112 protein-coding genes and 2 tRNA genes are annotated in these 112,360 nt (G+C 68.0%); 43 read left to right on the top strand and 71 right to left on the bottom strand.

Features of this window, described 5'->3' with window-relative positions:
* Positions 1-74: 74 nt before the first annotated feature.
* The 3 genes from ctrA to COC42_RS01080 all read right to left on the bottom strand — a co-directional run bounded on the left by ctrA (position 75) and on the right by COC42_RS01080 (position 2,495).
* Positions 75-776, bottom strand: coding sequence for a response regulator transcription factor CtrA (ctrA, locus tag COC42_RS01090; protein ID WP_096341451.1), 702 nt, complete (start codon positions 774-776; stop codon positions 75-77).
* Between the two features lie 111 nt (positions 777-887).
* On the bottom strand, positions 888-1,826 hold the full coding sequence (locus COC42_RS01085) for a LysR family transcriptional regulator (protein ID WP_096341450.1): 939 nt from the start codon (positions 1,824-1,826) through the stop codon (positions 888-890).
* Between the two features lie 3 nt (positions 1,827-1,829).
* Complete coding sequence (locus COC42_RS01080) at positions 1,830-2,495, bottom strand: RluA family pseudouridine synthase (protein ID WP_096341449.1); 666 nt, start codon at positions 2,493-2,495, stop codon at positions 1,830-1,832.
* Between COC42_RS01080 and COC42_RS01075 the strand changes: the two genes are divergently transcribed.
* Entirely contained in the window at positions 2,494-3,288 is a 795-nt protein-coding gene (locus tag COC42_RS01075; protein WP_245843753.1) for a M15 family metallopeptidase, read from the top strand. The genes COC42_RS01080 and COC42_RS01075 overlap by 2 nt on opposite strands.
* 155 nt (positions 3,289-3,443) lie before the next feature.
* Here the strand turns inward: COC42_RS01075 and COC42_RS01070 are convergent, their stop codons facing one another.
* Positions 3,444-3,734 (bottom strand): I78 family peptidase inhibitor, encoded by a 291-nt coding sequence (locus COC42_RS01070; RefSeq protein ID WP_096341448.1) that lies wholly within the window; start codon positions 3,732-3,734, stop codon positions 3,444-3,446.
* A complete protein-coding gene (rnd, locus tag COC42_RS01065) occupies positions 3,731-4,936 on the bottom strand; it encodes a ribonuclease D (protein WP_096343004.1) in 1,206 nt (401 codons plus the stop codon). The genes COC42_RS01070 and rnd overlap by 4 nt, the downstream gene beginning before the upstream one ends.
* A gap of 180 nt (positions 4,937-5,116) precedes the next feature.
* Between rnd and aspS the strand changes: the two genes are divergently transcribed.
* Together aspS and COC42_RS01055 are read left to right on the top strand one after the other, a co-directional pair.
* On the top strand, positions 5,117-6,922 hold the full coding sequence (aspS, locus tag COC42_RS01060) for an aspartate--tRNA ligase (RefSeq protein ID WP_096343003.1): 1,806 nt from the start codon (positions 5,117-5,119) through the stop codon (positions 6,920-6,922).
* Between the two features lie 167 nt (positions 6,923-7,089).
* Complete coding sequence (locus tag COC42_RS01055) at positions 7,090-7,983, top strand: manganese catalase family protein (RefSeq protein WP_096341447.1); 894 nt, start codon at positions 7,090-7,092, stop codon at positions 7,981-7,983.
* Positions 7,984-8,046: 63 nt separating this feature from the next.
* On the opposite strand, the gene COC42_RS01050 is transcribed toward COC42_RS01055, so the two are convergent.
* A complete protein-coding gene (locus COC42_RS01050) occupies positions 8,047-8,706 on the bottom strand; it encodes a carbonic anhydrase (protein WP_096341446.1) in 660 nt (219 codons plus the stop codon).
* Positions 8,707-8,836: 130 nt separating this feature from the next.
* On the opposite strand from COC42_RS01050, the gene lipA reads away from it, so the two are divergent.
* On the top strand, positions 8,837-9,763 hold the full coding sequence (gene lipA, locus COC42_RS01045; protein WP_096341445.1) for a lipoyl synthase: 927 nt from the start codon (positions 8,837-8,839) through the stop codon (positions 9,761-9,763).
* Positions 9,763-10,248 carry a type II toxin-antitoxin system RatA family toxin gene (locus COC42_RS01040; protein ID WP_096341444.1) on the top strand — a complete coding sequence of 162 codons (486 nt, stop codon included), beginning with the start codon at positions 9,763-9,765 and terminating at the stop codon, positions 10,246-10,248. Before lipA ends, COC42_RS01040 begins: the two co-directional genes overlap by 1 nt.
* Here COC42_RS01040 and COC42_RS01035 read toward each other — a convergent pair.
* The 3 genes from COC42_RS01035 to COC42_RS01025 are packed head-to-tail and all read right to left on the bottom strand — an operon-like array spanning position 10,185 to position 12,393.
* Complete coding sequence (locus tag COC42_RS01035; protein WP_096341443.1) at positions 10,185-10,709, bottom strand: CinA family protein; 525 nt, start codon at positions 10,707-10,709, stop codon at positions 10,185-10,187. The two genes, COC42_RS01040 and COC42_RS01035, sit on opposite strands and share 64 nt — an antisense overlap.
* 5 nt (positions 10,710-10,714) lie before the next feature.
* Entirely contained in the window at positions 10,715-11,242 is a 528-nt protein-coding gene (locus COC42_RS01030; protein ID WP_141395754.1) for a hypothetical protein, read from the bottom strand.
* Positions 11,242-12,393, bottom strand: coding sequence for a bifunctional 2-C-methyl-D-erythritol 4-phosphate cytidylyltransferase/2-C-methyl-D-erythritol 2,4-cyclodiphosphate synthase (locus COC42_RS01025; protein WP_096341441.1), 1,152 nt, complete (start codon positions 12,391-12,393; stop codon positions 11,242-11,244). The genes COC42_RS01030 and COC42_RS01025 overlap by 1 nt, the downstream gene beginning before the upstream one ends.
* A gap of 92 nt (positions 12,394-12,485) precedes the next feature.
* Here COC42_RS01025 and dusB point away from each other — a divergent pair, with 92 nt between their 5' ends.
* The 7 genes from dusB (at position 12,486) to hflX (ending at position 21,593) form a co-directional block, all read left to right on the top strand.
* A complete protein-coding gene (gene dusB, locus COC42_RS01020) occupies positions 12,486-13,484 on the top strand; it encodes a tRNA dihydrouridine synthase DusB (protein WP_096341440.1) in 999 nt (332 codons plus the stop codon).
* Positions 13,460-14,536, top strand: coding sequence for a two-component system sensor histidine kinase NtrB (locus tag COC42_RS01015; protein WP_245843752.1), 1,077 nt, complete (start codon positions 13,460-13,462; stop codon positions 14,534-14,536). The genes dusB and COC42_RS01015 overlap by 25 nt, the downstream gene beginning before the upstream one ends.
* On the top strand, positions 14,533-15,981 hold the full coding sequence (gene ntrC / locus COC42_RS01010; protein ID WP_096341439.1) for a nitrogen regulation protein NR(I): 1,449 nt from the start codon (positions 14,533-14,535) through the stop codon (positions 15,979-15,981). The genes COC42_RS01015 and ntrC overlap by 4 nt, the downstream gene beginning before the upstream one ends.
* An 84-nt stretch (positions 15,982-16,065) precedes the next feature.
* The gene (locus tag COC42_RS01005; RefSeq protein WP_096343001.1) at positions 16,066-18,312 is read left to right on the top strand and encodes a sensor histidine kinase; all 2,247 of its coding nucleotides are present in this window, start codon (positions 16,066-16,068) and stop codon (positions 18,310-18,312) included.
* Positions 18,309-19,685 carry a nitrogen assimilation response regulator NtrX gene (gene ntrX, locus COC42_RS01000; RefSeq protein ID WP_096341438.1) on the top strand — a complete coding sequence of 459 codons (1,377 nt, stop codon included), beginning with the start codon at positions 18,309-18,311 and terminating at the stop codon, positions 19,683-19,685. Before COC42_RS01005 ends, ntrX begins: the two co-directional genes overlap by 4 nt.
* A 10-nt stretch (positions 19,686-19,695) precedes the next feature.
* Positions 19,696-20,304: an RNA chaperone Hfq gene (hfq, locus tag COC42_RS00995; protein ID WP_281253087.1), complete on the top strand. Its 609-nt coding sequence runs from the start codon at positions 19,696-19,698 to the stop codon at positions 20,302-20,304.
* Entirely contained in the window at positions 20,301-21,593 is a 1,293-nt protein-coding gene (gene hflX / locus COC42_RS00990) for a GTPase HflX (RefSeq protein ID WP_096341436.1), read from the top strand. The genes hfq and hflX overlap by 4 nt, the downstream gene beginning before the upstream one ends.
* Before the next feature lies 1 nt (position 21,594).
* On the opposite strand, the gene mazG is transcribed toward hflX, so the two are convergent.
* From mazG to COC42_RS00940, 10 genes are read right to left on the bottom strand one after another with little or no spacing between them, the layout of a single operon-like run.
* Entirely contained in the window at positions 21,595-22,335 is a 741-nt protein-coding gene (gene mazG / locus COC42_RS00985; protein ID WP_096341435.1) for a nucleoside triphosphate pyrophosphohydrolase, read from the bottom strand.
* Between the two features lie 42 nt (positions 22,336-22,377).
* Entirely contained in the window at positions 22,378-22,968 is a 591-nt protein-coding gene (locus tag COC42_RS00980; protein ID WP_096341434.1) for a retropepsin-like aspartic protease family protein, read from the bottom strand.
* Entirely contained in the window at positions 22,965-23,729 is a 765-nt protein-coding gene (locus COC42_RS00975; protein ID WP_096341433.1) for an MBL fold metallo-hydrolase, read from the bottom strand. The genes COC42_RS00980 and COC42_RS00975 overlap by 4 nt, the downstream gene beginning before the upstream one ends.
* Entirely contained in the window at positions 23,726-24,505 is a 780-nt protein-coding gene (locus COC42_RS00970; protein WP_096341432.1) for a TatD family hydrolase, read from the bottom strand. Before COC42_RS00970 ends, COC42_RS00975 begins: the two co-directional genes overlap by 4 nt.
* Complete coding sequence (gene metG / locus COC42_RS00965; RefSeq protein ID WP_096341431.1) at positions 24,502-26,058, bottom strand: methionine--tRNA ligase; 1,557 nt, start codon at positions 26,056-26,058, stop codon at positions 24,502-24,504. Before metG ends, COC42_RS00970 begins: the two co-directional genes overlap by 4 nt.
* Before the next feature lie 52 nt (positions 26,059-26,110).
* Positions 26,111-27,088, bottom strand: coding sequence for a DNA polymerase III subunit delta' (locus tag COC42_RS00960; protein WP_096341430.1), 978 nt, complete (start codon positions 27,086-27,088; stop codon positions 26,111-26,113).
* Positions 27,085-27,711: a dTMP kinase gene (gene tmk, locus COC42_RS00955; protein ID WP_096341429.1), complete on the bottom strand. Its 627-nt coding sequence runs from the start codon at positions 27,709-27,711 to the stop codon at positions 27,085-27,087. Before tmk ends, COC42_RS00960 begins: the two co-directional genes overlap by 4 nt.
* Entirely contained in the window at positions 27,708-28,874 is a 1,167-nt protein-coding gene (locus tag COC42_RS00950; RefSeq protein ID WP_096341428.1) for a D-alanyl-D-alanine carboxypeptidase family protein, read from the bottom strand. Before COC42_RS00950 ends, tmk begins: the two co-directional genes overlap by 4 nt.
* A 32-nt stretch (positions 28,875-28,906) precedes the next feature.
* On the bottom strand, positions 28,907-29,716 hold the full coding sequence (locus COC42_RS00945; protein ID WP_096341427.1) for an SPOR domain-containing protein: 810 nt from the start codon (positions 29,714-29,716) through the stop codon (positions 28,907-28,909).
* On the bottom strand, positions 29,700-30,731 hold the full coding sequence (locus COC42_RS00940; RefSeq protein WP_096341426.1) for a lytic murein transglycosylase: 1,032 nt from the start codon (positions 30,729-30,731) through the stop codon (positions 29,700-29,702). The genes COC42_RS00945 and COC42_RS00940 overlap by 17 nt, the downstream gene beginning before the upstream one ends.
* A gap of 116 nt (positions 30,732-30,847) precedes the next feature.
* On the opposite strand from COC42_RS00940, the gene COC42_RS00935 reads away from it, so the two are divergent.
* Positions 30,848-30,937: transfer RNA gene (locus COC42_RS00935), tRNA-Ser, on the top strand.
* 8 nt (positions 30,938-30,945) lie between these two features.
* On the opposite strand, the gene COC42_RS00930 is transcribed toward COC42_RS00935, so the two are convergent.
* From COC42_RS00930 to COC42_RS00855, 16 genes are all read right to left on the bottom strand, one after another.
* Entirely contained in the window at positions 30,946-31,314 is a 369-nt protein-coding gene (locus COC42_RS00930; protein ID WP_096341425.1) for a hypothetical protein, read from the bottom strand.
* 106 nt (positions 31,315-31,420) lie between these two features.
* Positions 31,421-31,762, bottom strand: coding sequence for a PilZ domain-containing protein (locus COC42_RS00925; protein WP_096341424.1), 342 nt, complete (start codon positions 31,760-31,762; stop codon positions 31,421-31,423).
* A 45-nt stretch (positions 31,763-31,807) separates the two neighbouring features.
* Positions 31,808-32,038 carry a 50S ribosomal protein L31 gene (gene rpmE, locus COC42_RS00920; RefSeq protein ID WP_096343000.1) on the bottom strand — a complete coding sequence of 77 codons (231 nt, stop codon included), beginning with the start codon at positions 32,036-32,038 and terminating at the stop codon, positions 31,808-31,810.
* Positions 32,039-32,182: 144 nt separating this feature from the next.
* Positions 32,183-32,674: a 3-hydroxyacyl-ACP dehydratase FabZ gene (gene fabZ / locus COC42_RS00915; protein WP_281253062.1), complete on the bottom strand. Its 492-nt coding sequence runs from the start codon at positions 32,672-32,674 to the stop codon at positions 32,183-32,185.
* Entirely contained in the window at positions 32,671-33,300 is a 630-nt protein-coding gene (locus COC42_RS00910) for an OmpH family outer membrane protein (RefSeq protein ID WP_096341423.1), read from the bottom strand. The genes fabZ and COC42_RS00910 overlap by 4 nt, the downstream gene beginning before the upstream one ends.
* A complete protein-coding gene (gene bamA, locus COC42_RS00905) occupies positions 33,300-36,032 on the bottom strand; it encodes an outer membrane protein assembly factor BamA (RefSeq protein ID WP_096342998.1) in 2,733 nt (910 codons plus the stop codon). Before bamA ends, COC42_RS00910 begins: the two co-directional genes overlap by 1 nt.
* A gap of 94 nt (positions 36,033-36,126) precedes the next feature.
* A complete protein-coding gene (locus COC42_RS00900; protein ID WP_096341422.1) occupies positions 36,127-37,260 on the bottom strand; it encodes a M50 family metallopeptidase in 1,134 nt (377 codons plus the stop codon).
* A complete protein-coding gene (locus COC42_RS00895) occupies positions 37,257-38,414 on the bottom strand; it encodes a 1-deoxy-D-xylulose-5-phosphate reductoisomerase (protein WP_096341421.1) in 1,158 nt (385 codons plus the stop codon). The genes COC42_RS00900 and COC42_RS00895 overlap by 4 nt, the downstream gene beginning before the upstream one ends.
* Positions 38,411-39,202 (bottom strand): phosphatidate cytidylyltransferase, encoded by a 792-nt coding sequence (locus COC42_RS00890; protein WP_096342997.1) that lies wholly within the window; start codon positions 39,200-39,202, stop codon positions 38,411-38,413. Before COC42_RS00890 ends, COC42_RS00895 begins: the two co-directional genes overlap by 4 nt.
* A gap of 17 nt (positions 39,203-39,219) precedes the next feature.
* Entirely contained in the window at positions 39,220-39,951 is a 732-nt protein-coding gene (locus tag COC42_RS00885) for an isoprenyl transferase (protein ID WP_096341420.1), read from the bottom strand.
* A gap of 37 nt (positions 39,952-39,988) precedes the next feature.
* The gene (frr, locus tag COC42_RS00880; protein ID WP_096341419.1) at positions 39,989-40,546 is read right to left on the bottom strand and encodes a ribosome recycling factor; all 558 of its coding nucleotides are present in this window, start codon (positions 40,544-40,546) and stop codon (positions 39,989-39,991) included.
* Between the two features lie 12 nt (positions 40,547-40,558).
* The gene (gene pyrH, locus COC42_RS00875; RefSeq protein ID WP_096341418.1) at positions 40,559-41,284 is read right to left on the bottom strand and encodes a UMP kinase; all 726 of its coding nucleotides are present in this window, start codon (positions 41,282-41,284) and stop codon (positions 40,559-40,561) included.
* A 114-nt stretch (positions 41,285-41,398) separates the two neighbouring features.
* The gene (tsf, locus tag COC42_RS00870; RefSeq protein ID WP_096341417.1) at positions 41,399-42,337 is read right to left on the bottom strand and encodes a translation elongation factor Ts; all 939 of its coding nucleotides are present in this window, start codon (positions 42,335-42,337) and stop codon (positions 41,399-41,401) included.
* Between the two features lie 104 nt (positions 42,338-42,441).
* Positions 42,442-43,212: a 30S ribosomal protein S2 gene (gene rpsB, locus COC42_RS00865; protein WP_096341416.1), complete on the bottom strand. Its 771-nt coding sequence runs from the start codon at positions 43,210-43,212 to the stop codon at positions 42,442-42,444.
* Between the two features lie 436 nt (positions 43,213-43,648).
* On the bottom strand, positions 43,649-44,434 hold the full coding sequence (locus tag COC42_RS00860; RefSeq protein WP_096341415.1) for a CDP-alcohol phosphatidyltransferase family protein: 786 nt from the start codon (positions 44,432-44,434) through the stop codon (positions 43,649-43,651).
* A complete protein-coding gene (locus tag COC42_RS00855) occupies positions 44,434-45,165 on the bottom strand; it encodes a phosphatidylserine decarboxylase (protein WP_096341414.1) in 732 nt (243 codons plus the stop codon). Before COC42_RS00855 ends, COC42_RS00860 begins: the two co-directional genes overlap by 1 nt.
* 146 nt (positions 45,166-45,311) lie before the next feature.
* Here COC42_RS00855 and COC42_RS00850 point away from each other — a divergent pair, with 146 nt between their 5' ends.
* Entirely contained in the window at positions 45,312-46,532 is a 1,221-nt protein-coding gene (locus tag COC42_RS00850; RefSeq protein ID WP_096341413.1) for an NADP-dependent isocitrate dehydrogenase, read from the top strand.
* A gap of 104 nt (positions 46,533-46,636) precedes the next feature.
* Positions 46,637-46,801 carry a hypothetical protein gene (locus COC42_RS17555; RefSeq protein ID WP_176484523.1) on the top strand — a complete coding sequence of 55 codons (165 nt, stop codon included), beginning with the start codon at positions 46,637-46,639 and terminating at the stop codon, positions 46,799-46,801.
* A 4-nt stretch (positions 46,802-46,805) separates the two neighbouring features.
* On the opposite strand, the gene mltG is transcribed toward COC42_RS17555, so the two are convergent.
* The 6 genes from mltG to fabD all read right to left on the bottom strand — a co-directional run bounded on the left by mltG (position 46,806) and on the right by fabD (position 51,632).
* Positions 46,806-47,774, bottom strand: a complete 969-nt coding sequence (gene mltG / locus COC42_RS00845) for an endolytic transglycosylase MltG (RefSeq protein WP_096341412.1) — start codon at positions 47,772-47,774, stop codon at positions 46,806-46,808.
* 10 nt (positions 47,775-47,784) lie between these two features.
* Positions 47,785-49,047 carry a beta-ketoacyl-ACP synthase II gene (fabF, locus tag COC42_RS00840; protein WP_096342996.1) on the bottom strand — a complete coding sequence of 421 codons (1,263 nt, stop codon included), beginning with the start codon at positions 49,045-49,047 and terminating at the stop codon, positions 47,785-47,787.
* 210 nt (positions 49,048-49,257) lie between these two features.
* Complete coding sequence (locus COC42_RS00835; RefSeq protein WP_096341411.1) at positions 49,258-49,494, bottom strand: acyl carrier protein; 237 nt, start codon at positions 49,492-49,494, stop codon at positions 49,258-49,260.
* A gap of 90 nt (positions 49,495-49,584) precedes the next feature.
* Positions 49,585-50,325 carry a 3-oxoacyl-[acyl-carrier-protein] reductase gene (fabG, locus tag COC42_RS00830; RefSeq protein ID WP_096342995.1) on the bottom strand — a complete coding sequence of 247 codons (741 nt, stop codon included), beginning with the start codon at positions 50,323-50,325 and terminating at the stop codon, positions 49,585-49,587.
* Positions 50,326-50,330: 5 nt separating this feature from the next.
* A complete protein-coding gene (locus COC42_RS00825; protein WP_096341410.1) occupies positions 50,331-50,660 on the bottom strand; it encodes a hypothetical protein in 330 nt (109 codons plus the stop codon).
* A 36-nt stretch (positions 50,661-50,696) separates the two neighbouring features.
* Positions 50,697-51,632 (bottom strand): ACP S-malonyltransferase, encoded by a 936-nt coding sequence (gene fabD, locus COC42_RS00820; RefSeq protein ID WP_096341409.1) that lies wholly within the window; start codon positions 51,630-51,632, stop codon positions 50,697-50,699.
* Positions 51,633-51,804: 172 nt separating this feature from the next.
* Between fabD and COC42_RS00815 the strand changes: the two genes are divergently transcribed.
* From COC42_RS00815 to rplI, 4 genes are all read left to right on the top strand, one after another.
* On the top strand, positions 51,805-52,191 hold the full coding sequence (locus tag COC42_RS00815; protein WP_096342994.1) for an RcnB family protein: 387 nt from the start codon (positions 51,805-51,807) through the stop codon (positions 52,189-52,191).
* Between the two features lie 150 nt (positions 52,192-52,341).
* Positions 52,342-52,743, top strand: coding sequence for a 30S ribosomal protein S6 (rpsF, locus tag COC42_RS00810; protein WP_096341408.1), 402 nt, complete (start codon positions 52,342-52,344; stop codon positions 52,741-52,743).
* On the top strand, positions 52,743-52,967 hold the full coding sequence (gene rpsR, locus COC42_RS00805; protein WP_007403456.1) for a 30S ribosomal protein S18: 225 nt from the start codon (positions 52,743-52,745) through the stop codon (positions 52,965-52,967). The genes rpsF and rpsR overlap by 1 nt, the downstream gene beginning before the upstream one ends.
* Positions 52,968-52,979: 12 nt before the next feature.
* The gene (gene rplI, locus COC42_RS00800; protein WP_096341407.1) at positions 52,980-53,567 is read left to right on the top strand and encodes a 50S ribosomal protein L9; all 588 of its coding nucleotides are present in this window, start codon (positions 52,980-52,982) and stop codon (positions 53,565-53,567) included.
* Positions 53,568-53,800: 233 nt separating this feature from the next.
* Here rplI and COC42_RS00795 read toward each other — a convergent pair whose 3' ends face one another.
* The 9 genes from COC42_RS00795 to COC42_RS00755 all read right to left on the bottom strand — a co-directional run bounded on the left by COC42_RS00795 (position 53,801) and on the right by COC42_RS00755 (position 62,368).
* Positions 53,801-54,136, bottom strand: a complete 336-nt coding sequence (locus tag COC42_RS00795; RefSeq protein WP_096341406.1) for an Mpo1-like protein — start codon at positions 54,134-54,136, stop codon at positions 53,801-53,803.
* 66 nt (positions 54,137-54,202) lie between these two features.
* Positions 54,203-54,526 carry a YbaB/EbfC family nucleoid-associated protein gene (locus tag COC42_RS00790; RefSeq protein WP_096341405.1) on the bottom strand — a complete coding sequence of 108 codons (324 nt, stop codon included), beginning with the start codon at positions 54,524-54,526 and terminating at the stop codon, positions 54,203-54,205.
* Positions 54,523-56,151 (bottom strand): DNA polymerase III subunit gamma/tau, encoded by a 1,629-nt coding sequence (locus COC42_RS00785; protein ID WP_096341404.1) that lies wholly within the window; start codon positions 56,149-56,151, stop codon positions 54,523-54,525. Before COC42_RS00785 ends, COC42_RS00790 begins: the two co-directional genes overlap by 4 nt.
* A 42-nt stretch (positions 56,152-56,193) precedes the next feature.
* Positions 56,194-56,679, bottom strand: coding sequence for a glutathione peroxidase (locus tag COC42_RS00780; protein WP_096341403.1), 486 nt, complete (start codon positions 56,677-56,679; stop codon positions 56,194-56,196).
* Positions 56,676-57,350 (bottom strand): ABC transporter ATP-binding protein, encoded by a 675-nt coding sequence (locus COC42_RS00775; RefSeq protein WP_096341402.1) that lies wholly within the window; start codon positions 57,348-57,350, stop codon positions 56,676-56,678. The genes COC42_RS00780 and COC42_RS00775 overlap by 4 nt, the downstream gene beginning before the upstream one ends.
* A complete protein-coding gene (locus tag COC42_RS00770; protein ID WP_096341401.1) occupies positions 57,343-58,593 on the bottom strand; it encodes a lipoprotein-releasing ABC transporter permease subunit in 1,251 nt (416 codons plus the stop codon). Before COC42_RS00770 ends, COC42_RS00775 begins: the two co-directional genes overlap by 8 nt.
* 505 nt (positions 58,594-59,098) lie before the next feature.
* A complete protein-coding gene (locus tag COC42_RS00765) occupies positions 59,099-59,899 on the bottom strand; it encodes a transglutaminase family protein (protein WP_096341400.1) in 801 nt (266 codons plus the stop codon).
* On the bottom strand, positions 59,899-60,834 hold the full coding sequence (locus COC42_RS00760) for an alpha-E domain-containing protein (RefSeq protein WP_176484609.1): 936 nt from the start codon (positions 60,832-60,834) through the stop codon (positions 59,899-59,901). The genes COC42_RS00765 and COC42_RS00760 overlap by 1 nt, the downstream gene beginning before the upstream one ends.
* 46 nt (positions 60,835-60,880) lie before the next feature.
* Positions 60,881-62,368: a circularly permuted type 2 ATP-grasp protein gene (locus tag COC42_RS00755; protein ID WP_096341398.1), complete on the bottom strand. Its 1,488-nt coding sequence runs from the start codon at positions 62,366-62,368 to the stop codon at positions 60,881-60,883.
* Positions 62,369-62,508: 140 nt separating this feature from the next.
* Here COC42_RS00755 and COC42_RS00750 point away from each other — a divergent pair, with 140 nt between their 5' ends.
* Positions 62,509-64,098 carry a class II 3-deoxy-7-phosphoheptulonate synthase gene (locus tag COC42_RS00750; RefSeq protein WP_096341397.1) on the top strand — a complete coding sequence of 530 codons (1,590 nt, stop codon included), beginning with the start codon at positions 62,509-62,511 and terminating at the stop codon, positions 64,096-64,098.
* Positions 64,099-64,115: 17 nt separating this feature from the next.
* Here COC42_RS00750 and COC42_RS00745 read toward each other — a convergent pair whose 3' ends face one another.
* Both COC42_RS00745 and COC42_RS00740 read right to left on the bottom strand, forming a co-directional pair.
* Entirely contained in the window at positions 64,116-64,478 is a 363-nt protein-coding gene (locus COC42_RS00745; RefSeq protein WP_425442780.1) for an HNH endonuclease, read from the bottom strand.
* Between the two features lie 15 nt (positions 64,479-64,493).
* The gene (locus COC42_RS00740; RefSeq protein WP_096341396.1) at positions 64,494-65,549 is read right to left on the bottom strand and encodes a mannose-1-phosphate guanylyltransferase/mannose-6-phosphate isomerase; all 1,056 of its coding nucleotides are present in this window, start codon (positions 65,547-65,549) and stop codon (positions 64,494-64,496) included.
* A 172-nt stretch (positions 65,550-65,721) separates the two neighbouring features.
* Between COC42_RS00740 and COC42_RS00735 the strand changes: the two genes are divergently transcribed.
* From COC42_RS00735 to COC42_RS00720, 4 genes are read left to right on the top strand one after another with little or no spacing between them, the layout of a single operon-like run.
* Positions 65,722-67,110, top strand: a complete 1,389-nt coding sequence (locus COC42_RS00735; protein WP_096341395.1) for a TIGR03013 family XrtA/PEP-CTERM system glycosyltransferase — start codon at positions 65,722-65,724, stop codon at positions 67,108-67,110.
* 7 nt (positions 67,111-67,117) lie between these two features.
* Positions 67,118-69,157: an XrtA/PEP-CTERM system histidine kinase PrsK gene (gene prsK, locus COC42_RS00730; RefSeq protein ID WP_096341394.1), complete on the top strand. Its 2,040-nt coding sequence runs from the start codon at positions 67,118-67,120 to the stop codon at positions 69,155-69,157.
* On the top strand, positions 69,154-70,506 hold the full coding sequence (gene prsR, locus COC42_RS00725) for a PEP-CTERM-box response regulator transcription factor (protein ID WP_096341393.1): 1,353 nt from the start codon (positions 69,154-69,156) through the stop codon (positions 70,504-70,506). The genes prsK and prsR overlap by 4 nt, the downstream gene beginning before the upstream one ends.
* A complete protein-coding gene (locus COC42_RS00720) occupies positions 70,490-72,481 on the top strand; it encodes a tetratricopeptide repeat protein (protein ID WP_096341392.1) in 1,992 nt (663 codons plus the stop codon). Before prsR ends, COC42_RS00720 begins: the two co-directional genes overlap by 17 nt.
* A gap of 117 nt (positions 72,482-72,598) precedes the next feature.
* Here the strand turns inward: COC42_RS00720 and COC42_RS17330 are convergent, their stop codons facing one another.
* Complete coding sequence (locus COC42_RS17330; protein ID WP_141395753.1) at positions 72,599-72,856, bottom strand: hypothetical protein; 258 nt, start codon at positions 72,854-72,856, stop codon at positions 72,599-72,601.
* On the opposite strand from COC42_RS17330, the gene COC42_RS00715 reads away from it, so the two are divergent.
* On the top strand, positions 72,843-73,163 hold the full coding sequence (locus tag COC42_RS00715; RefSeq protein ID WP_096342992.1) for a DMT family transporter: 321 nt from the start codon (positions 72,843-72,845) through the stop codon (positions 73,161-73,163). The genes COC42_RS17330 and COC42_RS00715 overlap by 14 nt on opposite strands.
* On the opposite strand, the gene COC42_RS00710 is transcribed toward COC42_RS00715, so the two are convergent.
* Complete coding sequence (locus COC42_RS00710) at positions 73,160-74,380, bottom strand: dipeptidase (RefSeq protein WP_096341391.1); 1,221 nt, start codon at positions 74,378-74,380, stop codon at positions 73,160-73,162. The genes COC42_RS00715 and COC42_RS00710 overlap by 4 nt on opposite strands.
* Before the next feature lie 22 nt (positions 74,381-74,402).
* Entirely contained in the window at positions 74,403-75,401 is a 999-nt protein-coding gene (locus COC42_RS00705; protein WP_096341390.1) for an adenosine kinase, read from the bottom strand.
* Positions 75,402-75,496: 95 nt separating this feature from the next.
* Here COC42_RS00705 and COC42_RS00700 point away from each other — a divergent pair, with 95 nt between their 5' ends.
* Positions 75,497-76,174 carry an EI24 domain-containing protein gene (locus COC42_RS00700; protein ID WP_096342991.1) on the top strand — a complete coding sequence of 226 codons (678 nt, stop codon included), beginning with the start codon at positions 75,497-75,499 and terminating at the stop codon, positions 76,172-76,174.
* Between the two features lie 65 nt (positions 76,175-76,239).
* Positions 76,240-76,548 (top strand): hypothetical protein, encoded by a 309-nt coding sequence (locus COC42_RS00695; RefSeq protein WP_425442838.1) that lies wholly within the window; start codon positions 76,240-76,242, stop codon positions 76,546-76,548.
* A gap of 121 nt (positions 76,549-76,669) precedes the next feature.
* On the opposite strand, the gene COC42_RS00690 is transcribed toward COC42_RS00695, so the two are convergent.
* The 8 genes from COC42_RS00690 to carA form a co-directional block, all read right to left on the bottom strand.
* The gene (locus COC42_RS00690) at positions 76,670-78,241 is read right to left on the bottom strand and encodes a peptide chain release factor 3 (protein WP_096341388.1); all 1,572 of its coding nucleotides are present in this window, start codon (positions 78,239-78,241) and stop codon (positions 76,670-76,672) included.
* Between the two features lie 44 nt (positions 78,242-78,285).
* Positions 78,286-79,482, bottom strand: a complete 1,197-nt coding sequence (locus COC42_RS00685) for an MFS transporter (RefSeq protein ID WP_096342990.1) — start codon at positions 79,480-79,482, stop codon at positions 78,286-78,288.
* 53 nt (positions 79,483-79,535) lie between these two features.
* Positions 79,536-80,402, bottom strand: coding sequence for an aldose 1-epimerase family protein (locus COC42_RS00680; RefSeq protein WP_245843750.1), 867 nt, complete (start codon positions 80,400-80,402; stop codon positions 79,536-79,538).
* Entirely contained in the window at positions 80,399-81,034 is a 636-nt protein-coding gene (locus tag COC42_RS00675; protein WP_096341386.1) for a rhomboid family intramembrane serine protease, read from the bottom strand. The genes COC42_RS00680 and COC42_RS00675 overlap by 4 nt, the downstream gene beginning before the upstream one ends.
* An 8-nt stretch (positions 81,035-81,042) precedes the next feature.
* Positions 81,043-81,519, bottom strand: a complete 477-nt coding sequence (gene greA, locus COC42_RS00670; protein ID WP_096341385.1) for a transcription elongation factor GreA — start codon at positions 81,517-81,519, stop codon at positions 81,043-81,045.
* 78 nt (positions 81,520-81,597) lie between these two features.
* Complete coding sequence (gene carB, locus COC42_RS00665; RefSeq protein ID WP_096341384.1) at positions 81,598-84,921, bottom strand: carbamoyl-phosphate synthase large subunit; 3,324 nt, start codon at positions 84,919-84,921, stop codon at positions 81,598-81,600.
* Positions 84,921-85,580: a hypothetical protein gene (locus COC42_RS00660; protein WP_141395752.1), complete on the bottom strand. Its 660-nt coding sequence runs from the start codon at positions 85,578-85,580 to the stop codon at positions 84,921-84,923. The genes carB and COC42_RS00660 overlap by 1 nt, the downstream gene beginning before the upstream one ends.
* A gap of 2 nt (positions 85,581-85,582) precedes the next feature.
* Positions 85,583-86,782 (bottom strand): glutamine-hydrolyzing carbamoyl-phosphate synthase small subunit, encoded by a 1,200-nt coding sequence (carA, locus tag COC42_RS00655; protein WP_096341382.1) that lies wholly within the window; start codon positions 86,780-86,782, stop codon positions 85,583-85,585.
* Positions 86,783-86,924: 142 nt separating this feature from the next.
* Between carA and COC42_RS00650 the strand changes: the two genes are divergently transcribed.
* The gene (locus COC42_RS00650) at positions 86,925-87,377 is read left to right on the top strand and encodes a GatB/YqeY domain-containing protein (protein ID WP_096341381.1); all 453 of its coding nucleotides are present in this window, start codon (positions 86,925-86,927) and stop codon (positions 87,375-87,377) included.
* A 28-nt stretch (positions 87,378-87,405) separates the two neighbouring features.
* Here COC42_RS00650 and bla read toward each other — a convergent pair whose 3' ends face one another.
* Both bla and COC42_RS00640 read right to left on the bottom strand, forming a co-directional pair.
* Positions 87,406-88,254 carry a subclass B3 metallo-beta-lactamase gene (gene bla, locus COC42_RS00645; protein WP_096342989.1) on the bottom strand — a complete coding sequence of 283 codons (849 nt, stop codon included), beginning with the start codon at positions 88,252-88,254 and terminating at the stop codon, positions 87,406-87,408.
* Complete coding sequence (locus COC42_RS00640) at positions 88,251-90,428, bottom strand: ComEC/Rec2 family competence protein (RefSeq protein ID WP_176484522.1); 2,178 nt, start codon at positions 90,426-90,428, stop codon at positions 88,251-88,253. Before COC42_RS00640 ends, bla begins: the two co-directional genes overlap by 4 nt.
* Positions 90,429-90,456: 28 nt before the next feature.
* Here COC42_RS00640 and gltX point away from each other — a divergent pair, with 28 nt between their 5' ends.
* Genes gltX through COC42_RS00625 form a run of 3 tightly spaced genes read left to right on the top strand, consistent with a single transcriptional unit; the run spans position 90,457 to position 93,402 of the window.
* Positions 90,457-91,905 (top strand): glutamate--tRNA ligase, encoded by a 1,449-nt coding sequence (gltX, locus tag COC42_RS00635; protein ID WP_245843749.1) that lies wholly within the window; start codon positions 90,457-90,459, stop codon positions 91,903-91,905.
* A gap of 13 nt (positions 91,906-91,918) precedes the next feature.
* A complete protein-coding gene (locus tag COC42_RS00630) occupies positions 91,919-93,202 on the top strand; it encodes a citrate synthase (protein WP_096341380.1) in 1,284 nt (427 codons plus the stop codon).
* The gene (locus COC42_RS00625) at positions 93,202-93,402 is read left to right on the top strand and encodes a hypothetical protein (protein WP_096341379.1); all 201 of its coding nucleotides are present in this window, start codon (positions 93,202-93,204) and stop codon (positions 93,400-93,402) included. Before COC42_RS00630 ends, COC42_RS00625 begins: the two co-directional genes overlap by 1 nt.
* 9 nt (positions 93,403-93,411) lie before the next feature.
* Here COC42_RS00625 and COC42_RS00620 read toward each other — a convergent pair whose 3' ends face one another.
* From COC42_RS00620 to COC42_RS00605, 4 genes are read right to left on the bottom strand one after another with little or no spacing between them, the layout of a single operon-like run.
* Positions 93,412-94,743, bottom strand: a complete 1,332-nt coding sequence (locus tag COC42_RS00620) for a sensor histidine kinase (protein WP_096341378.1) — start codon at positions 94,741-94,743, stop codon at positions 93,412-93,414.
* Positions 94,740-95,819, bottom strand: coding sequence for a hypothetical protein (locus COC42_RS00615; RefSeq protein ID WP_096341377.1), 1,080 nt, complete (start codon positions 95,817-95,819; stop codon positions 94,740-94,742). Before COC42_RS00615 ends, COC42_RS00620 begins: the two co-directional genes overlap by 4 nt.
* A 37-nt stretch (positions 95,820-95,856) precedes the next feature.
* The gene (locus tag COC42_RS00610) at positions 95,857-97,032 is read right to left on the bottom strand and encodes a hypothetical protein (protein ID WP_096341376.1); all 1,176 of its coding nucleotides are present in this window, start codon (positions 97,030-97,032) and stop codon (positions 95,857-95,859) included.
* The gene (locus tag COC42_RS00605) at positions 97,029-98,111 is read right to left on the bottom strand and encodes an anhydro-N-acetylmuramic acid kinase (protein WP_245843748.1); all 1,083 of its coding nucleotides are present in this window, start codon (positions 98,109-98,111) and stop codon (positions 97,029-97,031) included. The genes COC42_RS00610 and COC42_RS00605 overlap by 4 nt, the downstream gene beginning before the upstream one ends.
* Before the next feature lie 99 nt (positions 98,112-98,210).
* On the opposite strand from COC42_RS00605, the gene tyrS reads away from it, so the two are divergent.
* Positions 98,211-99,443 (top strand): tyrosine--tRNA ligase, encoded by a 1,233-nt coding sequence (gene tyrS / locus COC42_RS00600; protein WP_096341374.1) that lies wholly within the window; start codon positions 98,211-98,213, stop codon positions 99,441-99,443.
* Positions 99,444-99,522: 79 nt separating this feature from the next.
* Positions 99,523-99,840, top strand: a complete 318-nt coding sequence (locus COC42_RS00595; RefSeq protein WP_096341373.1) for a PilZ domain-containing protein — start codon at positions 99,523-99,525, stop codon at positions 99,838-99,840.
* Here the strand turns inward: COC42_RS00595 and COC42_RS00590 are convergent.
* Complete coding sequence (locus COC42_RS00590) at positions 99,837-100,277, bottom strand: DMT family transporter (RefSeq protein WP_096341372.1); 441 nt, start codon at positions 100,275-100,277, stop codon at positions 99,837-99,839. The genes COC42_RS00595 and COC42_RS00590 overlap by 4 nt on opposite strands.
* Positions 100,278-100,320: 43 nt before the next feature.
* Complete coding sequence (gene mutL, locus COC42_RS00585) at positions 100,321-102,102, bottom strand: DNA mismatch repair endonuclease MutL (protein WP_096341371.1); 1,782 nt, start codon at positions 102,100-102,102, stop codon at positions 100,321-100,323.
* 148 nt (positions 102,103-102,250) lie between these two features.
* On the opposite strand from mutL, the gene COC42_RS00580 reads away from it, so the two are divergent.
* From COC42_RS00580 to COC42_RS00530, 10 genes are all read left to right on the top strand, one after another.
* On the top strand, positions 102,251-103,294 hold the full coding sequence (locus COC42_RS00580; RefSeq protein ID WP_096341370.1) for a rod shape-determining protein: 1,044 nt from the start codon (positions 102,251-102,253) through the stop codon (positions 103,292-103,294).
* Positions 103,295-103,316: 22 nt separating this feature from the next.
* Positions 103,317-104,189, top strand: a complete 873-nt coding sequence (locus COC42_RS00575; RefSeq protein ID WP_096341369.1) for a rod shape-determining protein MreC — start codon at positions 103,317-103,319, stop codon at positions 104,187-104,189.
* On the top strand, positions 104,186-104,695 hold the full coding sequence (mreD, locus tag COC42_RS00570) for a rod shape-determining protein MreD (RefSeq protein ID WP_096341368.1): 510 nt from the start codon (positions 104,186-104,188) through the stop codon (positions 104,693-104,695). The genes COC42_RS00575 and mreD overlap by 4 nt, the downstream gene beginning before the upstream one ends.
* Entirely contained in the window at positions 104,692-106,647 is a 1,956-nt protein-coding gene (mrdA, locus tag COC42_RS00565; RefSeq protein WP_245843747.1) for a penicillin-binding protein 2, read from the top strand. Before mreD ends, mrdA begins: the two co-directional genes overlap by 4 nt.
* A 136-nt stretch (positions 106,648-106,783) precedes the next feature.
* A tRNA-Lys gene (locus COC42_RS00560) sits at positions 106,784-106,859 on the top strand.
* Between the two features lie 349 nt (positions 106,860-107,208).
* Complete coding sequence (locus COC42_RS00555; protein ID WP_245843746.1) at positions 107,209-107,574, top strand: DUF305 domain-containing protein; 366 nt, start codon at positions 107,209-107,211, stop codon at positions 107,572-107,574.
* A 1-nt stretch (position 107,575) separates the two neighbouring features.
* On the top strand, positions 107,576-109,006 hold the full coding sequence (locus tag COC42_RS00550; protein WP_096341366.1) for a YncE family protein: 1,431 nt from the start codon (positions 107,576-107,578) through the stop codon (positions 109,004-109,006).
* 6 nt (positions 109,007-109,012) lie between these two features.
* Entirely contained in the window at positions 109,013-109,534 is a 522-nt protein-coding gene (locus COC42_RS00545; RefSeq protein WP_096341365.1) for an RNA polymerase sigma factor, read from the top strand.
* The gene (locus COC42_RS00540; RefSeq protein WP_096341364.1) at positions 109,531-110,319 is read left to right on the top strand and encodes an anti-sigma factor family protein; all 789 of its coding nucleotides are present in this window, start codon (positions 109,531-109,533) and stop codon (positions 110,317-110,319) included. Before COC42_RS00545 ends, COC42_RS00540 begins: the two co-directional genes overlap by 4 nt.
* A 429-nt stretch (positions 110,320-110,748) precedes the next feature.
* Complete coding sequence (locus tag COC42_RS00530; RefSeq protein WP_096341362.1) at positions 110,749-112,278, top strand: autotransporter outer membrane beta-barrel domain-containing protein; 1,530 nt, start codon at positions 110,749-110,751, stop codon at positions 112,276-112,278.
* The last annotated feature ends 82 nt before the right edge of the window (positions 112,279-112,360 follow it).

Here is a 112,360-nt window from a genome sequence, read left to right as displayed (position 1 = left end):
GAAACGGCGCCGGATCCCCCGAACCGGCGCCGTTCCCAGTTTCCCCCGCTCTGGGGAAGTTCATCGGTTGGGGATCAAGCGACCTGCGCCTCGCGCACTTCCTCCGGATCACGCAGCACATAGCCGCGGCCCCAGACGGTCTCGATATAATTGTCGCCCTCGGTCGCCATCGACAGCTTCTTGCGCAGCTTGCAGATGAAGACGTCGATGATCTTGAGCTCGGGCTCGTCCATCCCGCCGTAAAGGTGGTTGAGGAACATTTCCTTGGTCAGCGTCGTGCCCTTGCGGAGCGACAACAGCTCCAGCATCGCATATTCCTTGCCGGTCAGGTGGACGCGGGCGCCATCGACCTCTACCGTCTTGGCATCGAGGTTGACCGCGAGCTTGCCCGTCTTGATGACCGACTGCGAATGGCCCTTGGAGCGGCGGACGACGGCGTGGATACGCGCGATCAGTTCCTCGCGATGGAACGGCTTGGTGACATAATCGTCAGCGCCGAAGCCAAAGCTGCGCACCTTCGAATCCATCTCGGCCACGCCGGAAAGGATCAGCACGGGCGTCTGGACGCGCGCCACGCGCAGCTTCTTGAGAACATCGTACCCGTGCATGTCGGGCAGGTTCAGGTCGAGAAGAATGATGTCGTAGTCGTAGAGCTTGCCCAGGTCCAAGCCCTCTTCGCCCAGGTCGGTCGAATAGACGTTGAATCCCTCGGTCGCGAGCATCAGCTCGATCGCCTTGGCAGTGGTAGGCTCGTCCTCGATCAGCAAAACGCGCATCGGCCGGATCCCCTGTCCTGTCGCGAGATGCGCTATGCCCCCTTTGGCCGGCCGCTCGCTGGACGCTTGCATTAACCTAAACAGCTCTGAAGCCAAAAGGTTAATTTCTCGCTAATCGGCAGCAATCCGCGAGTCGGCGTGCTTACCTTCTCGTTCGCAAACATTACGGAAGCGTTCGGAGAGCCATGCGATCAGCAATTCGACGCGCGCGGGGCGACGCGGACTGGGCGGGGTGAGCAGGTGCAGCGCGACCGGCGGCGCGCGCCAGTCGGGCAGGATCGAGACCAGCGCACCCGACGCCAGCTCGCGATCGACGATGAAATCGGGCAGACGCGCGATGCCGAGGCCGGCCACCAGCGCGGGCAGCATCGCTTCGCCATTGTTGGTCGACAGCGGTCCTGCCGCGCGGACGGCGGCGACTTCGCCGCCCGGCCCGTGGAACAGCCAGGTCGGGTTGGCGATGTTGGTATAGCCGAAGCATGGATGCTCGGCGAGCTGCGCCGGATGCGTCGGCGTGCCGGCGCGCGCCAGATAGGCGGGGCTGGCAACGACGTGCGACGACACCGCGGACAGGCGCCGCGCGCGAAGCGAGCTGTCGGGCAGGTCGGCGATGCGGAGCGCGATGTCGATCCCCTCGGCGACGATATCGACGCGCGAATCTGACAAGGCGAGCTCGATCTCGATGCCCGGATGCGCGGCCATGAAGTCGGCAATGGCGGGGGCGACATGGCGGATGCCGAAGGTCATCGGCGCGGCGACCCGGACGAGGCCGGTCGGCGCGCGGGCGCTTTCGAGCGCCTGCTCCTCGGCCGCCTGTCCCTCGGCAAGGATGCGTTGGGCATGCTCGGCGAGCGAGCGGCCGCTGTCGGTCAGCGTCAGCCGACGCGAGGTGCGGTGGAAGAGCGCGGTGCCGAGCCGCGCCTCGAGCCGGCTGATCGCCTTCGACACTGTCGCCTTGCTAAGGCCGAGTGCCTGCGCCGCCCCACTGAAACTGCGATGCTCGACGACGCACGCGAAGATCGCCCAGGCCTCGAAGTCGGGCAGCTGCATCGCCTAGCCCTCGCCGAATCCGGCCGCGGCAAAGCGGTCGGGCAGCGGCGCCTCTGCCTCGACCGCCGCCTTGCCCTCGCGCGGGAGCGAAAGTCGCTGGGCGTGGAGCAGCATCCCGCCGCGCTCGGCCCGGCCGTAGTTCGGATCGCCGACGATCGGGAGGCCGAGACCGCTCGCCGCATGGACGCGGATCTGATGAGTGCGCCCGGTCTTGGGGGTGAAAGCGACGAGGGCGCGGTCGCCTTCCGCGCGCAGCACTTCCCAATGGGTGACAGCGCGCTTGCCGCGCGGGTCGGGCACGATCCGCCAGCCGGTCTCCGCGGTCGAGACCTTGGCGAGTGGCAGATCAATCGTGCCCCTCGAGCCCTCGGGCACGCCGGCCAGCACGGCCAGATATCGTTTCGTCACCAGGCCCGCTTCGAACACCTGCTGGAACCGCTTGTGCGCCTTGGGGTTGCGCGACAGGAGAAGGCAGCCGCTGGTGTCGCGGTCGAGCCGATGGACGGGAAGGGGCGCGCGCTTGAAGCCGAAGGTCAGGTCATCGAGCATCGCGGTCACGCTGGGCGAACGGTCGCGGGGTTCATCGACGGGCAGCCCCGCGGGCTTGTCGAGGATCAGCGCCTCGCCGTCGATGAACAGGACACGGTCGGCAAGGTCGGGACGGGTCATGCGCGCTCGCCTAGCATGGGCGGGGCTGATGGGGGAGGGGGCGCTGCTTGCGCTCGCCGGCTGCGCACCGACGGCCAAGCCCGCGCCCGCCGTCGTAGTGGCGACGCCCGCGCCCGTCACGCCGCTGCCCGCGGCGCCGCCGTCGGTGCTCGTCGCAGCCGCGCGGCCGCCGATGGCGCTGTGCGGGCGGGGCGTCGTCGCGCCGGGACCGGACGGGCGGATGCTCAATCACTTTCCCTATCCCGAGATGCCAGTAAGCGCGCTGGTGCCAGCGCCGGCCGCGCTCGGCGACGATAGCTGCCGGGTACATCCTGCGACGCTACCCGACCTGCAGCGACTGATCGCGGCGGCCGATGCCGATCCGCGTGTGGCGGGCAAGCTGCGGGCGGTGTCGTGCCAGCGGAGCGTCGCGTTCCAGGCACAGACCTTCTGCGCCGGCATCCTGTCGGGCCGTAGCCAAGGGTTCAGGGACCGCGCCTGGGCCTCGGCACCGCCCGGCCACAGCGAGCATGCGACGGGCTATGTCATCGATTTCGGCACCCGCGACCGCGGCGGCTGCCCCGATGCCGATGCCTGCTTTGCGGCGACCGACATGGGCAAATGGCTGCTCGCCAATGCGTCGCGCTTTGGATTCGAGCTGAGCTTCCCGGCGGGGAACCGGCAGCAGGTGAAATGGGAGCCGTGGCACTGGCGCTGGGTAGGCACCGCCGCGAGCGCACCGGGGGCGACGACGGCGCGGCGGACGTTCGCGCTCGCCCGGGCGAAATTTCCGGCGCGGCCGGGGGTGGAATGAGCTAGCGATCGTTCAATCCGCGGCCTCGATACGCCGCTGGCGCGCCTACTCGATCGCTATTCAGCAAGAACCGAGGGATAAGCGAGAGCAGGGAGGCCCAGCAAACGCTCTGCGGGCGCAAAGCGCTCCCTCCGTTCCAGGGAGGGGAGGCAGGATCAGCCGCAGGACAGCTTCACGATCTTCCCCCCGCCATCGACCTCGACGTTCAGGCGGTCGGGGCGGAAGTCCATCGTCAGTGCCGAGCCGGTCGCATAGCGACGCACCGTCCGCGCGCCCGAACCGACCTTGGCCCTATCGACCGTCGCGGCGTCGCCCGCCTGGCCGACAAGAGCCTGCACCGGAGTCGCGTCGCACTGCGCGCCCGTCGCCGGATCGGCGGTCGCGGGCTCGGTCGTCGGCGCGCAGGCAGCGAGGGCGATCAGCGCGATGGGGGCGAGGCGGATCATGCGGCTTCCTCTTCGTCGGCCGCTGCCGCGGCGGGCTCTTCGGTGCGGGTCATCTTGAGCTTGCCGCCCTTGACCGCGAAGCCCAGCCGCCCCTCGACCAAAGCCAGCGCATCACGGCCGAACTGTTCGTAGCGCCAGCCGTCGAGCACCGCGAGCCCGTTACGCTGTCCTGCCGCCAGCGCTTCGAGATCATCGGAGCGCGCGAGCAGGCGGGCGGCGACGTTGATCTCCTTGGCGCGGATCTTGAGAAGGAGCTTCAAGAGGTCGGCGACCAGCGCGCCATCCTTGCCGACGCCCGGCCGGCGATCGTCGCGCGCGGGCAGCTCGTCGCCGCGCATCGGCTTCGCGTCCTCGAGCGCCGCCATCAGTCGCCCGCCGATATCGTTGCCGCCCCAGGTTGCCGACAGGCCGCGCACGCGGGCGAGGTCGCTCTGCTTCCTGGGCGGATTGGCGGCGAGGTCCGCAATCGTCTCGTCCTTGACGATGCGACCGCGGGGCAGGTCCTTGCCCTGCGCCTCCAGCTCGCGCCAGCGGGCGAGCGCCTTGAGGCGCCCGAGCACTTCGGGCTTGCGGCTGTTGATCCGGACGCGCTGCCACGCCTCGTCGGGATCGTTGAAATAGTTGGCGGGGTCCGCCAGCCGCTCCATCTCCTCGTCGAGCCACAGGCCGCGGCCAGTGCGCTTCAGCTTCTCGAGCATCCGCGGGAAGATCTTCGACAAATGCGTCACGTCCGCGATCGCATAGTCGATCTGCCGCGCATCGAGCGGCCGGCGCGACCAGTCGGTGAAGCGCGCGCCCTTGTCGACGACGATGCCGAGATAGCTGTCGACGAGGTTCGAGTAACCGATCTGCTCGCCCTGACCCAGCGCCATCGCCGCGATCTGCGTGTCGAACAGCGGATGGGGGGTCTTGCCGGTCAGGTTATAGACGATCTCGATATCCTGTCCGCCGGCGTGGAAGACCTTGAGCACGTCCTCGTTCTCGGTGAGCAGGTCGAGCAGGGGCTTGAGATCGATGCCCGGCTGCATCGGGTCGATTGCCGCGGCCTCGTTCTCGTCGGCGATCTGGATCAGGCAGAGCTCGGGCCAGTAGCTGTTCTCGCGCATGAACTCGGTGTCCACCGCGACGAAGGGCGAATTGGCAAGGCGTGTGCAAAGATTGGCGAGGGCGGCATTGTCCTCGATCAGGCCGTGTATGTGCATCGCCTCCCCATAGAACCAGTTGCGCGGGTTGACAAAGAGGGGAAGGGACAGGATGCGCCGGGCCGTGACCGGCGTCATCCCAGCGAAGGCTGGGATCTCCCTCCACCTGCGCCTCGCCAGCGGATGGAGACCCCAGCCTCCGCTGGGGTGACGGGCTTATTGGATAGAGAGATGACGACCATGCACGCCTATCGCACGCACCATTGCGGCGCCCTTCGCGACACCGATGTCGGACAGGAAGTCCGCCTGTCGGGCTGGGTCCACAAGAAGCGCGATCATGGCGACCTCGTCTTCATCGACCTGCGCGACCATTACGGCATCACCCAGATCGTGACCGAGGTCGATGGCCCGGCATTTGCCGTCATCGAATCGCTGCGGAGCGAGTCGGTGGTGACGATCACCGGCAAGGTCGTTGCGCGAGCGGCGGAGGCGGTGAACCCCAATCTGCCCACCGGCGCCATCGAAGTGCGCGCGGTCGAGGCGGTCGTCCAGTCGATGGCGCACGACCTGCCGATGCCGGTCGCGGGTGAGAACGAATATCCCGAGGATATCCGCCTCCGCTATCGCTTCGTCGACCTGCGCCGCGAGAAGGTACATGCCAACATCATGCTGCGCGCCAGCGTGATCGCGAGCTTGCGCCGGCGGATGATCGATCAGGGCTTTACCGAGTTCCAGACGCCGATCCTGACGGCGAGCAGCCCCGAGGGCGCGCGCGACTATCTCGTCCCCAGCCGCGTTCATCCGGGCAAATTCTATGCGCTGCCGCAGGCACCGCAGATGTTCAAGCAGCTGCTGATGGTCGCGGGCTTCGATCGCTATTTCCAGATCGCGCCCTGTTTCCGCGACGAGGATGCGCGTGCCGACCGGTCGCCGGGCGAGTTCTATCAGCTCGACTTCGAGATGAGCTTCGTCACGCAGGAGGACGTGTTCGCCGCGATCGAGCCGGTGCTGCACGGCGTGTTCGAGGAGTTCGCCGACTGGCAGGGCAAGGGCCGCAGCGTCTCGGCGCTCCCCTTCCGCCGCATCCCGTACCGCGAATCGATGCTCAAGTACGGCAACGACAAGCCCGACCTGCGCAACCCGATCGAGATCGTCGACGTGACCGAGCATTTCGTGGGCTCGGGCTTCGGCATCTTCGCGAGCCTCGTCGAGAGCGGCAGCGTCATCCGCGCGATCCCGGCGCCGGGGGCGGGCGCGGGCAGCCGCAAGTTCTTCGACGACATGAACAACTGGGCACGAGGCGAGGGCTATTCGGGCCTCGGCTACATCAACATCAAGGACGGCGTCCCCGGCGGCCCGATCGCCAAGAACCATGGCGAGGAAGCCACCGCCACGCTGATCGCGGCGCTGGGCCTTGGTGCCAACGACGGCGTGTTCTTCGCCGCGGGCAAGGAAGGGCAGGCGGCCAAGCTCGCCGGCCTCGCCCGCACGCGCGTTGCCGAGCAGTTGGGGCTGATCGACCAGAACCGGTTCGAGTTCTGCTGGATCGTCGACTTCCCGATGTTCGAGTATGACGAGGACGCCAAGAAGGTCGATTTCAGCCACAACCCCTTCTCGATGCCCCAAGGCGAGATGGCGGCGCTGGAAACCAAGGACCCGCTCGATATCCTCGCCTATCAGTACGACATCGTCTGCAACGGCGTGGAGCTGTCGTCGGGCGCGATCCGGAACCACAAGCCCGAGATCATGTACAAGGCGTTCGAGATCGCGGGCTATTCGCAGGACGAGGTCGATGCCAATTTCTCGGGGATGATCAACGCCTTCAAGTGCGGCGCGCCGCCGCATGGCGGGTCGGCACCGGGCGTCGATCGCATCGTCATGCTGCTCGCCGACGAGCCGAACATCCGCGAGGTCATCACCTTCCCCATGACGCAGAAGGCCGAGGATCTGATGATGAACGCCCCCTCGGCGGTCACGGCCAAGCAGCTTCGCGAGCTCGGCATCCGCATCGTCGAGGCGCCGGGCACCAAGCCCGCGACGGCGTGATCTTGCGCCCGCGAATTTACGCTAACCTTCTTTAGAATAGCCATTTTCTCCGGAACATGGGTTGCGGGCGCCCGTTAGGGGCCTCGCAGCACATGACCCTGGCCGACGCGTCTCGAAGCACCGCTTCGGGCAACGGCCGTTCTCGTCCCGAACCCGGAGGAACGCGAATGTATTACACCGACAAGCTCCTGCAGTACCCCGTCCGCGTCGAGCGGCCCGATCCGGTGTTCGCCCGCGCGCTTCAGCAGGCGATCGGCGGAATCGAGGGCGAGATTCGCGTCTGCCTGCAGTATTTCTTTCAGGCCTGGGGCGCGCGCGGGCCAGCCAAATATCGCGACCTCCTGCTCAACACCGCGACGGAGGAGATCGCGCATATCGAGATGCTGGCGACAGCCGTCGCGCTCAATCTCGAGAAAGCGCCGCTGTCGATCAAGGAGGATATCGCCGCCGATGCCGCAGGCGGATCGGTGCTCAACGGCATGGACATGCGCCATGTGCTCTCGACCGGCCTTGCCGCGCTGCCGACCGATGCCAATGGCGTGCCGTTCGACACCAGCCACGTCTATGCCAGCGGCAACCTCGCCGCCGACATGCTCGCCAACGTGACCGCCGAGGCGACGGGCCGGATGCTTGCGACCAAGCTGTACAACATGACCGAGGATCCGGGGATGAAGGACATGCTGTCCTACCTCATCGCCCGCGACACCTATCACCAGCAGCAGTTCCTGGCGGTGATCGAGGAACTGGGCGGGCTCGACGCCAACCTGCCGATCCCCAACAGCTTCCCGCAAGAGGCCGAGGCGACCGAGTTCAGCTATACCCAGTTGGGCTTCAACCGCGACGGCACGCCGCCGCCCGCGGGCCGCTGGTCGGAGGGTCCGTCGCTCGACGGTAAGGGCGAATATTCGCAGCGGCCGATGGAGCCGTTGGGCGGCGAGCCGATGCTCGCGCCGCCGCGCCCCGGCGGCGGCGCGCAGGCGCAGCAGATGAGAGGCGTTGCAGAAGGCGACGGCGTGCTCGGCAAGGCCGCGCACGCCGTCAAGGAAGCGCTCCGGGAATAAGGGGAAGGAGCGCGAGGGAACTTGTCCCGCCGGCGTATTGTCCACGCCGGCGGGCCGGATGCGTCACACCGTCTCGGTTTCGACCTGAACGGGCTGGGGGAAGTGAAACTTCCCGTCTTCGCCAAGCACATGCAGCTCGCCGTCGATGAGCGAGAAATAGGCACCGTGGACCTTGAGCTCGCCTGCGGCCTTGGCCTTCTGGACGAAGGGGAAGGTGTCTAGGTTGGTGATCGAGGTGCGGACCGCCTCATACTCCATCTCGCGGCCGGCACTCGGGCTGTCGCCGAACTCGGCCTTCACCTTCTCGCGCGCGTCGTCGAGGATGCTGACCCAGTCGCGCACGAAGCCGCCCTCGCCGGGCTCGGCATCCTTGAACACGTTCGACAGCGCCGCGGCGCAGCCGCCGCAGGCGCCATGACCCATGACGACGATCTCCTCGACCTTGAGCTTCGTCACCGCGAACTCAAGCGCGGCCGACACGCCATGGCGACCGCCGCCGATCTCGCAAGGCGGCACCAGTGCGGCGACGTTGCGCACGACAAAGATCTCGCCGGGCAGCGTGTCGAAGATCTGCGCAGGCTCGACCCGGCTGTCCGAACAGGCGATAACCATCACCTTAGGCTCCTGCTTCTCGCGCAGCTCGAGCCAGCGCTCGTGCTGGCGGCGCAAATCAGCGGTACGGAAGCGGTGATAACCGTCGATCAGGTCGTTGAAGTAGGTCATTAGGCCTCCCGACAGGGGTTATGATGTGAGCGTCAGCTAGGGACCGGCATCTTGCCGGGCAACGAACGCTTTGTGTCAAATCGTGTCCGACACGATTGTTTCCGGCCGCGCCCGGCTCTATTTGGGCGCCATGACCGACAGCCCCGTGCTCGCCCCCCGCGCGCCCCGCACGCGCAAGCCCGACTGGATTCGCGTCAAGGCCCCGACCTCGGCCGGGTTCGCCGCGACTCGCGAGCTGATGCGCGCCAAAAGCCTGACGACCGTCTGCGAAGAGGCGGCGTGCCCGAACATCGGCGAATGCTGGTCGAAGAAGCACGCCACCGTGATGATCCTCGGGGACACGTGCACGCGCGCTTGCGCGTTCTGCAACGTCAAGACGGGCATGCCGCGCGCGGTCGACCGGATGGAGCCGCAGAATGTCGCTGACGCCGCGGCGCAGATGGGCCTCAACCACATCGTCATCACCTCGGTCGATCGCGACGATCTACCCGATGGCGGCGCGAGCCAGTTCGTCAAGGTGATCGAGGCGATCCGGCGAACAAACCCGACGACGACGATCGAGATCCTGACGCCCGACTTCCGCAACAAGGCCGACGCCGCGGTCGAGGCGATCGTGGCGGCGCGGCCCGACGTCTATAACCACAATCTGGAAACCGTTCCGCGGCTTTATCCGACGATCCGGCCGGGCGCGCGCTACTACGCCTCGCTTCGGCTGCTCGAGAGCGTCAAGCGGCTAGATCCGTCCATCTTCACCAAGTCGGGGATCATGCTGGGCTTGGGCGAACAGCGACTCGAGGTCCATCAGGTGATGGACGACATGCGCTCCGCCGACGTCGATTTCCTCACAATGGGCCAGTATCTTCAGCCCACCCCGCGCCACGCCCGGGTCGAGGATTTCGTGACGCCGCAGGCGTTCGACGCCTATGCGGCAATCGCACGTGCCAAAGGCTTCCTGCTCGTCGCGTCCTCGCCGCTCACCCGGTCGAGCTATCACGCGGGCGACGATTTCGAGCGCCTGCGCGCCAATCGCGAGGCGAAGCTCGCACGCACCCGCTGATGCCCAAGCATAGCGAGACGCGGGCGCTGCCCTATAGCCCCGAGCAGATGTACGACATGGTGGCCGATGTCGGCCGCTATGCCGAGTTTCTGCCCTGGGTCAGCGCGATCCGCGTGCGGTCGAACAGCGAGACCGAGATGGTCGCCAACATGATCGTTGGCTTCAAGGGCCTGCGCGAAAGCTTCACCTCGCGCGTGCAGAAGGTGCGGCCGGAGAAGATCCGCGTCGAGTATATCGACGGGCCGCTCAAGTACCTGCATAACGACTGGACCTTCCGGCCCGACGGCAAGGGCGGCTGCCTGGTCGATTTCACCGTCGATTTCCAGTTCAAGAGCCGGATGTTCGAGATGCTGGCGGGGCAGGTGTTCGACCGCGCGCTCCGCAAGATGATCGGCGCGTTCGAGGAGCGGGCGGCGACGCTCTACTCGCCTTCGGGCGCGGGTGAATCGGGCAGCAGCAGTTCGAGCGCGCAAAGCGCCGCCTGAAGGCGGATGCCGGCGCGGCCATTGTCCTCGAACAGTTTCGAATCGGCGTGAACATCCTGTGGGTCGGCGCCGCGGACGGCGCGGGCAAAGACGACGGTGCCCACGGGCTTCTTCTCGCTGCCGCCGCCCGGCCCGGCGATGCCGGTGATCGCCACCGCGATATCGGCCTGTGACTTTTCAAGCGCGCCCTGCGCCATCCGCCAAGCGACCGCGATCGACACCGCGCCGAAGGTTTCGAGCACGTCGAGGCTAACGCCCAGCGTCTTCATCTTCGCTTCGTTCGAATAGGTGACGAAGCCGGCATCGAGCACCTCCGACGACCCTGGAATCTCCGTCAACGCCGCGGCGACGAGCCCGCCGGTGCAGCTTTCGGCAAGCGCGACGCGGCGGCCCTGGGCGCAGTTTTCCTCGACCACGCGGCGGGCGAGGGTGACGAGTTCGGGGGGGAGCATCGTTTCCATGCGTGTCACTTCGTGCAGATCGGCAGCGGCGAGCGACGACCGGCCCGGCGATCACGGTCGTTGGCCAGCTGCAGGAAGGCGACGGCGATGCCCGCGACATTCTGTGGCGGGAGCGGGGCGACGAGCGACAGGATGCGGTCGATCTGCGGGCAGTCGCCGGCGGTGATCTCTTGCGCGACCAGCGGCGCGACCAGCGACGAGACGGCGGCCGCCGCGAACGCGCTGTCGAGCAGCGGGGCGACGTCGGGACCGGCGATCTTGGCGATCCCGCCGCGCGCGGCGGGCCAGGCGTCGGCGCTCGCCCCGGCATAGCGGCGGCCGAGATCCGCGTTGCGGCGCAGATAGGCGCTCGCCGGCAACACCGGCGCACAGGTGCGCGTCGCCTGCGCCAGCAGGTCGGGCGCGAGGTAGAGCAGGACCGCCTCACCCTCGCGCGGGGTCAGGCAGGCGTTGGTCTGGGCGAGCGCAGGCGCGGGTACTGCCAGCGCGGCGAGCCACAGCGCGCCGCGTGCCAGCGGCGAAAGCGTGTTCATCATGGTTCCTGTCCCGGTACGCGGACCGTCGCGCTCGCCAGAGCCGCGATCCCCTCGCCGCGGCCAGTGAAGCCCAGCCGTTCGGTCGTCGTTGCCTTGACGCTAACGTGGGCGGGCGGAAGCTGCAAGATTTGGGCGATCCGATCGCGCATCCCCTCGCGGTGCGGGCCGATCTTCGGCGCCTCGCACATCAGGGTCAGATCGACGAAATCGATAATGCCACCGGCCGCGCGCACCAGCGTGGCGGCATGGGCGAGGAACTGGTCGGACCGCGCGCCCTTCCATTGCGAGTCGCTAGGCGGAAAATGCTGGCCGATATCACCCGCGCCAATCGTGCCGAGCAGCGCGTCGGTGATCGCGTGGAGCGCGACATCTGCGTCGCTATGGCCCGACAGACCCTTGTCGTGCGGGATCAGCATGCCGCCAAGCCACAATTCCTCGCCCGCCTCGAGCCGGTGGACGTCGAAGCCGGTCGCCGTACGACTGACCATGCAGGCGGCGAGCATCGCCTCCGCACGCGCGAAGTCTGCTGGGAATGTGATCTTGTCGAGCGCGGGATCGCCAGCCACGAGGGCGACGTCGTGGCCCGCGCGGCGCAGTATTTGCGCATCGTCGGTCGCCGCCTCCCCCTCCGGCCAGGCGCGATGCGCGGCGAGCAGTTCAGGCAGGTGAAACGCCTGCGGCGTCTGAATGCGGACCATGCCGCCGCGCGGCACGGTGTCACCCAGCACCTCGATGCCGCGCGCGAGCGTATCGGTCACGGGAATAGCGGCCGTCGCGCCGCTGTCGGCATCGAGTGCCGTGAGCAGCGCATCGATCACGGTGCCGGGAAGGAACGGGCGTGCGGCGTCGTGGACCAGAACGCGCTCAACACCATCGGCGTCGAGCGCCTCCAACCCGGCGCGGACCGAAGCCTGGCGCGTCGCGCCGCCGATCACGAACGGCACGTCGCCCAGCGCCTGGACCAGCGCCGCCTCCTGGCCGGCACCGATCACGACCAGCACCTGACCGATCGCGTCATGGCCGGCAAGCGCGTCGTAGCTCCACGCCAGTATCGGCCGACCGCCGAGCGCGCGGAATTGCTTCGGACCGCCCGCGCGTGTGCCCCGGCCTGCGGCGACGATCAGTGCGGCGGTTCTGGGGCGTTCCATCGGCCGGCGACTAGCCCAATCGGACACGGCTCGCCAGCCTTGCCAGCGATCGCCCCATCGGCTAGGGGCTGCCTGTTTTTCAGGCAGTTCCGATGACCCAGCTTGCGCCCATCCAGATCGGTCCGGTGCGGATCGACAGTCCCGTGATCCTCGCGCCGATGACGGGCGTCACCGATCTGCCGTTCCGAAAGCTGGTGCGCCGCTTCGGATCGGGCCTGAACGTCACCGAGATGATCGCCAGTCAGGCGATGATCCGCGAGACGCGGCAGTCGCTGCAGAAGGCGGCGTGGGATCCGGTCGAGGAGCCGGTGTCGATGCAGCTCGCCGGCTGCTCGCCCAAGGAGATGGCCGAGGCGGCGAAGCTCAACGAGGATCGTGGCGCCGCGATCATCGACATCAACATGGGCTGCCCGGTGAAGAAGGTGGTGAACGGCGATGCCGGCTCGGCGCTGATGCGCGACCTGCCGCTCGCCGCCAGTCTGATCGAGGCGGTGGTGAGGGCGGTGAAGGTGCCGGTCACCGTGAAGATGCGGATGGGCTGGGACCATTCGAGCCTGAACGCGCCCGAGCTGGCCCGCATCGCCGAGGACCTGGGCGCGCAGCTCATCACTGTCCACGGGCGCACTCGCAACCAGATGTACAAGGGCAGCGCCGACTGGGCGTTCGTCCGCAACGTCAAGGATGCGGTCAAGCTGCCGGTGATCGTCAATGGCGACATCTGTTCGATCGAGGATGCCGAGACCGCGCTGGCGCAGTCGGGCGCCGATGGCGTGATGATAGGCCGCGGTGCCTATGGCAAGCCGTGGCTGCTCGGGCAGGTGATGGCGCATTTCGCCAGCGGGCGGCAGGTCGCCGACCCAACGCTGGAGGCGCAGTACGAGCTGATCGCCGAACATTACGACATGATGCTGTCGCACTATGGGATCGAGACCGGCGTCAACATGGCGCGCAAGCATATCGGCTGGTACACGCGCGGGCTGCACGGCTCGGCCGAGTTCCGCAACAAGGTGAACCAGATCGCCGACCCGAAGGTCGTGAAGGCGATGCTCGCCGACTTCTACGCGCCGTGGCGTTCGCGCGCGGCGGCCTGACCGAGGCGGAGGGGCCGAGCGCGGCCGAGCTGTTCGCGGCGCTGCCCGTGGCGGTGCTCGTGCTCGATCCGGGCGACTGCATCGTCTTCGCCAATGGCGCGTGCGAGCTGCTCCTCAACCAGTCGGAGCGGTCGATGCGCGGGCTGGGAGTAACCCAGGTGCTCGATCTGCCCGAGGATTATGTCCGCAATCGCGATCGCGGCGGACTGGCGCTGCTCGATACCGAGCTGGTGACGCGCCGGGGGCACCGCATCCGCGTCGACATGACCGAGGCGCTGCTGCCCGAGCGCGGCTGGCGCGTGGTCAGCCTGCACGATGCGTCGGCTGGACGGCGGCACGGCGTCGGCGACCGCGGCGGCGCGCGCGCGGCGATGGGCGCGGCGGCGATGCTGGCGCACGAGATCAAGAACCCGCTGTCGGGCATCCGCGGCGCCGCGCAGCTGCTGGGCGATGCGGGCGGCGAGCGCGAGCTGACCGAGCTCATCACCACAGAGGTCGATCGCATCGCCGCGCTGATCGACCGGATGCAGGACTTCACCGACACGCGCCCCCCCGCGCTGGCGGCTGCCAACATCTATCCGCTGCTCGCCCATGCCAAGCGCGTGGCGCAGGCGGGCTTCGCGCGCGGCGTGACGATCGAGGAGCGGTTCGACCCGTCGTTGCCCGACGTCATGATCGACGGAGACCGGTTTCTGCAGGTGATCCTGAACCTCATGAAAAACGCGGCCGAGGCGCTGGCGGGGCGGCCCAATCCGCGGATACAGATCGCCACCGCCTATCGCCACGGCATGTCGGCGAGTGCCGCGCCGGGCCGCCCGCGCCAGAAGCTGCCGATCGAGATCTGCGTGCTCGACAACGGCCCCGGCGCGCCCATCGACATCACCGAACATCTGTTCGAGCCGTTCGTGTCGGGCAAACCCGAGGGGCAGGGGCTGGGCCTGCCGCTGGTCGACAAGCTGGTGCGCGACATGGGCGGGATCGTCGCCTATGCGCGCGAGGGAGAGCCTGAATGGACGGTGTTGCGTATCCTGTTGCCGCGGGCGGACGCATGAGCGAGGGGCGGATCGGCAGCATCCTCGTCTGCGACGACGATGCCGCGATCCGGACGGTCATCGCGCAGGCGCTCCGGCGCGCGGGGCACCGGGTCGATACCGTCGCCAGCCTCGCCCAGCTTCGCGGCGAAATCGCGCGCGGGCTGCCCGACGTGCTCGTCACCGACGTGATCCTGCCGGACGGCAACGGGCTTGACGTCGTGACGTCACTGACGCGCGACTTTCCCGGCCTTCCCGTCATCGTCCTGTCGGCGCAGAACACGCTGACCACCGCCGTTCGCGCGACCGAGGCGGGGGCGTTCGATTATCTGCCCAAGCCCTTCGACCTCGCGGCCCTCGCCGACGCAGTGCAGGGGGCGCTTGCCCGGAGCGCCGCTCGCCCGGCCGACCTGGGGCCGGCGGAGGAGGGCGGGGGGCTGCTCATCGGTCGTTCGCCGGCGATGCAGGAAGTCTATCGTATCATCGCGCGCGTCGTCGCGACGGACCTCACCGTGCTCGTCTCGGGGGAATCGGGAACGGGCAAGGAACTGGTCGCGCGCGCGATCCACGAGCTTGGCCCGCGCAGCGCCGCGCCTTTCGTCGCGATCAACATGGCGGCGATCCCGCGCGAACTGATCGAGGCAGAATTGTTCGGGCACGAGCGCGGCGCGTTTACCGGTGCTGCGGCCCGGATGGCAGGCCGGTTCGAGCAGGCGGCGGGAGGAACGTTGTTCCTCGACGAGATCGGCGACATGCCGATGGAGGCGCAGACCCGGCTCTTGCGCGTGCTCCAGTCGGGCGAGTTCACCACCGTCGGCGGCGCACGGACGATCCGCGCGGACGTGCGCATCGTCGCGGCGACCAACAAGGACCTGACCGCCTCGGTCGCGCAGGGCGCGTTTCGCGAGGACCTGTTCTACCGCCTCAACGTCGTGCCGATCAGCCTGCCGCCGCTTCGGGAGCGGCGGCAGGACGTCGGGCTGCTGGCGCGCCATTTCCTCGATCGCGCGGCCGAGAGCGGGCTGCCGCGCAAGGGCATCGACAAGGGCGCACTGGCGCTGCTCGAGAGCCATGACTGGCCAGGCAATGTCCGCGAGCTCGAGAATCTGATGCGCCGCGCCGCCGCGCTCGGGCGCGATGCGACGATCGACGCCGATGAGATCCGGGCCAATCTGGGCAAGGGCGGGCCGCCCATGGTCGGCGCGGAGACCGATCCCGACCTTTCGGCTGCAGTCGCCGCCCGCCTCGAACGACTGGCGCGCGAGATGCCGCAGGCGTTCGAGGACGGCAGCCTCTACGAGCGGATCATCGCCGAGGTCGAGCGGCCGCTGATCGAGGCGGTGCTCGCGCGCTGCGGCCAGAACCAGCTTCGCGCCGCCCGCATTCTCGGCATCAATCGCAACACCCTGCGCAAGCGGCTCGACACACTCGGCATCGACACCTCACGGCGAAGCGTGGGCGTGTAGCGATCAGATGAACCAAACTATGTGTTTTCTCTGCCACGGCGATGTTGTACGCTTGCAACGATGGAGGCTATTGCCGTTCCCGACATGCTGAGTTCCGAGCCGCGCCGACGGCTGAGCGTAACGCCGCTGATCGAGCTTGGCGTGCTCGCCGCGGCGGTCGCGATCGGCATCGCCACCTATTTCATCATCACCGCAGACCCGACATCGCCGCGGCCGCTGACACCACCGCTGGTCGCGCTGCTGATGGTCGCCAACCTCGTGCCCGCAGTCGCACTGCTGGTGCTGATCGGGCGGCGCATTGCGATCAAGCGCGCGATGGCGTCGGCGGCGGGGGGGCAGGGGCGACTGCACGTCCGCCTCGTCGCGCTGTTCTCCGTCCTTGCCAGCGTGCCGATGATCCTCGTAACCATCGTCGCGTCGATGCTGTTCCAGTACGGCGTCGAATTCTGGTATTCCGACCGCGCCAAGGACATGATCGAGCGTGCCGCGACGCTCGCCGACGAATCCTATCGCGAAATGACGCGGTGGATCGACGGGGAGAACATCGCGCTCGGCAAGGATATCCAGCGCGTGCTGGCCGCGGGATATCCGTTCGACACGCCCGAGTTCATCGCCACGTTCGAGCAGAGCGTCTTCCAGCGCAGCCTGGCCGAGTCGATCGTCTTTACCCTGGCGCCCGACGGCGAGGTCCTGACCTATGCGCTACTCGACCCCTATGAGCGCGGCCTCGCAAGCAGTCTAAGCGTCGCCGACGCCAGGGCGGTGCTGGCCGGCAGGCCCAGCGTCGTGATCGTCAGCGGCGAACGCATCCAGTCAATCGCGCCGGTGCCGGGCACGCGATACCTCGTTGCCTCGAGCCGCGTGGTCGGCGCGCGCGAACTGATGGAGCGAAAGCAGCGCGCGGAGGGAGTGGTCGCCGATTATCGGGCGCTGCGCGAGCGGTCACGTTCGCTGCAGTTGAGGTTCAATCTGGCGCTTCTCGGCATCTCGCTGTTCATCGTCGGCCTCGCAGTGTTCGCGGCACTGGCCATCGCCGACCGGCTCGTGCGCCCGGTCAACGACCTGGTCGATGCCGCGCGCGGCGTCGCCGGCGGCAATTTCGACGCGCGTGTCAGCCAGCCCAAGCGGATGGACGAAGTCGGCACGCTGGCCAGCGCGTTCAACACCATGACCGAGCGGTTGAAGGAGCAGACCGGCGCACTGGTCGCCGCGAACGCCGAATCGGAGGGTCGTCGCGCGCTCATCGAGGCGGTGATGTCGGGCGTATCGGCAGGCATCGTGTCGATCGGTGCCGAGCGGACGGTCCGCCTCATCAACAGCTCGGCCGCGCACCTCCTCGAGATCGGGGAGGACGATGCGATCGGCCGCCCGCTGACCGAGGTCGCGCCCGAACTCGACGCGCTGCTCGCCAGTGACCAGCGCGAGGCTGTGGTCCAGGTCGCGCGCGGCGGCGAGGCCCGGACGCTCGCGGTCAAGATCACGAGGGACGCCGCCGGTCCGATCCTGACCTTCGACGACATCACTCAGCAGCTGGCCGACCAGCGCCGCGCCGCCTGGGCCGACGTTGCCCGGCGCATCGCGCACGAGATCAAGAACCCGCTTACCCCGATCCAGCTCGCCGCCGAGCGGCTCCAGCGCCGGTACGGCAAGAGTATCGAACCGTCCGACACGACTTTCTCGCGGCTGACCGAGACCATCGTCCGGCAGGTCGGCGATCTGCGCCGCATGGTCGATGAGTTCTCATCCTTCGCGCGGATGCCCAAGCCCGTGTTCCGGCGCGAGTCACTGGTCGATATCGCCCGCCAGGCGATGTTCCTGCACGAGGTTGGGCATCCCGGCATCGCGTTCCGCCTCGATACCGATCCCGACGCGCCGGTCAGCCTCGTCTGCGACCGGCGGCAGATCGGCCAGGCCTTGACCAACGTCATCAAGAACGCCGCCGAGGCGATTGAGGCGCGCCCGGCCGCCGATAACCTGCCGCAGGGCGAGATCGTGATGACGCTTGCCAAGTCGAACGGCCGCGTCACGCTGTCGGTCGCCGACAACGGCGTCGGCCTGCCGCTCGAGCGTGATCGCATCGTCGAGCCCTATATGACGACACGCAGCCGCGGCACGGGCCTCGGCCTCGCGATCGTCAAGAAGATTGCCGAGGAGCATCTGGGCGCAGTGAGCTTCGCCGATCGGCCCGGTGGTGGCACGATCGTGACGCTCGCTTTCGACGCACGCGCGCTCGAACCGCTGGCGGTGCCCGAGGATGCCGAGGCGACGCCCGCCTCCACGGACGACGACCGCCTTCACATGCTCACCCGGACCCGGAACCCTAATTCATGACCCTCGACATTCTCGTCGTCGATGACGAACGCGACATTCGCGAGCTGGTGGCCGGCGTGCTCGAGGACGAAGGCTATGACACGCGCTCGGCGGGCGACAGCGACGCCGCGCTGGAAGCGATCGCGACGCGCCGGCCGAGCCTTGTCCTGCTCGACGTGTGGCTGCACGGCTCACGCCTAGACGGGCTCGAACTGCTCGAGGAGATCAAGCGGCGCGACCCGTCGCTGCCGGTGCTGGTAATCTCGGGCCATGGCAATCTCGACACCGCGGTGGCGGCGATCCGGCGCGGCGCGTCGGACTTCATCGAGAAGCCGTTCGAAGCCGAGCGCCTGCTTCTCCTCGTCAAGCGCGCGACCGAGACCGAGCGCCTGCGTCAGGAGGTCGAGGATCTGCGCGCAAGTGCCGGGCGCGACACCGACCTCACCGGCAGCTCGGCCGCGATCAACACCGTCCGCGCGACGCTGAAACGCGTGGCGCAGACGGGCAGCCGGGTGCTGATCTCGGGCGGTCCGGGGGTGGGCAAGGAAGTCGCCGCCCGCCTGCTGCACGCCTGGAGCCAGCGCGCGACGGCGCCCTTCGTCATCGTGAGCGCCGCGCGAATGACGCCCGAGCGCGTCGAAGAGGAGCTGTTCGGCGTCGAGGAAGCGGGCGACCTTGTGCGGCCGGGCCTGCTCGAACAGGCGCATGGCGGCACTTTGTTCCTCGACGAGATCGCCGACATGCCGGTCGCGACGCAGGCCCGGATCCTGCGCGTGCTGACCGATCAGAGCTTTACCCGTGTCGGCGGCACGCGCGTCGTCAAGGTCGATGTCCGCGTCGTCTCCGCCACCGCCCGCGACCTGATGGTCGAGATCGGGGAGGGGCGGTTCCGCGAGGATCTCTATTACCGGCTCAACGTCGTCCCCGTCGTCATCCCGCCGATCGCCGACCGCCGCGAGGACATTCCGCCGCTCGTCGAGCATTTCGTCGCGCGCTATGCCACCGACCGCCGCGTGCCCACGCCCGAGGTCGCACCCGATGCGATGGTCGCGCTGCAGAGCTATGAATGGCCGGGCAACGTCCGCCAGCTGCGCAACGTCGTCGAGCGCACGGTGATCCTGGCGCCCGGCGACCGGATCGGCCGCATCGACCTCGACCTCTTGCCCCCCGAGGTGCTCCAGACCGGCCGCGATGCGAGCGGGCTGGGCGCAAGCGCGATCATGGGCACGCCGCTGCGCGAAGCGCGCGAGACGTTCGAGCGGGAGTATCTGCGCGTCCAGATCCGCCGCTTCTCGGGCAATATCAGCCGAACGGCGAGCTTCATCGGCATGGAACGCTCGGCGCTGCACCGCAAACTGAAGTTGCTCGGCATCACCGAGACGCGCGAGGACTAGCCGCTCGCGGCTGGACGATCGCGGCAATCGTCCCTACCTTGGCGGCGCACGCCACGGTGGCGCGCGACCGACGTCGCACGAAGCGGCGCGCAGCGGGCAAACCCCGCCAAGAACAAGGGATCGACCGATGGCCGACAAGCAGACCTCGCTCCAGGACCAGTTCCTCAACGCCCTGCGCCGCGCGAAGACGCCGGTGACGATGTTCCTCGTCAAGGGCGTCAAGCTTCAGGGGATCGTCACCTGGTTCGACAATTTCTCGGTCCTGCTGCGCCGTGACGGCCAGTCGCAGCTGATCTACAAGCACGCGATCTCGACGATCATGCCGACGGGCAATGTCGACTTGTCGCCCATCATTGACAGCGTGTCGGATAACGGCAGCAAGAACCCGGTCTTGCAGGAAATTTTCCTGAGCGCCGTGCGCCGCCAGCAGGAGCATGTGACGATGTTCCTCGTCAACGGCGTGATGCTGCAGGGCCAGATCGCCGCGTTCGACCTGTTCTGCATGCTGCTCCAGCGCGACGGCATGTCGCAGCTCGTCTACAAGCACGCCGTGTCGACGATCCAGCCCGCGAACCCGCTGAATCTTGCCGAAGAACAGGCACAGGGGGACGCAGCCTGAGTACCGGATTCGATCGCGACGCCGAGGAGTTCGCCCGCGGCGCGCGCGCCATCGTCGTGTTGCCCGACCAGGGCGGCGCGAGCCGCGAGGTCGACGCGCGACTGGAGGAGACGGCGGGCCTTGCCGCGGCGATCGGTGTCGAGGTGGTCGAGCGCGTCGGCCTGCGCGTCCGGCAACCGCGACCCGCGACGCTGATCGGTGGCGGCCAGGTCGAGAGCCTGCACGAGCGGGTCGAGGCGCTGGGCGCGAGCCTGGCCGTGTTCGACGCGGCGCTTTCGCCGGTGCAGCAGCGGAACCTCGAAACCGGGCTCGGCTGCAAGGTCATCGACCGGACCGGCCTGATCCTCGAAATTTTCGGCGAGCGCGCTCGGACGGCCGAGGGGCGGTTGCAGGTCGAGCTCGCGCATCTCGATTATCAGTCCTCGCGCCTCGTGCGCAGCTGGACTCACCTCGAGCGGCAACGCGGCGGCTTCGGCTTCCTCGGCGGCCCCGGCGAGACGCAGATCGAGGCCGACCGGCGGATGATCCGCGACCGCATGGCGCGCCTGCGCCGTGAGCTCGATCAGGTCAGCCGCACGCGCACGCTCCATCGCGACCGGCGCCAGCGCGCGCCGTGGCCGGTCGTGGCGCTGGTCGGCTATACCAATGCGGGCAAATCGACGCTGTTCAACCGCCTGACCGGGGCGGGGGTGATGGCAGAAAACCTGCTGTTCGCGACGCTCGACCCGACGCTGCGTCAGATTTCGCTGCCGGGCATCGACAAGGCGATCCTGTCGGACACGGTGGGCTTCGTCTCCGACCTGCCGACGCAGCTGGTCGCCGCCTTCAAGGCAACGCTGGAGGAGGTGGTGTCGGCCGACCTCCTGATCCACGTCCGCGACATCGCGCACCCTGACAGCGAGGCGCAGCGCCATGACGTCGAAGCGGTGCTGGGCGAGATTGGCGTCGATCCCGAAACGCCGCGGATCGAGGCGTGGAACAAGCTCGACGCGCTTGAGGACGATCGCCGCGACGGGGTGATCGCCGATGCGGCGGCGCGCGCCGACGTCGTGGCGATCTCCGCGCTGACCGGGGAGGGGGTGGACGAGCTGATCGCGGCGGCAGCGGCGCGGCTGACGGCGGGACACCGCCGCTTCATGCTGACGCTCGACCCGGCCGACGGGGCGGGGGCGGCATGGCTGCACCAGCATGGCGAAGTGCTCGACCACTGGATGGCCGATGACGGCGCGCATTATGAGGTTCGATTGGCGCCGGAGGATCACGAGCGGTTCGTGAGCCGGGCGGGCTAAGTTACTCGTTCGCCTTGGCTTTCTGCCAGAGCGCTTCCTTTCCATCGAGGTCGAGCGCAGCGAATGCTGCGCCCGCCGAGCCCTCCATCGCCCTGAAGCGGCGCTCGAACTTGGCATTGGCGTGTCGGAGCGCGGCCTCCGGGTCGATGATCTGATGTCGGGCCCAGTTAACGACGGCGAAGAGCAGGTCGCCGACTTCCTCGGTGCGAGCATCGGCATCGGTGGCCGCCTCGGCCTCGGCGAGTTCCTCGTCGATCTTGGCGCGCGGGCCGTTGGCATCGGGCCAGTCGAATCCGACACGCGCGGCTCGCTTCTGAAGCTTTTCAGCGCGGGTGAGCGCCGGCAGGCCGAGTGCGACGCCGGCAAGGGCGCTCGGGTCGGACTTGACCGCGCGCTCCTCGGCCTTGATGACTTCCCAGAGGTGATGGCCGCCCTCGGCCCGGTCGCCGAAGATGTGCGGGTGTCGGCGCTCCATCTTGTCGCTGATCGCAGCAACCACGTCGGGCAGCGCGAAGGCGCCGGCTTCTTCGGCCATACGGCTGTGAAACACGACCTGGAGGAGAAGGTCACCAAGCTCGTCCTTGAGCTCGGTCATGTCGCCGCGCTCGCAGGCATCGGCTACCTCATAGGCTTCCTCGATCGTGTAAGGCGCGATCGAGCGGAAGTCTTGCGCGCGATCCCATTCGCAGCCGTGGACGGGATCACGCAGCCGCGCCATAATCGCAACCAGCCGCTCGATCATCGCGCCACCTCCGCCAATTCGATAATACACATTATGTAAAGTTCAGTTTCGTATCGGCTCGAGGATCAGCGTGCGGCCTTCAACCCGCCAGCTGCCCAGCCGCGACAGGAAATTCATGCCGACCACGCTCATGTCGCCGAAGCTGGGCGAGATGACGACCGACAAATCGCGCGTCTCTAGCTCGCCAATGGCGAACGTCGCCGCAACGCCTCGCCGGGCCTGAACCTGACCATTGGCCGTCGCCAACACCACTGGAAAGCCGCTCTCTGCGGTCACACCGGCCGCTTGGGCAGCATCCTCCGACAAGGCGGTGATCGTCGCGCCGCTGTCGACCAGCATCCGCTGGCGCACGCCGTTGATGCGCACATCGGCATAGAAATGCCCGTCGGCCGACTGGCGGATGCGCACCGTATCGCCCGACACCTGCTGCCCGGTGAGCCCGGCGCGCTCGGCAAGTAGCGCCAGCCGGTCCTGATTGGCGAACAGCACGAACAGTACGCCGGCGATCGCTGCCCAGCCGAGAAGATTGCGCACGATCACCCGTGCCGACACGCGCCGCGCGGTGAGCCCACTCAGCACCAGCACCAGCGCACCGACGCCCCAGAGGAGCTCGACGGACTGGTCCCCATTCATGGCAGCAGCACCATGCCGTCATAGCCAAGCTCGACCCCGGTCGGCAGCTCCGCATTGAGCGTTCGGTAATCCATCGAATTGTCCATGTGGATCAGCACCGCGCGGCCGGGGCGGACGCGCTCGATATGCTCCAGCGCGAGCGACAGATGGTTGTGGGACGGATGTGGATGCCGACGGAGCGCGTCGAGGATCCAGATCTCTGCACTGTCGAACGCCTGTGTCATTTCGTCAGTAAGTGCGTGAAAGTCGGTCGAATATGCGATGCGTTTACCATGATGTGCGAAGATCAGGCCGGCGCTCGTGATCTCGCCATGCGGCTGATCGACCGTGGAGATCGTCACGTCGCCGATCGTCAACTCGTCGGGTAACGGCGCGAGCGTGGCAACCGGCCGGTACCCGCCCCCGCCCTCGAATACATAAGTGAAGCGTGCCGCCAGCACCGCCGCGGTCGCAGGGCGGGCATAGCAGGGGACCGGTCGGCCAAGCGACTGGGCGAGCTGGCGCAGATCGTCGATGCCGTGCGTGTGGTCGGCATGGTCGTGGGTCCAGATCACCGCATCGACGCGACCGACATTGGCAGCGTTGAGCTGCTCGCGCATGTCGGGGCCAGTATCGATCAGGACGCGGGTGCCGCTGCTCTCGACCAGCGCGGCGCAGCGAGTGCGGCGGTTGCGCGATTCAGACGGATCGCAACGCCCCCAGTCATTGCCGATCCGCGGCACGCCCGACGACGTTCCGCATCCGAGCAACGTCAGCTTCAAGCGAGCGTCTTTTCAAACAGGGTGTGAAAGTTTGCAGCCGTTGCCGCCCCGAGTTCCTCAGGCGTTGTGCCGCGAAGCCCGGCGAGGAACGCGCATGTATCGGCGACAAAGCCCGGCTCCCCCGGCCTGCCCCGGTGAGGCACGGGGGCAAGGAAAGGCGCATCGGTCTCGATCAACAGCCGCTCGATCGGCAGCCGCGCGGCGGTTTCCTGAAGATCGCGCGCGTTCTTGAACGTCACGATCCCCGAGATCGAGATGTAGAATCCGAGTTCGAGCATCCGATCGGCGAAGGGGCCGGTCCCGGTGAAGCAGTGGATGACACCGGGAAAGGCCCCCTTCCCCAGTTCCTCCTCCAGCAACGCGGCAGTGTCGCCCTCGGCATCGCGGGTGTGGACGATGATCGGCAGGCCGGTCGCGCGCGCGGCGGCGCAGTGCGCGCGAAAGCTCGCGGCCTGCGCCGCGCGGTCACTATGGTCGTAATAGTAATCGAGACCGCATTCGCCGAGGCCGACGACGCGCGGGTGCCGCGCCGCCGCGATCAGCTTGGCGGCGTCAACGTCAGGATGCGCATCGGCCTCGTGCGGGTGAATGCCGACGCTGGCCCAGACGTCGGCTTCGCGCTCGGCTACCGCGATGACGTCACCCCATTCGCGCTCGCGCGTCGAAATGTTGAGCATCGCAGTCACGCCGCGCGCGCGGGCGCGTTCGAGGACCTTGTCCTGTTCCTCGACCAACCCCTTGTAATTCAGGTGACAGTGGCTGTCGGCCAGCGTCATGCCGCCGCTTCCTCCTCGGGCACGTCCAGTCGAGGAAAGATGGGGGTCGGGGGGCCGATGCGAAAGCCCTCCCCTGCCTTTCGCGCATACCAGCCGTCGTCCGCGAGCGCGGCATGGTCGCGCTCGTCGGCGCCGAACTGGTCGAGCATCGCGCCGGCCGATGCGGGCACGACGGGCAGGATCGTAATCGCGAGCAATCGGATCGCGCGGACCAGCGTGCCAAGCACGGCGTGCATCCGCTCGGGGTCCGTCTTGCGCAGCGACCACGGGGCCTGGACGTCGATATACTGGTTGCAGGCGAAGACGCCGCGCATCCACGCCTCCAGCGCGGGGGTGATCGACTGTTCGGCGAACAGGCGGATGAACTCGCCATTCGCCTCCGTCACCGCCGCCAGCAGCGCGGCATCGGCCGGATCGGCGCGGCCGGGCTCCGGCAGCGCGCCTTCGAGGTTCTTGGCGATGAAGCTCAGCGTGCGCTGGGCGAGGTTGCCGAAGCTGTTCGACAGGTCCGCATTGGCGCGCGTCGCAATCGCGCGCGGGCTGTAGCTGCCGTCCTGACCCCAGCTGATGTCGCGCAGCAGGAAGTATCGGAGCGCATCGACCCCGAACGCATCGGCGAGCGCCAGCGGATCGACCACATTGCCGACCGACTTCGACATCTTCTCGCCCCGGTTGAGGACGAAGCCATGGCCGAACACCTCGCGCGGCAGTGGCAGCCCCGCCGACATGAGGAAGGCGGGCCAGTAGACCGCGTGGAAGCGAACGATGTCCTTGCCGATGACGTGGAGGTCGGCGGGCCAGTAGCGCCAGAGGTCGCCTCCGTCGGGATAACCGGCGCCGGTCAGATAGTTGGTGAGCGCATCGACCCAGACATACATGACATGCCCCGGGCTGCCCGGCACCGGCACACCCCAGTCGAAGCTCGTCCGCGAGACCGACAGGTCGGTCAGCCCGCCCTCGACGAAGCGCAGCACTTCGTTGCGGCGGCTCTCCGGCCGGATGAAGCCGGGATTGGCGGCGTAGAGATCGAGTAGCGGCTGCTGGTACCTGGACAGGCGGAAGAACCAGGTTTCCTCCGCAGTCCATTCGACGGGCGTACCCTGCGGCGAGAGGCGCTGGCCGCCCTCCCCCTCGGTCAGTTCCTTCTCCTCGTAGAATGCCTCGTCGCGGACCGAGTACCAGCCCTCGTAGCGGTCGAGATACAGGTCGCCCGACGCCTGCATTGCCTCCCAGATCGCCTGGCTCGCGCGGTAATGATCGGCCTCGACCGTGCGGATGAAGCGGTCGTGGCTGATGTGAAGAGATGTCGCCATCTCGCTGAAAAAGGCTGACATCTCGTCGGCCAGTGCGCGCGCGGTCATGCCGCGGTCGCGGGCGGTCTGCGCCATCTTGAGGCCGTGCTCGTCGGTGCCCGTCTGGAAGCGGACGTCGCGGCCCGCCTGACGCTGAAAGCGGGCGATCGCGTCGGCGGCGATCATCTCATAGGCGTGGCCGATATGAGGGCGGCCATTGGGATAGTGGATTGCGGTGGTGATATAGAAGGGGTCGGCCATGGCGCCTGCTCTAGGCGGCGCGCCGCAGTGCGGCAAGCCGGGAGCGGGCGCGTCAGCGCGGGGCGAGGCGCGCGACGATGCCGCCGAGTTCGAACACCGTGCCCGCGGCGTCCTGCGTCAGCGCGACGGCGATCCCGCCCACCGATCGCGCCGCCTCGTGCGCATCGAGTGCGGTGCGGAGCGCCTCGCCGCTTGCTGCGCGCGCGCGTTCGGCGATGAAGGCGGGCACGCGCTCGACGAAGGCGGCGAAACGCTCCGCCGCGCCCTTTCCTGACAACGCCTTCGCCAGCCGCCCACGAACCGCATTGTCGCGGTCGCCGGTCGCGGCGATTTCGGCCAGATCGCGCTCGATCGTGGCCATATCAAGCCCGGCAAAGGCGAGCGCGCGGCCGGGGGAGCCGGCGCCGGCGCGCACCAGCGCCGCGACCTCGGCATCGGGCAGGTCGGGTTCCTCGGCGCGGAGCACCCTCGCCACCTGATCGTCGGTCAGCGCCGAAAAGCGAAGCGAGCGACAGCGCGAGCGGATCGTCGGGAGGAGGCGGCCGGGCGAATGGCTGACAAGAAGGAAAATCGTACCCGCGGGCGGTTCCTCGAGATTCTTGAGGAGTGCGTTGGCGCCGCTCCGCTCGAGATCGTCGATCGCGTCGATCAGCACGACCCGGCGGCCCGACAGCGCCGGCTTGGTCGCGAACATCGGCTGGAGCGTGCGGACCTGGTCGATGGTGATGCTGCGCTTTAGCCCATCCTCGGGCTTGGACGCGTCCTTGGGCAGGCGGACGAGTTCGCGGTAATCGGGATGCGCGCCGCTCGCGAGCAGGCGGGCGACGCGGTGCTCCGGCGGCAGCGGCCCGCCCGGGGGCACCGACGGGTCAAGCGCGCGAGCGAGCAGCAGCGCGGCGGCCTCGCGGGCGAACCGGCCCTTCCCCACCCCCTCCGGCCCCGCGATCAGCCAGGCATGGTGGATCGCCTCGCCGCCGATCGCCGCGGCAAAGGCGGCGCGGGGGGCCTCGTTGCCGACGAGTGACGTCATGGCAGCAGGTCGGCGAGCGCCTCGATCAGCGCGGCGGTGACGCGTTCCGGTGCCGCGGCGGCGTCGATGCGACGGACGCGGTCGGGCTCGGCGGCAGCGATGCGCGCGAATCCCTCCGCCACCGCGGCGTGGAAACCGGTGCCGCGAACCTCGAACCGGTCGTTGGCGGCCGAGCCCCGTCCCGCCGCGCGCGCCGCGCCTTCTTCGGGCGGAAGTTCGAGCAGGAAGGTGCGGTCGGGCATCAGCCCGCGCGAGCCGAAGCCGTGCAACGCGAGGATCGCGGCGTCGTCGATCCCCTGCGCTCCCTGATAGGCTCGTGTCGAATCGACATAGCGGTCGCAGATCACCCAATGCCCCGCACCGATGGCCGGGCGGATACGCTTCTCGACATGATCCGCGCGAGCGGCGGCGAACAGCAGCGTTTCGGCGTGCGGGCTCCAGCGGCCGACATCGCCCTGCATCAAGAGTTCGCGCACCGCCTCTGCCCCGTCGCTGCCGCCCGGCTCGCGGGTAACGAGAACGTGGAGCCCGCGCGCCTCCAGCGCGGCGGCGAGCGCGCGCGCCTGCGTCGACTTGCCCGCGCCCTCCCCGCCCTCGAGCGTGATGAAGCGGCCTGGGCTCAAGCGCCGAAGAGCCCCATCAGCCCCGCCCAGACGCGGCCGAAGAAGCCCGCCTCGCCGACCGCGCTCTCGGCGACGAGCGGCAGGCGCTGCTCGCCGAGGTCGGCGCTGGTGATGACAAGGTCGGCGATATGCTGACCCTGCCTGATCGGGGCCTTGACCGGTCCCTGATAGACGACCTTGGCCGTCATCGCCGCCGAGCTGCCCGCGGGCACGGTCACGTTGAGGTCGCGCGGTGCGACGAGGCCCACGGTCGCGGAATCGCCGAGCTGCACGTCGGCGCTCTCGACGCGCTTGCCCTGCTTGACCACGGGCTTGGCGCGCCAGGCGTTGAAGCCCCATTCCATGAAGCGCACCGATTCATTGGCACGCTGATTGAAGCTCGTCAGCCCGGCGACGACCATGACGAGGCGGCGCCCATTCTGCTCGGCCGAGCCGGTGAAGCCATAACCCGCTTCCTCGGTGTGCCCGGTCTTGAGCCCGTCGGCGCCGTTGACGCGGCCGAGCAGCGGGTCGCGATTGGCCTGGGTGATGGCGTTCCCGCCCATCGTCTGGCCCCAGGTGAAGTCGCGGCGGCTGTAGAACTTCTTGTAGAGGTCGGGGTAGTTCTCGATCGTCGCCTTGGCGAGATGGGCGAGGTCGCGCGCGGTCACAAAGGTGCGCCCCTCGTCGGGCCAGCCGTTCGAGGTGCCGAACTGGCTGTTCTTGAGCCCGATCGCCTTGGCGCGCTGGTTCATCAGGTTGACGAACGCTTCCTCGGTGCCCGCCACGCCCTCGGCCAGCACGACGCAGGCGTCGTTACCCGACAGCACGACGACGCCGTAGAGCAGATTCTCGACGCTCACCTGTTCGTTCGGCGACAGGAACATCGTCGATCCCGCCTGCGGCCCGTGCCATTTCTGCCAGGTCTCGGGCCGGACGGTGATCTTCTGGTCGAGCTTGATCTCCCCCTTCTTGATCATGTCGAAGATGACATAGGTCGTCATCATCTTCGCCATCGACGCGGGCGGCATCCGGCGGTCGGCGTCCTTGGCATAGAGGACCGCGCCCGAGGACAGGTCCTCGAGATAGGCCACGGGCGCCGGCGTATCGAAGGGCGGGCGCTGCGCCCCGGCAGGCGCGGCGGCGAGGAGGACGAGCGGCGAAAGGGCAAGCAAGCGATTCATCGGTGGCACAATACCCGGTGGCTTGAGGAACATCAGGGGATGCGGACGAGCGCCGCGCCGGCATGGCCGCGGCGGATAGCGCCGGCCCGCGCAGCCTCTGCCGCGGCGCGATCGGCAAATGGGCCAAGCTGGACGCGGTAGAGCTTGCCTGCAGCACGCACGCGACCGCCGAGCCGGCTGGCGAGCGCGCGGGCATTGGCCTCGTTCGAGAGGGCCGCCACCTGTACGCCCCAGCCCGATGCGGGCGCGGTCTGCGGCTTGGGCTGCACGGCGACCTGACGCTCGGGCGGGTCGATCGGGCGCTGCTGCGGGCGGGGTGCGGGTTTGGCGACCGGTTGTTTCGGCGCGGCGATCGGCTCGGGCGCAGGCTTGGCGGCCATCGGGGTGCCTCGGGGCGGTAGATCCTTGCGCAGCCCTGCGAGCAGCACGGGCGGTGCGTCGAGCCGTGCCGGCGCTGCCTGCCCGGCCCTTAGCGCCGCCTCATCGGGCGGCGACGGCCGCGCAGTGCGGACGCGGACAGGCGCGCCGGGCGCGATCGCAAGTTGGCGCAGCGCGTCGGGCGAGAGCGCGATCGGCTGCATCGCCGCGGGCGCGGCGACGGCGGCAATCATCAGCAACACGGTGCGCCCGCTGTCGAGCGCCGTCACCTCGACAAAGCTGCCGACGGGCAGCGTCGCATGTGCCGCGCCCGTGGCCTGCTCGGTCGCGCCGGCATAACCCACCGCGTCGTAGCGCTCACCCTCGTTCGAGGCGGCGCTCGGCCCCGCGGCAGGGGGCGGAGCGTCCTGGCCGGGCAGTGCGGCGGCCAGCGTCAGGGCAATGAGGTCAACCGGCGACGGCATCGGCGAGCAATCCCACGGAAAGCGCGTAAAAGTTCGAGCAATTATAGTCGAGGATGACGCGGTAATTGCCCGTCAGCAGATAGGCAGTGCGTCCCGGCCCGTCGGGCTCGATCAGCGTGGCGAGCACGTCGTCGGCGGGCCAGCGCCCCGCTTGCGGCACCATCCCGAGCTGGCGCCATTCGCGCATCGTCCGCCACCGGCTGTGCCGCTCGAACACGCGCGGGCACCGCGGCGAGATCGTGCGGGTGGTCAGTGCGCCCCGGTTGAAGCTGGCGGGCACGTTGACCGCGACGCCCCAGGGCTGGCCCGCGCGCCACCCGGCATTGACGAAATAGTTGGCGATCGAGGCGAGCGCATCGGCCTCGCTCCTCCAGATGTCCGCCTGCCCGTCGCCATCGCCATCCCGCGCAAGGCGCAGATAGATCGAGGGCAGAAACTGTGGATGGCCCATAGCGCCCGCCCAGCTGCCCTTCAGCCGTTCGCGGGGGATGCCGCGGTCCATCATCTTTAGAAGTGCGATCAACTCGCCCTCGAACAGCGCGCGCCGCCGCCCCTCATAGGCGAGCGTAGCGAGCGACCGGGCGAGATCGAAGTCGCCGGTATAGGAACCATAATTGGTTTCGTGCCCCCAGATCGCGACCATGATCGATTCGGGCACGCCCGTCTCGGCCTCGATCCGCGACAGGCGCGTTCGATTGGCGGCATAGGCGCGCTTGCCGCGGCTGATGCGAGCCGCATCGACATGCCGCGCGCGGTAGGGCGCGAAGTTGAGCACCGCGCTCGGCGGGCCAGCGGTGCCGCCCGGCTGGCCGCGGTCGAGCTCGATTACTCGCGGGTTGACGGACAGCGTCGGGAGCACGGCGTCGAGCGTCCGCGCCGTCACGCCGGCGGCGAGCGCCCGCCCGCGCACCTGTGACAGATACGCCTGAAAACCTGCCTCGCCCTGCGCCGCCGCCCCGCCCGCGGTTCCGGCCGCCAACCAGACGCCGAGCAGCGCCGCACACCATTTACGCATTTTACCGAACCCCAGCATCGCGCCGATGTGCCACAGTCGCGCCGCGGCCTGAACCCCCCTTGTCGTCGGCGCTTGCACAAATACGCCACAGGGCGCTAACGCCGCGCTCGGGCGCTGGAGAGGTGGCCGAGTGGTTTAAGGCAGCGGTCTTGAAAACCGCCGTGGGTGCAAGCTCACCGTGGGTTCGAATCCCACCCTCTCCGCCAGTCCGCGCTCAATCATCGAGGAGCGCGTCCGTAACCCGCATCAGCGCGCCGCCCAGGCCGCCGAGCGCGAAGGCGGGGCGCATGGCGTCGCGGCCGCTGTCGAGGCGCATCGACATGCGCGCGCGAACGGGCGCACCGGGCTCGCGCGGGCGTTCGGTCGTGTCCGCGCAGAGGTCGGCGGCGGGGCGGTCGCCGGGCAGCAGGTCAAGCGGCAGCGCCTCGGCGGCGATGCGCGGCAGGCGCGGGGTACGGGCTTCGGCCGGGACCAGACGAAGGCCGAGCGCGAAAGGCACGGCGCCGAGGGGCGCGGCGGAACGATCATCGGATGCGGCGCCGCTTGCCAGCATCATGCCCAACGCGACCCATGTGCCCGCCATCGATGCTCCCTGCGCCAAACCGGCCGCGCGACCGTGGTTGTGGCGGAAACATGGCCGAACTCGGGCGATGTGGCCAGCAGGAAATAGCGTTGGCGACGGATCGGGATCAGCCGGCGGTCAGCAGCTCGAGCTCGAAGTTCGAAAGCGGCTGTTCGAACTGGCAGCCAGCCTGGTAATCGCGCGACCACACCACGCGGCTGACTCGCCGGACCCCGCCGGGTAGCGTCAGCAGGATGCTGGTGTCGGCCACAAGATCGGTGAACGTCTGGATGCGCGCGCCGCTCATCGACAAGTCGGTTATGCGGCAAAGACTGCCGTGATAGCCCGCGTCAAACAGTCCGGCATCGAGCGACACGGATTTGCGGGCGGCAGCGCGTCGGCTCTCGCCGGCCGCAAGCGGAATCAGCTCGGCGGCGATACGCGTGCGTACGGGGACATGGCTCTCCATGCCCCCGACGCTACGCCGCGTTGGTAAACGCGGCGTGAAGAACTCTTACTTCGAGCGAAGCGACAGCCCGCCGAACCGCTTGTTGAAGCGCGCGACCTGACCACCGGCGTCGAGCAGGCGCTGATTGCCGCCGGTCCAGGCCGGGTGCGCCAGCGGGTCGATGTCGAGCGTCATCGTGTCGCCTTCCTTGCCCCAGGTGGAGCGCGTTTCGAACACGGTGCCGTCGGTCATCTGGACCTTGATCATGTGATAGTCGGGGTGGCCGGTCTTCTTCACGTTCAATTCTCCGGAAAAGCCGCTGGTTTCCGACCAGCGGCGAAGGGCGCGCGCATAGCAGCGGAAGGGGAACAGCGCAATGCAGCTCCTTCCTTACGTCACCGGATCAAGTCCTCGACGACGAATAGAAAAAGCCGCGGCCGATTACGCCTTGGGCGGGTCGGCGATCATCGCGGTGAAGTTGGCGGTTGCCGCCACCGCATCGCCCAACAGCGCGCGGCCGGCAAACTTGCAGACGCTCGACCGCTTCTGGACGAACTCGACCTCGAGCGTCAGGAGCACGCCGGGTTCGACAGGCTTCCGAAACTTGGCTTCCTCGATCGCCATGAAATAGACGAGCTTGCCCGAGCCGGCGAGGCCGAGGCTCTCGACCGCAAGCACGCCGGCGGCTTGCGCCAGCGCCTCGACGATCAGTACGCCGGGCATGATCGGGCGGCCTGGGAAATGCCCCTGGAAGAAGCCCTCGTTGATCGTCACTGCCTTGACCGCGCGGATCGACCGGTCGGGGACGATCTCCTCGACCCGGTCGACGAGCAGCATCGGATAGCGGTGCGGGAGCGCCGCCATCACCCGGGTAACGTCGAGCGGGCCGAGCGCGGCGCGCCCGGCCTCGCCCGTCACGACGTCTTCGCTCACCGGCCGGGCGTTGCCGGACGCGGCGCCGCGGCTGCGGGCGCCGCCGCAGCACCCTGCTGACCACCGGGCTGCCAGTTGGCGGGCGGCGTGATGCTAACATTGGGGACGAGGCGGTTGAGCTCGGCCGTCACGTCGGCAGTGATGTCGGTCGAGGGCTGGGCCGAAACCGCCGCTTCGGGACGAAGCAGCAGCGTCACCTTCTTCTTCGACATCGCGGCATTGACCGCGGCCTGAAGCTGCGCGCCGATCTGCTCGGCGGCATAGGCGCGTGCGCGCTGCACGGGCTGCGTCAGGCGCTGAAGCTCGGCATTCGCCGTCTGCTCGCGCTGCTGAATCGTCGTCGCCTGGGTACGCAGCGACGCTTCGTTGGCGTTCGGGGCGGCGCGGGCCTTCTCGAACGCCTCGACCAGCGGGCGAAGCTCGTTCTGGACGGCGGTCTGGCGCGCCTGCGCCTGGTCGAGCTGCGTCTTGTACGTCGTCTGGATCTGCGAGATCGCGGTCTTCCAGGCGTTCGACTGGAGGACGGCGCTCTCGGGATTGGCGACGGCGATGCCGTTCACCTGCGCCAGCGACGGCGCGGCGATCGCGACCGGCGCGAGCGCCGCGGCGATGAGGAACTTGTTCATTAGAAAGCGGCTCCAACGTTGAAGGTGAGAAGCTTGGGATCGTCGCCGTCGACCGAGATGATGTCCTTGGCAAGGTCGATGCGGAGCGGACCGAACGGCGAGTTCCAGTTGACGCCGACGCCGACCGTAATGCGCGGCTTGGGCGTATCGCCAACGAAGCGCTCGAGGAAAGGCGAGATCGTCGTCACCTGGGCGGCATTCGGCTCGCTGCCGACGCAGGCGCCACCAACCGTTGCGGAATAGCCGACGGCGCAGGTCGTCTGCCGCTGGCTCGTCACGCCATTCTCGGTGAAGGTGTTGAGGTAGATCTGCTGCCCCGTGTCGGTCGTCACCGGCCTGGTGAGATCGAGCAGGCGCGGCGAGCCGTCGACGTTGAACACGGGGTTGCCGTTCGAATCCGTCGCCTGGCTGAAGGTGGCGGTCGGCAGCGGCCGCTTGATGTTGAACAGCGAACCTGCCTGAACATAGACCGACGGCCGCAGCCCCAGCTCCTGTGCGCCCGAACCCAGCGGGATCTCGAGCTCGGCGCGGCCGAGATAGTAAGCCTTGCCGCCCAGCGGATCGTCGACGATGCTCTGGCGGTCAGTCTGGAGGATCGTGTTGCCATTCTCGTCGGTGGTGTACGGGATGCGCAGCACGCGCGGTCCCACACCGCGAATGTCGAAGCCGCGGAACTGCGGTTCGCCGAGGTAGAAGCGGTCGACGATCCGAACCGGATCGATGCCGGGGCCGCGATCGCTTTCGAGGCTATGGATGTAGCCGCCCTGCGCGTTGACCGAGAAGATGAAGCCGCCGCCCAGGCCCCAGAAGCGGCTGTATTCGCCGCGACCGCGGATATAGCGGACGTCGCCGCCGAGGCCGGCGAAATCGACGCCCAGCGTCAGCCGCTGGCCGCGGGTCGGGCGCAGGCGACTGTTGAGGCTGTCATAGACGAGGCTTGCACCCACTAGCGAGGTCAGCCGGTTGCCGATCTGCTCGCACAGATATCGGCCGGCACGCAGCGGGTCGCACTGGCCGTTGGTGAAGTAGATCGACTCGTCGAGGCTGACATCGTCCTGGCTCAGCTGATAGCGGCCCGACAACGACCAATATTCAGTCAGCGGCACGCCCGCGACGATCTGGAACCCGGTCGAGGTCTGGCTGAAGGTCGTGTTGCGATCGTTGCCGATGAAGTTGAACGAATTGAAGTCACGGCGAAAGATCGTGCCGCCCAAGGCAATGTTCTTGTCGAACAGATAGGGCTCGGTAAAGCCCAGCTCGACCGACTTCGAATAGGCCGAATAATTGGCCTGGAGGCGCAGGTCCTGGCCCTTGCCGCGGAAATTGCGCTGGCGGATCGAGCCCTGGAGGATGAACCGCTCGAGGCTGGAGAAGCCTGCCGACAGCGTCAGTTCGCCAGTCGAGCGCTCCTCGACATTGGCACCAAGGACGACGCGATCGGGGGCCGAGCCCTCCTTCTCCTCGATCTCGAACTTGTCCTGGAAGAAGCCGAGCGAGTTGACGCGGTCCTGCGACCGCTTGCGCAGGAAGCTGTTGTACGCATCGCCCTCGGCAAGGCGCATCTCGCGGCGGATCACCTCATCCTGCGTCTGGGTGTTGCCAGTGATCTCGATCCGCTCGACATAGGTGCGCGAGCTTTCGGCGATGTTGAACGACAGCCCCATCGTCAGCGTTTCGGGATCGCGGCGATATTCAGGGCGGACGTCGGCAAAGGCATAGCCGAACAGGCCCGCGGTCTCGGTCAGCGACGTGACCGAGTCCTCGACCAACTTCGCATTGAACCAGTTGCCCTTCTTGATCGGCAGGCCGGCGGCGAGCTTTTCGCCATCGAAGTCGCGGATGCCGCTGTCGACCTCGACATCGCCGAACTTGTAGCGCGGCCCTTCCTCGACCACGTAGGTGATGATGAAGTCTTCCTTGTCGGGCGTCAGCTCGGCCACCGCGGAAATCACGCGAAAGTCGGCATAGCCCTCAGTCAGGTAGAACTGGCGCAGCTTCTGCTGGTCGTACGCCAGCCGGTCCTGGTCGTAGGACGTATTCGAGCTGAAGAAGCGGAAAAAGCGCGCCTGCTTGGTCGCCATCTCCTTGCGCAGCTCATTATCGCTGAACTGTTCGTTGCCGATGATATTGATCTGGCGAACCTTGGACTTCGGCCCTTCGGTGATCTCGAACACGACATCGACGCGGTTCTGGTCGAGATTGACCTGCTTGGGCTCGACGATCGCGGCAAAACGGCCCTGACGCCGATACAGTTCTACGATGCGCGCCACGTCAGCGCGCACCGCGGTGCGGGTGAAGATCTGGCGCGGCTTGAGCCTGATCTCGGGCAGGATCTTGTCGTTCTTCAGCCGCCGATTGCCCTCGAGCACGATGCGGTTGATGATCGGGTTCTCGCGCACACGAACGATCAGGTCGCCATTCTCGACGCCCTCGATCTGCACGTCGTTGAGCAGATCGGATGCAAGCAGGTCCTTGATCGCCTGATCGACGCTCTCGTTTGTATAGGGCTGGCCGACGCGCAGCTTGGTGTAGCTGAGCACCGTCTCGGGCTCGATGCGCTGGCTGCCCACGACACGCAGCGACTTGATGATGCGCGCAGGGGCGGCCTGCACGACGGGCGCCGGGGCCGGTGCGGCCGCCTGGGGCTGGGCCGGCGCGGGGGCAGCGGTCTGCGCCTGCGCCACGCCCGCCAACATCGTGCCGGCAAGCAGCATCGCGCCCTGCGCACCCATCTTGCTCGCCTTGATCGCCGTCACCGTCGTCCCCACCCAAAATGTCCCGAGGAAAAGTCCTGCACCGGGGCGCAACGCCCCTGCACGAAGCATGTCAGCCGATCAAGCCGGCGAGGCTGCGCCAGAGGCCGAATGCGCCGAGATCGTTGATCGTCACGAGCAGCATCAGCGCCAGCAGCGCTGCGACACCGCCCCGAAACGCCCATTCGAGCACCTGCGGATCGACGGGGCGACGGCGCACCGCCTCGATCGCATAGAAAAGCAGGTGGCCACCATCGAGCGTCGGCACTGGCAAGAGGTTAATGAACCCCAAGTTAATCGAGATGAGCGCAATCAGGCCGATGAACTCGGGGAGGCCAAGGCTGAGCTGCTGGCCCGACACTTGCGCGATGCGCAGCGGCCCGCCGAGTTCGTCGACCGAGCGGCGTCCCGTCACAATCTGGCCGATGGTATCGACCATCATCCCGACGATCTCGCCGGTACGCTCGACGCCGATGAGCGGCGCCTCGATCAGGCCGATCGGCTCGCGCACGGGCGCGGCGGGGCCGATACCGAGGCGACCGATGCGATAGTCGTTGCCGAAGCGATCACGCTCGCGCCGCTCGCCGATCGTCACGGCCAGCGTCTGCGACGCGCCGCCCCGGTCGATAACGATCTCGATCCGTTCGCCGGGACGCAGCCGCGCAAAGCCGGCAATATCGTCAAAGGTATCGACGCCTCGACCGCCCAGCGCCGTCAACCGGTCGCCCGGCAGCAGTCCTGCGGTGGCGGCGGCGCTACCCGGCTCGACAATGCCGACCACCGGCGGCGTCCGGCTGACGCCGTAAGCATAGGCGAAGCCGCCGAGGATCAGGATTGCCAGCAGGAAGTTGATCGCCGGTCCCGCCGCGACGATGATCGCGCGCTGCCAGACCGGCTTCGACTGAAAGGTCCGGGCGCGCTGTTCAGGCGGGAGCGACAGCCATTCGGCGCTGGGCTGGCTCGCGGGGCTCATGTCACCGGCGAAGCGGACATATCCGCCGAGCGGCAGCCAGCCGAATTTCCAGCGCGTGCCGCGGCGGTCGGTGAAGCCCGCGATCTCGCGCCCGAAACCGATCGAGAAGGCCTCGGCCTTTACCCCGAACCAGCGACCGGCGAGATAATGCCCCATCTCGTGTACGAAGACGAGCGGACCGATCACCCCGACAAAGGCCAGCAGCGTGAACAGGAAACCGGGGTTCTCGATCAAGCGACGCGATCCTTTACCCGCTCGGCCGCGATACGCCGCGCCTCGCCATCGACCGCCAGTACCGCATCGACATCGTGCGCCGCGGGCGGATCATATGCATCGAGCGTATCGGCAACGATTGCGGCAATTTCGAGGAAGCCGCAACGCCGCTTGAGGAATGCCTCGACCGCGACCTCGTTCGCGGCATTGAGGATTGCGGGCCGTGCGCCCCCTGCCCCCAACGCCGTCCGCGCGAGCGCGAGCGCGGGGAAGCGAACCGGATCGGGTGCCTCGAACTCCAGCCGGCCCAGCTTGACGAGGTCGAGCGGCGTCAACGGCGTCGCCATCCGGTCGGGCCACGCGAGCGTGTGCGCAATCGGCACGCGCATATCGCTGGGGCCAATCTGCGCCAGCATCGATCCGTCGACATACTCGACCAGCGAATGGATCGCCGATTGCGGATGAACGACGATGCCGATGGCGTCGGGATCGACGGGGAACAGCCGCGCCGCCTCGATCAGCTCGAGCCCCTTGTTCATCATCGTCGCCGAATCAACGCTGATCTTGGCGCCCATCGACCAATTTGGATGCGCGACCGCCTGTTCGGGTGTCACCGCCGCCATTTCAGCGAGGCTCCAGGCGCGGAACGGGCCGCCGCTGGCAGTCAGGATCAGGCGGCGCACGCCGGCAGGGCGGTCACCCGCCAGGCACTGGAAGATCGCGTTGTGCTCGCTGTCGGCGGGGAGCAGCGTCGCGCCGCTCGCCTTCGCCGCGGCGAGGATGATCTCGCCGGCGGAAACGAGCGGCTCCTTGTTGGCGATGACGACGGTGCCGCCGCCCTCGATCGCGGCCAGCGTGGGGCCGAGCCCGGCGCAGCCGACGATCGCACTCATCGTCCAGTCGGCACCGCTTTGCGCCGCATCGCAGACCGCCTGTCGCCCGCCGGCGACGCGCGTGGACGTGCCGGCCAATGCCTCCGCCAGGGTGGGCAGGCAGCTTTCGTCGGCGACGACCGCCAGCTCGGCACGGGTCCGCCGCGCCGCCTCGGCCAACCGGGGGACGTCGCAATTGGCGGTGAGTGCGACCACGCGGAAACGATCGGGCTCGCGTTCGATCAGGTCGAGCGTCGAGGTGCCGATCGAGCCGGTCGCGCCGAGGATCGTCACCGTCCTCATGACGCGGCACTCCCCAGCGCGATCACCATCAGCGCGGCGAGCGGCGCGACGGGGACGATGCCGTCAAGCCGGTCGAGCATGCCGCCATGGCCCGGCAGCAGCGTCCCCGAGTCCTTGATCCCCGCCCGCCGCTTGAGCCAACTCTCGTAAAGGTCGCCGAGCGCCGAAACGACCGCGAGCACCGGCGTCATCGCCGCCAGCCACGGTGACAGGCCGTACTGCGCCATGATGAAACCCAGCACCGCCGCGGCGACCAGGCCACCGATCAAGCCCGACCATGTCTTGTTGGGGCTGATCGACGGCGCAAGACGTGGGCCGCCGACCGACCGACCGACAAAGAAGGCGGCGGTGTCGCACGCCCAGACGAGGCCCATCGCCCAGAGCGACAGAAACAGCCCGTCAGGGATAGACCGCAGCAGCAGCAGCGCCAGCGCCGGCAGCGCGACATAGAGGATACCGCCCGCCAGCGCCCGGCGGCCCGTTACCGCGCCGACGAAGAACGCCGCCCCAACGACAAGACCGAGCGAGAAGAAGGACGGACCGCTGGCGATCGGCGCCATGATCGCGAGTGGAACCGAGATCGCCAGCTGGCCGAGGCGTTTTTGCCGGGGGGTGGCCGCGAACATCGTCGACCACTCGCTCATCATCACGAGCGCGCCGATGACAACGACCAGCCAGAAGATGAAGCCGCCCCACCAGAGCGCGCAAAATGCGAGGGCGAGCAGGCTGAAGCCCACCGCAAGCCGCTGGTTCAGGTTCGCCTTTCGCCGCGCCCTGTCATCCGCCACCACGGGATCGCTGGGCGTCACAGGCCACCGAAACGCCGCTGGCGGCGCGAAAAGCTCTCGATCGCGGCGGCCAGCGTGTCTCCGTTAAAATCGGGCCAGAGCGTGTCGACGAACAGCAACTCGGCATAGGCTGCCTGCCAGAGGAGGAAGTTCGACAATCGCTGCTCGCCCGAGGTGCGGATGAGAAGGTCGAGCGGCGGCAGCTCGGCAGTGGTCAGCTCTGCCTCGATCCGCGCCTCGTCGATCTCTGCCGGGTCGAGCGCGCCGTCGCGCGCGGCAGCGGCGAGGCGGCGGGCGGCGGCGGCAATCTCCGCCTGCGCGCCATAGTTGAGCGCGATCACCAGGATCGGACCGGTATTTGCCGCCGTCCGCGCGATCGCATCGTCGATCATGCTAACAAGGTCGGGCGACAGCACGCGATAGTCGCCGATGACGCGCAGCCGTACATTGTCGGCGACCAGCGTCGCGATCTCGGCGCGCAGGAAATGGCGGAGCAGGCCCATCAGGTCCTGCACTTCCTCGGCCGGACGGCGCCAGTTCTCCGAGGAGAAGGCGTAGAGCGTCAGTACCTCGAGCCCCAGGTCGCGAGCGGCGCGGGCGACGCGGCGCACCGCCTCCACCCCCTGCTTGTGCCCGGCGGCGCGCGGCAGGCGACGGGCCTTGGCCCAGCGACCGTTGCCGTCCATGATGATCGCGACATGGCGCGGCCGGTCACCGGCCAGCGCCGAGGGATCGAGCTGCGTCGCCATTACCGCGCCCGTCCGCCGTGTTGCCCCACCGCCGGCATCACTTGCCGAGGATTTCCTTTTCCTTGGCCGCGGCGGCCGCGTCGATGTCCGCGATCGTGGCGTCGGTCAGCTTCTGCACCTCGGTCTCGTGGCGCTTGCGCTCGTCCTCCGAATAGACGCCCTTCTTCTCGTCGGTCTTGAGCGCGTCCATCCCGTCGCGGCGGACGTTGCGGACGGCGACGCGCGCCTTCTCGGCATATTGCCCGGCGAGCTTGGCGAGTTCTTTGCGACGCTCCTCGGTCAGGTCGGGGATCGGCAGGCGCAGCGTCTGGCCGTCGTTGATCGGATTGAGGCCGAGCCCCGCCGACCGGATCGCCTTCTCGACGGGGCCAACGTTCGACTTGTCCCAGACCTGCACCGACAGCATCCGGGGTTCGGGCGCCGAAACAGTCGCGACCTGGACCAGCGGCATGTGCGCACCGTAGACCTCGACGGTCACCGGATCGAGCAGCGAGGTCGAGGCGCGGCCGGTGCGAAGGCCCGACAGATCCCCCTTCAGCGACTCGACGGCCCCCGCCATGCGGCGTTCGAGATCGGCCTTGTCATATGCGGCCATGATCGGCTCTCCTTATGCTTGTGGCTTGCGGACAATGGTCGCGGTCCCTTCGCCGCCCACGACCGCGGCAAGGTTGCCCTCGTCGCGGATCGAGAAGACGACGATGGGAATGTCGCTGTCGCGGCAGAGCGCAACGGCACTGGCGTCCATTACCTTCAGATTATCGGCGAGCACGCGGTCATAGCTAAGCTCGTCATAGCGCCTGGCGGTCGGCACCTTCTTGGGATCGGCGTCATACACGCCATCGACGCTGGTGCCCTTGAACAGCGCATCGCAGCCCATTTCGGCTGCGCGCAGCGCCGCGGTGGTATCGGTCGTAAAGAACGGCAGGCCGGTGCCCGCCGCGAACAGCACCACGCGGCCCTTTTCCATGTGCCGCTGCGCGCGGCGGCGGATATAGGGCTCGCACACGCTCGCCATCGGGATCGCCGACTGGACGCGGGTGTCGACGCCCGCCTTTTCGAGCGCGTTCTGCATCGCCAGCGCGTTCATGACGGTCGCGAGCATGCCCATATAGTCGGCCGACGCGCGGTCGAACCCCTGGGCGGCGCCCGCGAGGCCCCGAAAGATGTTGCCGCCGCCGACGACCATGCAGAGCTCGACCCCGCTGTCGACGATCGCCTTCACCTCGCTGGCGACGCGGTCACAGGTTTCGGGATCGATGCCATACTGGCCCTGGCCCATCAGGACCTCGCCCGAGAGCTTCAGAAGGATGCGCTTGAAGGTGGGGCGGCTCATAGGTCCCGCTCGATTGGATGAAGGGGGCAGCAAAACGGCGCGGACCTTAGGAGCCCCGCGCCGTGATGCCAACCTATTACGCCCTTCCCCGCAGGGGGCAAGGGCGGAACGGCTTCAGTTCTTCGTAAGGCCCGCGGTCGCGGCGACTTCGGCGGCGAAGTCGCTCTCTTCTTTCTCGATGCCCTCGCCCAGCTGGAAGCGGACATAGTCAACGAGCTTGATCGACGTGCCTGCGTCCTTCCCCGCCTTGGCGATGACGTCGCCAACGGGGGTCTTGCCGTCCATGACGAACGCCTGGGTGAGGAGCGCGTTCTCCTTCTTGAACTTCTCGATCGGCCCGTTGAGGATCTTCTGCGCGACCTCATCCGACTTGCCGACGATCTTCTCGGCGTTCTTCTCGCGCAGGATCGCGGCCTCGCGCTCGACGACCTCGGGGTCGAGGTCCTCGGCGGTCAGCGCCAGCGGGAAGGCCGCGGCGACATGCATCGCGATCTGCTTGCCCAGGGGCTCGAGCACGTCGACGCCCGCATCCGACTCGAGCGCGACGAGCACGCCGATCTTGCCGAGGCCGGGAGCGGCGGCGTTGTGGACATAGGGGATCACCGCGCCCTGCGTGACCGACACCGCCTTTGCGCGGCGCAGCACCTGGTTCTCGCCGATCGTCGAGATGTTGTTGGTCAGCACTTCCTCGACGGTGCCGCCCGCCGGCATCTGCGCGGCCTTGAGCGCGTCGATGCTGTCGCCCTGCTCGAGCGCGATCGCGGTCACGTTGCGGACGAAATCCTGGAAGATCTCGTTCTTGGCGACGAAGTCGGTCTGCGAGTTGACCTCGACCGCCACGCCCTTGGTGCCGGCGACCGCGACGCCGACCAGCCCCTCGGCCGCGGTGCGGCTCGACTTCTTCGCAGCGGCGGCGAGGCCCTTGGTGCGCAGCCAGTCGACCGCGGCTTCCATGTCGCCACTCGTCTCGGCCAGCGCCATCTTGCAATCCATCATGCCGGCGCCCGAACGCTCGCGCAGTTCCTTGACGGCAGCTGCCGTGATCTCGGCCATGTCGATTTCCTTCTTAAAATGCGGGCGGGGTCAGTGCGAATGCCCTGCCCCGCCCGAATGACAGTTCGGTGACGCGGGCGATGTCGCCGCGTCGTGTCAGGCGATCAGGCCTCGGCGGGCGCTTCCTCCGTCAGGGCGGGCTCGGCCGGCGGCTCAGCCATCGAGCCGAAGTCCTGGCTCTGCATGGCGGCCTGGTTGTTGCCGCGGGTCGCGGCGATCGCCATCGCCTCGCAATAGAGGCGGATCGCGCGGCTCGCGTCGTCGTTCGCGGGCACCGGGAAGGCGATGCCGTCGGGCGAGACGTTCGAATCGAGGATCGCGACGACGGGAATGCCGAGCGTGTTGGCTTCCTTGATCGCCAGCTCTTCCTTGTTCGCATCGATCACGAACATGATGTCGGGAATGCCGCCCAGATCGCGGATGCCGCCGAGGCTGAGCTCGAGCTTGTCGCGCTCGCGCGTCAGGTTGAGCACTTCCTTCTTGGTGAGGCCGTGCGTGTCGCCCGACAGCTGCTCCTCGAGCGTCTTGAGGCGCTTGATCGAGCCCGAGATGGTCTTCCAGTTGGTGAGCATGCCGCCCAGCCAGCGATGGTTGACGAAGTGCTGGCCCGACTTGCGCGCCGCCTCGGCGATCGGCTCCTGCGCCTGGCGCTTGGTGCCGACGAACAGCACCTTGCCGCCGCCAGCGACGGTCGACGACACGAAATCGAGCGCGCGCGCGAACAGCGGCACGGTCTGCGACAGGTCGAGGATGTGGACGCCGTTGCGCTCACCGAAGATGTACGGCTTCATCTTGGGGTTCCAGCGGTGGGTCTGGTGGCCAAAATGCGCGCCCGACTCGATCAGCTGGCTCATGGTGACGACAGGTGCCGCCATAGGGATATCTCCTTCCGGTTAGTCCTCTGGGAAGCGAGCGACCCTCGACACACCTGAAAGGCGGCGTCGGGCACCGGGTTATGAGCTTCCCATGCGGGTTGAGCGGCGGCGCTTAGCCTAGCGCGAGATCAAGATCAACACTTGACATGCAGAACGCAATAGGAACATATGGCGTTCACAACGGGACCGTGGAACCGGTCCGTCGCAAAGATGTTGATAAGTCACACTTTGTTAACCGCGATTTGTGGTCCGGGAGTGAGTCAGGTGGTCGCTATCCTCGCCTTTGTTCTGTTCGCGTTCGCCGCCGCCGTCGCCATCGGTGTTATCGTGATGACCGTGGCGCCCTATCACGCCCGTATTGTCTGCTTGCTGACACACGGGACGCAAACCCGGCTGGCGGCGCTGCCACCGCTGCCCTCGCGCGGTGAGACGCGGGCTATTCCCCGGCTGACGGCTTTGCCGGCGCACCTGCGCGCAGCCGCCTGACCCGCGCATAGCCGGCGATGCTGAACGGGATGGTCGCGAGGTAGCCGAGGCAGATGACGCTGAGCGTCTGCCACGGCGCCGACACCACCGCCGCGGCGAAGATCACGACGACGGCCAGTGCTTCGAACCGGACGCGCCGGCGCAGGCGCATCGAGGACCAGGAAAAGGTCGCCAGACTCGACACCATCAGGAAAGCAGTGAACGCCACCCACGGCGCCACGACCCAAGGCGAGCGGAAGATCGCCTCTTCAGTCCAGAACCAGAGATACATCGGCAGCATGGCGAGGCCGGCGCCCGCAGGCGCGGGCACGCCGGTCAGGAAGCCGGCCGACTTGTGCGGCTGATCCGCGACATCGATATTGGCGTTGAACCGCGCGAGGCGAAGCGCGCAGAACACGGCATAGATCAGCGCCGCCAGCCAGCCGATGCGCGGAATGCCCATCAACGACCAGAGATAGACGATCAGTGCGGGCGACACGCCGAAGCTGATCGCATCGGACAGGCTGTCGAGCTCGGCCCCGAAGCGGCTCTCGCCGCGCACCAGCCGGGCGATGCGCCCGTCGATCCCGTCGAGCGCGCCGGCCAGCAGCACCATCAGCACCGCCCGCTCCCAGTCACCCGCGATCGCGAAGCGGATACCGGTCAATCCCGAACACAGCGCCATCGCCGTGACGGCGTTGGGCGCGATCGCGCGGAGCGGCAGGCCGCGGCGCGGGCGGCGGGGGCGAAGGCCCATTATTGTGCGACGCCCGTCGGCGCGCCGGCTCCCTGCCGCCCGATGATCGTCTCGCCGGCGATGCTGCGCTGGCCGAGCACCACCTGCGGCGCGTAACCCGCGGGGAGGAACACATCGACGCGGCTGCCGAAGCGAATGAGGCCGATCCGCTGACCCGCGACCACCATGTCACCCGGCTTTACGAAGGCGAGGATGCGACGCGCGACGAGGCCGGCGATCTGGGTGAAGCCGAAGCGGGTGCCGTCGGGTGCCTCGACAACGATATGCTGGCGCTCATTCTCGTCCGACGCCTTGTCGAGGTCGGCGTTGACGAACTTGCCGGAGATATAGACGACCTGCCGGATCGTGCCGGTGACGGGCGTGCGATTGATGTGCACGTCGAACACGCTCATGAAGATCGACACGCGCGTGAGCGGCCCCTCGCCCAGCCCCTGCGGCCCGGCGAGCTCGGGCGGGAGCGGCACCTGCTGGATCATCGTGACCAGTCCGTCGGCGGGCGCAACGATCAGGCCCGGCCCCTGCGGCGTCACGCGCACCGGATCGCGGAAAAACGCCGCGACCCAGATCGTCAGCCCAATCAACGGCCATGCCCAGAACCAGCCGCCCCACCAGAGCGCGAGCAGCGAGATCGCACCGGCGATCAGGACATACTTACGGCCCTCGGGATGGACGGCGGGGAAGCGCCACTTGACGGTCGAGGTGGCGATCGGCGGCTTTTCGAGTGATGGCATCGCCCGGGTCTACCCATCGCCGCCCGGGGTTACAATCAATTGTGGCAATATCGTGCGCGCAAAGCCGATGGCCCCGCGGTTGATCCCGCAGCCGTCGCGCCCTAGGGAGCGCCGCAACCCTCCCTCAGGACACAAGCGAGACGTTGATGGCGAAGATCAAGGTGAAGACGCCCGTCGTGGAGATCGACGGCGACGAGATGACCCGGATCATCTGGGCGTGGATCCGCGAGCGCCTGATCCTCCCCTATCTCGACATCGACCTCGAATATTACGACCTTGCCGTCGAGAAGCGCGACGAGACCGACGACAAGATCACCGTCGATTCAGCCAAGGCGATCCAGAAGTACGGCGTCGGCGTGAAGTGCGCGACGATCACCCCCGACGAGCAGCGCGTCGAGGAGTTCGGCCTCAAGAAGATGTGGAAGTCGCCGAACGGCACGATCCGCAACATCCTGGGCGGCGTCGTCTTTCGCGAGCCGATCGTCATCAAGAACGTCCCCCGCCTCGTCCCCGGCTGGACGCACCCGATCGTCGTCGGCCGCCACGCGTTCGGCGACCAGTATCGCGCGACCGACTATCGCGTGCCGGGGCCGGGCAAGCTGCGCCTCGTCTTCGAGGGCGATGACGGCACCGTGATCGACGAGGAGGTGTTCAAGTTCCCCTCGGCCGGCGTCGCGATGGCGATGTACAACCTTGACGATTCGATCCGCGACTTCGCGCGCGCCAGCCTGAACTACGGCCTCGGTCGCGGCTGGCCGGTGTATCTCTCGACCAAGAACACGATCATGAAGGCCTATGACGGGCGCTTCAAGGACATCTTCCAGGAAGTGTTCGAGACCGAATTCGCGCCGCAGTTCAAGGAAGCGGGCATCGAATATCAGCACCGCCTGATCGACGACATGGTGGCGAGCGCGCTCAAGTGGCACGGCGAGTTCGTGTGGGCGTGCAAGAATTACGACGGTGACGTCCAGTCGGACACGGTGGCGCAGGGCTTCGGCTCGCTCGGCCTCATGACGTCGGTGCTGATGACCCCCGACGGCAAGACGATCGAGGCAGAGGCGGCGCACGGCACCGTCACTCGCCACTATCGCCAGCACCAGCAGGGCAAGGCGACGTCGACCAACCCGATCGCGTCGATCTTCGCCTGGACCGGCGGCCTCAAGTATCGCGGCAAGTTCGACGGCACGCCCGACGTGACCCGCTTCGCCGAGACGCTGGAGCGCGTCTGCGTCGAGACGGTCGAAGGGGGCGCGATGACCAAGGATCTGGCGATCCTGATCGGCCCGGACCAGCCCTGGATGACGACCGAGCAGTTCTTCGAGGCGATCCGCGTGAACCTTGAGACGGCAATGGGCGAGTGGAAGTAAGCTACTGCCGTTGACGGTTTGAAGGGGGCGCTCCGGGGGACCGGGGCGCCCTTTTCCTTCATGGGTGGACCCGGCTGCCGCGGCTGTCCGGTTCGGTCACCGTCATGCTGGTCGGCAAGGCCTTGGCGATTGCGCTCGTCACTTACAGCGTGGCGTTGGTGACGGGCGTGTGGCTCCTGTTGATCCTCACCACCATCGCGATCTGGCGGTTCGCCAGGAAGAATGCCAACGAGATCGGTGAGGTTACTTTCACGGCGGCCGACAACTAGGCGCTTACATCTCCCCCCGCGCCTTACGGATCGCGTACCATTTCGCCACATTGGCGTTGTGCTCGGCCAGCGTGTTCGCGAAGACGTGCCCGCCCTTCCCGTCCGCGACGAAATAGAGCGCCGGCGACGCCGCCGGGTCGAGCACCGCGTCGATGCTCTTGCGGCCGGGATTGGCGATCGGCCCTTCGGGGAGGCCCGCCATCGCATAGGTGTTGTAGCCGTTGACTGCATTGACCTCCGACCGGAGGATTCGGCGGCCGAGGGGGCGACCTTTGGTCAGCGGATAGATGATCGTCGGGTCGGCCTGTAGCCGCATCCCCTGGCGCAGGCGGTTCGAATAGACCGCCGCGACGGTGCGACGCTCGGCCTCGACCGCGGTTTCCTTCTCGACGATCGAGGCAAGGATCAGTGCCTCGCGCGGGGTCGATACGGCGATGCCGGGTTTCCGGCGCTTCCAAGCCTCGGCGAGGTAGCGGTCCATCGCGCGCTGCATCCGGGCAAGCACTGCCGCACGGGTTTCGCCGCGCTCGTAGCTGTAGCTGTCGGGCAGCACCGATCCTTCGGCGGGCACGCCGACTTTCCCCGTCAACTCGGGCGCGCGCATCAGCGCCTCCTGAACCAGCACCGAGGGCAGTCCCTCGGGCACCGGCACGAAGCGCTGGAGGGTCTTGCCGCCCTGCATCAGCTTGAGAAGATCGGCCTGGCTGATCCCCGCAGGCAGCGGATATTCGCCCGCGCGGATCGGGTCGGAGCCACCGAACAGCTTGGCAAACAGCACGAAACGGCTGGCCGAACCGATCGCCCCGGCCTTCTCCAGTTCCTCGGCGGCGCGCGTCAGGCTGGCGCCCTGCGGCACGACGACGCTGGTATTTGCGGCAAGCGGCCCCTTGCCGCCCCAGCTCTGCATCACCCCGAACAAGGCCGCGATCGCGGCGAGGCCGAGGATCAGGCCGAGGCAGCCGAGCCGCTTCATCGTTTCGGGCTCAATCGACCGCCTTCATGACGAGCGAGGCGTTGGTGCCGCCGAACCCGAACGAGTTGTTGAGGATCGCGCGCACCTTGCGCTCCTTGGCGACGTGCGGGACCAGGTCGACGCCCACACAATTCTCGCTCGGATTGTCGAGGTTGAGCGTCGGCGGCACGATCCCGTCGCGCATCGCCAGGATGCAGAAGATCGATTCGACCGCACCCGCGCCGCCCAGAAGGTGGCCGATCGCCGACTTGGTCGAGCTCATCGACATGCCCTCCAGCGCCGGGCCGAACAGCCGGCGGACCGCGCCCAGCTCCAGCTCGTCGCCGAGCGGGGTCGAGGTGCCGTGCGCGTTGACGTAATCGATGTCGGCCAGGGCGAGCCCCGACTTGCGCATCGCCATTTCCATGCTGCGATAGGCGCCCGATCCCTCGGGATGCGGAGCGGTCACGTGATAGGCATCACCCGACAGGCCATAGCCGATCACCTCGGCATAGATCTTGGCACCGCGCGCCTTGGCCCGCTCATATTCCTCGAGCACGACCACGCCCGCGCCCTCGCCCATCACGAAGCCGTCGCGATCGCGATCATAGGGCCGGCTCGCCTTTTCGGGGGTGTCATTAAAGGCAGTCGACAGCGCCCGCGCCTGGGCAAAGCCCGCGATACCGATCGGGCAGATTGCGCCCTCCGCGCCGCCCGCCAGCATCACATCTGCATCGTCCATCGCGATCATTCGCGCGGCGTCGCCGATCGAGTGCGCGCCGGTCGAACAGGCGGTGACGACCGCGTGGTTCGGCCCCATCAGGCCATACTTGATCGACACCTGACCCGAGATCAGGTTGATGAGGCGGCCGTGGACGAAGTGCGGGCTGACACGGGCAGGCCCCTTGCGGTCGAGCACCAGCGACTCGCTCTCGATCCCCGGCAGGCCGCCGATGCCGGCCCCGATCGAGCAGCCGGCGCGATACCGCTCCTCCTCGCTCATGTCGGTGAGCCCCGCGTCCTCGAGCGCCTGGCCGGCGGCGTCGATACCGAAGACGATAAAGGGATCGACCTGACGCTGGACCTTGTGATCGACGCGCTTGTAGGCATCGAAGCCGTATTCGTGGTCTGCGGGCTTCACCTCGCAGGCGATGCGGCACTTGTAATCGGTGGCATCAAAGCGCGTGATCGGGCCGGCGCCGGACTTGCCGGCAATCAGATTCTTCCACGCGGTCTCGACCTCGGCGCCGAGCGGCGTGACGAGACCGAGGCCAGTGACGACGACGCGGCGCATGCGAAACTCTCCGTCCATCGGCCCCGCCCATGGGGGCCATCCTTCTTGATCGCGCGGATCCCTGATGACGTGACGGAACCCGCTCGCGACATGGCGATCAAGGGGTTGCCGGACGTGCTGTCAAGCGCCGCGCAAAAACAAACGGCTCCCCGCCCGGCCCCAAGGGCACGGGCGGAGAGCCGCGAACGTCCTCAACGAGACCGGCTCAACTCAGCCCTTGTGCTCGTCGATATAGGTGATCGCGTCCTTGACGGTCGTGATCTTCTCCGCGGCATCGTCGGGAATCTCGACGCCGAACTCTTCCTCGAACGCCATGACGAGCTCGACGATGTCGAGGCTGTCGGCGCCCAGATCGTCGATGAAGCTGGCGTCCTCGGTCACCTTCTCGGCCTCGACGCCCAGATTTTCGACGACGATCTTCTTCACGCGATCGGCGGTGTCGCTCATTCCCAATTCCTCTTTACGGGGTATCTGTCGATTAGCTGAACGCCCTAGAGCGCGGCGCTTCGCCTTGCAAGTGGGTGGCGGCGGGTTGCTTCACAGCATCGCCATGCCGCCGTTGACGTGAAGCGTCTGGCCGGTGACGTAGCCGGCCTCGCGGCTGGCGAGATAGACGACGGCGGCACCGATATCCTCGCCGGTGCCAAGGTCGCCCGCGGGGATACGGCCGAGGAGCGCGGCCTTCTGCGCCTCCGGCAGCACGTCGGTCATCGCCGATCGGATGAACCCGGGCGCGACGCAGTTGACGGTGATGTTGCGGCTGGCGAGCTCCTGCGCCAGCGCCTTCGACATGCCGACCAGCCCCGCCTTTGAGGCGGCGTAGTTGGCCTGGCCCGGGTTGCCCGTCGCGCCGACGACCGAGGTGATCGAGACGATCCGGCCGAAGCGCGCCTTCATCATCGGCCGCGCAGCGGCGCGGGCAAGGCGGAACGCGGCCTCCAGGTTGACGCGGATCACGCTATCCCACTCCTCGTCCTTCATCCGCATGGCGAGGTTGTCGCGCGTCACGCCGGCATTGTTGACAAGGATATCGAGCCGCCCGCCCAGCGCCTCGACCGCCTGCGGCACGAGCGCATCGACGGCATCGCCGTCGGAGAGGTTGCAGGGCAGCGCGACATGATCGCCGCCAAGATTCTGTCGAAAGCTTTCCAGCTTCTCTGCATTCGAGCCGGACACGGCGAGGCGCGCGCCCTGCCCTGCGAGCGCCCTCGCGATCGCCGAGCCAATCCCGCCCGATGCGCCGGTGACGAGGGCGGTCATGCCTGTGAGGTCGAACATGTTGGTCATCCTTTGTTTTGTTCGCGCAGAGGCGCCGAAGCAGCAGCCCCAAGGCGATGACGGGTCAGGTGCAGATATATAGGCAGTTGGCTGACATGGACGCTTGCGAGATGCTCGCCCGATCGGACCTCAACGGGCTCGCGCTTGCTGATGGGAAACCGATGCGGAAAGCGACGCCGCAGGCGATCCATCGAACTCGACCCCGATCCCAGCGACAAAAGTCGTCCGGCGATCACGGCTTCACCGAAATTCTTGGGCAGGCCCGGCCCGGGATCGCGATGACTCCGGAAAGCCGCATCGACGACATCCCGCGTGATCCGGTCGATCTCCTCCATCGCGACCCCTCTGCGCCTCCGCGCCTCGAACCAGCATCAAATCGCCTTCAGCAGCGCCTCGATGTCGTCCATCGTGATGACGCTCGTGGTGGTCGCATCGGGGGCGGTGCGCTTGACCATGGGAGCGAGAACCTTGCCGCCGAGTTCGACATAGTCGGTGACGCCCGCCGCCCACATCGCCGAGACGCTTTCGCGCCAGCGGACCATGCCCGTCACCTGCTCGACCAGCAGCGCGCGGATGACGGCCGGGTCGGCGGCGGGGGCGGCGGTGACGTTGGCGTAGACGGGGACGAGCGGCGCCTGCATAGGAGCGTCCGCCAGCGCCGCCGCCATGACGTCGGCGGCGGGCTGCATCAGCGGGCAGTGGAAGGGGGCCGAGACGGGGAGCAGCACCGCCCGCTTGGCACCGTGGTCCTTTGCTATCGCGACCGCGCGCTCGATCGCAGTGCGGGCGCCGGAGATGACGACCTGCCCGGGATCGTTGTCATTGGCGACGGTGCAAACCTCGCCCTCGGCCGCCGCGTCGGCGATCGCCTGCGCCTTGTCGCGGTCGGCGCCGAGCAGGGCGGCCATCGCCCCCTGGCCCACCGGCACCGCCGCCTGCATCGCCTGCCCCCGCTGCTTGAGCAGCCGCGCCGTGGTCGAAAGATCGAGTGCACCCGCCGCGCAAAGGGCCGAATATTCGCCGAGCGAATGGCCAGCGACATAATCGGCCTTTTCGGCCAGCCGCACCCCGCCTTCGCTCTCGAGCACGCGCAGCACTGCGATCGCGTTTGCCATAATCGCGGGCTGGGCGTTTTCGGTCAGCGTGAGGTCGCTTTCCGGTCCCTCGGTCATCAGGCGATAGAGATGCTGCCCCAGCGCCTCGTCCACCTCGCCGAAGACCTCGCGGGCGTGGGGGCTGGCCTCGGCCAGCGCGCGGCCCATGCCGACCGACTGGCTGCCCTGGCCCGGAAAGATGAACGCGCGCATCGCTGGCTCCCGCTTGGATTGGAAGCGCCCGCGCCTACGCCCGAACACCGAAAGCTTTCAAGTCCCGCCGGGGTTGCGACAATCTGTGACCCTTTCGTTCTCCTGGCGCGATAGGTCTGCGACACGGCGGATCCAGATTGGCTTCATCGAAATCGAGCCAGAGGAGATGAAGATGTTCAAGAAGCTGATGCTCGCCGGTGTCGCCGCCTCGATAATCGCGGCTCCCACCATGGCCAGCGCCGCGCCGCAGGGCTACCGCGTTGTCAAGGAGCGCCCGAACCGCACCGTCGTGGTCCAGCGTGGCCCCGGCTATCGCGAGCGGACAGTGATCCGGCACAACGACGCCCGCCGGTTCAACGCCCGCAACTGGCAGCGCGGCCAGCGCTTCGATCGCCGCTATGCCGCCAACTATCGTCAGATCGACTATCGCACCTATCGCGGCCGCGGCCTCTATGCGCCGCCCCGCGGGTACCAGTGGGTGCAGTCGGGCAACGACGCGGTGCTGGTGGCACTGGCGAGCGGCCTGATCGGCGCGGTTATCGGCGGTGTGATCCGGTAAGCCTTGCGTTTCGGCCCCATCTGTGATGTAGGCCCGTCAACCGGGGTGGAAGGGTTCGCCTTTCCGCCCCGGCTTTGCATTTCGGACGACAGCCGGAGGGGCCGCGCGATGGGCGCACGGTCAGCGATCGGCCAAGACAGGACAGAAGACATGGCTCTTTACGAGCACGTCTTCCTCGCCCGCCAGGATCTGGCGCAGGCGCAGGTGGATGCATTGGCGGAAAACGCCACCAAGATCGTCGAATCGATGGAAGGCAAGGTCGTCAAGACCGAGACCTGGGGCCTGCGCAGCCTCGCCTATCGCATCGCCAAGAACCGCAAGGCGCACTACGTGATGCTCGAGATCGACGCTCCGGGTGAGGTCGTCGCGGAGCTGGAGCGCCAGACCCAGATCAACGAAGACGTGATCCGCTACATGACCGTCCGCGTCGACGGCCATGAGGCCGGCCCGACCGTCATGATGCGCAAGGGCGACCGCGAGCGTCGCCGCGACCGTGACGACCGCGGTGACCGCGGCCCCCGCCGCGAGCGTGAGGAAGGGGAGAACAACTGATGGCCCGCCCGTTTTTCCGCCGTCGCAAGAGCTGCCCCTTCTCGGCCAAGGACGCGCCGCGCATCGACTATAAGGACGTGCGCCTGCTCCAGGGTTTCGTGTCGGAGCGCGGCAAGATCGTGCCCTCGCGCATCACCAGCGTGTCGGCCAAGAAGCAGCGCGAACTGGCCCAAGCCATCAAGCGCGCGCGCCATCTGGGCCTGCTGCCCTACGTCGTGAAGTAAGGAGCGGATCCTATGCAAGTCATCCTGCTTGAGCGTGTCGAGAAGCTCGGCCGCATCGGCGACGTGGTCACGGTGAAGGACGGGTTCGCCCGCAACTTCCTGCTGCCGCGCAAGAAGGCGCTGCGCGCCAACGACGCCAACCGCCGCGTGTTCGAGGCGAACCGCGAGCGGCTCGAGGCCGAGAACGCCGCGCGCCGCACCGATGCCGAAGGTGAGGCCAAGAGCCTTGACGGCGTGTCGGTCACGCTGATCCGCCAGGCGTCGAACGTCGGCCAGCTCTACGGCTCGGTCGCGGTCCGCGATCTGGTCGATGCGCTCGTCGCCGACGGGCACAAGGTCAACAAGAGCCAGGTCGTGCTCGACAAGCCGATCAAGTCGATCGGCCTTCACGAGGTGCGCGTCGCGCTGCACCCCGAGGTGTCGGTGACGGTCAAGGTCAACGTCGCGCGTTCGCCCGAAGAGGCGGACATGCAGGCGCAGGGCGTGGACGTCATGTCGGCGATGTTCGAGAAGGAAGAGAGCGGCTTCATCGAAGAGCGCGATCCCAATCTCGAAGCCGGCGAGATCGCTCGCGAGCCGAGCGACAGCGAAGAAGCCTGAGGCTTTTTACTCGATACGAGAAAGGGGCTGTCCGAGCGATCGGGCAGCCCCTTTCTCATGCGCGCTAGCCGGGTGCGGTCAGGGCACTGCGACGCAGGCGCTGATGACCGCCGCGAGCGGGATCAGCGACAATATGACTGGAACGACCTTGCTCATCTGAACGCCTTCAAAAAACCCCTCGCCGCAACAATGCGCGAGTTTGTCAAAAGGTTTCCGGCGGATGAATGTGGGCGTCAGCCGCGATCAGGATCGACGCCCGCCGCGCGCAGGTGGCGGTCGAGCCGACCGGCGAACCACAGGAAGAACATGCGATAGTCGCTGACCAGCGACCAAATAGGGTGGATGAAGGTGGCGGGCCGGTTCCGCTCGACCCTGAAATGCGCGGCCCAGGCGAAGCCATAGCCAGCCAGCGGTACGGCCAGCCACCACCAACCGCCTGCCGTCAGGGCGAGCGCGGCGAAGACGAACGTCAGCGCGGTCCCGGCATAATGGAGCCGCCGTGTCGTCGCCCGCGCATGTTCGCGAAGGTAGAAGGGCCAGAACTCGGCATAGGTGGCGATACGTGCCATTACGCCATGATGCCCACTTTCGGGCAAAACACCACCCGGCCCTGGTCCGGGGTCTCGCTGCTTCGTTCAGAAGGGCAGCTTGAAGCCGGGCGGGAGCGGCATGCCCGCGGTCAGCTTCGACATCTCGGTCGAGCTCGCCGCATCGGCCTTGGCCCGTGCGTCATTGAGCGCGGCGGCGATCAGATCCTCGAGCACGCCCTTTTCCTCTGGCTTGAGAAGCGAGTCGTCGATGGCAACGCCGATGATCCGCCCCTTGGCGCTGGCGCGGACCTTGACGAGACCGCCGCCCGACACACCCTCGACCTCGATCGTGTCGAGTGCCGCCTGCGCCTTGGTCAGCTCGTTCTGAACGTTCTGGGCCATCGCCATGATGTCGTCGAGATTCTTCATGTCATGCTCCGTCGGGTCTTGGGGCCGATCAGCTCGGCGCCGGGGAAGGCGGCGAGCGCGGCGGCCACTACGGGGGTTTCGCGGATCGAGGCCTCGAACGCCTCGTCGTCGGCGCGCTCGGCCTCGCGCAGCGACGGCGTGCCGGGCGCGTCGCTGGTCGTGATCTTCCAGCGGGTGCCCGTCGCGATCTTGAGCGCGTCCATCAGCTCGCGCGGAAAGTCCGAGGGAATCGGGCGCGCGGTCGACAGCTCGATCTCCGGCGGCTCGATCCGCACAGGACGCGCATGGTTGCGCCACGCCTCTGCCAGCGCCATGCGGCCAGTCTGCGCGATGGTGTCGCCGATCGCCTCGGCAGTCGCGGGCAATGCAGGGGCAGCGGGCCGCGGCGCGGCGGCGGCGGCAGGCGCGACCTGCACCCCGCCCTCGCGAATCTGGCGCGCCAATTCGCCGGGATCGGGAAGCTGCGAGGCGTGCACGACGCGCAAGAGCGCCATCTCGCACGCCTCGATCGGGAGGGCGGCGCGGACGACTTCCTCATGGCCCTTGAGCAGCAGCTGCCACAGCCGGTGGAGCAGCGGGAACGAGAGGCGCGAAGCCCATTCGGAAAGCGCCTCGCGCTCCTCGACCGGCTGGGCGGGATCCGGCGGCGTACCCACCTTGACGAGGGTCATGCCGTGCACCGCCTCCAGGAGCGTACGCAGCACGGCCTGCGGATCGACGCCGAGATCGTATTGGCGTCGGAGCGACGCCAGCGCCCCCGCCCCGTCGCCGGCAAGCAGATGGCCGAACAGCTCGCGCACCGCACCGCGATCGGACAGGCCGAGCATCTCGCGCACCGCGTCGGCGCGGACACCCCCTCCTTCGAGACCGGCATGGGCGATCGCCTGGTCGAGGATCGACAGGCCATCGCGCGCCGATCCCTCCGCGGCGCGGGCGATCAGCGCCAGCGCCTCTGGCTCGGCCTCGAATCCCTCCGCCTCCACCACATGCGCGAAATGCGCGGCGAGCTTGTCGGCCGGGATACGGCGCAGGTCGAAGCGCTGGCAGCGCGACAGGACGGTGATCGGGACCTTGTTCACCTCGGTCGTGGCGAACAGGAACTTCACGTGCGCGGGCGGTTCCTCGAGCGTCTTCAGAAGCGCGTTGAACGCGTTCTTCGACAGCATGTGGACCTCGTCCACGATGTAGATCTTGTAGCGCGCGGAGACGGCGGCATAGCGCGACGCCTCGATAATCTCGCGCACGTCGTCGACGCCGGTGTGGCTGGCGGCGTCCATTTCGATGACGTCGATATGCCGACCCTCGGCGATCGCGCGACAGGGTTCGCACTGGCCGCAGGGATCGATCGTCGGCCCGCCCTGCCCGTCCGGCCCGACGCAGTTGAGCGCCTTCGCAATCAGCCGCGCGGTCGAGGTCTTGCCCACCCCGCGCACGCCCGTCAGCAGGAAAGCGTGGGCGAGCCGGTCGCGCTTGATCGCGTTGCCCAGCGTCTGGACCATCGCGTCCTGGCCGATCAGCGCGGCAAAGGTCTGCGGCCGGTATTTGCGCGCGAGGACACGATACGCCTCGCCCTTGGCAGGCGGCGGCGCGGGCGGTTCGCCCAGATCGAAACCCATTTCGTCCATCGCGATCAATCTAGGGACTGGGGGCGGCGGGCGATAGCCCCGTCAGCGCTGGAGCGCCTTCTGGATGTCGGCCTCGATCGCCTCGGGCTTGGTTGTCGGCGCATAGCGTTCGATCACCCGGCCGTCGCGGCCGACGAAGAACTTGGTAAAGTTCCACTTGATTGCCTCGCTGCCGAGCAGGCCGGGCGCCTCCTGCTTCAGGTGGCGCCACAGCGGCGCGGCGTCGGCCCCGTTGACGTCGATCTTGCCCAGCACCGGGAAGGTCACGTCGTACGTCGTCGAACAGAAATTGGCGATTTCCGCCGCGTCGCCTGGCTCCTGCGCGCCGAATTGGTTGCAGGGGAAGCCGAGCACGGTCAGCCCGCTGCCCTGATGCGCGCGATAGAGCGCCTCAAGCCCGGCATATTGAGGCGTGAACCCGCATTTCGACGCGACGTTGACGATAAGGAGAACGCGGCCCCTATATGCGGACAGGTCGGTCGTGCTGCCGTCTGCTGCGGTGACGGGGATCGAATAAAGGTCGGTCATTCGAGCACTCCCTCGTGCAGACGCACCACGCGGTCCATTCGCGCGGCGAGCCGTTCGTTGTGCGTCGCCACCAGCGCCGCCGATCCCTCGCCGCGGACGAGGCGAAGAAACTCGGACAGCACCACATCCGCGGTCGCTTCGTCGAGATTGCCGGTGGGTTCGTCGGCGAGGACAAGCGCTGGCCGGTTGGCGATCGCGCGGGCGACCGCCACCCGCTGCTGCTCGCCGCCCGACAGCTGGCTTGGCCGATGCGTGAGCCGGTGGCCAAGGCCGAGCGCCGACAGCAGCCGTTCGGCGCGGTCGGCGGCTTCTTGCTCGCCCGCGCCGTGGATCAACTGCGGAAGGACGACATTCTCCGCCGCGGTGAAGTCGGGCAGCAGGTGGTGGAACTGATAGATGAAGCCGAGCCGGTCGCGCCGGACCTGCGTCCGCTCGCCGCTGCCGATCTGGGCGACTTCCTGGCCGGCGATGCGGATCGACCCCTCGAACCCGCCCTCGAGCAGCCCGACCGCCTGGAGGAGCGTCGATTTGCCCGAGCCCGAGGGGCCGAGCAGCGCGACGATCTCGCCGGGCCCGACGGTCAGATCGACGCCGCGCAATACCTCGATCGTGGCACCCCCCTGCGTGAAGCTGCGCGTCAGCCCGCGCGTCGCGAGGATCGGCTCACTCATAGCGGAGCACCTGTACCGGATCGGTGCTCGCCGCCTTGAACGCGGGGTAAAGCGTCGCGAGGAAGCTGAACACGAACGCCATCAGCGCGATGCCAGCGATTTCGACGGGATCGGTCTTCGACGGCAGCTCGGTGAGGTAGCGCATCGACGGATCCCAGATTTGCTGCCCGGTGATCGCGCCGAGGAAGCTCAGCACCCCCTGCCTGAAATAGAGCAGGATAAAGCCCATCACGAGCCCGGCGATGATGCCGAGCGAACCGATCGTCGTACCGACCGTCACGAAGATGCGGATCAGCCCCTGCCGCGTCGCACCCATCGTGCGCAGGATCGCAATGTCGCGCGTCTTGGCGCGCACCAGCATGATGAGCGACGACAGGATGTTGAACACCGCGACAAGGATCAGGATGGACAGCACGGTGAAGGTGACGAGGCGATCGACCTGAAGCGCCTCGAAGATCTCCGAATTGAGCCGGCGCCAGTCGTTGAGCTGGCCCCTGGCCCCCACCTTCACCGCCAGCGGCTGTAGGATCTGCTCGACCTTGTCAGGATCCACCGTGTCGATCTCGATCATGCCGACCGAATCGCCCATCAGGAGCAGCGTCTGCGCATCCTCCATCGGCATGACGACGAACGCCTTGTCGTAATCGTAGACGCCGACCTCGAAGATCGCCGCCACCCGGTAGGAGACGATGCGCGGCACCGTCCCCATCGGTGTCGACACGCCCTGGAAGCTGATGAGCGAGATTTCGCTGCCGACCGTCGCGCCGAGCTGCTGCGCCAGGCGCGAGCCGATCGCGATGTTGCCGCTGCCGGGCGTCAGCTGCGCGAGATTGCCGAAGACCACATTGTCGCGGATCGTCGGGTTGCCGCGGATATCCTCGACGCGCATCCCGCGCAGGATCACTGCCTCGGTCCGGCCGTTATAGTCGGTCATCAGCGGCTGCTCGATCAGCGGGGTCGCGCTGGTCACGCCGGGCGTCGCCTTGGCGTCGTCGAGCACCTGACGCCAGTCGCGCAGCTGCCCGGCATAACCCTGCACCACCGCATGGCCGTTCAGACCGACGATCTTGTCGAACAGTTCGGCGCGGAAGCCGTTCATGACGCTCATGACGATGACCAGCGCCGCGACGCCGAGCATGACGGCGACCAGGCTGATGCCCGCGACGAGGAAGATGAACGCCTCGCCCCGTCCGGGCAGCAGATATCGCCGCGCGATCATGCGCTCATAGCGCGACAGGATCATGGATTGGCCTTGGTAAAGGGGATCATTCGTGCCCGCCTTAGCAGCGTTATGGAGGGGTGCAATCGGGGCTGTTGCCGAATGAACACAGGGTGAAGCGATTCGGAATCAGGTTGCTGGTTTGTGAATGACACGTGGATGACGACACCGTAATCAATCCCCACGAAGCTCAGGCAAACAGGCCGTGGTTCGGGGAGGTTCCAGTCCCGCCTTGTCCTAAGGTCAAGTGCGAGTGGACGGAGCCAACATTAGGGGGCTGACGAGCGATCGTCACGCAGGCGCCCGGGCTGCAGGATGCGGCCCGGGCGTTTCCTTTTGCACCCGTTGCGAATAGCCGCATTCCAGCCTTGTTTATACTGAGCTTTCAGAACAATCGCCTGAGAGAGCGGGTCTCCTCCCCGCGATGGGAGGTTCGGACGCGCAGCGTGCCCGCGGTGCTCTCCCACGATCGCACCGCCCGCGCCCCTGTCCCTTCACTGCCTGTGGCGGCACCCGATCCCCGGGTTAGTTACTGCCCCCGCGCCTGCTCGACGATCAGCGCCACGTCGAGCATCTCCTCGCCCGGCCCCAGTCGCGAGCCGGCGACCGGCGTGACGGATGCGGTGTCGAGGCCGATGGCGACGCGGACATATCGCTCGTCGATCCGACCGCCCGCCGAGGGATCGACCGCAATCCAGCCCTCGGCGCCGGCAAACGCCTCGACCCAACCATGCGGGGCACAAGCGCGACCCTCGCGCTGGCGATAACCGCTCACGTAACGCGCAGGGATCTCGGCAGCGCGAAGGCCGGCGACGAGCATCTGCGCCAGTTCGCGCCCCGTTGCCGCTTCGGCGGCGAAGGTGGCGGCGGCGTCTCGCAATTCCTCGACATGGGATGCCAGCTTGAAGCGCCCATGGATCGCGCGCGTCACCGCATCGATCGCGGCGGCGTCTGCACCGCCCGCCAATGCCTCGACCATGAAGCCCGACAGCGCCGCGCCCGCTACCGTCCGCTCAGTTTCGCGCAGGTAGAAGACGGGTGGCAGCGGCTCGTGCGTGCCGCGCACCACACCGCCATGATCGCCGGTGAGCACCTCGCCGCGTACGCTGATTTCGATCCCGTCGATCGGCCCGTCGGCATAGAGCATCGCCTGCCGGTTGCCGAGCCCGTCGCGGCTCTCGCGCAGCCGCGCGTCGCAATCGACGTCGATCGACCAGCCGATCACGGTCTGGTCGTCGGTATCGTCGGGCGTCATGCGCAGGCACTGGATCAATCGCGTCTGCGGCTCGCTGAAGCGGTAGCGGGTGCGGTGCTCTACGATCAGACGCATCAGATGAACCTGAACTGCTGGGCGATCGCGCGGTCGAGCGCGAGGTTCTCGGCGATGAACGCGGAAAGCCATTCGTGAAGGCCACCGACAATCACCTCGGGCGTGCGCGTCTTGTGCATTCGCGCGAGGCGCGCGCGCGCCATCCGGTCGGCACCGCCCTGAAGCCCGGTGCGCTTGCCGAGCAGGCCGAGCATCTCGACCGTCTCCTCAACGCACGCCGCCAGCGACCGCGGCAATTCGGGTCGTGTGAGAAGGAGGTCGATGACCAACCGCGGCTCAAGTCCCTCCGAATAGAGCCAGCGATAGGCGGTGACGGCGGACACGGTCTGGAGGATCGTCGTCCACTGGTCGCGATCGACGATGCCGCCGACGGGCGCCCCTTCAGGCAGGAGGAGATGATATTTGACATCGATCAGCCGCGCGGTGTTGTCGGCGCGCTCGACCGCAGAGCCGAGGCGGATGAACCACACCGCTTCGTTGCGCATCATGCGCAGGATCGCACCCTCGAACCCGCGCGTCTCGGCCTTTACGGCTTCGACGAGATTGAGCGTCGCCATCGCGTTGCCGGGGCGCATCCGCGAGTTGAAAAGCAGCCAGGCGCGGTTGATCGCGGTCCACGCCTCGCGCGTCAGCGCCGTGCGGACCGCGCGCGCATTGTTGCGCGCCATGTCTAGGCACTGCACGATCGAGCCCGGATGCCCGGTGTCGATGGTGAGGAAGCGGGCGACATTGGTCTGGTCGGCACGCGCCCCTGACGCGGCAAAGGCTTCGTCGGTGTAGGTGACGCGCAGCGCGCTCTCCCAAGCCGCTTCGCCTGCGGGAGTCGCCGACAGGGCGTCGAGACGGACGGTCGCCTCGACCAACCGGGCGATGAAGTCCGCGCGCTCGACATAACGGCCAAGCCAATAGAGCGACGCCGCGGTGCGCGAAAGCATCAGCATGACGGAGCGCTCTTACCGGAGAAGAGGTCGACTGCCCCCCTCACGACCCCAGCTCCTGCTGCTGGAACATGCCGCCCATCTTCTGCATCTGCCGCGCTTCGGGGAGCAGGACGAAGCTGTCCTTGGTGCCCCCGCCCTGGCTCGAATTGACGACCAACGACCCTTCCTTGAGCGCCACGCGGGTCAGGCCGCCGGGCACCACCTGCACCCCGTCGCGCCCGGTCAGCACGAAGGGGCGGAAATCGACGTGGCGAGGCGCGAGACCCTTTTCGGTGAGCGTCGGGACGGTCGAGAGCGCCAGTGTCGGCTGGGCGATATAGCGGTGCGGTTCGGCGATGAGCGCGGCGCGGAAGCGTTCGATCTCCTCGCTGCTCGCGGTCGGCCCGACCAGCATGCCATAGCCGCCCGACCCGTCGACCAGCTTGACCACCAGTTCGGGCAGTCGGTCGAGCACGTATTTCAGCGCCTGCGGTTCGCGGCAGCGATACGTCTCGACATTGGGGAGCTTGGCCTCGCCGCCCGAGTAATAACGCACGATCTCGGGCATGTAGCTGTAGATCGCCTTGTCGTCGGCGATGCCGTTCCCCGGGGCGTTGATGAGCGTGACGTTGCCCGCGCGATAGGCCGACATAATGCCCGGGACGCCGAGCAGCGAATCGGGTCGGAAGACGACGGGATCGAGGAAGTCGTCGTCGATCCGCCGATAAATGACGTCGACCTTCACCCGGCCCGCGATCGTCTGCATCCAGACGATGTCGTCATCGACGACGAGATCGGCGGGCTCGACCAGTTCGATGCCCATCGAATCGGCGAGGAAGCTGTGCTCGTAATAGGCGCTGTTGAAGTGCCCCGGCGTCAGCACGACGCAGACCGGCCGGCTCCCCGCCCCCGGCGGTGCCACCGAACGCATCGTTTCATGCAGCCGGTCGGGATAGCTGTCGACTGCCGCCACGCGGAAGTTGCGGAACAGCTCGGGACAGAGGCGGATCATCGCCTCCCGGTTCTCGAGCATGTAGCTGACGCCCGAGGGGGTTCGGGCATTGTCCTCGAGCACGAAGAAGTCGTCGGGGCCGGTGCGGACGAGGTCGATGCCGCAGATATGCGCCCAGATGCCGTGCGGCGGACGAATGCCGGCAACTTCGTGACGGAACTGCGGGTTTCGAAAGACGATATCGGGGGGCAGCACGCCGTCGGCGAGGATGCGGCGATCGCCATAGATGTCGTCGAGGAAGGCGTTGATCGCCTCGACCCGCTGGATCAACCCTTCGGAAAGGCGCGCCCACTCGTCGGCGAGGAACACGCGCGGTACGATATCGAAAGGGATGATCCGCTCGGCGGCATCGCGGTCGCCATAGACGGCGAAGGTGATACCTAATTGGCGAAAGGTGTTCTCCGCGGCTTCGAGCCGGCGAGCCAGTTCTTCGCGCGGGGTTTCGGCGATCCAGTCGGCGAGCATCGCCAGCGGCTCGCGCGGATTGTCGGGCCCGCCCTGGCCCCAGATTTCATCGAACGCGCGTAGATCCCCCATCCGCCCCTTCAATGTTTCAGCTTCATGTCGGTTGCATGCTGACGCGCATTGTTGCGCTGCACAAGCCCAACTTGTTCATCGCGCCTCCACTTACCCTTTTGGGGTTGATCCAGCTTACCCAGATCGCGTAAGCGACAAGGATGACGACGTTGGCAGGCATCAAGATCAAACGGTTTCGCGAGCAGCGCGGCATCAGCCGGGCGGCGTTTGGCACCTGGTATGGTGCCCCGGGCAGCACCGTTCAGGGCTGGGAGGAGGACGGCAAACGTGCCGCCGCCCCCATCGTCAATCAGATCGCTGCCAACGGCATCGCGCACCACGCCGACTGGTTCGTCACCGCGCGCAACATGGAGAATGTGATGGGTAGCTGGTCCCCCGCAAGCTGGCAGACGGCCGAAGCGCGGCAGATGCCCGACTATCCCGACAAAGCCGCGCTCGACGCCACGCTGACCGAGCTCGGCCGTTTCCCCCCGCTCGTCTTCGCGGGCGAGGCACGGCAGCTGACCGCCGAACTTGGCCGCGTGGCGGAGGGGCATGGCTTCCTCCTTCAGGGCGGCGACTGTGCCGAAAGCTTTGCCGAGTTTCATCCGAACAACATCCGCGACACCTTCCGCGTGATCCTCCAGATGGCGGTCGTGCTGACCTTCGCCTCCAAGCTGCCGACCGTGAAGGTCGGACGCATGGCCGGCCAGTTCGCCAAGCCGCGCTCGGCCCCGACCGAGGTGATCGATGGCGTCGAGCTGCCGAGCTATCGCGGCGACAATGTCAACGACATCGCCTTCACGCCCGAGGGGCGCGTGCCCGATCCGTCCCGCCTGCTGCGCGCATATTCGCAGTCGGCCGCGACGCTAAACCTTCTGCGCGCCTTCGCGCAGGGCGGTTATGCGAACCTGCATCAGGTGCATAAGTGGACGCTCGACTTCATGGGTCGCAGCCCCTGGGCCGACCGTTATGCAGACGTGGCCGATCGGATCGGCGAGGCGCTCGACTTCATGGAAGCATGCGGGATCAACCCGGAGACGGTGCCGCAGCTCGCCCGGACCGACTTCTACACCAGTCACGAGGCGCTACTGCTCCCGTACGAGCAGGCGCTGACGCGGCAGGATTCGCTAACGGGCCAGTGGTACGACACCAGCGCGCATTTCCTGTGGATCGGCGATCGCACGCGGTTCGAGGGGTCGGCGCATGTGGAGTATCTGCGCGGCATCGGCAATCCGATCGGCATGAAGTGCGGACCGAGCCTTGAGCCCGATGCGCTCCTCCGCCTGCTCGACACGCTCAACCCGCACCGGGTGGCGGGGCGGGTGACGCTCATCACCCGCTATGGACATGACAAGATCGAGGCGCACCTTCCCGCCCTCGTCCGCGCGGTGAAGCGCGAGGGGCATCCGGTCGTGTGGAGCTGCGATCCGATGCACGGCAATACGGTGAAGGCGGCGACCGGCTACAAGACGCGGCCATTCGAGCGCATCCTCGCCGAAGTGCGCGGCTTCTTCGCCGTCCACCGGGCCGAGGGGACGCATGCCGGCGGCATCCACGCTGAGATGACGGGACAGGACGTGACCGAATGCACTGGCGGCGCGATCGCGGTGAGCGAGCAGGCGCTGGCCGATCGCTATCACACGCATTGCGATCCGCGGCTTAATGCCGGGCAGAGCATCGAGCTGGCCTTCTTGCTGGCGGAAATGCTCAACGAGGAGCTGGCCGAGCGGAAGAAGGCGGCGGCCTGACCCACCCTCATCCCGGATCAAGTCCGGGGTGGCTGGATGAGCATGCCGCGCGCCTTTGCCCGGCGGGTCGGGGCGTGGAAGTCTGGGGGCTTGTCGGCCACCCAGCGCAAGAAGCTCGCGAGGGCCGGATGTGCGGCGAGCGCGGCCATGTCGCCCAGCGCCGCCAGTTCGGCATTGGTCAGCGAAGCGTGGATCGCGCGGTGGCAGATGGGGTGCACTGGCACGGTCGTGGTGCCGCCCTCGGCCTTGGGCACCGGATGATGCCACTCGACCCTGGCGCCTAGCCGACGCCCGCAAAGCGCGCAGATCAGAGGCGCGACGACCCCGCCCGCGCGGCGCTCGCTCGCCTGCGCCGCGAGCTTGCGGCGAACGCGGCCCATCAGGCGACGCGTGCATCAGCGCTTCATCGCCTCCAGCAGCTTCTTGACGTCCTGGCTGCGGCCCCGCGGCAGGATCAGCACGTCGTCGCCGCTTGCCACGACGATCAGGTCCTCGACCCCGACGAGCGCCACCCGCTTGCCATCGGCGCGGACGAGGCATCCGCGCGTGTCGATCGCCACCACGTCGCCGCGGCAGACATTGCCGCCGTCGTCGCGGTCGCTGATCGCGTGCAGCGCGTCCCAGCTGCCGACGTCGCTCCAGCCCATCGCCACGGGGACCACTGCCACCCGATCCGCCTTCTCCATCACCGCATAATCGATGGAGTCCGACGGCGAGGCGGCAAAGGCGTCACGGTCGGGCCACACCCGTGCCCCGTCGCGCGCGGCATCGAGCATCGAACGGCGGACCGCGTCCAGCATCTCGGGCGCGTGTTCGCCGAGCGCCTCAAGGAAGCGATCGGCACGGAACAGGAAGATGCCGCCGTTCCACGCATGGTCACCGGCGGCGACCATCGCCTCGGCCACGTCGCGCGGCGGTTTTTCGACAAAGCGCGCGACGCGGTGGACGCCGTCGGCCAGCGCCTCGCCGACCTGGATGTAGCCATAACCTGTCTCCGGCGCGTCAGGGGCAATGCCGAAGGTGACGAGCCAGCCCTGCTCGACCAGCGGCAGCGCGCGCTGGATGGCGGCGTGGAAAGCGGCCACGTCGTTGATGACATGATCCGACGGCATGACGAGCAGCGGCGCGCCGGGCATCTCGACCGCCAGCGCGGCGAGCGCGATCGCGGGCGCGGTGTTGCGGCCCATCGGCTCGAGGATGATCGCCGCCGCGGTCGTCCCCGTCTCGGCCAGCTGTCCCTCGATCTGATCCGCGTGCATGGCGTTGGCGACGACGATCGGGGCGGCGAAGCGCTCCCCCGTTTCGGTCCGGCGGGCGGTGAGCTGGAGCATCGTCTCATCGGCGGTTAGCGCCAGGAACTGCTTGGGCAGTTCGGGTCGCGACATTGGCCAAAGGCGGGTTCCCGATCCACCCGACAGGATCACCGGCACGATCAGCTTCGTTTCGGACATCGGCGCGCTTCCCCATCGCCGCCGGGGGGCGGTCGATCGGGCCTCCTTAGCGCGCTCGCGCCGCGAAGGAACCACCTTCGTCGCAGCCGGTGTTCAGCTTTTCTTTGGCAATTGGTGCGACACGGGCGCTCATGTCGGCAAATCTTACACCCCGCCGGCGGGGGGCTTTGCGATGATCCGGTTGTTCAAGCACTATGTGCCGAATGCGGTACTGCTGCTGGGGCTGCTCGACTTCTTCTGCCTGATCGCCGCCGCCGAGTTTGGGTGGCAGTGGCGCATCCATCAGCTCGGGTTCACACTGGAGCCGGTGGCAGACCGCATCCCCCAGCTGCTGAGCTTCGCGGCCAGCCTGATGCTGGCGATGGTGGCAGTGGGCGCCTACAGCCCGCGTGCGCTGACCTCGATGCGCTTCGCCACGGCGCGGCTGATCGTCGCGGTGTCGCTCGGCACGATCTTCCTGTCGGTCATCTTCTTCCTCGTTCCGTCGATCACGTTCTGGCGCTCGAACCTCCTCTACGCGATGCTCGCCGCGCTGGTCCTGATGTTCGTGCTGCGCCTGCTGATCGGCAAGACGCTAGGCGGACAAGTGTTCAAGCGGCGTGTGGTGGTGCTGGGCGCGGGCGCGCGCGCCGAGCGGATCAAGGTGCTCGCCCGTGCGCCCGGCGCAGGCTTCGTCGTCGTGGGCTATGTGGCGATGAGCGAGAGCACCCGCGTCATCCCTGAGGCGATCGCCCGCGACGCGATCTACAATCTCGCCGATCACGTCGTCCTGTTGAACGCCAGCGAGGTCGTGCTGGCCCTCGAGGAGCGACGCAACGCCCTCCCCTTGAAGGACCTCGTGCGGATCAAGACCACTGGCGTCCATGTCAACGAGATCTCGACCTTCCTCGAGCGCGAGACGGGCCGCGTCGATCTCGACAGCGTCAACCCCAGCTGGCTGATCTTCTCCGATGGCTTTTCGTCGGGGCGAATGTTCTCGAGCGCCTTCAAGCGCCTGTTCGATATCAGTGCCTCGCTGCTTCTGCTGGTCCTCACACTCCCGCTGATCGTCGTCGCCGCGATCATCGTGAAGCTCGACAGCAACGGACCGGCCTTCTACCGGCAGCGCCGCGTTGGGCTCTACAATCAGGGCTTCGACATTGTGAAGCTGCGCTCGATGCGCGTCGATGCCGAGGTGCCGGGCAATGCCGTGTGGGCCGAGAAGGACGATCCGCGCATTACCCGCATCGGCCGCATCCTGCGCAAGCTCAGGATCGACGAGCTCCCGCAATGCTGGAGCGTGCTGAAGGGCGAGATGAGCTTCGTGGGCCCGCGCCCCGAACGGCCGCAGTTCGTCGAGGATCTCGAGCAGAAACTTCCCTATTATGCCGAGCGGCACATGGTGAAGCCGGGGATCACCGGCTGGGCGCAGATCAACTATCCCTATGGCGCCTCGATCGAGGATTCGCGTCAGAAGCTCGAATACGACCTCTATTACGCCAAGAACTACTCGCCCTTTCTCGACGTGCTGATTCTGCTCCAGACGCTGCGCGTGGTGCTCTGGCCCGAAGGGGCGCGCTGAGGCTGCGATGACGGGCGGCGCTCTCGACCTTCTGACACTGTGGAGCCATTCGCTCGCGGCCTTGCTGTTCAGCCTGCTGGCGGTGCTCGCCTGGCGGGGGGCGCGGCGGCGGCGGGCCCTGGCTGCCGCGTTCGCGATGACTGCGCTGTGGGCGCTCGCGGTCGCCGGCCTGGGCGGCGGCGACGGCGTGACCCGGCTCGCCGAGATGTTGCGCAACCTTGCCTGGCTGGGTTTCCTCTGGCGAACGGAGAGCGCACGAGCCGGGGCCGAGACTCGCTGGGCCGGCGTCGCTTTCCCGCTGGTGCTCGCGGCGATCTTCATGGCCGGCGGCGTGGTCGGCGCGGCCGGCGCGGCTGTCGGCGATGCCCAGGCCTCAACCGCGCTGGCCGCCGCAAGCGTCGTGCTGCGGTTGCTCGCCTGCGTCGCGGCGCTGGTCCTCGTCCAGCATGTCCATGCGCGCGCCTTGGGCGCCAGCGTTCGCGCCGCGGCGCTCGGCATCGCGGCGATGTGGCTGATCGACGTCAACGCGCTCACGCTCGCCTGGGCGACGCAGAGCTGGCCTGCCGCGATCCAGGCGATGCGCGGGGCGGTGATGGTCGTCGTTGCCGCGGTGTTCGCCGCCGACCTCCAGCGCCAGGGCGACCGGCCCGTGCAATTGTCGCGCGCAGTCGCGGTGCAGAGCCTGTCGCTGCTCGCGGTGCTGAGCTATTTCGCGATCTTCGCAGGCGTGACCGAGGGGCTGGCGATCCTCGGCGGGCCGCACGCCCGGCTGCTGCAGACTGCCTTTGTCTTCGGCTCGACTGCGGCGCTGCTGGCGCTGCTGGCCTCACCGCAGGCGCGTGCGTGGCTGCGGGTCAAGGCGACCAAGCACCTGTTCCGCCATCGCTACGACTATCGCGCCGAGTGGATGCGCTTTACCGACACCTTGGGCGACGCAGGTGCGGGCGAGGCGCTGGGCGAGCGCGTGACGCGCGCCGTCGCCGAGCTGCTGGAGGCGCCGGGCGGGCTGCTGCTCACGTCCACCGGTGGCACGCTGGCACCGATGGCGGCGTGGCACTGGGATCTGCCGCCCGTCGCCGGCGACGACGACCTCGCGCACCATCTGGCGGCGACAGGCCGCATCATCGAACTCGACGCCGTGCGTGCCGGGCGCGCGCCCGACGACGCCGGGGCAGCGGGCGCGATCGTCGATTGCGCCGAGGCATGGGCCGTAGTGCCGCTGCCGCATCCGGGCGGGCTGGTCGGGGCAGTCGTGCTCGCGCGCCCGGCCCTCCCACGCCCGCTCGACTGGGAGGATTTCGACCTCCTCAAGGTAGCGGGCCGGCAGGCGGCAAGCTGGCTCGCCGAGCAGCAGGCGCAGGCCCGCCTCGCCGAGGCCGAGCGGTTCGACGAGTTCAATCGACGCTTCGCCTTCATCCTTCACGACATCAAGAACCTGGTGAGCCAATTGAGCCTCGTCGCGCGCAACGCCGAACGCCATGCCGACAATCCCGCGTTTCGCGCCGACATGGTGGCGACGCTCAACGAATCGGCGACGCGCATGACCGAGCTGGTCGCCCGCCTGTCGCAGGGGCGAACGCCCCGCACCGAGGCACCGCGCGGCGTGCCGCTCCTGCACATGGCCGAAGCGCTGGCGACCGAACGGCGCCTCGCGCATCCGGTCGTCGCGACCGGCGATCCCGCCGCAGTGGCGCTCGCCGATCCGGCCGGCGTCACGCAAATCCTCCGCCACCTGATCCAGAACGCGATCGAGGCGAGCCCGCCCGGCGAGCCCGTCGGCGTCGCCGTCCGATGCGAAGGCGCGCGTGTCGTCGTCGAGGTGATCGACCGTGGCTGCGGAATGTCGCCGGCCTTCGTACGCGAGCGCCTTTTCAAGCCGTTCGTCTCTACCAAGCCGGCGGGCTTTGGGATCGGCACCTATGAGGCGCGCGCGATCGCCTCTGCGATGGGCGGCGCCATCGAGGTGTCGAGTGTCGAGGGCGAGGGTAGCCGCTTCCGCCTGATCCTCCCGTCCGCCAGCGCGCCAGCGATGGAGGCGGCGGCATGAGCGAGACGCGACCTAAATTGCTCGTCGTCGAGGACGATCCCGGCCTCCAGCGCCAGCTGCGCTGGGCTTACGACGGATACGAGGTGCTCATCGCCGCCGATCGCGCCGCCGCGCTGACCCTGCTACGCGCCGAAGAACCGGCGGTCGCGACGCTCGACCTCGGCCTGCCGCCCGATCCCGACGGGGTAAGCGAGGGGTTCGCCGTGCTCGGCGAAATGCTGGCGCTCAAGCCCGACCTCAAGGTCATCGTCGCTTCCGGCCATGGCGAGCGCGAAAGTGCGCGCCGCGCGATCGCCGAAGGGGCGTGGGATTTCTATTCGAAGCCGATCGACATCGATGCGCTTGGCCTGATCGTCGCGCGCGCCTTTCACGTCCAGGCGCTCGAGGCCGAGAATCGCCGCCTCGCCGCGCGCGAGGGCGGCGGCGCCAGCGGCCTCGTCACCGCTGCGCCCGAAATGCAGAAGGTCACGCGGATGATCGAGCGCGTGGCCGGCGCCGACGTGTCGGTGATGCTGCTGGGCGCGAGCGGCACCGGCAAGGAAGTGCTGGCCCGCAGCCTGCACGAAGCGAGCTTGCGTGCGAAGGGTTCCTTCGTCGCGATCAACTGCGCCGCGATCCCCGAGACGCTGCTCGAAAGCGAGCTGTTCGGGCACGAGAAGGGCGCCTTCACCGGCGCGGTCAAAACCACCGAAGGCAAGATCGAGCAGGCCGCAGGCGGCACGCTGTTCCTCGACGAGATCGGCGACGTCCCCCTCCCCCTCCAGGTCAAGCTGCTGCGCTTCCTTCAGGAGCGCGTCATCGAGCGGATCGGCGGGCGACGGCCGATCGCGGTCGACACGCGCATCGTCTGCGCGACGCATCAGGACATCGACGCAATGGTCGCCGATGGCCGCTTCCGCGAAGATCTTTACTACCGCCTCGCCGAGATCGTCGTGCGCATCCCCGCGCTCGCCGAGCGGTCGGGGGACGCGGTGCTGCTCGCCCGTCATTTCCTCAAGCGCCATGCCGCGGCGATGAAGCTGCCGGTCAAGGGCTTCACCCCCGACGCGATCGCCGCGATCGAGGGCTGGAATTGGCCGGGCAATGTCCGCGAGCTCGAGAACCGGGTGAAGCGTGCGGTCATCATGGCCGATGGCAGCCACGTCACCGCCGACGACCTCGACCTGACGGGCGACGCGGCTCCCGCGCTCCCCATCAACCTGCGCGCCGTGCGCGAGGCGGCGGACCGCGCCGCGATCCGCCAGGCCCTCGCCCATGCCGGGGGCAATATCTCCGGCACCGCCCGACTGCTCGGGATCAGCCGCCCTACCCTCTACGACCTGATGAAGGCCTATGACCTCCAGCCCTGAAGCCACGCCCCCGCGCCGCCGCAGCCTTCGTCGGCGGTGGCAGCGGCGCATCGTCATCGGCATCATCTCGCTGTTCGGGCTGGGCGTCGTCACCCTCGGCATTCGCGGCCTGCTGCCCGACCGCGCCGATCGACCGGCGGCCGAAAAGGCGCTGGCGCAGGCCGACGCGCTGCTCAAGGCCGGCAATCCGTCCGGCGCGCGCGCCGCCGCGGGGGATGCGGTCGCCGCCGATCCCAACTGGGGCGCGGCGCAGGTGGGGCTGGCCCGGATGCAACTCGCCCTCGACGACGGGCTGGGGGCCGGTGCCTCGCTCGACCGGGCGCAAGCGGCGGGGTTCGACATGCGCCGAACGCGGCATCTTCGCGCGCGGGCACTGATGCTGATGGGTGATACGAAGCGCGCCGGCGAGGAATTGGCCGCCGCCGATCCGGCCGATGCCGCCGAAGCCGAACTGATCCGCGCCGAACTCGCGACCCGTACCGGCCGCTTCGGCGACGCGCTGCCGATCCTCGAGCGCGCGGTCGCTGCGCGCCCCGCCGACGGCACTGCCTGGCTTGCACTCGCCCGAACACGTCGCGCTGCTGCAGACCTCTCGGGCGCGATCGCGGCGAGCGAGCGGGCCGTCGCCGTCGCACCGCGATCGACCGACGCGCTGGCGCTGCGCGGCGAGCTCGTTCGCGACCAATTTGGCCTGACCGCCGCCCTCCCCTGGTTCGAGCGCGCACTGGCGAGCGACCCGCGCAATCACGCGGCGCTGATCCAATATGCCGCAACGCTCGGCGAAGTCGGCCGCACGCGCGAAATGCTCGCCGCGCTTCGCCGCGCGACGCAGGTGCGCAAGGGCAGCCCGCAGGCGCTCTACCTTCAGGCCGTGCTCGCCGCGCGCGCGCAGAAGTTCGATCTGGCGCGCGAGGTGCTCGAGCACACCAACGGCGCGATCGACGACCTGCCGGGCGTGATGCTGCTGCGCGGCGTCCTCGACCTTCAGGCGGGCGAGCAGGAGCAGGCGATTGCCGGCCTGCGCACATTGGTCGCGCGCCAGCCGATGAACATCGCCGCGCGCAAGCTGCTCGCCACCGCCTATCTGCGCTCCGACGCCGCGCGCAACGCGATTGGCGTGCTGGCGCCGGTGGTCGCACGCGACGATGCCGACAGCTATGCCCTCGCCCTCAGCGCCCGCGGGTTCGAGCGGATTGGCGAGCGACAGGCGGCGGCGGCGCTGCTCGACCGCGCGGCGCGAGCGGGGCCCGCGGAGGTTGCGACCTTCAGCCCCGACGACGGCCTGCCGGTGCTGCGTGCCCGTGCCGCTGACGGCGAACCGGCCGCGCGCATCGCGCTGGTCCGGGGTCTAATCGCCGCCGCCGACGGACCGCAGGCGCTTGCCGAGGCCCGTCGCCTTGCGAGCACAAACCCCGGCGTGCCCGCGGCGCAAGTGGTGCTCGGCGACGTATGGATGATGGGCAGGCGGCCCGCCGATGCCGCCGCGGCTTATTCGCGCGCCGCGGCGCTTCGCTTCGACGAGCCCATCGCGATGCGGCTGATCGAGGCGCTCGACCGAGCCGGACAGCGCGGCGAGGCGGCGAACACGCTCGCGCTGTTCCTGTCGCAGAATCCGCAGAACGTCGCCGCGCTGCGCCTGTCAGCGCATTGGCAGCTGGCCGCGGGCGATCATGCCGCCGCCGCGGCGACGCTGGAGGAACTGCGCCTGCGCGTCGGCGATCGCGATGCCGGGCTGCTTGCCGAACTGGCGCTGGCGCATCTGGGGCTGGAGAATGATGCGCGCGCGATGGAGTATGCAGCGGCGGCCTATGCGCTGCAGCCGCAGAACCCGGCGGTCGCGGACGCTTATGGCGCCGCACTGCTCGCCAATGGCGATGCGGGCGCGGCCCGCGACCTGTTACGCAAGGCCGCGTTGCTGGCACCGGGCAATGCCGTGATCGCGGCGCACCTGAAGGAGGCAGAAGCTGCGGGTTGAGGCCGCCCCTTCCTTCCATGGAGGGAGGAAAGCTGGTAGTCTCGGAGCGGAGGAGCAGCCCTGACAAACGCCCCGATCCTGAAGCTTGCCACCTATCTCTGGATCGCCGCGGGGACGTTACTCGGCTTCACCGTTTTCGCCGCCTTTGTCGCCGATCCGGCACTGATCAAACTGGCCCTTCTCCTGAACGGCCTGTTCGCGCTGCTCGGGGCCGGCGCGGGCATCTGGGCCGGGCGCTTCCTCGCCCGTCGCTGACGCTGGACCCCGTGCGACCAATCGGCTAACCGGCCCCGGCGCGCGGCCTCTTTTCGGGTTTCCGGCCGGCACGATCCCTTCCGAGCCCGAGTTGCAGGAGACGAAGATGGCGTGGGTCATCCTCGGGGTCGCGGTCGTGACCGAAATCATCTGGGCCTTGAGCCTCAAATGGGCCGCGACGCAGGCGACATGGTCGGCGTCGGTCGTGCCGATCGTGCTGAGCTTCGTGAACATGGGCCTGCTCGCACTGGCAATGCGCGGGCTGCCGGCAGGGACGGCCTATGCGGTCTGGACGGGTCTTGGCGCGGTGGGCGTAACGCTGCTCGGCATCTGGCTGTTCGGCGAAAAGGTGAGCACGGTCCAGCTCGGCTTCATCGCGCTGATCGTGGTGGGCGTGGTCGGCACCAAGCTGACCGCCGCGGCCTAGCGCGCCGCCACCGCCTCCACCCGCCGCATCACGCGCAGGATGTTGCCGCCGGCCAGCCTGGCGAGGTCGGCGTCGCTCCATCCGCGGCGCATCAGTTCGGCGAACAGCAGCCGCCAGCCGTCGACGCCCTTCATTCCCTCCGGTCCCGTGCCGCTGATCCCGTCGTAATCGCCCCCAAGGCCGACATGATCGCGGCCGGCGATGCGGGCGATGTGCTCGACATGGTCGGCGACGTCGGCGGCGGTGACGGGCGGCTGCGGGTTCGCGGCGACCCAGACGGCGAGCTTCGCCTCGACCTCTGCCTTGGGCGCGCCGAGCATCAGGCCGGCGGGCGAGCCGGTCAGCCGCGCTTCCGCCGCCGCCTTTTCGGCCTGCCACGCGCGCACCTTGGCGGAGACGAACACGGGATAGACGTTGACCATCACGACGCCCCCGTTCGCCTTCAGCAGCGCGAGCACGTCGTCAGGCACGTTGCGGGGGTGCGGATTGACCGCATAGGCGTTCGAATGGCTGAACATCACCGGTGCTTTCGAGGCGGCAATGGCGGCGCGCATCGTGTCGGGCGAGGTGTGGCTGAGATCGACGATCATGCCGATACGATTCATCTCGGCGATCACCTGCCGCCCGAAATCGGTGAGCCCGCGCGTGTCGGGCACGTCGGTGCCGCTGTCGGCCCAGCCGACATTCCTGGTGTGCGTGAGCGTCAGATAGAGGACGCCGAGCGCGCGGTACTGGCGAAGGATCGACAGGTTGCCGTCGATCTGCCCGCCGCCCTCGGCCCCGATCAGGCTGGCGATCTTGCCCGCTCGCCGCGCCGTCTCGACCTCGGCCGCGGTGGTGGCCAGCGTCAGGCGATCGGGGTGCGCGGCGACCATGCGGCGGACGATGTCGATCTGTTCGATCGTGGTCTCGACCGCCGCGGGGCCGGTGGTCGCGGCGGGGATCCACACTGACCAGAATTGCGCGGCATAGCCGCCTCGCTTCAGCCGCGGCAGGTCGGTCTGGAGCGGTTCGGCGGCACGCGAGGTATCGCCGTCCAGTCGAGCGCGCTCGGGCGAGGCGCCGTATTTTTCGCGCAGCTCCCAGGGAAGGTCGTTGTGCCCGTCGATCACCGGCCGCGTGGCGAGGAAGCGGTCGAGGCGTGCTTCCACCGACTGCGCCGCGACCGGCGCCGAAGCTGCGGCGAGCGCGAGACCGATCCAGAACCGTCCGCGCATCGCCGCCCTCCCCTTTGCTTCGTCAGCCGAGTTTCTGCGCGATCATCGCCTTCAGGTCCACCTCGGGCCGCGCGCCATAGTGCGAGATGATCTCGGCGGCGCACAGCGCGCCCATGCGCAGCGAGGTCGAGAGGTCGCGGCCCTGCGCCTGACCGTGGAGGAAGCCCGCCGCAAACAGGTCGCCCGCGCCCGTCGTGTCGACCACGCGCTCGATCGGCTCGGCGGCCACTTCGGCGCGCTCGCCGTTCGAGAGGGCGATCGCGCCATGTTCGCCGCGCGTGACGACGAGGACGGGGACCCGTGCCGAGATCGCCGAAACGGCAGCTTCGAAATCTTCGCCTTCAGCAAGCGCGAGCAGCTCGTTCTCGTTGGCGAACAGGATGTCGATCAGACCATCGGCGATCAGTGCGCGGAAGTCGTCGCCGTGCCGACTGATGCAGAAGACGTCGGACAGGGTGAAGGCGACCTTGCGCCCCGCCCCGCGCGCATAATCAATCGCGGCGCGCATCGCGGCGCGCGGCTCCTCCGGATCCCAGAGATAGCCCTCCAGATAGAGGATCGCGCCCGCCTCGATCATCGTGCGGTCGAGCGCAGCCTCCGGCAGGAACTGCGACGCGCCGAGGAAGGTGTTCATCGTCCGCTGCCCGTCGGGCGTCACGAAGATCAGGCAGCGCGCCGTCGTCGGCTCGCCCTCGCGCGCCGCCGTGTCGAAGCGGACGCCCTGCGCGCGAATGTCGTGCGCAAACACCTGGCCCAGCTGATCGTCGGCGACCTGGCCGATGAAGCCGCACTTGCCGCCCAGCGCGGCGATGCCGGCAACGGTGTTGGCCGCCGACCCACCCGAAATCTCGCGCCCCGGTCCCATCTTGGCATAGAGCGCGTCGGCCGCCTCGGGCGAGAACATGAGCTGCATCGAGCCCTTGTTCATCCCTTCCGCCGTGAGGAAGGCGTCGTCGGCCTGCGAGAGAATGTCGACGATGGCATTGCCGATCGCGACCACGTCATACTGGGTCTGGCTCAATGGATGCTCCTGAGTTTGGGCGCGCCTATCGTCCGCGTCGCCGCGGTGCAAGCGGCGCTGGCGTTCGCAGGCCCCAGCGGGCACAAGCGCCAATGATGCTCCGTGCCCTCGTTCTTTCGGTCCGGCAGCTCGGCGACCCGCCGCTGCTCAGCGTGCTCGCCAAGTCGCTGGCGCTGACGATCGCGATCTTCGTCGCGTTCGGTGGTGTGGGCTGGTGGGCGGCGCGGGCGATCGCACGGAGTTATGGCGCGGGCGGGTGGAGCGAGCTTGTCGGCGTCGCCGCGGTCTTTGTGGCGCTGCTGGCGTCATGGCTGCTGTTCCGCGCGGTGGCGATCGCCGTGGTCGGCATTTTCGCCGATGAGGTGGTCGAGGCGGTCGAGCGGCGCCACTACGCCGCGGCGTTGGCGGGTGCACGCCCGGTGCCGTTCGCACGCGGGGCGGCGATGGGGCTCGGCTCGGCGGCCCGCGCGATCCTCGTCAACCTCGTCTTGTCGCCGCTTTATCTTGCGCTGCTCGTCACCGGCGTGGGCACGGCGGCGGCATTCTTCATCGTCAATGGCTGGCTGCTCGGCCGCGACCTGGGCGACATGGTGGCGGCGCGGCACCATCCGCGCGCGGCGATGCGCGACTGGCGGAGCGGGACGCGCGGCGGGCGCTTCATGCTGGGGCTGGCGGGGACGGCGCTGCTTGTCGTACCGGGCGTCAATCTCGTCTCGCCGGTGCTGGCCGCGGCGATGGCGACGCACTGGTATCATCGAAGGGAGCGCATGTGAGGCATCTGGTTTCGGCGGCGTTTGGCGCTCTCCTGCTCGCCGGATGCGCGGCGGTGCCCGCGCCGATGGCGAGCCCCCCGCCCCCGCCGCCCGCAAAGCCCAGCTTCACCAATGTCGGGCTGGAGCGGGTGATGGGTCAGAACGCGGCAGCGCTCCGCCAGCTGTTCGGCGAGCCCGATGCGGAGGTGACCGAGGGAACGGGCCGCAAGCTCCAGTTTTCGAGCGGCATCTGCGTGCTCGACACCTATCTTTATCCCAAGGAAGGCGGCGGGGTGCCGGTCGTCACCTATCTCGACGCGCGACAGCGCGACGGGCGCTCGATCGACCGCGCGAGTTGCGTCGCGGCACTGACGCGGCGAACCGGGGGGCGGTAGCACCGTTTCCGTTTGGTTCGAGCGAAGTCGAGAACCCCTCCCGAGCGTAGACGAGGCACTATTCTCGGCTTCGCTCGAAAATGGTTCTCGACTTCGCTCGAACCAAACGGAGGGGGAAGGCTCACCGCTCCCGCGTGGCCGCGAACTTCACCTTCGAATAGCGGTCGGCGATGTAGCCCACCTCCCATGCCGATTTCGCCAGGAAGACCGGATTGTCGTCGCGGTCCTTGGCCATCGCCGAGCGGTTCTGGTCCATGAAGGTCTTCAATTCGGCCGGATCCTCCGCGCTGATCCAGCGTGCGGTCTCGAACGGTGCGGGTTCGAGGTTGGCGCCGACCTTGTATTCGGCCTCCAGGCGAGACAGCAGCACCTCGAGCTGGAGCTGGCCGACGACGCCGATCACCCAGTTGGAGCCGATCTCGGGATAGAAGACCTGGGTCACCCCCTCCTCGGCCATGTCGTCGAGCGCCTTGCGCAGCTGCTTGGTCTTCGTCGGGTCCTTGAGCGCCACGCGGCGCAGGATCTCGGGCGCGAAATTGGGCAGACCGGTGAAGCGCACGCCCGGTCGCTCCGACAGGGTATCGCCCACGCGCAGCACCCCGTGATTGGGGATGCCGATGATGTCGCCGGGAAACGCCTCATCCGCCAGCTCGCGTTCGCGGGCGAAGAACAGGATCGGCGAATGGATCGCGATCGGCTTGCCATGGCCAGAGGGCGTCAGCTTCATGCCACGCTTGAAGGTGCCCGAGCAGAGCCGCATGAACGCGATCCGGTCGCGGTGGTTGGGGTCCATGTTCGCCTGAACCTTGAACACGAAGCCGGTGACTTCGGGGTTCGCGGGGCTGACCGGCGCAGGCTCGGCGGGCTGCGGGCGCGGCGGAGGCGCGTGTTCGGCCAGCGCCGCGATCAGCGAATCGACGCCGAACTCCTTGAGCGCCGAGCCGAAATAGACAGGCGTCAGGTCGCCGTTGCGATACGCCTCGGCATCGAAGGGCGCATAGCCCGCCATGGCGAGCTCGGCATCCTCGCGCAGCTTGGCGACACCCGGCGCGGAGAGCAGTTCGTCGAGCTTCGGATCGTCAAGGCCGGAAACTTCGACCACCTTACCAAGGAACTCGCGGCTCGGCCCCTCGGGCAGCAGCAGGCGGTTGCCGACCAGGTCGTAGATGCCCTCGAACTCGCCGCCCATGCCGACCGGCCACGTCATCGGCGTCACGTCGAGCGCGAGCAGCTCGGCGATCTCGTCCAGCGTCTCGAACACCGGGCGGCCTTCGCGATCGACCTTGTTGACGAAGGTGATGATCGGAACCGAGCGGAGGCGACAGACCTCGAACAGCTTGCGCGTCTGGCTCTCGATGCCCTTGGCGACGTCGATCACCATCACCGCCGAATCGACGGCGGTCAGCGTGCGATAGGTGTCCTCGCTGAAATCCTCGTGGCCCGGCGTGTCTAACAGGTTGAAGGTGATCCCCTCCCGCTCGAACGTCATCACCGACGAGGTGACGGAGATGCCGCGCTGCTGCTCGATCTTCATCCAGTCAGAGCGGGCACGCCGCGCCGCGCCGCGCGCCTTGACCTCGCCCGCCAGATGGATCGCGCCGCCGAACAGCAGCAGCTTTTCGGTGAGGGTGGTCTTGCCGGCGTCGGGGTGCGAGATGATCGCGAAGGTGCGGCGGTCGTCGAAATGGCTCATCGTGCGCCGCCCCTAGCGGCTATTCGTGCGCGGCGCGAGTGGGGTCAGCAGGGTGCGGGTACCGGCTCAGCCTGTCGCTCGAGCAGCATCGAGACGCCGAGGAACAGCAGGCCACCGAGCGCCAGCAGCGCGCCAACCCAGCCGGTCGAGGTCCAGCCATAGCCCGCCGCGATCGCGATGCCGCCCAGCCACGGTCCGAGCGCATTGGCGGTGTTGAACGCCGAATGGTTGAGCGCGGCGGCCAACGCCTGTGCCTCGCCCGCGACGTCCATCAGCCGGGTCTGGAGCACGGTGCCGAGCGCCCCGCCAATGCCGATCGCCAGCGCGCCGAGGCACAGCGTCCAGAGCGTGCCGGTGGCGAGCGGCCACATCAGGAGCGCGATCGTCGACCAGATCAGCAGCCCCGCCGCAGTGGGCAGCAGCGCCTTGTCAGCAAAACGTGGGACGATCAGGTTGCCACCGGTCATGCCGATGCCGAACGCCGCGAGCGCGACCGGGATCGCCGCCTCGCTCGTCCGCGTCACCTCCAGCATCGTGTCGGCAAGATAAGTGTAGACCGCGAACATGCCGCCGAAGCCGATTGCGCCGACCGCGAGCGTCAGCCAGATCTGCGTCTTGCCCAGCGCCTTCAACTCGCGAAGCGGGCTTGCCGCCGGATCGGGCTCGTCGCGCGGGGCGAGGATGTAGACGAGCAGCGCGGTGGTGAGCGCGAGCGCCGCGACGAGCGCGAACACCCAGCGCCAGCCCACCGCCTGCCCTAGGAAATTCGCAAGCGGCACGCCGACAATGGTCGCCGCGGTCAGGCCGAGCATCACCCGCGCCACCGCCTTGGTCCGCTCGCCGGTCGGCACCAGCCCCGCCGCGACCAGCGCGGCGATGCCGAAATAGGCCCCGTGCGGCAGCCCCGCGAGGAAGCGGAAGCCAAGCATCTGCTCGTAGCTGCCGGCGAGCCCCGAGAGGCCGTTGCCGACCGCGAACAATGCCATCAGCGCGACCAGCAGCATCCGCTTCGAGAAACGGGCAGCAAGGATCGCGAGGACGGGCGCGCCCACGACGACGCCCAGCGCATAAGCGCTGATCGCGTGCCCGGCAGTCGTCGCGTCGATGCCGAGGTCGCGGGCGAAGAAGGGCAGTAGGCTCATCGTCGCGAACTCGGTCGTGCCGATCGCAAACCCGCCCACGGCGAGCGCAAGATGGATGAGGCCCGCGGGGGCCTGACGGGCTTGAGCGAGGGCTGGCATTGCGCCGAGATCGTGATGCTGCACCGCAGCGTCAACTGCACGCCGCGCAATCGTCAGTGCGTCAGCGTCACCTGCATCGCCACCGACCACGTTTCGCCAGGCGCCAAGCGCTTGATTCCGGGCTTTTCCCAGATCTCACCCGCGAACCCCTCAGGATCGGCGATGCCGTGCCAGGGCTCGACGCATACGAATGCCGCGCCGGGCTTGGTCCAGATGCCGAGCATCGGCGTGTCGGGGAAATCGATGCGGAGTTGCGGCGCGCCCTCGACCCCGTAACGCACCGACTGGCTGCGGATTGACTGCCAGACCAGCGCATCGACGGCAAACAGATCGTCGTCGAGCGCCAGCGTGCGTCCGACAAGCGGGCTCTCGCGATCGGCGGGGCCGATCAGGCCACCGGGCACGATCCGCGCGAGCTTCGCCGGCTCCTCGGCATTGAACACGATGCGGTGGTCGGCGCGATCCCGACCATAGGGGAGCGGCCAGGCGAAGGCCGGGTGGAAGCCGATGCCCGCGGGCATGTCGCGGCCGCCGCGATTATGCGCGGTGACCGTGGTGGTCAGCGTCGGTCCATCGAGCGCGTGCCGCACGTCGAGCGCGAAGGCGAAGGGATAGACCGCGCGGCTTGCCTCGCTGTCGGTCAGGCGCAGCGTCGCCGCATCGCCTGACTGCTCGATTACCTCAAAGGTCGAACGGCGGGCAAAGCCATGCTGGGGCAGCGGATATTCGCGGCCGTCCAACCGATAGACGCCGCCATTCAGCGCGCCGACGATCGGGAACAGGATCGGCGCGTGGCCAGTCCAATAAGCCGGATCGGCGTCGGTCATCAGCTCGCGAGCGTCGGCATCGCGAAGCGACACGAGCTCGGCGCCGAGGGGGTCGATGCGCGCCGACAGATGCTCGCTCGCCAGTTCGATCATGCGTGCCGCCATTGCCAGCGTATCAGCGGCCGCGCGAGCGCCACGCCGACGATGAAGCCCCCGACATGCGCCGCGCCGGCGACGGGCATGTCGGTGCCGGCGCTGATGAAGGTGACGAGAAGGTTGATTGCGGTCCATGCCGCCACCAGCCAGATGATCTGCACCGCGCGCGCCGAAACGGGACCGATCGCGCGCGTGCGGTTGCGGCTGTAGAGCAGCGAATAGGCACCGACGATCGCGGAGATCGCGCCGCTCGCCCCGATCATCGGCACCGCGGAAGCAGGATCGATCAGCCACTGCGCCGCTACCGCGCCGATCGCGCCGACAAGATAGAGGACGACTATGCCCTTCGTCCCTAAAGCCCGCTCGGCCGCCATGCCGGTATAGCCGAGCATGAGGAGGTTGAAGCCCAGGTGGAAGAGGCTGGCATGGACCAAGGTCGCGCTGAACGGCGTCAGCCAGACCGGCAACAGGTCCGACTGGTCGAGCAGCGGCAGCGCATCACCGATCCGCGCAGGGATGAAGCCGGCATAGACCGCGGCATAGCCCACCATGTCCGACAGGATCAGCACCGCCCCCGCGATCGCCGTCACGATGGCGATCGCGGCCGTGGCGGACGCGCGCGTCAGCATCGAAGCGCTCAGACGAACTCGATCTTGGATACGACGTAATAGCGGTCGCCCGCAGGCACCGACACCTCGACCTCGTCATCGACGCGGCGGCCGATCAATGCGCGGCCAAGCGGCGAGTTGTAGCTGATGCGGCCCGTCTTCGCATCGGCTTCGGTCTGGCCGACGATCTGATAGGTCACGGGCTTGTCGTCCTCGTCGAGGAGCGTCACCGTCGCGCCGAACACCACCTTGTCGCCCGACAGGTCGCGCGGGTCGATTACCTGCGCGCGGGAAAGCTTGTCCTCGATGTCCGCAATCGACGCCTCGATCTGGCCCTGCCGCTCCTTGGCGGCATGGTACTCGGCGTTCTCAGACAGGTCGCCGTGCGCGCGCGCTTCCTCGATCGCGTCCACGATCAGGGGACGCTCCGCCTTCAACCGCTTCAGCTCGCTGGAAAGCTTCTCATAGCCCTCCTGAAGCATCGGCATCTTCTCGACGGTCGCCATAGCCAGTTCCTTCAACAGCCCCTTTTCGCGCGATCCGTCACCCGGACCGCCCGCACACCAAACCGATTGTTATGGGGATTAATCGTGCGAGCGCGAATAATAGGCCTGTAGTGATCGCACTTCAAGGGACTGGCGCCCTTGTGCCGCGATCCCCTGCGCCGCCGCGACGCTGGCGGGCGCCGTGGTGAAATATGGCACCTTCATGTTCAGCGCCGATCGGCGGATGTCAGCCGAGTCCTTCAGCGACTGCCACCCCTCGGTCGTGTTGAAGATCAGGTCGACGCTGCCGTCTAGGATGCGGTCGACGATGTGCGGGCGGCCCTGCGCCACCTTGTTGACGCGCTCGACCGCAATCCCCTGTTCGCTGAGGAAGTCGGCGGTGCCGCTGGTCGCGATGATGTTGAAGCCGAGCTCGGCGAGCAGCTTGACGCCGGGCAGCACCACCGCCTTGTCGCCGGCCTTGACGCTGACGAACAGCGTGCCCGACTGCGGCAGGATGGTGCCCGCCCCCAGCTGGGACTTGGCAAAGGCCGTAGCGAAATCGCGATCGATCCCCATGACTTCGCCCGTCGACTTCATCTCGGGCGAGAGGACGGGATCGACGCCGGGGAAGCGCGCAAAGGGGAAAACGGCTTCCTTGACGGCGATGTGATCGACGTGCCGGTCGATCGGCGGCAGGTTCGCCAGCTTCTCGCCCGCCATCACCCGGCTTGCGTACTTGGCGATGGGCGCGCCGATCGCCTTGGCGACGAAGGGTACGGTGCGGCTGGCGCGCGGGTTGACCTCGATCAGGTAGACTTCGCCGTCCTTCACCGCGAACTGGATGTTCATCAGGCCGACGACGCCGAGCGCCTTTGCGAGCACCGCGGTCTGCCGCTCGATCTCGGCAATCACGTCGGCGGGCAGGCTATAGGGCGGCAGCGAGCAGGCGCTGTCGCCCGAATGGACGCCCGCCTCCTCGATATGCTGAAGCACGCCGGAGACGGTCACGTCGGCGCCATCGCTGATCGCATCGACATCGACCTCGATCGCGTCGCGCAGATACTGGTCGATCAGAACCGGCGCATCGCCAGAGACTCGCACAGCGGTCTGGATATAGGCTTCGAGCTGCGGCGTGCCGTCGACGATCTCCATCGCCCGGCCGCCGAGCACGTAGCTGGGGCGCATCAGGACGGGATAGCCGATCCGTTCGGCCACCGCGATCGCCTCTTCGCGGCTGCGCGCGATGCCGTTTGCTGGCTGCTTCAGGCCCTGCCTGGCGACGAGCGCGGCGAAGCGCTCGCGGTCCTCGGCAAGGTCGATCGCGTCGGGCGAGGTGCCGAGGATCGGGATGCCGGCCGCTTCCAATGCGCGGGCAAGATTGAGCGGCGTCTGCCCGCCGAACTGGACGATCACGCCGACCAGCTCGCCGTTCGACTTTTCGGTCTCGAGGATCTCGAGCACGTCCTCGGCGGTCAGCGGCTCGAAATATAGGCGATCGGACGTGTCATAGTCGGTGCTCACCGTCTCCGGATTGCAGTTGACCATGATCGTCTCGTAACCCGCCTCCGCCAGCGCGAAGCAGGCGTGGCAGCAGCAATAGTCGAACTCGATCCCCTGCCCGATCCGGTTCGGCCCGCCGCCCAGAATGACGATCTTGCGCCGGTCGGTGGGCTGGCTCTCGTCCTCCGGCGCGCCGAAGATCGGCGCTTCGTAAGTCGAGTACATGTACGGCGTCTTGGCCGCGAACTCGGCGGCGCAGGTGTCGATGCGCTTGAAGACGGGGCGGACGCCGAGTTTGTGGCGAAGCTCGCGCACCTCGCTCTCGGTCACGCCGCCGGTCATCGCCTTCACCGCCTCGCGGATGAGGCCGCCGCGCGCCTGGAACCGGTCGCGCAGCCCCGCCGAGGTCATCGAAAGGTAGCCGAGCCGCTTGTCGCTAAAGCCCATCGCCTTCAGGCGGCGCATCCCCGCGGCGTCGCGCGGCAGGCCGTTGGCGATCACGTCGGCCTCGGCGTCGACGATCTCCTTGATGCGGTTGAGGAACCAGGGATCGTATTTGGCGATCGCATGGACTTCCTCGACCGACAGGCCCTCGCGAAGCGCCTGCGCCGCGACGAGCAGCCGGTCGGGGGTCGCCTGCGAAAGCGCCGCTTCGATCTCGGCCTTGGGTGCGCCCTTCAGATGCTCGACATCGTTGAAGCCGGACAGGCCGGTCTCGAGCCCCCGCAGCGCCTTTTGCAGGCTCTCATGGATCGAGCGGCCGATCGCCATCACCTCGCCCACCGACTTCATTGCGGTCGACAGGAGCGGTTCGGAACCCTTGAACTTCTCAAACGCGAAGCGCGGGATCTTGGTCACGACATAGTCGATCGTCGGCTCGAACGATGCTGGCGTCGCCCCGGTAATGTCGTTCTCGATCTCGTCGAGCGTGTAGCCGACTGCCAGCTTCGCCGCGACCTTGGCGATGGGGAAGCCCGTCGCCTTGGACGCGAGCGCCGAGGAGCGGCTGACGCGCGGGTTCATCTCGATGACGATCAGGCGGCCATCCTTCGGATTGACCGCGAACTGGACGTTGGAACCGCCTGTTTCGACGCCGATTTCACGCAGCACGGCGATGCTCGCCGAGCGCATGATCTGATATTCCTTGTCGGTCAGCGTCAGCGCCGGGGCGACGGTGATGCTGTCGCCGGTATGGACGCCCATCGGGTCGATGTTCTCGATCGAGCAGACGATGATGGCGTTGTCGGCGCGATCGCGCACGACCTCCATCTCGTATTCCTTCCAGCCGAGCAGCGATTCCTCGATCAGCACCTCGGTGGTGGGCGAGGCGTCGAGGCCCTTGCGGACGATCTCGACGAACTCTTCCTTGTTGTACGCGATGCCGCCGCCGGTGCCGCCCAGCGTGAAGCTCGGGCGGATGATCGCGGGCAGGCCCGTCTTCTCAAGCCCTTCGAGCGCTTCCTCGACCGTGTGAGCGATGGCCGAGCGGGCGGATTCGAGCCCGATCTTGTCCATCGCGACGCGAAACTTCTGCCGGTCCTCGGCCTTGTCGATCGCCTCGGCATCGGCGCCGATCATCTTGACGCCGTATTTCTCGAAAGTGCCGTCGTGGAACAGCGCCAGCGCGGTGTTGAGCGCGGTCTGGCCGCCCATCGTCGGCAGGACCGCGTCGGGCCGCTCCTTCTCGATGATCTTGGCGACGATCGCGGGCGTGATCGGCTCGACATAGGTCGCGTCGGCGAGCTCGGGATCGGTCATGATCGTCGCGGGGTTGGAATTGACGAGGACGACGCGATAGCCCTCCTCCTTCAACGCCTTGATCGCCTGCGTGCCCGAATAGTCGAACTCGCACGCCTGCCCGATGACGATAGGCCCCGCGCCGATGACGAGGATCGAGGAGATGTCGGTGCGTTTGGGCATTAGTTTGTCCAAAGAAGGCCTTTGAGGTCGCCGGCGAAGCCCACGACCCCAACGATTAACAGGATGCGCTGAACCAGAAGCCGAATGAGATCCGGCTCGGGGTCCGGCAATTCAGCTAAAAGTTGGGCGCTTTCGACGTAAGCAGCGACTCTTGCAGCCTCGGCATTGGACAGCTGCAACTGGGCGACCTCAGCACGTGCCCGCTCAAGAATCAGAAGCAGCTTTGATTGAACCTGCGGCGTAAACCGAAGCGCTCGATGCTCTCCCGTCCATTTTGAGGAATCAATTGGAAGCAACTTAATCAGTCTGAGTGCTTCTGACAGGCCACCATCTGCGGCTGCCTCGGACACTGAGTACAGGTCTTGATGCATCTCTACGGCGAAGCTCGGACCGATCGCAAAGAATGTGTCAACGGTGATCGGTGAGCACTCTTTGAGGTCAATCTGCCCATGATCCGGATGATCCAAAATCACTCCGTCCAAACCATCAGCCTCAACGTCAAACGCGATTATCGTGTCATTTGCCTTCAGCGCGGCCAAAGTCGTGCTGTATTCCTGACTATTTGGTTCGCCAAACGCCTGTTCAAAATCGCGCTTCAATCCGAAATCTGTAAAAAAGCTATCCTGCTCTAAAAGCATTGCTAGCAGGCGCGCTTTCAACATTACTGCATACCATCCAACATCCCCACGAACCGCTCGAACAGGTAAAAGCTGTCCTGCGGCCCCGGTGACGCCTCGGGGTGATACTGCACGCTGAACGCGGGGCGGTCGGTCAGTTCGAAGCCGGCGTTGGAGCCGTCGAACAGCGACACGTGCGTCTCGCGCGCGGTCTCGGGCAGCGTTTCGGTCACGACCGCGAAGCCGTGGTTCATGCTGGTAATCTCGACCACATTGTCGGCGAGGCGCTTGACCGGGTGGTTGGCGCCGCGATGCCCCTGATGCATCTTCGTCGTCTGCGCACCCACCGCCAGCCCGAGCAGCTGGTGGCCGAGGCAGATGCCGAACACCGGCAGCTTTGCATCGAGAATCTGGCGGATGACGGGCACGGCGTACTCGCCGGTCGCCGCGGGATCGCCGGGGCCGTTCGACAGGAACACGCCCGCGGGCTTCAGCGCCATCACTTCCTCGAAGGTCGCGGTGGCGGGCAGCACCGACACGCGCGCGCCGGCAGCGACGAGATTGCGGAAGATGTTGCGCTTCGAGCCATAGTCGATCGCGACGACGTGGGGGCGGTCGCTCTCGTCGCCCGCGGGCCGGTCCGCGCCGTCCTCGACGCTGTCGTCATAGCCCGCGCCGAGCCGCCAGAGACCACCCTCCCAGCCATAATGCGTCGCGGTGGAGACCGACTTGGCGAGGTCCATGCCCTCCAGCCCGGGCCAGGCCCGCGCCTCCGCCAGCAGCGCGTCGATGTCGAACCGGCCCTCAGGCGAGTGAGCGATGACGGCGTTGGGTGCGCCCCCTTCGCGGATACGTCGAGTCAGCGCGCGGGTGTCGATGCCGGCGAGGCCGATGCGGGCGTGCTTCTTCATCCACTCGTCCAGCCGCTCGGCCGAGCGGAAGTTCGACGGCTCGGTCACGTCCTCACGGACGATCATGCCGAGTGCGTGGGGGTCGTCCGCCTCGATATCCTCGGCATTGGTGCCGACATTCCCGATATGCGGAAAGGTGAAGGTGATAATCTGTCCGGCATAGGAGGGATCGGTCATCACCTCCTGATATCCGGTCATCGCGGTGTTGAAGCACACCTCGCCCACCGCCGCGCCCTCGGCCCCGAAACCGCGGCCCCAGATCACCTCGCCACTGGCCAATACCAGTACCCCCGTAGCTCCTTCAGGCGCATGACTAGGGTTGGCGTCGGCCATGGGGCTGGCTACTCCGTAAGCAGGGTTGGCGATGTCGCTAAGCCGCGTCCGCTAGACCCCGTTCGCTCCCCCGTCAACCGGGTGACGGGCGGGGCATCGTCGGCTAGGCGTCACCGTTTCCGCTTCACCGAAGAGACCGCACATGATTCGCGACGACATCAAGGCCGCGCTCGTCACCGCCATGAAGGGCGGCGACAAGGAAGGGACGGCCGCCATCCGCCTGATCCAGTCGGCGATCAAGAATCGCGATATCGAGGTGCGGACCGGCGGCGCCCCGGCGGACGACGACGCACTGGTGGTCGAGGTGCTGCAGAAGATGGTCAAGCAGCGCCGCGAGTCGATCGAGATGTACGAAAAGGGCGGCCGCCCCGAACTTGCCGCCGCCGAAGCGGCCGAGGTCGCGGTGATCGAGCGCTTCCTGCCCCGTCAGATGGACGCGGCCGAGACCGCCGCGGCGATCGAGACGATCAAGGTGGAGCTGGGCGCGAGCGGCATGAAGGACATGGGCCGGGTGATGGCCGAGCTGAAGGCGCGCCACGGCGCGGTGATCGATATGAGCAAGGCGAGCGCGGCGGTGAAGGCGGCGCTGAGCTGAGCTTCGATCTCTCCACCAAGGAGAGGATTTACACCCCGCCCTTCGCGGTCTGCCGCGCCAGTTCCTTCTCGAACGCCGCCTTCGTCGCGGCGAGCCGGCGTGGCCATTCGCCGGGATCGACGAAGGCCGCCGCATCGCCACCAGCCTGCCGAGCACGCTTGGCGGCAAGGTCGAAGCCGCTGGCGTGGAAGTTGACGAAGATGTCGGGCCGCATCGGCGCAAGCCTCGCAAAGCTGCGCCGGAAATCGGCGGCGGCGTTCGGATAGCGCCTGCTGCCGACCAACTGCTGGTCGGCGACGGTCAGGCTGCACGCCAGCAGCACCTTGAGCGGCCGCCCGCGCCCGATCGCAGGATCGCGGACGGTGGTGGTGAAGCTGGTGCAACCCGGCGTGTGCCCCGGCGTGGCAAGCGTCGTGATCCGCGTCGCGCCGACGCTGACCACCTCGCCGTCCTTGAGTACGCGATCGACCTTCACCGGCGCGAAGGGCGGCAGGTCGTCGCGGTCGATCGCTCGCCCGGTCTCGAGCGTCCGCCGGTCGGCCGCGCTTGCCCAGAGCGGCGCGCCGGTCGCGGCCTTGAGCGCCGCCAGCCCGTCGGCATGATCCCAGTGCGCGTGGTTGACGAGCAGCCGCTTCACGTCGCGCGGGCGGAAGCCGAGCGCCTCGATATTGGCGCGGATCTGCGGCACGCTTTCGGACAGCGCGCCGTCGATCAGCACGTGCCCGTTCGGATCAGTGACGAGATAGGCGGCAAGCTCGCTAGTCCCGACATAATAGAGATTGCCGGCGATACGGAACGGCGTCTGCGGGCGATTCCATTCGGTACGCTGGTCGGATTGGAGCGTAGCGAGGGCGAGGAGAGCGAGGGCGCGGATCATTCCCCCGGCCTGCCCGATCGGCCGGGCTGCGGCAAGCGCGGCGGCGCCACGCGGACGGGGCTGAGCCACGGCTGGTCGCCGGGCCATGCGACCCTGGCTACGCGCGCGCTGTCGAGGTCGATCGACACGCCGCCGGTCTTGGCCAGCTTCGGCCGGTCGAGCCGCAGCCAGCGGGGCTCGCAGCCGCGCGGCAGTCGGCGGTCGCTGACGACGATGTCGCTCGTCCGGCACAGACGGAGCATCGCACCGATGGGGATCAGGTCACCGCTCCGCGTCGCCGCCACCCGCCACCGCCGCCCCCCGGCGCCCAATGTGGCGGTACAGACGTCGCGGCTGCACCGCGCATCGTCGGCATCGTCGATCGCGCCGAGCTCGCCATCGATCCCGGCCGCCTCGCTGAGCATGCCGCGGACATACTCCCCCGCCCGCTCGCGCAGAACGCGCATCGACCCGTCGCGTCCGCGGATCTCGACATGGCGACCGTCGCCGGTGACGATGAGATCGGGCGCGGGCGCTGCCACCGCCATTATGGCACCGGTTGCGAAGGGCAGCGTCCCCAACCACCGCCACCGAGTCCGCCACAGCGCGATCCAAAGCCCGCCAGCAACCATCAGCGCGAACGCCGCGACCGGCATCGTGGGCAGCGCCGCGACGGAGCCCGGCGCACCGGCGACGGCATTCGAGAGCCACAGCAACCCCTTGAGCGCGACCTCCGCCACCCACCAGATCGGTGCCCCCAGCCCCACTGCGTCGAGCAGCAGCGCCAGCGCCTCGGCCGGCATCACGACGAAGGTGGTGAGCGGGATGGCGACGAGGTTGGCGAGCGAGCCGTAAAGCCCGGCCTTGTGGAAATGGAACAGCCCGATCGGCATTAGCACCAGTTCGATGACGAGCCCGGTCAGCAGCAGCGAGCCGAGCCCGCGCAGCAGCCGCCACTGCCGCCCCTCCTCGCGGGGGGCGAACCAGCTGTGAACCACCGGGCTCTCGTGCAACGCGACGATGGCGGTGACGGCGGCGAAGCTCAGTTGGAAGCTCGCCGAGGCGATCGATTCGGGCCAGAGGACGAGCACGACCAGCGCCCCCGCCGCCACCAGCCTGAGCGTGATCGCCTCGCGCCCGAGCGCCAGCGCGGCGAGCACGATCAGCGCAGCGACGAGGCTGCGGACGGTCGGCACCTCGGCACCCGTGAGCCAGGTGTAGAAGCCCGCCACCCCCGCCGCGATCAGAGCGGCAACGAGGGGCAGCCGAAAGCGGATCGCCAGCACCGGAAACAGGGCGAGGAGCCGCAGCGCCACCAGCATCGTCGCGCCCACGACAGCGGTGACGTGGAGGCCGCTGACCGACAGGAGGTGGGCGAGGCCCGCGCGGCGCAACGCCTCGTCATCCTCGGGCGTGATCGCACCGCGGTCGCCAGTGACGAGCGCGGCGGCGATGCCCCCGGCGCTACCCTCGACCCGGCCATGGATATGCCGGGTCAGCCGGTCGCGCATCCGCTCGCCCGAGGTCGCACGCGTCGGTTCGATCGTGATCGGCCCCAGCGCCGTGCCCGTCGCGCCCAGCCCTGAGAACCAGGCCACGCGCGCAAAGTCATAGGCACCGGGCACCGCAGGCGCCGCTGGCGGCATCAACCTTGCCTTGAGCATGACCCGCGATCCAGCACCTATCCCGGCTCGCAGCTTCGCCGCATCGACATTGACCCGCACGCGCGGCGGCAGGTCGCTCCGCTCAGTTGCCAGCGTCAACCGGACGATCCCGCGAGCGGGCAGCCGCTCGATCCGCTCGACCGGCGCGGCGAGATCGACGACCGCCGGGCGCGCCAGCACCGGCGCCGCCACCCGGTCGGCCCGCCACCAGATCAGCGAGCAGCCGAGCGCCGCCGCCAGCGCGCCCACGGCGATGGAGCGCGCCAGCCGCCCGCCCCGCCCCGTCGCCAACGCCGCCGCCGCGAGCGCGAGACAGCCGAGGATGAACGCGATCCATTGCCCCCGCGCCGGCAGCATCAGCCAGGCGGCCATGCCGCCGCCCAGCGCCACCGGCAACCACAACGCCAGCTGGTCGCGCTCTCGTTCAAGCCAGTGCTCGATCCAAAGCAGCGGGTTGAAGGCGGCCGCCCACGCCCCGATTTGAAGCGTGCCGGGGTGCGTGCTAGGGGCGCGGCCGGGCCGAGAAGCCATCACCTGTTCAGCTTGGGAGCAACGGCGCGTGGGCGCAACCGATCAGATCACCGCCGACACTGCCGCCCCCGTGGTCACGCGCTTTGCCCCCTCGCCCACCGGCTTCCTCCACATCGGCGGCGCGCGCACCGCGCTGTTCAACTGGCTGTTCGCGCGCCATCATGGCGGCAAGTTCCTGCTCCGCATCGAGGACACCGACCGCGCGCGCTCGACCCAGCCAGCGATCGATGCGATTCTCGACGGGATGCGCTGGCTCGGCCTCGATTGGGATGGCGAGGCGGTGTTCCAGTTCGCACGCGCCGATCGCCATGCCGAGGTCGCGCACCGGCTGCTGGCGGCGGGCCACGCCTATAAGTGCTTCGCCACGCCCGAGGAGTTGACGGCGCTCCGCGAGGAGCAGCGCGCCGCGGGCAAGCCGATGCGCTACGACGGGCGCTGGCGCGACCGCGATCCGGCCGAAGGTGGCGACCGGCCCTTCGTCGTCCGGCTCAGGGCGCCGACCGAGGGCAGCGTTACGATCGAGGATCGCGTGCAAGGGTCGGTGACGGTCGCCAATGCCGAGCTCGACGATTTCGTCCTGCTCCGCTCGGACGGCACGCCCACCTATATGCTCGCGGTCGTCGTCGACGATCATGACATGGGCGTCACCCATGTCATCCGCGGCGACGACCATCTCAACAACGCCTTCCGCCAGCTGGCGCTGATCCGCGCGATGGACGCGGTCGAGGGCGGCTGGCCCGATCCGATCTATGCCCATATCCCGCTGATCCACGGGTCGGACGGCGCCAAACTGTCGAAGCGCCACGGCGCGCTGGGGGTCGAGGCGTATCGCGACGAGCTCGGCATCCTGCCCGAGGCGCTGGGCAATTATCTCCTCCGCCTCGGCTGGGGGCATGGCGATGACGAGATCATCAGCCGCGAGCAGGCGACCGAATGGTTCGACCTCGCCGGCGTGGGCAAGTCGCCCTCGCGCTTCGACCAGAAGAAGCTCGAAAATCTGAACGGCCTCTATATTCGAGCCGCCGACGATGCGCGGCTGGCGAGCCTCGTCGCCGAACGGCTCGGCGTCGACGCGGACGGCCGGGCGGTCATTCAAAGCGCGATGCCGGTATTGAAGCTGCGCGCGGCGAACCTCAACGAACTGGCCGAGGGCGCGCGATTCCTGTTTGCGGTCCGGCCGCTTGAGATCGACGAGGATGCGAGGCCGCTGATCGAGGGTGGAAACGCCGAGGTTCTTGCTGCGTTGCACACCGTACTTGACGCGCTGCCGCACTGGGATACGGAAGCGCTCGAAACGGCGGTACGCGGGGTCGCCGAGGCGCGCGGGATCAAGCTGGGCGCGGCGGCACAGCCGCTGCGCGCGGCGCTCACCGGGCGGCGGACCTCGCCGGGCATCTACGACGTGCTGACCTTGCTCGGCCGTCACGAAAGCCTGGCGCGGATCGCCGACCAGATGGCCGTCACGGCCGACCGATAGGAAGGACACGCGAATGAGCGACACCACCGGCCAGACGATGAAGATCGGGGACAAGGACTATGCCGTCAGGCAGGGCAGCGTCGGGCCGGACGTCGTCGATATCCGCAAATACTACGCCCAGTCGGGCATGTTCACCTACGACCCCGGCTTCACCTCCACCGCGAGCTGCGAATCCGGGCTGACCTATATCGACGGTGATCAGGGCGTGCTGCTCCACCGCGGCTATCCGATCGGGCAGCTGGCCGAGCAGTCGAGCTTCATGGAGGTCGCGTACCTCCTGCTCAACCACGAGCTGCCGTCGAAGGACGAGCTCGACACCTTCATCTATACGATCAGCCGCCACACGATGCTGCACGAGCAGCTCGCGCAATTCTATCGCGGGTTCCGCCGCGACGCGCATCCGATGGCGGTGATGTGCGGCGTCGTCGGCGCGCTGTCGGCCTTCTATCACGATTCGACCGACATCGCCGACCCGCACCAGCGCATGGTCGCGAGCCATCGCCTTATCGCCAAGATGCCGACGATCGCGGCGATGGCGCATAAATATTCGATCGGGCAGCCTTTCCTCTATCCCGATAACTCGCTCTCCTACACGGGCAATTTCCTGCGCATGACGTTCGGCGTGCCGGCCGAGCCCTATGTGGTCAATCCGGTGGTTGAGAAGGCGCTGGACCGTATCTTCATCCTCCACGCCGATCACGAGCAGAACGCTTCGACCTCGACCGTGCGGCTCGCGGGCTCGTCGGGTGCCAATCCGTTCGCTTGCATCGCGGCGGGCATCGCCTGCCTCTGGGGCCCGGCGCACGGCGGCGCGAACGAGGCCGCGCTCAACATGCTGCGCGAGATCGGCACGCCCGAGAAGATCCCCGAATATATCGCCCGCGCCAAGGACAAGAACGATCCGTTCCGCCTGATGGGCTTCGGCCACCGCGTGTACAAGAACTACGATCCGCGCGCGACGGTGATGCAGCAGACGGTGCGCGAGGTGTTCGAATCGCTCAATGTCAGCGATCCGGTGTTCGAGACCGCGCTCCGGCTCGAGGAAATCGCGCTCAAGGACGATTATTTCGTCGAGAAGAAGCTGTTTCCGAACGTCGATTTTTACTCGGGTGTGATCCTGTCGGCGATCGGTTTCCCGACGACAATGTTCACCGCGCTGTTCGCGCTCGCGCGCACGGTGGGCTGGGTCGCCCAGTGGAACGAGATGATCTCCGACCCCGAGCAGAAGATCGGTCGTCCGCGCCAGCTCTACACGGGGCCGACGCAGCGGGACTACGTGCCGGTCGACCGGCGCTGATGCACCGGCTGCGATCGGTCCTGTCGGTGCTGGGGCTGGTCGTTGCCCTGCTCGGCATCCTCTGGATGCTGCAAGGCCTCGGCATCGTCGGCTGGCCGGCTTCGAGCTTCATGATCGGCGACCAGGTGTGGGTGACGATCGGCTCGGCGGTGGCAGCGGCGGGCGTGCTGCTGATCCTGATCGGGCGCCGGTTGCGCTAGAGTAGCAGGTCAGCCTTCGGGCAGGGTCAGCGTGAAGCGCGCGCCCTGCCCCGGTTCGCTGTCGACCGTGACGTCACCGCCCATCGCCCGGGCCAGCCGCCGGGCGATATAGAGGCCGAGCCCGTTGCCGCCCGGCTCGTTGGTGTCCACCCGGCCAAACTTGTCGAAGATGCGCGCCTGATCCTCGCGCGCGATGCCGCGGCCCTGGTCGGCAACCGTCACCGCCACGCCGCCCGCACCGCGGTCGAGCCGCAGCCACACCATCCCGCCGCGCGGGCTGTAGCGGACCGCATTGCCGATCAGGTTGACCAGGATCTGGAGCGCGCGGCGGAACTCGCCGATCGCGGGCAGCACGTCGTCGATCGCGGGTCGGTCGATGCGGACGTCGGCGTTGGTGGCACGCACCGCCAGCAACCCGGCAGCCCGGCGGGCGACGTCGGCCAAGTCGATTGGCTCGGCCTCGACCGCGAAGTCGGGCCGCTCGATCGCCGACAGGTCGACCAGGTCATCGACCAGCCCCATCAGGTGCCGCGCCGCACTCGAGATATCCTGCGCATACTCGACATATTCGGGCCGGACGGGGCCGTCCGCTTGCGCGCCGATCGAATCGGCATGGGCAACGATGCGTTGCAAGGGCGTTCGGAGTGCGCGGTCGAGGCGATCGGCGAACTGCTCGCCAAAGGCAGGCGGCGGCGGAGCGTCCGGTTCAGGCGGAGCGTCGGCGAAGCGGCCGATGCCGACGAACCCCGCAAAAGCGCCCGCGCCGTCCACCAGTGCCCGAGCACCGAGTCGCACCGCGCGTCCGTCCGCGGCGATCCGGGCGGGCTGATCGGCGAAGCTGCCGCGATTGGCGGCGGCGGCGAGCAGCGGGATCAGCGCGTCGTCGGTGCTGAGATCGAACATGCGCGTCAGCGGCTGGCCGATCGCCCCGCCATCCAAGCCCTCACCGGTCAGAGCGGTCAGCAGCATGGCCGCGTCGCATTCCCAAGCGAACTGCGCCTCCGCCTCGTCGAAGCGGTCGCGGTCGCGCGGGGCGGTCGCTGGCTCGACTTCCCCGACGGGCCAGCCGCTCACCTCGATCTCGGTGCCGGCGGCGGTCGGGCGGGCACGAACCCAAAGCTCGATATCCGCCTCCCCGTCCGCGACGACGGCCGGGCGGGCAATGACGATCCCGAGCCGCCGCGCGAGCCGCGCCAGCGCCGCGATTGCTGGCAGCGCGAGCGGCAGCCCCTCGCCGCCGCCGGCTGCGGCATTGAGCGATGCAAGCCGTTGATCGGCGCGGACGAGCCGGCCGTCGAGGTCGATCGTCGCGGAGGCGACGTCGGACGTTGCAACGGTCATGATCCGGCGGGCCCGTCTAAACGGACGTCGCGATACCCCTGTGGCAGGCGAAGCGCCGCGATGGCCTTCGTCACTGCAACGGCGGGCAGGGCCATCATGATGTCGAGCTGGTCGGCAAAGCGCTCGAGGTCGCGCCGGCGGTCGGCCTCCGACAGCGAATAGCCGACGCGGGCGATGCTTTCCCTAGGCAAGTCGAGGCTGCGGAGCAGCAACCACAGGCGCGGATCGGCGGGCTCGACGATCAAGCCGCGCACGGCCTCATATGGGGCACCGGCTGCGTGTGCGATCAGTGCGGCGAGCAGGACGATGCGTCGCTCGGCCAGGCAATGATCCATGGCCTCGGCCAGTGCGGGACCACGCCGGTCTGCCAACCCGGCCAGCCGCATCGCGGCCGCTTCCAGCCGCTCGCCCTCATCGGCCTGCGAAAGTGCCTGCACGGCCCCGTCGGCGAGCGCCCGGTCGATCGCCGCAGCGGAATCGGCTGGTGCAGCCGCTTCCTCGGCGATCGCAGCGGCGATCCACCAGGTAAACTGTGCCTGGCTCTCGGCAGGAAGGTCGATCGCATAGGGCGGCTGGTCCGGGGGTGTACGGCGGCGGCTCTCGGCCAGGCGCAGCGCCGATGCGGCACGCTCGGCCGCGTGGCCAGCAGGGGCAAAGGGAGGAACGGATTCGACTACCCCGCTCGGCAGTGCGGCGCCGATCAGGTCGAGCGTCACGCGGCCAATCAGGTCGGCGGCCACCTCGCCCTTCCGGGCCAGCCGATGCTCGATCTGCGAAAGGATACGAGGCGCCGCCACCCCGGCGAGCGCGGTGGCAGCGCCCTCGTCTTCCCGGCGCAGGCGGCGGAGCGCAAATTCATGGATGTCGGCGCCGATCGTGCCGACGATCGCCCGAAGCAGGGTGCGCAATGCAGCGCGGCGACGGTCGTCGAGCCGCGCGGCATCGGGAATCAGCAGATCGCGCACCGCCCCCTCGCGCAGACGGCGGGCAAGCGCCTCCGCCCCATCGGCCTCCGCCAGCAGGGTCGCGGCATCGACGGGGGGGCCGCCATGCGGGTCGGTCGGGTCGAGCGACATGCTGGCAACGTCCTAACCGGCTGTCGTTAAAGAGCCGCTAAGCCTTCAGCCGCAGCGTTTCGATCGCCGCGCCCAGCGTTATCATCGCATAGGCGGCGATCACCGCCAGCCCTGCCCAGGAGAAACCGGCGAGCGCGAAGGGCGCGAGGATCAGCGGGTAGCCAGCCGGACTCCCCCACCACCAGCCTGCGCGTGCGCCGCTTCGTTCGGTCATGCCGGCTGCGGCCACGGCGACCACGGCGAGGACGATCGGCGTCGCGGTCGCATCGACGAACGAGGCGGCAAGGCCGGTCGCCAGCACGGCGATCGCGGCGATCGCGGCGATCGCCCGCTCCTGCGCCAGCGCCCGGCGATCGTCGCCGCGCAGCCAGCTGAGCAACGAGCCCGTCGACAGCGCCGCGATAGCGAGCAGCGACAGGACGAGGCCGGCTCCCGCGCTCCCGAGCCACGCTGCGACGAGCCCGCCCGCGGTCAGTAGGCCGGCGGCAGCCGGTGCGCCCCAGTGCGGTACGCCGCGCGCCGCCAGCTTCGGCAAGGCGAAGCGCGAGATCGGCGTGAAGACGAAGCGGTCGGGCCAGTCGGTGCGCCCGTTTGCGAGCGCAGCAAGCACGGCATTGCCGCGGCTGGCGAGCGCGCCCGCATTGCGCTCGACGCCGTGGCCCGCGCGCTTGGCGGCGGCGGGAAGCTGAACCTGTGCCGCGCCGCCCGCGACGACGACACGCAGCAGCGTCGACTGGAAGTCGTATTCTCGCGGCATGCCGGCGATTTCCTTGAGCCGTGTGGCGCTCAGCGCGGCAAGACCCGCCCAGACGTGACCGGCATCCACGCGCTCGACCGCGGCGGGCGAGGCGGCCTCGGCCAGCACCATCAGCGTGTCGGGCTGGGCGAAGGCAATGGCGCGCACGGCCTGATCGGTGGTCACGAGCGAGTCGGCGACGACGACGATGCTGGCGAGCGGATGCGCCTTGGCCGCCGCTTCCTCGGCGGAGCGAACGACATCGATGGCGATGCCTCGCCGGCCGATCCGGTTGACCGCGGCGAGCAACGCCGGCGTCACTCGCGCGACCGCAATCATCAGGTGAGCCGCGCCGCAGCCGATCAGCAGTCGCGCCTGATATTCGATCAGTGTCATGCCGCCGAACGGCAGCGTCGCCGCCAATGCCTCGCCGCGATCCTCGGCGGCCTCGGTTGCGAAGATCAGGCCGGCGATCATGCGCCCGCCCGGTGCAGCGTTCCGCCGGTCAGCGGCGCAGGGGCGCCGGTAGTGCCCGGGAAGCTGAGCGGCAGGCCCATGAGCGACCGCACCGCCATATAGGCGAAGCCTTCCGCCTCGAGCGCGTCGCCGTTCCAGCCGAGCATGTCGGCGGGCTCGGGGATCAGGCCGGTGCGCTCGGCGATCATCGCCATCAAAACCGGATTGCGCCGGCCGCCGCCAGCGACGATCAGCCGGCTGGGCCGCGCGGGCAACAGCCTCAGCCCCTCGGCCACGGTCTGGGCCGTGAACGCCGTCAGCGTCGCCGCGCCGTCGGCGTCGGCGAGGCCGCGGGCGGGCTGAACGGTGAAGTCGTTGCGGTCGAGCGATTTGGGCGGTGGCATGTCGAAATAGGGATGGTCGAGCATTGCGGTCAGCACCGCCTCGTCCACCCGGCCCGTTGCGGCAAGTGCGCCGCCGTCGTCGAACCGGTCGCCGCGCGTCTCCGCCACCCAGCTGTCGATCAGGCCGTTCGCCGGGCCGGTGTCGAATGCGATCAGCGTCTCGCCGTCGATGAAGGTCACATTGGCGACGCCGCCCAGGTTGAGCACCGCGACCGGCCCCTCACCGCCCGCGACCAGCGCCCGGTGATAGACGGGGAGCAACGGTGCCCCCTGCCCGCCCGCCGCCACGTCCGCGCTGCGGAAATCGGCCACTACGTCGATGCCCGTCGCCGCCGCAAGCGCCGCGCCATCGCCCAGCTGCCACGTCCAGCCACGATCGGGCCGATGCGCGATAGTCTGGCCGTGGAAGCCGATCACCGAGACGTCCGCCGCACCCGTCTCGCGCAGCAGCGCCGAGACCGCCGCCGCATGGGTGACACCGATCCGCGCCGCTGCCTCATCGATCAGCGGATCGGGACCGGGTGCGGCCATCGCCAGCGCCCGCTCGGTCGCGGCCATCAACAGCGCGCGATCGGCGTCGCTCCATTCGATCGCGACGAAGCCGAGCGACCGCACCACGCCTTCGCCATCGGTCTCGACCAGTGCGGCGTCGATCGCATCGATCGACGTGCCCGACATCAGTCCGATCGCCTTCACGCAAGCACCCCTGTCCATGGGCATTCCTCTAGCCCGTCGTCCGGCGAAGTATAGATGCCCCCTCGCCTGGCCACGATTTCATGCTATCGGCGCGCCGTCATGAGCGAATACCGGTCCGAGCTTCTTCGCACGCTGTCGGCGCGCGGTTACATCCATCAGGTGACGGACGCCGCCGCGCTCGACGCGCTGGCCGCGACCCAGGTGGTGCCCGGCTATATCGGCTTCGACCCCACCGCGCCGTCGCTCCATGTCGGCAGCCTCGTCCAGATCATGCTCCTGCGCCGGATGCAGCAGGCGGGGCACAAGCCCGTCGTGCTGATGGGCGGCGGCACTGGCAAGATCGGCGACCCGAGCTTCAAGGACGAGGCGCGGCGGCTGATGACCGACGAGGTAATCGCGAGCAACGTCGCCTCGATCAGGACGGTGTTCGACCGCTTCCTCATCTTCGGCGACGGGCCGAGCGACGCGGTGATGGTCGACAATGCCGACTGGCTCGACAAGCTCGAATATATCCCGTTCCTGCGCGACATCGGCCAGCATTTCTCGGTCAACCGGATGCTGAGCTTCGATTCGGTCAAGCTGCGGCTCGATCGCGAACAATCGCTGAGCTTCCTCGAGTTCAACTACATGATCCTCCAAGCCTATGACTTTCGCGAGCTGTCGCGGCGCATGGGCGTGCGGCTCCAGATGGGCGGGTCGGACCAGTGGGGGAACATCGTCAACGGCATCGAGCTGACGCGGCGCGTCGATCGGACCGAGGTCTACGGCGTCACCACCCCGCTCATCACGACGGCCGATGGCGGCAAGATGGGCAAGACGATGTCGGGCGCGGTCTGGCTCAACGAGGATGCGCTGCCGGCCTATGACTATTGGCAGTTCTGGCGGAACACCCACGATGCCGATGTCGGCCGGTTCCTGCGCCTCTTCACCGACCTGCCGCTCGAGGAGATTGCGCGGCTCGAGGCGCTGGGCGGCGCTGAAATCAACGAAGCGAAGAAGGTCCTCGCCGACGAGGCGACGACGATGTGCCGCGGCCGCGACGCCGCGGTCCTGGCTGCGGAGACCGCGCGGCGCACCTTCGAGGAGGGTGCGGCCGGCGAGGCGCTGCCCACCCATCCCGTGCCCGGCGGGTCGATCGGCATCGTTGATGCGCTCGTCGCGCTCGGCCTCGCCGCATCGAAGGGCGAGGCGCGCCGCCTGATCAAGGGCGGCGGCGCGCGAGTCGATGGCGAGCGGGTCGAGGACGAGACGCTGCTCGTCTCGGTGGCGGGCGAGGGTGTGCGCGTCTCGGCCGGCAAGAAGAACCACGGGCTACTCGTGCCGCAAGGCTAACGCCGCATTAGCGCTGCTCGTTTTCCTGGCTTTCAGCCCGCATCTCCAATGCTGAAACCATCGGGGGCGGAGGGGCCAGGTGGGGCAGGCGATAGAGCGTATCTTCTTCGACGAACGGGCCGAGCATCGCGACGAGGTTCACCTCCGCGCACGCGGGTTCGGTCCCGATGCCCGGCCGCTCCCGCTGACGATCGTCAACCTCTCCCCACACGGCCTTATGGCGCGCTGCGACGCCGCCTTTGAGGAGGGCGCGCGGCTGCGCGTCACGCTGCCGGTGGTCGGCGTCATCGTAGCGGAGGTTCGCTGGTCGCTGGGCGGGCGGATCGGCTGCCGCTTCGAGCAGGGGATCGATCGCGCAAGCTATTACGAGATGCTCGCAGCGATCCTGCGCCGCTAGCCCTTGCGCACCACGACGACGCCGACCAGCACGAGGGCAACACCGGCGATCTTCACCCAGGTGACGGGCGCGCGCGGCAGGCCGATCAGGCCGAAATGGTCGATGACGAGCGCGGCGACGAGCTGGCTGGCGATCATGATCGTCAACATCGAGGCAAGCCCGAGCCGCGGCGCCGCGAACGCCGCCGCCGCGACGAAATAGGCGCCGTATGCGCCGCCGACGAACATCCACGGCTTCGCGCCCTTGAGCGTAGCCAGCGGAGTCCGGTCAAAGCTGAGCCACGCGGCCACGAGGATCGCCGTCCCCACCGCGAATGAAATCAGCGCCGCCAGCGTCACCGATCCGATCGACCGGCCCAGCGCGGCATTGGTCGGCGACTGGGTCGCAAGGCCGACGCCGGCAAGCAGCGCGGCAAGGATCGGAAGGATCGGGCTCATCGCCGCGGCGGTAGCCGAAACGCGCTGGTCGGCAAAGCCTCGCCTAACGGCGCCCGAACAGCTTCTCGATATCGCCGTGCGCCAGCTTCACCCATGTCGGGCGGCCGTGATTGCACTGGCCCGAATGCGGCGTGACCTCCATCTCCCGGAGCAGGGCGTTCATCTCAGGCACCGACAGCACACGGCCCGCACGGACCGAACCATGGCAGGCCATCGTCGCGGCGACATGATCGAGCCGCTCCTTCAGCGACAGGGCCTGATCGTGAGCGGCAATCTCGTCGGCGAGGTCGCGGATCAGGCCGGCGACGTCGCTCTGGCCGAGCAGCGCGGGGACGGCGCGGACGAGCACGGCCTGCGCACCGAAGCGCTCGATCTCCAGCCCCATCTCGGCCAGTTCGCCGGCACGCTCCTCGAGCCGGTCGCAGGCGGGTTCGTCGAGTTCGATCACCTCGGGCAGCAACAGCGCCTGTCGCGGCGCCCCGCCCGCCGCCAGCGCGCGTCGCAGGCGTTCGAGGACGAGGCGCTCGTGCGCGGCATGCTGGTCGACGATGACGAGGCCGTCCTCGGCCTCTGCGACGATATAGGTGCGCGCAACCTGTCCGCGCGCCACGCCGAGGGGATGCGTGGTGGTCGAGGGGACGGGCTCCGACGCCGGCTCGGCGCAGGCGGCGGGGGGCGGCGACAGGAAGGTGGGGCGCGCGTCCCTGACGAGCAGGTCGCCCGCCGGCGTCCCCCAGGCGAACGCCTCCGGCGGGGGTGCCGATGACGCCATGGGCTCGGCCTGCCAGTTGGCCATTGCGCCGGCATCGGCGGCCTGCACGACCCGGTGCCCCGCCTCGTCGAGCGCACGCCGGAGGCCGCTGACGATCAGGCCACGCACCAGCGCCGGATCGCGAAAGCGGACCTCGGTCTTGGCGGGGTGGACGTTCACGTCGACGCCGTCGGCGGGCACGTCGAGGAACAGCGCCACGACGGCATGGCGGTCCCTCGCCAGCATCTCGGCATAGGCCCCGCGCACCGCGCCTACGAGCAGCTTGTCGCGCACCGGCCGGCCGTTGACGAACAGATACTGGTGGTCGGCGATCCCGCGGTTGAAGGTCGGCAGGCCCGCGACGCCGCCCAGCACATGGCCGGCGCGCTCCAGATCGACCGCGACCGAATTGTCGGCAAGCGCACGGTCCGTCAGCGCCGCCACCCGCTCGGGCCGCGTCTCCCCGGGCGGTACCGACAGCACGCGGCGGCCGTCATGCTCGACCGCAAAGCCGATCTCGGGCCGCGCCATCGCGAGGCGGCGGACGATGTCGAGACAGGCGGCATATTCGGCGCGCGGGCTGCGCAGGAACTTGCGGCGCGCGGGGATCCGCTCGAACAATCCCTCGACGCGGACGCGCGTACCGGGCGGCAGGGCCGCCGGCCCCTCCTCGACCAGCGTGCCGTTGTCGACGATCCGCCGCCACCCCTCACCGCCGCGCTCGCGGCTTTCGAGAATGAGGCGGGCGACACTGGCGATCGAGGGCAACGCTTCGCCGCGAAAACCGAGCGTTGCGACGCCTTCGATCGCACCCGTTTCCCAAAGCGATTCGGGCAATTTCGACGTGGCGTGGCGCTCGAGCGCCAGCGCCATGCTGTCGGCGTCCATGCCGCAGCCATCGTCGATCACCTCGATCCCGTCGATCCCGCCGGCGGACAGCCGCACCGAAATGCGGCAAGCCCCTGCATCGACGGCATTTTCGACCAGCTCTTTCAGTGCGGAGGCGGGCCGCTCGACCACCTCGCCCGCGGCGATGCGGTTGATCAGGGTCGGCGGGAGGCGGCGTATTGACATGCCCGAGCGTGTAGCCCAAGCGGCGGCATCCCGCGACCCGCATCCGCCACCCTTTACCGGCGCCGGACTTCCGGCAGGCGGTGGGTCCGGCTAGACGCTGCAGCACCTCCGCGCGCTCGCCTTGCGTGCGGCAACAACGGGTTGGTCGATGATTTTCTCGCGATTGTTCAAGTTCATGTCGCACGATATGGCGATCGACCTGGGGACGGCGAACACCGTCGTATATCTGCGCGGCCGCGGCGTCGTGCTCAACGAGCCGTCGGTGGTGGCGGTTGAGACGCTCAACGGCGTGAAGCGCGTGAAGGCGGTCGGCGACGATGCCAAGCTGATGATGGGCAAGACGCCCGGCTCCATCGAGGCGATCCGGCCGCTGCGCGACGGCGTGATCGCCGACATCGACGTCGCCGAGCAGATGATCAAGCACTTCATTGAAAAGGTGCACGGCCGCCGCCGCGGCCCGTTCAGCTTCCCGCAGATCGTCATCTGCGTCCCCTCGGGCTCGACCAGCGTCGAGCGGCGCGCGATCCGCGATGCCGCCTCGAACGCCGGCGCCAGCCAGGTCTTCCTGATCGAGGAGCCGATGGCCGCCGCGATCGGTGCCGACATGCCCGTGACCGAGCCGATCGGCTCCATGGTCGTCGACATCGGCGGCGGCACGACCGAGGTTGCGGTGCTCAGCCTGCGCGGCCTTGCCTATTCCACCAGCGTGCGTGTCGGCGGCGACAAGATGGACGAGGCGATCGTCAGCTATGTCCGCCGGAACCACAACCTCCTGATCGGCGAGGCGACGGCCGAGCGCATCAAGCAGGAAGTCGGCTGCGCCAAGCCGCCGATCGACGGGATCGGGGCGACGATCCACATCAAGGGCCGCGACCTCGTCAACGGCGTCCCCAAGGAGATCCAGATCAACCAGGGCCAGATCGCCGAGGCGCTGTCGGAGCCCGTGGGCACGATCATCGAGGGCGTCCGCATCGCGCTGGAGAACACCGCGCCCGAACTCGCCGCCGACATTGTCGATCAGGGCATCGTCCTGACCGGCGGCGGCGCACTCCTTCAGGGCATCGACGAGGTGCTGCGCGACGAGACGGGGCTGCCGGTGACGATCGCCGAGGATCCGCTGACCTGCGTCGCGCTCGGCACCGGCCGCGCGCTCGAGGATCCGATCTACCGCGGCGTCCTGCTCGCGGTCTGAAGTCGATAGGGAGGGCGCGACGATGGCGCCGCCGCGCAAATCGCGCCCCGGCTTCTCCCGGCGCGCACAGTTCGGGCTGTTCCTCGGCTATGTCGCGGCGGTCGTCGGCGCGCTGGTCGGTGCGGTTCTGATCGCGCTCTCCTTTCTCCACCCGCCCGCCTATATCGCCGCCCGCGGCATCCTTCGCGAGGCGACGACGCCGGTGTCCACGGGCCTCCATTGGGCACGCCGGCGCGTCGCCGATATTCCACCCGGCGTTGGCGGCTACTTCGGCGTAATGGGCGAGAACCGACGGCTCAAGGCCGAGCGCGAGGCCGAGAAGCAACTGGTCGAGCGCGCGCGTGGGCTGGTGATCGAGAATATCCGCCTGCGCCGCCTGCTTCAGCTGCGCGATCGCGAGGCCGAGACGGTGGCAATGGCACGGCTGGTGAATGCCACCTCCGCTAGCACGCGCCGCTTTGCCACGCTCAACGCCGGGCTGTGGCAGGGCGTGCGCGCGGGCTATCCGGTGCGCGGGCCGGAGGGGTTGATCGGCCGCGTGCTCGAAGTCAGTCCCAATACCGCCCGCGTGCTGCTCGCGGTCGATCCCGAGAGCATCATTCCGGTCCGGCGGGTGCGGGACGGCATGCCGGCAATCGCCACCGGGCGCGGCGATGGGCTGATTCAGGTGCGCGTCGCCGGCATCGCCAACATGCCCTATCGCACGGGCGACGTGTTCGTGACCTCAGGCGCGGGCGGCCTCTATCCGCCGGGCATCCCGGTGGCGCGCGTCCTCGGCAACGCACGCGACACGGCCGCGGCACGCCCGCTCGCCAATCCCGACGCGCTTGATTTTGCGCTGGTGCAGCGGCCCTATCTGCTGCCCCCCGCGCGGCCCGAAGCGGCGCCCAAGTGAACGAACCGCTCCGCTCCGCATTTTCTGAGCCAGAGCCGCCGCGCCGCTCGCGCCGGCTTGCCCCGGTCACGGTGATGCTCGGTTCATTGGCGACGCTGTTGCCCGTCATCTCGACGGTGCCCTGGATGCCGCCCTTCGGGCTGATGCTGCTGCTCGGCTGGCGGCTGCTCCGTCCCGACGTGCTGCGCGTCTGGGCGGGGGCGCCGCTCGGCCTGTTCGACGATCTTGTCAGCGGCCAGCCGATCGGCAGCGCGATGCTGCTATGGGGCCTGTCGCTGATCGTGCTGGATATGTTAGACCTGCGCCTCGTGTGGCGTGATTTCTGGCAGGATTGGCTGTTGGCGAGCGGGACGATCGCATTCTGCCTGATCGGCGGCCGGCTCATCGCCTCGCCGCTGGGGTCGAATGTCGATACCGCGGTGGGGCTCCAGATCCTGTCGTCGGCCGCACTCTATCCGCTGGTCGCGCGCCTCTGCTTCGCGCTCGACGTCAAGGGCAAGCCGTGAGCGGTCCGATCCGCCAGGTGACGGAGGCGGCGCAGGCCTTTTCCTTCTCGCGTCGTGCGCTGGCGCTCGGACTCGGGCAATTGGGCATCGGCGGGTTGCTGATCGGACGGATGGCGTGGCTCTCGGTCGCCGAGAACGAGCGCTACAAGCTGTTGTCGGAAAGCAATCGCGTCAGCATGACCCTGATCCCGCCGCGGCGCGGCTGGATCGTCGATCGCGCTGGCCATGCGATCGCCAACAACCGCACCGACTTTCGCATCGACCTGATCCCGGAGCGCGTGGTCGACCCCGCGCGCGTCGTCGCCGATCTCGCCCGGCTTCTGAAGCTCGACCCGAGCGAGGTCGAGCGGATCACCCGCGAACTCGCCAAGACGCGCGGACTGCAACCCGTTCCCGTCGCTGAGAACCTCGACTGGGACCGATACGCCTCGGTCGTGGTGCGCCAGCCGGAGCTTCCGGGGGTCGCGCCCACGCAGGGATACGCGCGCAATTACCCTGCAGGCGCAGCGGTTGCGCATCTCGTCGGCTATGTCGGCGCGGCCAATGCAGAGCAGTACAAGGCTACCAAGGATCCGCTCTACCTCGCGCCTGGCTTCAAGCTCGGCAAGGACGGGCTAGAAAAGTCTTTGGAAACCGACCTGCGGGGGAGGCCCGGTGCACGCCGGGTCGAGGTGACGGCAGGCGGGCGACCCGTTCGCGACCTCGAGACGCGTGGCGATGTGCCGGGCCGCACCGTCAAGCTGACGATCGACGTCGGGCTTCAGGAATATGCCGCGCGCCGGCTCGGCAACGAAAGCGGCAGCGCGGTGGTGATCGATGCGCGCACCGGCGGCATCCTCGCCATGGCATCGATGCCGGCCTATGACCCCAACAGCTTTTCCGACGGCATCAGCCGGCTCGAATGGGGGATGCTGAGCGGGGACGACCATCTGCCCCTGATGAACAAGGTGCTGCAGGGGCTATATCCACCGGGTTCGACGTTCAAACCGGCGACGGCACTCGCGGCGCTGCGGTCGGGGATCGATCCCGAACGCACGGTGCATTGTCCGGGCGGCTACCAGCTCGGCAACCGCTTCTTCCGCTGCCTGGGGCGCCACGGCTCGGTCAATCTGCACCGCGCGATCGCCAAGAGCTGCAACACCTATTTCTACACCATGGGGCGCGAGGTCGGGATGGACGCCGTCGCCGCCGCGGCGCGTGAACTGGGCCTCGGCGCCGAATATCCACTGCCCTTCCCCTCGCAGCGTTACGGCACGATCCCCGACCCGGCGTGGAAGCTGCGCAAGTACGACCAGAAATGGTCGCAGGCGGACACGCTCAATGCCTCGATAGGCCAGGGCTATATCCTCACCAGTCCGCTCCAGCTGGCAGTGCAGGCGTCTCGGATCGCGTCGGGTCGCGGGCTGATGCCGCGCATCCTCTCCGACGCGCCGGTGGTGGCACCGATGCTCGACGTTCCGCCAGAGCGCATGGCGCTGATCCGCTCGGGCATGGACGAGGTGGTGAACGGCGCCGGCACCGCGGTGCGCAGCCGGCTCCAGCTCGACGGCGTCCGAATGGGGGGCAAGACCGGCACCGCACAGGTCCGCCGCATCGCCGGCGGGGCGCGCGGCGGCCTCAACGTGCCTTGGAAGTACCGCGACCACGGGCTGTTCATCGGGTTCGCGCCGGTAGAAGCGCCGCTCTATGCCGTCGCTGTCGTGATCGAGCACGGCATGTCGGGATCGGGCGCCGCGGCCCCGGTCGCGCGCGACCTGCTCACCTATCTGTTCGACCGACCCAAGGCGATGGAGACGCTGGCGGCGTTCGAGAAGCAATGGGGCGGCGACCTCAACACACGCATGGCGGCCAAGGCCGAGGCGTATCGCCTCGTCCAGCAGGCACCGATCCCCATCCCCACACCATCGCCCAATCCGGAGGTCGCCCCGCCGACCACTCGAGACCGGGACTGACCAGAACGACATCGGCCGCGCGCGCCCGATCGGAAGGATCGCGAAAAAAGGGGTTGCCGCCCCCCGGACCCGATGCTAGTGGCGCGCCTCCCGACGCGGGAACGGGCCGATAACGGCCGGTTGCCACTACCGGAACGGACGCATAGCTCAGTTGGTAGAGCAGCTGACTCTTAATCAGCGGGTCCTAGGTTCGAGCCCTAGTGCGTCCACCATCTCCATCGACATTGCGCAGATTTTGAGCCCCCACCGGGCGTCTGGGCGGCGGTCGATTTGCAACGTGGGCGTGCGCGCTCATCGACCTAGCTCCCCCTCCAGCAGTCAGCCCTGCGCCGGCCGAAAGTCTCGGAACCTTTCGTAAGCTCCTGCTGTTGCGCCGAAAGACGGGCTGACGACCAGAAATCCGACGCTGCCCCCAGGGTCAGCATCGAAGCCGGACGGTTAGCGCCGCCGGGCGTCCAGACGACGCCATAGTCTTTTGGGGTCGACGGAATAAGTCGAAGCACGCGGTGTCATACCTCCCATTCGCTGACGAATGAGGCCCCCGTGATCCGACGGAACATCTTGCTGACCGGCACCTTGCTGCTGGCCTCCGCTGCGCAGGCGGCGGCGTTGCCCGAGGCGTTCTCGGAGGCAATGGGCGTTGCAATGGACCGGATGATGGCGGACATGCACGTGCCCACCACCGGCGATGTCGACCGCGACTTTGTCACCATGATGATCCCGCATCATCAGGGGGCGATCGACATGGCCGTGGCAGAGCTGCGCTACGGCAAGAACCCCAATCTCAAGCGGATCGCGCAGGAGATCATCATCGAGCAGCAGCAGGAGATCGCTGCGATGCGCCTTGCCATGGGTGATCCGCTGCCACCCTCTGTGCCCGCGCCTACCCAGCAGCGCGCCCACGAGCCCTTCGGGAAGGGACACTGACATGAAGAGCGCCGCCCTGATCCTGGCACTGGCCACGACTCCCCTTCCCGCGCTCGCCCAGGCCACCGGTCAAGCGCCCTGGAACCGCGATGTTCCGGCCAGCCACCGCGACCGCGTCTACGCTGCCGAGCAATTCTCGAACACGGTCTCGGTCATTGATCCTGTCGACGGCAAGCTGCTCGGCGTGATCCGCCTTGGCGATCCTCAGCCTGCCAATTTCAGCCCGCTCTACAGGGGGCAGGTGCTCGTTCACGGCCTTGGCTTCTCGCCCGACGGCAAGACGCTCGCCGTGGTATCGATCGGATCGAACGCAGTGACGTTCATCGACACCGCCACCAATCGTGTGAAGCATACCACCTATGTCGGCCGCAGCCCGCACGAGGCTTTCTTAACGCCAGACGGCAAGGAGGTGTGGGTGACGGTACGCGGCGAGGACTATATCGCGGTTCTCGATCCAACGACCTATCAAGAGACCTTACGGCTCAAGACGCCAGGCGGGCCCGGCATGACGACCTTCTCGCCCGACGGGAAATACGGCTATGTCTGTTCCTCGTTCAATCCCGAGCTCGTCGTGTTCGACGTGGCCAGCCACACCATCGTCGGTCGCGTCGCCCAGCCCAGCCCCTTCTGCCCCAACATCGCCGCCACTCCGGACGGCGAGCAGGTCTGGTATACGCTTAAGGACATCGGCAAGACGGTGGTGATCGACGCGAAGCCGCCTTTCGCGACGCTGAAGGTGATCGACACCGGCCCGATCACCAACCATGTCAACTTCGCGGCGACATCTCGCGGCATCTTGGCCTATGTCACGATCGGCGGCCGCGGGGACATGCAGGTATTCCGAACCGACAGCTTCGAGAGGGTCGCCACCGTCCCGGTTGGTCGGCTCCCCCACGGCATCTGGCCGTCGGGCGATGGCCGTCGCATTTTTGTCGGTCTCGAAAATGACGACGGTCTTGCCGTCGTCGACACGGCGACCAACAAGCTGGTCGGCACGGTGCCGATCGGCCAGGCGCCCCAGGCCATCGCCTATGTCGCCAATGCCGTTCCGCGCGGTGACGGGCTCCAGAACCTGCAACCGCTTGGCCTTGCGGGCCAGTCCAGCACGCTTTCGCTCGGCAAGGGCGGTCGGGCGCTGACCAACGTCACGCTGTTCGACCAGGGACTGATCCAGGTCCTCCAGGCATCCGCAACCGGGCTCATGCCGAAGCGCCCCTATCAGCTCGTTCTCGCAGCCCGTGCCGACGGGGGCGGCGAGGTGCAACCGCTCGCCAGCTTCACGACCAATCCGAGCGGCGCGGCGATCGTAAATGCGAGCGGCCCGATCCGGCAGGTGGTGCAGGCAGATGCCTCGTCCGGCCGACGCTGGCTTGCGATCAGGGAAGGGACTGCCGACGCGCCCGGCGCCATCGTGCAAGTGCAGCAGCGCTGAAGCGCCATGCACGACATGATGCTCCTGATCGAACCGCTGATCCCCCGGCTGCGGCGCTATGCGCGCGTACTGCTGCGCGACAGCGCCGCAGCGGATGATCTCGTGCAGGACTGCCTCGAGCGCGCGATCAGCCGCTGGCACCAGCGGCGCGCCGATGGCGATGCCCGGACCTGGCTGTTCACAATCCTGCACAATCTGGCGATGAACCGCATTCGCCAGACCGCTCGCCGCGGCGCACATGTCCCGGTGGAGGATGCCAGCCCGGCTGCGATAGCGCGAGCACCCGACCAGGAATCGCGCATCCATCAACGCGATGTAATGCAGGCACTCGATCGATTACCCGACGACCAGCGCGCGGTGCTGCTGCTCGTGACGATCGAAGAACTGAGTTACGCCGATACGGCAAAAGCGCTGGACGTGCCGATCGGCACGGTGATGTCGCGGCTGTCGCGCGCGCGATTGCGCCTGCGCGACGAGATCGCAGGTCGCGAGCAGCCCGCAGTGCCGAGTTTGAGGAGAGTGAAATGAGTGGCGGCCGCCCGATCACCGAGGACGACCTCCAGGGCTATATCGACGATGCGATCGACAGCCGCCGTCGCGGCGAAGTCGAAGCCTATCTTGCCATCCATCCCGAGGTCGCAGAGCGCGTCGCGATCGACCGGGCTCTGCGCGACAGTTTGCGCGATGCCCTGGCCCCGATCGCGGACGAGCCGGTGCCGGCGGAGCTCAACCTCAGCCGCCTGGTCGATCGTCATCGGCGCCCGCGCCGGGATTGGCGTGGCGGTCCCTGGCAGGTGGCCGCCGCATTGATGCTGATGGTTCTGGGCGGCGCCGGCGGCTGGGGCTTGCGGTCAGTCCAGGAAGCTCCGCACGCCGGCATCGCTGCGCTCGCTCAGGAGGCTGCGGACAGCTACGCGGTATATGCGCCGGACACGGGCCGGCCAGTGGAGATCAAGGCCGCCGATGCGCCCCAGTTGGTCCGATGGGCATCGCGTCGTCTCGAACGCCCGGTATCGATCCCCGACCTGTCGGGCGCGGGATACAGCTTCATCGGCGGCCGCGTCGTCCCGACGCCACATGGTCCTGCGGTGCTGTACATGTTCGACGACGGCAAAGGCACACGGCTGACGATGCTCGCGCGCAACATGGCGATCGATCGCGATTCGCCGATGAAGCTCGAGTCGACCGGGCAGGTCACGTCGGTCAGTTGGTCGCGCGACGGGCTGGGGTTCAGCCTGGTCGGTCCGCTCGATCGAGCGCGTCTCCATCCCATCGCGGATGTGGCCCGGGCGCAGTTCAGCGGCCCGATCTAGTTGATTTTGGGGAATAGAGCCAGCTGGCTAGGCTAGGTATCGTCCGCGTTTCGATGGGGCCGGCTGATCCGATCCGTGATCGACAAGGACGCAGCGTATCGTTCTGTCCGTTGTGGCCCCTGTGTCGCGACCCGGACGCCGGCCGGCGCCGCACCCAGCCTCTCGCGCATGGTGACGAGTCAATCGTGACGCGCGACGATGGCAACGGCCAACGGACCGATCCTGAACGTCCGCTCTATCGCTGGGCCATGAACGCGAAGCTCGGCGCTATCAGCGGCGACGCTTGCTGAACAATGCACGGCATGTCGCACTGATCGAGGCGAAATATATCCGACTCTCCGAAATAATCGGTGCCAACCGGTGTCTAACAAGCACCGTGTCCGCCACGTAGCGGGCCGGCGATCAAAAAACAAAAGGGGAAGGTCCTTCATGTACTCTTACAGCAATGGCGGGCGCCTTGCCCGCCATATCCTGTCGTGCGCCCTGCTCATCGCGAGTTCAACGAGCGCTCCGGCGCTCGCCCAGGCCATTTCCGATCCCGCCGGCGACTTTATCCCGAGCTTTACCGGACCGAAGAATGGCGACCTTGACCTGATCCGCGTTGAAGCGACCTTTGACGGTGCCAAGTTCCGCCTCGACGCGGCGACTGCCGCGCCGATCGGAACCACGCCGACCGGGCTCTATGTCTGGGGCTTCAATCGCGGAAAGGGCACCGCGGGCTTCGCCGCGATCGGCGCCACCGGCGTGCTGTTCGATTCGGTGGTGATCGTAAATCCGCGCGCGGGCACGGTGACGGTTCGCGACCTGATCTCCGGCACCGGCACCACGGTGCCCGCAAGCGCGATCAAGATCTCGGGCAACCAGATTAGCGCCGAAATTCCCGCCAACCTGCTCTCCCCGCAGGGGCTCGAACAGGCCAAGTTCCTCGTTAATCTGTGGCCCCGCAGCGCCAATGGCGGGAACGAGACGATTCCCGACTTCGGACCCGACAATGCGAATACGCGACTGGTCCTCGCCTTCCCGACGCCGGCAGAAGCTTCGGTCCAGACCGAAGCCGTCTTCGACGATGCCAGCGACCGGTTTGCGCGTATCAAGCGCCGGCTGGACGCGCAGCGTCGCGGTGGTGGCGGGAACATTGGGGGCTTCCTCGATCTGGGCGCGCGTTTCGGCACGCGCGGCATCGGCGAATCGCTCGCGCGCGATACCGTCAATCGGATCACGGCCGGGGGCATCGACTATGCACTGACCCGCAATGCGGTGGTCGGTCTCGGCTTCGCCGCGAACCGAACCCATGCCGATCTGGCATCGGGCGGAACGCTTAAGGCGAACATCTATTCGCCCGAACTCTATTTCGGCTTTCGGTCGGGCGCGCTGCATCTCGACGGCTATGCCGCCTACAGCATCGTCGAGTATGATTCGCGTCGCCTGTTGCCAATCGGGGCCGACCTCCTGCTCGCGACCGCTCGCCCAGAGGGGGATGCCCTAAGCTTCGCCGGCTCAATCGGCTATGAGGTCGGTGCGAAGAGCCTCACCTTCACGCCCGGTATCGATCTGCTCGTGACCCGCGCCCACGTCGATGGCTATGCCGAGACCAACGATCAGGATTTCGGCGCGGCGCTTGCCGACCGCCGCCGCACCAGCGCCCGGTTGGGCATCGGTGCGGCCGTCCGCTATGCGAAGCTCTATGGCTGGGGCAGTGTCGCCCTTCATGCGAAGGGCCGCTACATCACCGAACTCGCCGACAAGCGGGATGGCATCGCCTTCGCCTACACCGCACAGCCCGACGTCTTGTTCGACCTGCAGGGGCCAAAGACCGGCATCGATCACGGTCTCATCGAGATCGGCGCCGATGTGACGAGCCGGACCGGCCTTCGCGCCGCCCTTTCCTACGCGCCGCGGCTCGATGGACATGGCTTTATCGACCACGCCGCCGTGTTCACAATCGGCATGGCGTTCTGATCAGGCGGGCGCTTCGCGATACCATGGCGAGCGCCCCAACCCTCGACACTGCTAAGAGCCGAGGCCCATGCGGCCTGACTGG

The sequence above is a fragment of the Sphingomonas spermidinifaciens genome (genome assembly GCF_002351485.1).
Lineage (GTDB): Bacteria > Pseudomonadota > Alphaproteobacteria > Sphingomonadales > Sphingomonadaceae > Sphingomonas > Sphingomonas spermidinifaciens.
This window is presented reverse-complemented; position numbering and strand designations above follow the sequence as displayed.

Coding starts and splice junctions, on each gene's coding strand:
- COC42_RS01070 (WP_096341448.1), bottom strand. CDS start 3,734: ATGATCCGCCTCGCCCCCATCGCGCTGATCGCCCTCGCTGCCTGCGCG.
- COC42_RS00580 (WP_096341370.1), top strand. CDS start 102,251: ATGATTTTCTCGCGATTGTTCAAGTTCATGTCGCACGATATGGCGATC.
- COC42_RS01030 (WP_141395754.1), bottom strand. CDS start 11,242: ATGAACACGCTTTCGCCGCTGGCACGCGGCGCGCTGTGGCTCGCCGCG.
- COC42_RS00545 (WP_096341365.1), top strand. CDS start 109,013: ATGCACGACATGATGCTCCTGATCGAACCGCTGATCCCCCGGCTGCGG.
- COC42_RS00775 (WP_096341402.1), bottom strand. CDS start 57,350: ATGAGTGAGCCGATCCTCGCGACGCGCGGGCTGACGCGCAGCTTCACG.
- ntrX (WP_096341438.1), top strand. CDS start 18,309: ATGACCCTCGACATTCTCGTCGTCGATGACGAACGCGACATTCGCGAG.
- COC42_RS00835 (WP_096341411.1), bottom strand. CDS start 49,494: ATGAGCGACACCGCCGATCGCGTGAAGAAGATCGTCGTCGAAAATCTG.
- mutL (WP_096341371.1), bottom strand. CDS start 102,102: ATGTCAATACGCCGCCTCCCGCCGACCCTGATCAACCGCATCGCCGCG.
- COC42_RS00940 (WP_096341426.1), bottom strand. CDS start 30,731: ATGCGTAAATGGTGTGCGGCGCTGCTCGGCGTCTGGTTGGCGGCCGGA.
- COC42_RS01005 (WP_096343001.1), top strand. CDS start 16,066: ATGCTGAGTTCCGAGCCGCGCCGACGGCTGAGCGTAACGCCGCTGATC.
- COC42_RS17555 (WP_176484523.1), top strand. CDS start 46,637: ATGCTGGTCGGCAAGGCCTTGGCGATTGCGCTCGTCACTTACAGCGTG.
- COC42_RS00735 (WP_096341395.1), top strand. CDS start 65,722: ATGATCCGGTTGTTCAAGCACTATGTGCCGAATGCGGTACTGCTGCTG.
- COC42_RS00575 (WP_096341369.1), top strand. CDS start 103,317: ATGGCGCCGCCGCGCAAATCGCGCCCCGGCTTCTCCCGGCGCGCACAG.
- COC42_RS00700 (WP_096342991.1), top strand. CDS start 75,497: ATGCTCCGTGCCCTCGTTCTTTCGGTCCGGCAGCTCGGCGACCCGCCG.
- COC42_RS00695 (WP_425442838.1), top strand. CDS start 76,240: ATGGCGAGCCCCCCGCCCCCGCCGCCCGCAAAGCCCAGCTTCACCAAT.
- rpsR (WP_007403456.1), top strand. CDS start 52,743: ATGGCCCGCCCGTTTTTCCGCCGTCGCAAGAGCTGCCCCTTCTCGGCC.
- COC42_RS00860 (WP_096341415.1), bottom strand. CDS start 44,434: ATGGGCCTTCGCCCCCGCCGCCCGCGCCGCGGCCTGCCGCTCCGCGCG.
- COC42_RS00950 (WP_096341428.1), bottom strand. CDS start 28,874: ATGAATCGCTTGCTTGCCCTTTCGCCGCTCGTCCTCCTCGCCGCCGCG.
- COC42_RS00925 (WP_096341424.1), bottom strand. CDS start 31,762: ATGGAGAGCCATGTCCCCGTACGCACGCGTATCGCCGCCGAGCTGATT.
- COC42_RS00780 (WP_096341403.1), bottom strand. CDS start 56,679: ATGACCGACCTTTATTCGATCCCCGTCACCGCAGCAGACGGCAGCACG.
- COC42_RS00760 (WP_176484609.1), bottom strand. CDS start 60,834: ATGCTTTCGCGCACCGCGGCGTCGCTCTATTGGCTTGGCCGTTATGTC.
- COC42_RS00715 (WP_096342992.1), top strand. CDS start 72,843: ATGGCGTGGGTCATCCTCGGGGTCGCGGTCGTGACCGAAATCATCTGG.
- tsf (WP_096341417.1), bottom strand. CDS start 42,337: ATGGCCGAGATCACGGCAGCTGCCGTCAAGGAACTGCGCGAGCGTTCG.
- COC42_RS00530 (WP_096341362.1), top strand. CDS start 110,749: ATGTACTCTTACAGCAATGGCGGGCGCCTTGCCCGCCATATCCTGTCG.
- lipA (WP_096341445.1), top strand. CDS start 8,837: ATGACCGACAGCCCCGTGCTCGCCCCCCGCGCGCCCCGCACGCGCAAG.
- COC42_RS00750 (WP_096341397.1), top strand. CDS start 62,509: ATGACGACGTTGGCAGGCATCAAGATCAAACGGTTTCGCGAGCAGCGC.
- mazG (WP_096341435.1), bottom strand. CDS start 22,335: ATGATCGAGCGGCTGGTTGCGATTATGGCGCGGCTGCGTGATCCCGTC.
- rnd (WP_096343004.1), bottom strand. CDS start 4,936: ATGCACATACACGGCCTGATCGAGGACAATGCCGCCCTCGCCAATCTT.
- COC42_RS00675 (WP_096341386.1), bottom strand. CDS start 81,034: ATGCTGACGCGCGCGTCCGCCACGGCCGCGATCGCCATCGTGACGGCG.
- COC42_RS00855 (WP_096341414.1), bottom strand. CDS start 45,165: ATGCCATCACTCGAAAAGCCGCCGATCGCCACCTCGACCGTCAAGTGG.
- COC42_RS00720 (WP_096341392.1), top strand. CDS start 70,490: ATGACCTCCAGCCCTGAAGCCACGCCCCCGCGCCGCCGCAGCCTTCGT.
- COC42_RS01025 (WP_096341441.1), bottom strand. CDS start 12,393: ATGGAACGCCCCAGAACCGCCGCACTGATCGTCGCCGCAGGCCGGGGC.
- mltG (WP_096341412.1), bottom strand. CDS start 47,774: ATGAAGCGGCTCGGCTGCCTCGGCCTGATCCTCGGCCTCGCCGCGATC.
- bla (WP_096342989.1), bottom strand. CDS start 88,254: ATGATCCGCGCCCTCGCTCTCCTCGCCCTCGCTACGCTCCAATCCGAC.
- COC42_RS00825 (WP_096341410.1), bottom strand. CDS start 50,660: ATGGAGGAGATCGACCGGATCACGCGGGATGTCGTCGATGCGGCTTTC.
- COC42_RS00690 (WP_096341388.1), bottom strand. CDS start 78,241: ATGAGCCATTTCGACGACCGCCGCACCTTCGCGATCATCTCGCACCCC.
- COC42_RS00650 (WP_096341381.1), top strand. CDS start 86,925: ATGATTCGCGACGACATCAAGGCCGCGCTCGTCACCGCCATGAAGGGC.
- COC42_RS00625 (WP_096341379.1), top strand. CDS start 93,202: ATGCACCGGCTGCGATCGGTCCTGTCGGTGCTGGGGCTGGTCGTTGCC.
- COC42_RS00770 (WP_096341401.1), bottom strand. CDS start 58,593: ATGATCCTGTCGCGCTATGAGCGCATGATCGCGCGGCGATATCTGCTG.
- greA (WP_096341385.1), bottom strand. CDS start 81,519: ATGGCGACCGTCGAGAAGATGCCGATGCTTCAGGAGGGCTATGAGAAG.
- COC42_RS00785 (WP_096341404.1), bottom strand. CDS start 56,151: ATGGACGAAATGGGTTTCGATCTGGGCGAACCGCCCGCGCCGCCGCCT.
- tyrS (WP_096341374.1), top strand. CDS start 98,211: ATGAGCGAATACCGGTCCGAGCTTCTTCGCACGCTGTCGGCGCGCGGT.
- carB (WP_096341384.1), bottom strand. CDS start 84,921: ATGCCCAAACGCACCGACATCTCCTCGATCCTCGTCATCGGCGCGGGG.
- ntrC (WP_096341439.1), top strand. CDS start 14,533: ATGAGCGAGGGGCGGATCGGCAGCATCCTCGTCTGCGACGACGATGCC.
- dusB (WP_096341440.1), top strand. CDS start 12,486: ATGACCCAGCTTGCGCCCATCCAGATCGGTCCGGTGCGGATCGACAGT.
- ctrA (WP_096341451.1), bottom strand. CDS start 776: ATGCGCGTTTTGCTGATCGAGGACGAGCCTACCACTGCCAAGGCGATC.
- COC42_RS00790 (WP_096341405.1), bottom strand. CDS start 54,526: ATGAAGAATCTCGACGACATCATGGCGATGGCCCAGAACGTTCAGAAC.
- COC42_RS00930 (WP_096341425.1), bottom strand. CDS start 31,314: ATGGCGGGCACATGGGTCGCGTTGGGCATGATGCTGGCAAGCGGCGCC.
- COC42_RS00630 (WP_096341380.1), top strand. CDS start 91,919: ATGAGCGACACCACCGGCCAGACGATGAAGATCGGGGACAAGGACTAT.
- COC42_RS00945 (WP_096341427.1), bottom strand. CDS start 29,716: ATGCCGTCGCCGGTTGACCTCATTGCCCTGACGCTGGCCGCCGCACTG.
- fabD (WP_096341409.1), bottom strand. CDS start 51,632: ATGCGCGCGTTCATCTTTCCGGGCCAGGGCAGCCAGTCGGTCGGCATG.
- COC42_RS00755 (WP_096341398.1), bottom strand. CDS start 62,368: ATGGGGGATCTACGCGCGTTCGATGAAATCTGGGGCCAGGGCGGGCCC.
- COC42_RS00680 (WP_245843750.1), bottom strand. CDS start 80,402: ATGATCGAACTGGCGAGCGAGCATCTGTCGGCGCGCATCGACCCCCTC.
- frr (WP_096341419.1), bottom strand. CDS start 40,546: ATGGCCGCATATGACAAGGCCGATCTCGAACGCCGCATGGCGGGGGCC.
- COC42_RS00795 (WP_096341406.1), bottom strand. CDS start 54,136: ATGGCACGTATCGCCACCTATGCCGAGTTCTGGCCCTTCTACCTTCGC.
- COC42_RS00550 (WP_096341366.1), top strand. CDS start 107,576: ATGAAGAGCGCCGCCCTGATCCTGGCACTGGCCACGACTCCCCTTCCC.
- COC42_RS00960 (WP_096341430.1), bottom strand. CDS start 27,088: ATGACGTCACTCGTCGGCAACGAGGCCCCCCGCGCCGCCTTTGCCGCG.
- COC42_RS00685 (WP_096342990.1), bottom strand. CDS start 79,482: ATGCCAGCCCTCGCTCAAGCCCGTCAGGCCCCCGCGGGCCTCATCCAT.
- COC42_RS00540 (WP_096341364.1), top strand. CDS start 109,531: ATGAGTGGCGGCCGCCCGATCACCGAGGACGACCTCCAGGGCTATATC.
- COC42_RS00765 (WP_096341400.1), bottom strand. CDS start 59,899: ATGCGTCTGATCGTAGAGCACCGCACCCGCTACCGCTTCAGCGAGCCG.
- COC42_RS01055 (WP_096341447.1), top strand. CDS start 7,090: ATGTATTACACCGACAAGCTCCTGCAGTACCCCGTCCGCGTCGAGCGG.
- COC42_RS00895 (WP_096341421.1), bottom strand. CDS start 38,414: ATGAGGACGGTGACGATCCTCGGCGCGACCGGCTCGATCGGCACCTCG.
- COC42_RS00885 (WP_096341420.1), bottom strand. CDS start 39,951: ATGGCGACGCAGCTCGATCCCTCGGCGCTGGCCGGTGACCGGCCGCGC.
- COC42_RS00620 (WP_096341378.1), bottom strand. CDS start 94,743: ATGACCGTTGCAACGTCCGACGTCGCCTCCGCGACGATCGACCTCGAC.
- pyrH (WP_096341418.1), bottom strand. CDS start 41,284: ATGAGCCGCCCCACCTTCAAGCGCATCCTTCTGAAGCTCTCGGGCGAG.
- COC42_RS00980 (WP_096341434.1), bottom strand. CDS start 22,968: ATGAATGGGGACCAGTCCGTCGAGCTCCTCTGGGGCGTCGGTGCGCTG.
- COC42_RS00850 (WP_096341413.1), top strand. CDS start 45,312: ATGGCGAAGATCAAGGTGAAGACGCCCGTCGTGGAGATCGACGGCGAC.
- aspS (WP_096343003.1), top strand. CDS start 5,117: ATGCACGCCTATCGCACGCACCATTGCGGCGCCCTTCGCGACACCGAT.
- rpsB (WP_096341416.1), bottom strand. CDS start 43,212: ATGGCGGCACCTGTCGTCACCATGAGCCAGCTGATCGAGTCGGGCGCG.
- prsR (WP_096341393.1), top strand. CDS start 69,154: ATGAGCGAGACGCGACCTAAATTGCTCGTCGTCGAGGACGATCCCGGC.
- COC42_RS01040 (WP_096341444.1), top strand. CDS start 9,763: ATGCCCAAGCATAGCGAGACGCGGGCGCTGCCCTATAGCCCCGAGCAG.
- rpsF (WP_096341408.1), top strand. CDS start 52,342: ATGGCTCTTTACGAGCACGTCTTCCTCGCCCGCCAGGATCTGGCGCAG.
- COC42_RS01085 (WP_096341450.1), bottom strand. CDS start 1,826: ATGCAGCTGCCCGACTTCGAGGCCTGGGCGATCTTCGCGTGCGTCGTC.
- COC42_RS00610 (WP_096341376.1), bottom strand. CDS start 97,032: ATGATCGCCGGCCTGATCTTCGCAACCGAGGCCGCCGAGGATCGCGGC.
- rplI (WP_096341407.1), top strand. CDS start 52,980: ATGCAAGTCATCCTGCTTGAGCGTGTCGAGAAGCTCGGCCGCATCGGC.
- COC42_RS01080 (WP_096341449.1), bottom strand. CDS start 2,495: ATGACCCGTCCCGACCTTGCCGACCGTGTCCTGTTCATCGACGGCGAG.
- COC42_RS00745 (WP_425442780.1), bottom strand. CDS start 64,478: ATGGGCCGCGTTCGCCGCAAGCTCGCGGCGCAGGCGAGCGAGCGCCGC.
- carA (WP_096341382.1), bottom strand. CDS start 86,782: ATGGCCGACGCCAACCCTAGTCATGCGCCTGAAGGAGCTACGGGGGTA.
- COC42_RS17330 (WP_141395753.1), bottom strand. CDS start 72,856: ATGACCCACGCCATCTTCGTCTCCTGCAACTCGGGCTCGGAAGGGATC.
- COC42_RS00740 (WP_096341396.1), bottom strand. CDS start 65,549: ATGTCCGAAACGAAGCTGATCGTGCCGGTGATCCTGTCGGGTGGATCG.
- COC42_RS00615 (WP_096341377.1), bottom strand. CDS start 95,819: ATGTCGCTCGACCCGACCGACCCGCATGGCGGCCCCCCCGTCGATGCC.
- metG (WP_096341431.1), bottom strand. CDS start 26,058: ATGGCCGACCCCTTCTATATCACCACCGCAATCCACTATCCCAATGGC.
- COC42_RS00970 (WP_096341432.1), bottom strand. CDS start 24,505: ATGACGCTGGCCGACAGCCACTGTCACCTGAATTACAAGGGGTTGGTC.
- bamA (WP_096342998.1), bottom strand. CDS start 36,032: ATGGGTGCGCAGGGCGCGATGCTGCTTGCCGGCACGATGTTGGCGGGC.
- COC42_RS00590 (WP_096341372.1), bottom strand. CDS start 100,277: ATGAGCCCGATCCTTCCGATCCTTGCCGCGCTGCTTGCCGGCGTCGGC.
- COC42_RS01035 (WP_096341443.1), bottom strand. CDS start 10,709: ATGGAAACGATGCTCCCCCCCGAACTCGTCACCCTCGCCCGCCGCGTG.
- fabG (WP_096342995.1), bottom strand. CDS start 50,325: ATGTTCGACCTCACAGGCATGACCGCCCTCGTCACCGGCGCATCGGGC.
- COC42_RS00815 (WP_096342994.1), top strand. CDS start 51,805: ATGTTCAAGAAGCTGATGCTCGCCGGTGTCGCCGCCTCGATAATCGCG.
- COC42_RS01050 (WP_096341446.1), bottom strand. CDS start 8,706: ATGACCTACTTCAACGACCTGATCGACGGTTATCACCGCTTCCGTACC.
- COC42_RS01075 (WP_245843753.1), top strand. CDS start 2,494: ATGCGCGCTCGCCTAGCATGGGCGGGGCTGATGGGGGAGGGGGCGCTG.
- prsK (WP_096341394.1), top strand. CDS start 67,118: ATGACGGGCGGCGCTCTCGACCTTCTGACACTGTGGAGCCATTCGCTC.
- COC42_RS00710 (WP_096341391.1), bottom strand. CDS start 74,380: ATGCGCGGACGGTTCTGGATCGGTCTCGCGCTCGCCGCAGCTTCGGCG.
- COC42_RS00640 (WP_176484522.1), bottom strand. CDS start 90,428: ATGGCTTCTCGGCCCGGCCGCGCCCCTAGCACGCACCCCGGCACGCTT.
- COC42_RS00910 (WP_096341423.1), bottom strand. CDS start 33,300: ATGAACAAGTTCCTCATCGCCGCGGCGCTCGCGCCGGTCGCGATCGCC.
- fabF (WP_096342996.1), bottom strand. CDS start 49,047: ATGCGCCGCGTCGTCGTCACTGGCCTCGGTCTCGTCACGCCGCTCGGC.